Consider the following 114,088-nt stretch of genomic DNA (forward strand, 5'->3'; position numbering starts at 1 on the left):
GAAACAGCAACTGGCCGAGCTCGCACAGAAGATCGTTCGCCTCGAACCAGTGAACCTCGCCGCGATCCAGCAGCACGCCGAACAGAGCGAGCGCAAGACCTATCTCGACAACCAGCTCAGCGACCTCACCAGCGCAATGGAGACGCTGGAAGGCGCGATCAAGAAGATCGACCGCGAAACGCGTGCGCGCTTCAAGGAGACCTTCGACAAGGTCAACGCCGGCGTGCAGGAGTTGTTCCCGCGCCTGTTCGGCGGTGGCCATGCCTACCTCGAACTCACCGGCGACGACCTGCTCGACACCGGCGTGGCGATCATGGCGCGGCCGCCCGGCAAGCGCCCGTCCAACATCTCGCTGCTCTCCGGCGGCGAGAAGGCGCTCACCGCGGTGGCCCTCGTATTCGCCATCTTCAACCTCAACCCCGCGCCGTTCTGCCTGCTCGACGAGGTGGACGCGCCGCTGGACGAAGCCAACGTGGGCCGCTTCTCCAGCATGGTGCGCGAGATGAGCGAGCGGGTGCAGTTCATCTTCATCAGCCACAACAAGGCCACCATGGAAGCCGCCAGCCAGCTCTGCGGCGTGACCATGCGCGAGCCCGGCGTATCGCGCCTGGTGCAGGTGGACCTGGCCGAAGCGGCTAAACTGGCGGGCACCGCGTGAGTGCCGCCTGCGGCGCCCGCGTGATTGAACTGAGGAAGTGCGTTCGCCACCCGCGGCGAACGAACCGATGAGGAACCGATGATGACGCTGCAACCCGTGCTTGCCCTTGGCTGGAACCCGGCTGTCGGCATACCGATGTTCATCGTTGGCCTGGTCGTGCTCGCCCTGGTCTGGCTGTTTGGCCAGCCGAAGAAGGAACAGCAGGGCAAGCGGCGCATGCCGCCGGGACCGGTGCCGAACAACACGGGCGGCGAACGCCGCGAACCCACGCTGGGCGAGCGCGGCGACGCCGACGGGCTTTCCTTCAGCGCCACCGATGAACTGCGTTTCGACGAAAACGCGGTGCCGCCGAAGCAGGGCGAGCTCGATGTAGGTCTGCGCGAAGAACTCGAACGCCTCGGCGCCACGCTTTCGGGCGAACGCAGCACCGGTGTGTCGCGCAGCAAGCTGGCCGGGCAGGCTGCCGCCATCGTGGATGCATTGCGTGCGCCGTCGGCCTCGGCCGAACCGGCCGCCGCGCCGGCCGGCAGCGTTCCGGCGGCGCCAGCGTCGGCTCCCGCGGGCGCTGCGCCCGTTTCCGCGCCACAGCCGAACCGGCCGCCGCCGCGCTCCGACCTCGGTCGTCGTCCTGCGCAGATGCCGGTGGAACGCATCGTCACCCTGTTCGTGGTGGCGCGCGAAGGCTCCAGTTTCCACGGCCCCGATCTGATCGTGGCCGCCGAGAAGGCAGGCCTCGAGTTCGGCGACATGGGCATCTACCATCGGCTCGCCGACGGCAAGCGCGAGCTTGGTCCGATCTTCAGCGTCGCCAACATGCTCAAGCCGGGCAGCTTCGATCTGTCCAGACTCGACGTACTGCGCACGCCCGGCCTCAGCTTCTTCATGACCTTGCCCGCGCAGCTGCCCGCGCTCGACGCATGGGACACCATGCTGCCCACCGCGCAGCGCCTTGCCGAGTTGCTGGACGGGCAGGTGCTGGACGAAGAACGCAACGCGCTCGGTCGCCAGCGCATCGCCCACATCCGCGACGAGCTGCGTGGCTGGGACCGCGACCGTCAGGGCGAGGAAATCCATTTCAGACGCTGAGCGTCCGCGGCTTTCACAATCGTGCACCGCCGGAAGCTTTCGGCGCTGTCTATCAAGGCGAGTAGGCCATCGACGGCTGGATGGTGGCCGCGCCCGATATGGGAGAGATCCAGTTCCTCGACGGCCCGGTCATTGCCGTTCGAAGAGCGGCCAGGCACAGGTGACGTGCGAGTGATGTAGGCAGCAATCAGGCTTGCCTGTGCATCGCTATTCAAGCCGATCGATTCAAGCCCGCTCACTGCGCTGCCGATAATGGCCAAGATGCGTAATGGTAAACGGCGTTTAATCGCGCTATGGTTGCCGGGCTCTAGGGGTATGGCAGTCGCTTGCAGCGAATCAACGTGCATGGACCGCCGCAGGTCGGAATCATTCTGCAAACGTGGTGGCCATCCGATATGACGGCACCGGTTTCCCTGCTTGTGTTCAAACTGGACCTGCTGCGACTGGGCGTGTCGCTGGCCGCGGTCGAGCGCGTGGAACACGCCTGTGAGGTCACTCCCTTGCCCGGGGCACCGACGGCCGTGTTGGGCGTGGTCAACCTGCACGGCCACGTGGCCGTGGTGATCGACCTGAGGCTGCGGCTGGGTTTGCCACCGCGTCCAATCAGTCCTGCGGACGCCTTCGTGGTGCTGGCGTTACCGCAGCAGTTGTTCGTACTTCCGGTCAGCGAAGCAGAAGGCGTGACTGCGGTCGATAGCGGGGATTTCGTGCCGGGGGAGGCACTGATCCAGGGCGTTGCCCAGGTACGGGGCCTGGTGAAAACGCCGGACGGCCTGTTGCTGATCGACGACCCACAGCAATTCCTCGATGTCCACGACATGAAGGCGCTGGCCAGTGCCTTGGATGCCCGACGTGCCGGGCAGTGAGTCAACCGTTCTTTGGGAAAGGGTCGGCTCGGTCGTGGAGCGGCTCTTCGGGCTGCACCTGCAGGGCGAGAAATTGCCGGATCTGAAGCGCTCGCTCAGGGGAGCGGCAAGCGAACTCGGCCTTTCCGATGTGGAGGCATGCGCACAGCTGCTGCTGTCGGAAAAGCTCGACGCCGTAGGCGTGGAAATCCTGGCCAGTCACCTCACCATCGGGGAGACCTATTTCTTCCGCGACCAGGAAGCGTTCGCCGCACTTTCGACCCATGTCCTGCCTGCGCTCATTGAGGAGCGGCGCCGCATGGACAGCCGGCAGCTGCGTATCTGGAGCGCCGCCTGCTGTACCGGTGAAGAAACCTATTCGATCGGCATCCTGCTGCGTCAACTGTTGCCGGACATCGGCAGCTGGCAAATCAATCTCCTTGGTACCGACGTCAATCCGCGCTTCCTGCGCAAGGCTGCGGAAGGGGTGTATGGCCAATGGTCGTTTCGTGGAACATCGCCGGATTTCCGCGCCCGGCATTTCCGTCAGCTGGCAGGGGGGCGCTACATACTGTCGCCTGCGATCCGGCGCATCGTCCGCTTTGCACCCTTGAACCTCGCTGACGAGGCCGCGCTGGCCAGCATGCGTGATGGCGGCTTCGACCTGATTCTCTGCCGCAACGTCCTCATGTACTTCACGCCGGCGCAGGCATCGAAGGTAGTCGAGGCACTGCATGGGGCCTTGCGCGAGGATGGCTGGCTGGCGGTCGCGCCGTGCGAGGCCTCGCAGACCCTGTTTGCCGGCTTTCGTGCAGTCCATTGCGACGGCGCGATCTTTTACCAGAAAGGCCAAGTGCAGTATCGCCGCGGAGTTGCTCCAAAAGACGAGGGCGCAACGGAGGTGACACCGGCCAAGACGCTTCCGGCGCGGGTTTACGCAACACATGAAGTGTCGTCCGGTTTTCCTAAACCAGCGACACCGCCATCTGCTCCCAAGCGGCGGCCGCCTCTCGCAAAGGCGAAGGAAACGGTACTTTCCGCGGAGGCAATCGCCGCACGGGCACGGACGTTGGCCGACCAGCGCCGCATGGACGAAGCGCTGGTCTGGTGCGATCGCTGGATAGCCGCCGAAAAACTGGACCCGACGGCCCATTATCTGAGAGGGATGATTCTTGCCGAGACGGGCAACGTGCCCGAGGCCGGCGCCGCATTCGAGCGCAGCCTGTACCTGGCACCCGATGGCGTAATGGCCGGCCTGGCGCTTGCCAATCTGGAGCGCACCCGCGGACGGGAGAAGCATGCGGCACGCCACTATCGCAATGTCCTGGCCTTGCTTGAACAGCTGCCCCCGGACGCCTACCCCGAACATGCCGAGGGTATTAGCGTGCGGCAACTGACCGCCCTGGTCAGGGACTTGATGGTCGTGGGAGACCACGCATGAACTCGTCCGATGGCCTCGACGCCTCTCATGTCATCTTGCGCGAACGTGCGCGACGGCTGGCGCAACGGCCCTCCGACAAGCCGCTCGAGGAGCAGATCGAGGTGCTCGAGTTCACTCTTGCCCACGAGCGTTACGCCCTCCTGGCCAGTCAGGTGAACGACGTGCAGCCGCTCAGGGATCTCACGCCGCTGCCTTGCACGCCATCGTTCCTTCGCGGCCTGGTCAACCTGCGAGGGCGGCTGGTGGCGGTGATCGACCTGAAGCAGTTTTTCGGTCTGCCCGAACCAGGCATCACCGACCTGCACAGGATTGTGCTGCTGCGCAGGGACGAGGTGGAAATCGGGCTGCTGGCTGACACGGTCGAAGGTGTCTCGGCCATCGGCAAGAGCCGCATCCAGCCGGCGCCGTCGACCGTGGGGGGAGTCGCAGCGGAATATATCGTGGGAGTCACGCCGGAACGGCTGGTGATACTGGACACAGACGCCATCCTCAACGATCCGCGTCTTGTCATAGATGAGGACGTGAGTTCGTAAACAACCATAGGCATCAGTAGGGGGTTGCCATGAACGGGTTCAACAACCTCAAGACCGGCACCAAGATGGTGCTCGGCCTCGGGCTTATCGTAGCGCTGCTCGTGCTGTTGGGCGTCATGGCCCAGCACGCCATGGAGGAAATTACGCAGAGCCGCAATGTAGCGGTGGAGGCGAACGCATTGGAGGCGTCGCTCAATGACGATCGCGCCGTCGTCCTGACGCTGCTCTCCATTAGCGATGCGAGCACGCGCAACAATCTGTTCGACGAGGCTGGAAAAAACGGCAGATCCGCAGCCGCCTACCTGCAAGGCATGCGCAACCTCACGCAGATGGAACCGGAACTGGAGACGATGATCGCCCAGTTCGCCGACCAATATGCGGTATATGCGCAGGTTCGCGATGGCCAGGTCCTCGACCTGCTCCGCAAAGGCCAGGTCGAGGCAGCGCGCGCTACCTCGCTGGGGGAACAGAACAGCCGTTACCTCGCCATGCGGGACCTTGCTGAAAAACTTTCGGACCGCGCCTTGACTCTCGGTACGCAGCAGGCCTCGAGTGCCCGCAGCACCTTCGCCGTCGTGGGCGTGCTGGCGTTATTGGCGGCGATAGCGATTGGCTGGTTGCTGACCCGTACGATCGCTGGCCCGCTGCGTTCGCTGACGACGGCAGCCGAACGGATCGCGATCGGCGATCTTCCTTCCGAAGAACTATCGCTGGGCCGCAGCGACGAAGTCGGACTGTTGCATCAGGCCTTCGGGCGCATGAGTCGCTCGCTGCGGCAGATGGCCGGGATAGCGCACAGCATCTCCGAGGGTGATCTTCGCGTCAGCATCGAGCCGCAATCCGAGCACGACGTACTGGGCAAGGCGTTCGCGTCGATGATCCAGAACCTGCGCAACCTGACGGCGGATCTCCACGAAGGCATCAATGTGCTGAGCAGCTCGGCGAGTGAAATTTCGACCTCGACCAGCGAACTCGCCGCCAGCGCCACCCAGACCGCCGTGGCCGTCAGCGAAACCACGACTACGGTGGAGGAGGTCCGGCAGACCGCGCAGATGTCCAGCGAGAAGGCCCGGGCAGTCTCCGATTCCGCCTTGCGGGTGGCCTCCATCTCGGAGGAAGGGCGCAAGGCTACGGATGACACCGCAGTCGGAATGGCGCGAATCCAGCAGCAGATGGAACTGATCGCTGAAAGCATGGTGCGGCTCAGCGAACAGAGCCAGGCGGTCGGCCAGATCGTGGCTACCGTCGATGATCTGACCGGACAGTCCAAGCTGCTGGCCGTAAACGCCTCGATCGAGGCGGCCAAGGCCGGCGAGCACGGCAAGGGTTTTGCCGTGGTCGCGCAGGAGGTCAAAAGCTTGGCCGAGCAGTCGCGCCAGGCCACGGCACAGGTGCGCAGCATTCTCGGCGACATCCAGCAGGCCACGAGCGCGGCGGTACTGGCGACCGAGCAGGGCAGCCACGCCGTAGCCGAAGGCGTACGCCAGTCCACGCAGGCGGGTCAGTCCATCCAGGCGCTCACCGGCAGCGTCAGCGAAGCTTCCCAGGCAGCCGTGCAGATCGCCGCATCCAGCCAGCAACAGCTGGTCGGTGTAGACCAGGTAGCCACGGCGATGGAAAGCATCAAGCTGGCGAGCAACCAGAATGTGGACAGTGCCAAGCAGATGGAAGCGGCGGCGCACGGCATCAAGCTGCTTGGCGAGAAGCTCAAGCAACTTGCCGCCGGCTACCGCCTCTAGCCGGCAATGAACGAACGCGACGCCGAATTCCTGCAACGCCTGCGAGCCGTCTTCCTGACGGAGGCGCGTGACCACCTGCTCGCTATCGGCACCGGCCTGGTGGCATTGGAAAAGGGCGGTTCACCAGTCGAACGCGGACAGCACGTGGAAGCCGTGTTCCGGCACACGCACAGTCTCAAAGGGGCGGCGCGCGCTGCAGGCTTCCCGCGGATAGAAAAGCTTTGCCAGACGCTCGAGGAAATCTTCGCGCTGTGCAAGCGGCGCGGTCGGGTGCTGCCGGCCGGCAATTTCGATGTGCTGCACCGGGCATTCGACATGGTCAGTGCCGATGTGGATGCTGGTGGCGGCACGGTACCGAACCTCTCGCCCGATGCCATTGCCGCGATGCTGACCCAGTTGGAGGCGATCGCCCGGGGCGAGGCTGCGGTCGAATGCGAGCCGGAGAGCCTGCACGAGCCCGAGTCTTCTGCCGAAGAGGCCGTCGATCAGCCGCCTGCCGTGCCCGATGTCGATACCGGTGCGGTGCCGGTGCCGGTGCTGGTGCGTGAGGTGACCAGTACTGTCCGCGTCCAGACACCGCGTCTGGATCGGGTCCTGCTCGCGGCGGAAGAACTGCTGACGGTCAAACAGGCGGGAGCCGAGCGCACTGAAGAACTGCGGCTGCTGGAGTTGCGCTTTGGTCTATGGTCCAAGCACTGGCTGGCAGCGCAGCCGGCACTGCGCCGGCTGCGGAGTCTGGTTGCCACGAGTGATCCCGGCACCCGGATCGAGCTGGAATCGGTAACCAGGGCGCTGGAATTCCTGGAATGGAATTACGGCCATCAGCGCTCCCTGGAAGGTGACGTTCGCGCCATCGCGCGATCGGCCGCGCGCGACAGCCACTTTGCCGGCAAGCAGATCGACGAGTTGCTGGACGATTCGAAGACCTTGCGGATGCTGCCGTTTTCGGCGCTCTCCGAGGCTTTGCCCAAGCTGGTGCGCGACCTCGCGCGTGACCAGGACAAGCAGGTCGACCTGCAGATTTCGGGTGAGGATGTGCAACTGGACAAGCGCATGGTCGAGTTGCTGCGCGATCCGCTGGTGCATCTGGTGCGCAATGCCTTGGACCATGGCGTCGAGCTGCCGGCGAAGCGACAGGCTGCCGGCAAACCGCCTCGCGCGACCTTGCAGGTGCAGGCTCGTCTACTGCATGGCAATCAGATAAGCATTGAAATCGCGGATGACGGTGCCGGCCTCGATCCGCAGCGGCTGCGCAAGGCGGCGCTGCGCTCCGGCGTGCTGGGTGAGGATGCCGCCAGAGAGCTCAATGACGCGCAGGCCCTGGAACTGGCCTTCCGTTCCGACGTGTCCACCAGTCCGATCATCACCGAAATTTCCGGGCGCGGGCTGGGACTCGCCATCGTGCGCGAGCAGGTCGAACGACTGGGTGGGCGAGTCGAGGTGGAGAACCGCGAGCCCTGCGGTGCGCGCTTCCGGATACTGTTGCCACAGAGCATGGCCATGCTGCGCGGCTTGTTCGTGGAGGCGTGCAACCAGGTATTTGTCCTCCCCAGCGCACATGTCGAGCGGGTGATCCAGGTGCCGCGTGCCAGCTCGAAAACCGTTGGCCAGCGCGAAACGCTGACAATCGACGGGCAAGTCGTCGCACTTGCCCGTTTGCACCAATTGCTCGAGATGCCTGCCTTTCAATCGGCAGCCGATCCCATGACCGTCGTGCTTCTGGGCGCAGGGCACCAGCGTGTGGCCCTGGTTGTTGACGAGGTGCTGCACGAGGGGGAAGTCCTGGTCAAGCGCCTGCGGCGACCGCTGGTGCGTGTGCGCAATATCGCCGGGGCTACCGTGCTGGCCTCGGGCAAGCCGGTACCGATTCTCAACGTGGCCGACCTGCTCAAGTCTGCCAGGCACACTGCCGTGCAGGCTCCGGTACGGCCGGAGGCAAAGGAAGGCGGCCGGCCGCTTGCACAACGGGTGCTGCTTGCCGAGGATTCGATCACCTCCAGACTGCTATTGAAGGGCATCCTGGAGTCCGCCGGCTGCAAGGTGAGGGCGGTGGCCGACGGCATCGAGGCCTTCACGGCATTGCGCAGCGAATCGTTCGACCTGTTGGTTTCCGACATCGAGATGCCGCGGTTGAACGGCTTTGACCTGACCTTGCGCATACGCGCCGACCACAAGCTTGCCGATCTCCCGGTCGTGCTGGTCACCGCGTTGTCCCGGCGCGAGGATCGCGAGCGCGGTATCGACGTGGGCGCAAATGCCTATATCGCCAAAGGCAGCTTCGATCAACGTGAATTGCTGGAGGCAGTGCGCCGCCTGGCCGGTGCCCGGGAATCCTCGTGAACAGAAATCGCATCAGCGTCCTCGTGGTAGACGACTCGGAAGTCATCCGGATGCTGCTGGTGCACCTGATCGAACAGGATCCTGCGTTGCGCGTGGCTGGGGCTGTCGGGAGAGGCGACCAGGCGGTGGCCTTCGTGCAGGCCAATCCGCCGGATGTGGTGCTGATGGACATTCAGATGGACGGCATGGACGGATTTGAGGCGACACGCCGCATCATGGAGACCCAGCCCGTTCCGATCGTGATGTGTTCGGCGGTGACCGACGTTTATGCCGTGGCAACCGCCTTCCACGCCTATGATGCTGGCGCCGTGGCCTTGCTGGAAAAGCCGGTCGGCGACAGTCATCCCGACGCTGTGCGTCTGGGCAGGGAACTGCTGCAGACCCTGCACCTGATGTCGGAGGTGAAGGTGGTGCGGCGTTGGGCCCGCAAACCGCAGGCACAGGCGTCGCAACCCCCATCGTCGTCCAGTCGCATCCAGTTCGTGGGCATCGGTGCTTCCACCGGAGGGCCGCCGGCCTTGCAGGCGGTTTTGGGGCGGCTGGACAAGGATTTCCCTGTGCCGATCGTGATAGTCCAGCACATCAGCGCCGGGTTCCTGCCTGGCCTGTCGGAATGGCTGGGGCAAACCACGGCGATGCGCGTGCAGATCGCAGCGCACGGCATCGAGGCGCGCCCGGGCCATGCCTACCTCGCACCCGACGACTTCCATCTGACCGTGGGCGAGCATCGTCGGCTGCGGCTCGAGAAAGCATCGCCGGTACACGGACTTCGACCTGCCGTGGATACCCTGTTCCATTCGATCTCCAGGCAATGCGGGCCCAACGCCGTGGGCGTTCTGCTGACAGGCATGGGGAAGGATGGAGCCCAGGGCCTCCTGGCGATGCGCGACTCGGGCGCGATCACCCTCGTGCAGGACAAGGCCACTTCGGTGATCTACGGCATGCCCGGCGAAGCTGTGGCGCTTGGAGCGGCCAGCCAGGTCCTGCCACTCGACAGGATCGGCGAAGCCCTGCAACGCGTCATCCAACCGCATTCCTACCCCAAGGCGCTTCCGTGAACAGCAAGCAAGCTAGTGGCGGCGACGCAGTCGAGATCCTGGTCGCCGAAGACAGCTCCACCCAAGCCCTCAGCCTGCAGTATCTGCTGGAACAGCAGGGCTACCGGGTGACTATCTGCCAAAACGGCCGTCTGGCGTTGGCCGAGGCAAAACGGCACAAGCCGGACTTGATCATCAGCGACATCGTCATGCCGGAAATGGATGGCTACGGCCTTTGCCGCGCAGTCAAGTCGGACGCCGACCTGAACGATGTGCCGTTTCTGCTGGTCACTACGCTCAGTAATCCGGAAGACGTTCTCAGCGGTCTTGAAGCGGGTGCCGACAGCTTCATCCTGAAGCCTTACGACGATACCTTCCTGCTCAACCGCGTGAATTTCGTGCTGTTGCACCGCCGGCTTCGCCAGTCCGATCGCGCCGACATGGGGGTCGAGATCAGCTTCAAGGGACGCAGCCACTTCATCACGTCCAATCGCCTGCAGATCCTCAACCTGCTGTTGTCCACCTACGAAGCAGCCATCCAGCGAAACGACGAGTTGCGTCGTTCGGAAGAGGAGTTGCGCGAGGCCAACATCGCCCTTTCTGCGGTCAACGAACGTCTTGAGGAAGAGATCCGCCAGCGCCAGGCCATGGAGAAGCAACTGGCCGCCGCCAAGCAACAGGCGGAAATTGCCAACGAAGCGAAATCCGCTTTCCTGGCCACCATGAGCCACGAGATCCGCACGCCCATGAACGGCATCGTGGGCATGGTCGATGTGCTGGCGCACAGCAAGTTGTCCGAGTATCAGACTGACGCCGTGCGCACGGTGAAGGAATCCGCGTTTGCACTCCTGCACCTGATCGACGATTTGCTGGATTTCTCCAAGATCGAAGCCGGCAAGCTCGAGCTGGAGCTCACGCCGACCAGCCTGTGCGACACGGCCGAAGCCGTCTGCGACACCTTGAGCGCGCTGGCCGATCGCAAGGGCGTGGATCTGTTCGTGTTCGTCTCGCCCGAGGGGCCGGCCCAGGTCCTTGCCGATCCGGTGCGCCTGCGCCAGATCATGTACAACCTGGTGGGCAATGCCATCAAGTTCAGCAGCAGCGAGCGGGAGCGGCGGGGGCGCGTCGACATCCGCGTGGAAGTGAGCCGCCAGCAACCCTTGCAGATCGCCTTCAAGGTCAGCGACAACGGTATTGGCATTCCCCGGGAGGCACGCGCCCACCTGTTCGAGTCGTTCCGCCAGGCCGAGGTATCGACCACCCGGCGCTTCGGTGGCACCGGTCTCGGCCTCGCCATCTGCAAGCGCCTGGTCGACTTGATGCAGGGTGAAATCCTCGTTGACAGCATACCGCGCATCGGCACGACCTTTACCGTCCATCTGCCCTTCGAAGCCGTGGCCGGTGCTGCTGCTCCGGGAGTTCCTGATTTGTCGGGAGTGGAGTACGTCATTGTCGATGGCCAGAACGCCCGTGCGGACGACCTGCGCAGCTACCTCCAGTACGCGGGAGCACAGGTAACCGTGGTGACGGACGATGAGGACGCGGTACGGATCTGCGCCGATGCGACCAAACCGATAGTGCTCGTGCACGGTGGCATCGACGAGGCGGGCCGCGCGGCATGGCTGGACCGGTTCGATGCCCAGCCGAACGTGCACCACCTGCTGGTGTCGAAGGGGCGCCGCCGCGTGGCGCGTCTGGTGAGCGCCGGCGTGGTGACGATGGACGGCAATCTGCTGCGTCGGCGCTCGCTGCTGCATGCCGCGGCTGCCGCGGCGGGGCTGGCGTCGCCCGCTACGGAACAATGGCGCTCTTCCAGCCAGCCGGAACCCGAGGCCAGCGCACCCACCATCACCCAGGCGCGCGCATGCGGACAATTGATCCTGGTGGCGGAAGACGACATCACCAACCAGAAAGTGCTGTTGCGGCAGTTGAACCTGCTGGGCTACTCGGCCGAGTTGGCCAAGAACGGGCGCGAAGCGTTGGAGCTCTGGCGCCGCGGCCGCTATGCAATGTTGCTCACCGACCTGCATATGCCAGTGCTGGACGGATACGGGCTGGCTGCCGCCATTCGCCTCGAAGAGCCGCCGCAAAGCCATTCCCCGATCATTGCCCTGACGGCAAACGCCTTGCGCGGCGAAGCCAGCCGTGCGCTCGCGGCGGGAATGGACGACTACCTGACCAAGCCGCTGCAACTGCCTGCGTTACGCAAATTGCTGGAGCAATGGTTGCCGCCGCCCGTAACCAAGGAGGGTCGCCAGGATGCCGAACCTCAGCAGACCGAGCCTGCGCAGGATCGACCGACACTGGACATCAATGTGCTCAAGAACTTGATCGGCGACGAGCCGGCGCTGTTGTACGTGTTGCTCAAGGACTTCCTCGACGCGCTGATGACGGGAATGGCCGCTATCCGGAAGGCGGCGGCGGGAGATGATTTCGGTGAAGTGGGTGCGATGGCGCATCGGCTCAAATCTTCGTCGCGCAGCGTCGGGGCTCTTCAAGTAGGTGACATTTGCGCCGAACTAGAGAACAGTTCGCTTCTTGGTGACAAGGCGGTCACGGTAGGGGCCGTCGCGAACTTCGAAGCAGCAGCCGGGGAGCTGCTGCTGAAACTGCGGGAACAGCTGCATGAGCTGGAGTCCCGCCTGGATGCAAATTCGAATGTTTCCGGATGGAACGGCGATGAAAGCCCTACTGGTAGACGATGACCCTTTTATCCTGAAACTGCTTTCCCTTCAGTTGCGGACAGTCGGGATGCAAGTGGAGATGATCTGTCACAGCAGCGGGCAGGCCGCCCTGGATCTGCTGGAACATGATCGGGACATCGGGATCGTCTTCTGCGACTTGCAGATGCCCGGGATGGATGGCGTGGAATTCGTCCGCCATCTCGTACGCCTCGCGTACGCCGGCAGTCTGGTGCTGGTCAGTGGTGAAAATCCCCGGACGCGGCAGGCCGTGGAGCAGTTGGCCCGTGCGCATGGCTTGCATGTGCTTGGAACCCTGGGCAAGCCGGTGACCACGGAGTCATTGCTTCAAGTGCTGGCTACGGGCAATCCTGCGTCTCCCTCGCCGGATTCGGCTACTCCAGCGCCACGCTATACACCGGCCGAACTCCAGCGGGCCATCTCCCAAGGGGAATTGCGCAACCACTATCAGCCGAAAGTGGAACTGACGACCGGCAAGGTGGTTGGCTTGGAGGTACTCGCACGCTGGCAGCATCCGCGAGATGGCCTGGTGATGCCCTGCCATTTCATTCCGATGTCCGAGGAGCACGGGCTGGTGGGCCCGCTGAGTGTCGAGGTGACGCGTAAGGCGTTGCATGATCTGCGGCACTGGCTGGACGCCGGCCACCGATTCGATTTGGCCATAAATGTGCCTTTGGGTAGTGTTTCGTCGCTCGACTACCCGGAAATCCTGCTTGAGCAAGCGCACGTTGCCGGGGTGCCGATGCACCATCTCGTATTGGAGATCACCGAGACGCAGTTGATGGATGACCCCCAGGTACAACTGGATGTGCTGAGCAGGCTGCGCCTCAAGCAGGTCAAACTTTCCATCGACGATTTCGGCACCGGGTACTCCTCTCTGGCCCAATTGCGTGACCTGCCGTTCGACGAACTGAAAATAGATCGCGGCTTTGTCCATGGGGCGAGCCATAACGCTTCTTTGCGTGCCATCCTCGAAGCCAGCCTTGGCCTGGCACGCGACATGGGCTTGCGCACGGTCGCCGAAGGCGTGGAAGACCGTGAGGACTGGGATCTCCTGCGGGCGGCTGGCTGCGACATGGTGCAGGGCTACTTGGTCGCCAAGCCGATGCGCGGAGATCAGGTTGACGGTTGGCTGGCCGAGTGGGAAACCCGCCGAAGTACCTTGATTCCTCCTGCTTCCGAAGCAAGAGAACATTAGGCTGCGACCTGGCGCCCGAGGCCGAGCAACGTCGGCTAGCGCGACAGGACGTCTTGCCGGGCAGGGTAGTGGCGAATCTGTTTCTGGCAGCACCGCCGGCGGCTCATCCATCTAGGGCAGGGCATGGCCGCTTTCGACTTGCCGGTTCCGCAGTGCTGAAGTGACACTTCCTGGCCGACGATGAGCAACCGTCAAGGTATCGATCGGCTTCGATCGCAGCTGGCTGCCGAAAGAAAGTCGCCGGTCCTGAGCGTAGCGTCATCTGAAAATAGTAGGCGCGGGCGGTGCGGATTTCTCGTAATCTGGTCCAGGGGAGGAGGCATCCACGTCCGTGCCGGATATCCGCCGCGAATACGGCACCGGTTAGCTGTCCCGCCAACGGAATCGGGCTCACCTCAATCCCTGCCCAGCCTTGCGGTGTCAGACACCAGGATAAGGGGGAAGCGCAGTGCGAGTCCCGGGTTCATTTCTGAAGACACCGGCCCTTTTCATCATCTCGGGAATCGCCATCACGCTCGCCACCACGAGCGTGATGGCCTTGTCGCTTTATCAGATGCGACGGGACGCGATGTCACAAGCACGCGATGCTACCGGGAACCTGGCCAGTTCTCTGGAGAAGGAAACCGAGCGCAACCTCGACATCTTCAGACTTGCCATGCGCGAAGTGGAGACCTGCATCGAGACGCCTGCGCTCGAGGGTCTCCCTCCGGATGTCCGGCAGCTCGCGGCATTCGGCACGATCAGGGACGCCAAGCAACTCGGCACGCTGTTCGCGACCGATGCGGCCGGCAACTTCATTCTCGACTCACGCTCGCCTGCGCCGCGGAAGTTGAATGTAAGCGACCGCGACTACTTTCTGGTCCAGCAGCAGAACAAGGACGTCGGCCTCTATCTAAGCAAGCCCTTCATCTCGAGGTCCAGTGATTCCAGGCAGCCAACCATTGCGCTGAGCCTCCGGCTCGACAAGGAAGATGGGCAGTTCGCCGGTATTGTCGCCGGCACGCTTCGCCTCAATTACTTCCATGAAATGTTCAAGGACGCGATCCTTGGCGAGCACGGCACCATCACGCTGTTGCGCACCGACGGCACGGTCCTGATGCGTCAGCCGTACCATCCAGGCGACGTAGGCAGCACGCTGGCAGGGGGCCACTCGTTTCCGCCACTGGTCCAGTCAGCTCAGGGGAGCTACGTCGATATCGCCGTGCTCGACCACGTGGAACGGTTGTACAGCTTCAAGCACATCGGCAAATACCCGCTGATCGTCGTGGTCGGCTTCGCGACCGAGGACATCTACGCTGGGTGGCACAGACGTGCCATCACCATCGGTGCCGTCACGGTGGTGATCGACGTGCTTTCCATCTGGTTGTCGCTGATGTTCGCCAGCCTGTTGCATCGAAGGCTTGGAATGGAACGCCAACTGCAGCAACTGGCCAGGTTTGATTCGTTGACGGGCCTGCCCAACCGGATACAGCTGCAACGGGAGGCAAGCCGCGTACTCGCGCACGCGAAACAGAATGCCTCGAATTTCGCCACGCTGTTCATCGACCTGGACCGTTTCAAGCGCGTGAACGACACCCAAGGTCACGCCGTCGGCGATGAAGTGCTGCGCAAGATCGCGGAGCGCCTTCGCGAACATTTCCATACCGGGGATTCGATCAGTCGCCTCGGTGGCGACGAATTCCTGGCCATTCTGCAGGATTGCGACGTGCTGAAGGCCATGCATGCCGCCGGACGCATCCTGCAGACGATCCGCCAGCCCGTTGTTCTCGATTCGGAACAGGACACCAGCATCACGATCAGTGCCAGCATCGGCATCTCGATGTATCCGTACGACGGGCAGAACACCGATGTCCTGCTGCGCAACGCGGACCTCGCGATGTACCAGGCCAAAAGCAGCGGCCGCAACAGGATCCATTTCTATGCGCCGGAATACGAGCGCAAGGCGAGGGAACACCTCGACCTGGAGATCGCCCTGCAACATGACCTCAAGGCACAGGCGCTCAGCGTTGCCTATCAGCCCAAGGTCGACGCGATGGGCATTCTGTACGGAGCGGAAGCCCTGGTTCGCTGGCGCAACGACAAGATGGATTTCGTTCCGCCGGACTATTTCATCCCCATCGCGGAAGAGAGCGGACTGATTGCGGAGCTGGACGCCTGGGTGCTTGGCGAGGCCTGCCGCCAGCTTGCCGCGTGGCGGGCAGGGGGTTTAGAGGTGCCAAGCATCTCGGTGAACGTATGCGCCATGGATCTCAAACGGCAGGGCTATCCTGACTTTGTCGCCCGGACGCTGGAGGCTCACGGCCTTGCTCCGGGAGACCTCATCCTGGAGATGACCGAACGCGTGATGTTCGACGAGGCAACCGACGATATCCGGACATCCATCGACGAAATCCACGCGATGGGTGTCATGCTCGCCATCGACGACTTCGGCACGGGCTATTCGTCGCTGAACTACCTGCACCGGTTTCCCATCAAGGAGCTCAAGATCGACAAGAGCTTCGTCCAAGGCATCGGTGACAACGCCAAGTCCGAATCCCTCGCGCAAACCATCATCAACATCGGCAAGACCTTGAAACTGACGGTCGTTGCCGAAGGCATAGAGACGCAAGCGCAAAGAGATTTTTTGTGCCGACACAATTGTGACCTGTACCAGGGTTACCTGTTTTCACCGCCACTGTCGCCGGACGACTTTGCGCTCTGGGCAACAGGGCAGAGCGGACTCATCCGTCCAGACGAATGACGTGCCCAATGACGCTGCAGAGTGGCGCAGGTTGTGGATACGGAGTATCCAGTCGAGAGTCAGAGAGGGTGCTTACAAGGGTTTGCATTGGCAGCACCACGCCTTGCGGTACGGCACGGCATCGCAGGCTCAGTGGCTTGGCCACGCACCGCGTTCCGCTGCGCTCAGCTCCAATACGACGGATTTCCCTTCCGTGGCTGACACCATCGCCGCTTCGATCACCGCCATCACGGTAATGGCCTGCCGTGGCGGGACCGGGTTGGGGCCGCGCCCTTGTACCGTGTCACGGAAGGCGGCGTAGTAACGGCTCTGGTCGCCACGGGGTGGGGCAAGCGGCTCGGCGCGGCCGTTGCCGTCGTACAGCAGCAGGTTGTCCGTGTCCTCGCCCCAGCCTGCATCGCCCGGCCGCATGCCAGCGAGCAACTGCGTCTCCTGCGGATCGATCTTCTGCTTCACCACGCTGCCTTGCGTGCCGTGCACGATGAAACGAGGGCTGCCACCGGCCACCAGCATGCTGGCATGCAGGATCACCCGTCGTTGGTCGTACTCGAGTACCACATGCGCCCAATCAACGGCTTCGCCACCGTCGCGCTGCATGGCGAGGCTGGCCTGGACACGGTCAGGCACGCCAAACAGGCACAACGCCTGATCCACCAGGTGTGGTCCCAGGTCATACCAGAGCCCACTGCCTGCGACCGCCTGTTCGCGCCAGCGCGCACGCACCTGCGGGCGAAAGCGGTCGATACGCGATTCAAAATGCGTGACCTTGCCCAGCCGGCCGGACTCCATCAATTGCCGCACGCCGAGGAAACCGGTATCCCAGCGACGATTCTGGAATACCGACAGCACGCGCCGTTCGCGTTCCGCGATGGCAACTAGTTCGCGCGCCTGGGCCAGATCGAGCGCAAAGGGCTTGTCGACCACCACATGCTTGCCGGCTTCCAGTGCGGCGCGCGCCAGCGGCACATGCGTGTCGTTGGGCGACGCGATCACGACCAGATCCAGCCGCGGGTCGACGAAGGCAGCGGCCGCATCGGCGACGACATCGACGTCAGGCAAGTCCGCATGGACCTTGCCGGCATCGCGCGAGACCACCGTATCCAGTACCAAACCGGGAACGCTACAGATCAGCGGTGCATGGAAAGTCTTGCCGGCGAAACCGTAACCGACCAAGGCCACGCGCAGCGGAGCGGTGGAGTCATGCATAGCGGGTCCGGAAACCGAGGGGTGCCGCGATGATAGGCCACGCGTGCCAGCGGGCCAGCTGGTAGATGAGCCTCTGGTGGCAGTTTCGTTATTTTACATAATATACATTATGCGAAAGGACGGTATGTTTCTAGGTGTTGCGTAAACCCAGCTCGGCTCGCTCAGTTTGGTGCAATCGGCACTTATCCTTAGTCAGCAGCGGCTGTTCTCCGCAGAGAAACTTCTACTTCCACGGCAGTAAACCTCTGCAAATGGCGCACATAAAGTTCTGCACCGAGGAATGCAGCGCAGACAAACCTCTAACTGGAGAATGCAGCGCAGTAAAACCTACGCAGCGGAGAACGGCCTTTCCTGACAGGAGCGTGTCTGAAGGCCCTACGGATAAGTGCATTCCCAGGGGGGTAGTTGCGCTGAATCCAGCGCTTTAGTGCACTCAAACCACTGGTTCTCTGCACTCGTTTGGTTGCCAGTCGTCAGGGGTGATATCGCCTGCTGCGCGGTATAGCGGACGCCGGTAGCTGTCGAACAGGAACCGCATACGGGAGGCGTCTCGACCGACGAATAGCCATAGAAATTTTCGGTCGAATTGAAATTTGGATCGGAACGGATAGGTGGGCCCGTCCTGCGTGTCGTCGCCGAAGGCGTCGAACCCAAGCAAGATCAGCAGAGGTTGCACCGCGTGGTCACCGCTATCGACCGCTCCACTTTGCCAGCCGTCGAGTCGCGCCGTAACGGCGTCCAATCGCTCGGCAGGCGCCGGCCGCAAGTCGATGACCTCTGCTGGAATCCCCTGTACGGCTGCAGCTCGCGTCATCGCAACGACAATCGCCTGCTCCGCCTCATCTGAGGGACAGATCAAGCGTGCCGGTATCCCTAATAAGGGTGTCAGACGATGGATGAAGCCTCCAGCGAGCCGCGCTGCGATTGCCTCAAGCGCGGGTGCTGCGGCAGCCATACGGCACTCCTCACGGTTGCTCATGATCGTGGATGATCCTCAGGTCCGTTACTTGGCCTTGGCTGTCTTCGAAGACCTTGCTGATCGCGGACCTCGTTTTGCCTTTGGGTTTGCCTTTGGGCGGGCGCTGGCCTTGGCTAGCAACGTTTCGAGTGCCGCGATGTGCCCCGAGAGACGCGCGACTTCCTTCTCGGCGTTCTGCCATTGCTTTTGTAACGCCTCGCTGCACGCCTCCTGGGTCTGCACCGCTTCACGATAGCTCCGTTCGGCCGCTTCGTGGCGATGCTGCCACTGCTTGGTTTCTTGCCGGGCGCGATCCACTTCCTGGTGTGCCCGGTCCTCAGTGGCTCGGATGTGTGCCGCGGTACGTTCGCGTTCCTGATCCGCAGCAGCAAGGCGGTCGGACTTGTCGGCTTGCAGGGCTTCGAGTTCGCCCGCTTGCCGGTCGACCACCGCCTGCAACCGATCCCGCTGCTGCAGCAGATCTTCCCGCAGGGCGTGACTGTCACGGAGCTGGCTGTCCAGGTTCGCGCAGGCATGTTCGGCCAGTTCCTGGCGCGTTCGTGCCTGAGCCACCGTGGTCTCGGCCTCGGCCAAGGTGGTCGTCCAGTGCGTGCGTTCCTCGGCGAGACGGGCCTCGTTCACCGAAAGGGCGGCCCGATCCTCGGCCATCCGGGCCTGAAGGAGGCGTTCGGCATGCGCCACGGCCAACTGCCACAGCGCGGTCATGGCCTGCCCCGCTTCCGCCGGGAGTTCCGGAAGCTGCAGGACGTTCTGCAAACGCTCCGCCAACCCATTGCGCCACGTGTCCAGCATGCGCGTGATCGTGTTCGGCGAGCCGGTGCCCAAGGCCGCGCGCACTTTTTCCACGGTCGGTTTGTCGCCGGCGGCGACCAGCGTGTCCGCGGCCGCGTTGACCTGGTCCTGGGTGATGCCTGTGCGCATGGAATGGTCTCCTCGATCGGCGCCCTGCCCGCTTGGCTTTGTACTCGCGATAAGTGATGATTATCGTGGGTAGACGCCCTATTTCGTAGTATACATTACATAATATGAAAGATATTTCCATGATACCGACCCTCGCCCAACCGGCGGCCAGCTTGGTTTTGCCGATCCAACTGGCACAGCAAGCGGCCGACGCCGTGCGCGAACTGCTCGCCGAAGCGGCCGCGGCCAACACGACCCGCAGCTACGCCAGCGCCCTGCGCTACTGGGCCGGCTGGCATGCCGCGCGCTACGGGATCGAGATGACGTTGCCGGTACCCGAAGCGACCGTGCTGCAGTTCGTGGTCGATCACGTGGTGCGCCGGTCGGCCGACGGCGAACTGGCCTGGGAGCTGCCGCCAGTCGTCGACCAGGCCTTGGTCGCCGCCGGCCTCAAAGCGAAGCTCGGCCCCTGGACGCTGGCGACGGTCCGTCATCGGGTCGCCGTCCTGTCCACGGCGCATCGGCTCAAGCACGTCACCAATCCGTGCGAGCAGCCGGCGATTCGTACGGTACTCAGCCGGGCGGCCCGCGCCGCGGTCAAGCGCGGCGTACGGCCCCGCAAGAAGACCGCCATCACGCTGATGGAACTACAGGCGATGCTGGCCACCTGCGACGACAGCCTGGAAGGCCTACGTGACCGCGCCCTGCTCTGTTTTGGCTTTGCCAGTGGCGGCCGGCGGCGCAGTGAAGTGGCTGCCGCCGACCTGCGTGACTTGCGCCGCATCGGCCCGCAAGGCTTCATATATCGCCTGGAGCACAGCAAGACCCAACAAGCCGGCGTGACCGCATCGTCGACGCCCGACAAGCCCGTTCTTGATCGCGCGGCCCAGGCGCTGGAGGCCTGGCTGGCCGCGGCCGGCATCAGGGAAGGGGCGATTTTTCGGCGGCTGTGGAAACACCGCCTCGGCCCGGCCCTCTCCCCCGCGGCCGTGGGTGAAATCGTGCAGCGGCGCGCCAAGCTGGCAGGTCTCGAGGGAAACTTTGGTGGGCATAGCCTGCGGTCGGGCTTCGTGACCGAGGCGAGCCGTCAGGGCGTGCCGTTGCCGGCGATCATGGCAATGACCGAGCACCGGGCGGTGACTAGCGTGATGGGTTACTTCCAAACGGGCAGCGCAGCGGATAATCCGGCAGCGAGTCTGCTTGAGGACACTTAGGCGGTTGGCAGAGAGAGTCGGAGACCATACGGTTTCCTGTGTGCCGCGCCAGCTCAAGCCCTGCAGCGGCGGACATCCCAGCCCCGCCGAGTTGACGAACGCATGGACTCTCCCATGGCGCTCGAAAGTTGCACCCCAAGGGCGGCCAGCGCACCATGAGCATCGGCATGCCAAGGACTGGAGAAGCGCCAGCGCCGTGCCAACAGGGGATTCGTTGATTCGTTCCATCCAGCGGTTGCGCCATTTCGGCGTATTTGACGACTTCCGAAAGACGGCGGCGTTGTCGGATTTTGGGTCCAAAAACATCATCTACGGTTGGAACTACTCCGGGAAGACCACCCTTTCCCGACTCTTCGCTGCGCTGGGTCAAGGCAAGCCCTACCCCGAATGCCCCTCAGCCACATTTGAGGTCCAAACCTCAAGCGGGCAATCCGTTACCGAAACCATGCTATCGACTTCCAATCTCAAAGTGGAAGTCTTCAACAGCGATTTCGTAGCGACGAATCTCAGCTGGACCGGGGAGGACTTCCAATCTATTTTGCTGCTGGGCGATGAGTCCATCGAGGCAGAGAAGGCAATCGAACATTGGTCGAAACGATTGAACGAATGCCGTGGGCGTTGGGCAAACACTCGCACCAAGATTAGTGACATCGATGGTCGCATCAGTAGTGCAAAGACTGCTGCCGCCAAAGCCATTAAAACGACCCTTCAAATCGTAGAGGCGTTTACCGCCACACATCTCGGATCTGAAATCACACGTCTGCCTGCCGACCGTCAGCAAGCTGTGTTGTCTGATGAGGCCTATGCGGCAGATATGAAGCTGGCCATGACGAGCGAACAGGAACAGTTGTCGGCTGTTCCATCCATTAGTGCGCCAACGCTCTCCCTGCAGACCCTGCTTCAGGGCGCAATGCCGCTTCTCCAATATCTCCCAGCCATCTCCGCCACGTTGGACTACCTTCGCGCACACGCGGACGTAGCACGATGGGTCGAACAGGGACTGAGCTTGCACGAGGACGCAGCCGCATGTGAGTTCTGTGGTGGCCTTCTGACTGAGGAACGATTGGCGCAGCTGCGCGGGCACTTTTCAAAAGACCTGGCCCAACACAAAGTCTCATTGAACGCGCTGCATGCCCGCGTCAAAACAGCTCAAATCGCCACCGAGTGGCTGACGCCAACCGCCTTTGCTCCTCAGTTTCAGGCAGAAGCATCGACCCTCAATTCAAGGCTCAAACATCTCTGTGAAGTCTACAACGACGACTTAGTTAAGCTGATGGCAGCACTCCAGACGAAAGTAGATGACCCGTTCGTGGATCAACTAGCTCCGATGGTGTTTCCCGATATATCGCCCGTCCTTGAAAACACCTTCACTCAAGCGAAAAACCTAATCCTGCGCAACAACAAGAGCATCGGTAACTTCGGCCAAGAGAAAAAGTCAGCGATTGGCCGACTGAAGGCCCATTTCGCAGCCAAGTTTGCTTTGGACCAGACTCAAGCCAAGGAAAACAAAGACCGAGAGCGTGCCGAGCGTTATCAAGGTCGCCTCAAAGCGCTGGGTGGAGGGATGGCGCAGCAAATCAAAGACCTTCAGGCGAAAATCGACCGTGCGCAAAAGGGCCGGGAACGACTGAACGAGCGCATCGGCGGATTGCTTGGCACGGGCATCATTCAAATCGAAGTGGTGCAGGTGAATGAAACTGACCGCTTTACGTTGCGTAGGCAGGGACAGCCAGCCCGCAACCTGAGCGATGGGGAACGGACAGCGATTGCCTTTGCCTTCTTCCTGACCAAGCTAGAAGAACACAAGTCATTGGATGACGTCATTGTATATATCGACGACCCCATCTCCAGCCTCGATAGCAACCACGTATTTCAGGTCTATTCCATCATTGAGTCGATGTTCTTCAAGCAGGAACAAGTTGGCGGAAGATGGATAACGTCTTGCCGACAGTTGTTTCTTTCGACCCACAATTTCGAGTTTTTCGAGATGCTCAAACGGCTACCCATCAAGGGGCAGACCGAAGCCAGGTATTTCCTCGTCAAGAAAACGAGTCCTACGACATCGACACTAACCGACCTCCCAGCGGCCCTGCGCCAGTACACCTCGGAGTATCACTACCTGTTTAGTGTCATTCGCTCGTTCGTCGAAAGTCCGAACAAAGACGACGTGGGCCAACTGCTGGCCCTGCCCAATGCATTACGTCGTTTCGTAGAACTCTATACCTACATGCGATTGCCTTTGCCTCACAGCACGGTTGAGCAGCGAACGGCCGAGTTGCTTGGCCCGGAAAAAGCACTTCGGATTACCAAGCTGCTGCATCACTTCAGTCATCTTGAAACGGTGGAACGACTTGCGACCCACACCAATGTGATCGCGGACATCGAGGCTGTTGTGGCCGAAGTGATGAATCTCCTCCAAGAGGACCCGGCCCATCTGGCTGCATTGATGGGAGCGCACCCAGAAGCCGCTTAACCGATCAGGCCGATGCATAGCCTAGGCGATATGCCGGTTACGCACTTAAAAGGCGTTCTTGGATGCTTGAACTTGATTGCTCGATATCAACTGGTGCTAGGGATCTGTGACCAATAAGGCGTTAGTGTCGCCCTCGAGTGAAAGTGGCGACTCATCCTCCCCAGGGAGCGGTTTCAGTGATTCGTGAAGCACCCTCTTCCCCTTAGCTCCCGCTCCGACCAATCGGCGGGCGCGAGCAACCACAGACTGAGGGGAATCATTGAGTCGATTCTTCGCCTTGTTGTAAGCCTCTCCCGCCTTCTTCAGGCGTTCATCGATAGACTCAAAGTCCTCGATAAACCCACTAAGCGAGTCCAGCAGCTTTGCCGCCTCCTCACCGATGGTGCTGATCTGCTGCTGTAGCTTGTCGCGGGTCCAAAGCCGTTCAACGACGCGGAGCATCGCCATCAAGGTGTTCGGGGATGCAAACACCACGCGCCTGTTGAACGCTTCGGTCTGTAAGTCCGGGCTGATCGACAACGCTGACGACAACGCGCCCTCGATAGGCACAAAAAGAACTGTCAGGTCCAGAGTATCGGGCCCCATGATGCGGGGGTAGTTCTTGTCCGCGAGATCACGCACATGGGCTCGGAGCGCTGCCGCATGGCGTACTAAGGCTTCCTGCTGGTCCTCAAAGGAATCGGCATTTTGAGCATCGCTCCAGGCAATGAGATTGACCTTGGAATCGACCACAATCTTCCGCTTGTCCGGCAAGGTCACAACCACGTCCGGTCGCACGCGCTGGCCGCTGTCCTCATCGACCGCGTGTCCCTGCGAGATGTAGTTGTGCCCCTCTACGAGCCCAGACGCTTTAAGCACTGTATCAAGAATGAGTTCACCCCAGTCACCCCGGGTTTTCGAGTTGCCTTTGAGTGCACGAGCTAGGGCCTCGGTCGCAGTCGCCATGTTCTGGTTTAAGCCTTTCAACTCGCCGATGGTTCCAACGAGCGTCGCATGCTCCCTGGCCTGTTCGGATCCGAGTTGTTCCACCTTTGCTTGAAAGGTGGCGACTTTCTCTGCAAATGGCTTGAGGGTCGTTTCGAGCCCCTCTTTTGATGCATCCGCACTCGCCTTGATTCGCTGGTCAAGAACGACAGACTTCTCATCAAAGACGCGGCTCGCCGCTTCGGTAAAAGCGGTGCGCATCTGGGTTTCAGCTGTGGCGAGAAACGCTTTGGTTTGCTCAACCGCTTCGAGCGCCGCATCTCGAACGGCCACAGCGGTCGCGTGCTCGGCGCTTAGATCTCGGAGGGCGACGTTGGCATCGTCGAGGCTTTTACGGAGGCCGTCCCGTTCACGGCGAAGCTCGTTGCTTTCTGTGGCTTGGCTGGTGAGATTAGCATCGATAACCGCTGCCGACCGCTGCAACTCCTCCAGTGCCTGGCGCGACTGCTCAAGGCTTGCTCGCGCATCGTTTCGCTCAAGTCGGAGTTGGTCGGCTTCAGCAAATTTTGCGGCGAGGTTGGCCGTCGTCGTTGCCGTGGTCCGCTGCAAGGCCTCAAGGGCCTCGCGCACCTCTGCCAGTAACCGGTCTCGCTCGACAACTGTGCCGGCTAGCTTCTCCAGCGATAACCTGGTTTCTTCAATCTGTGCGCCGAGCGCGGCTTCCCTCGCCGTCGCCGCTCTGAGGGATTCCGTCAATTCGCCGACCTGCTTTTCAGCCCGCCCACTTCGCTCGATAGCATCGGGCAAGCGCGCGGCCTCCCCGGACAGCGCGTCAATCCTTCCCTGCAGATCCCGTGCCTTCGCCCCGGCCTGCCATATGATCAGTCCGACGACGACGGCTGCGATAGCGACGGTCAACAGAACGATCGTCCATCCCCAAATCGGCATGCTGTCCATGGTTCCTTCCTCGGTATTGGCACTGTGCCCCGTCGCATGATACGTCGGGGACAACGCCGCGATCACGGTACGGCCAAATTCAGTTCGATCCCAGATCTGGCAATCTTTAGCCGAAACGGCGAACCCCACCCCCGATAACACGGGCTAATCGGTTCGCTTTTACGTTGTGCTTTGCCGAAAGCTATCCCTTGGCCAAAGTCAGCTCATCGTCTCCATTGCGGCGAGCGACAGCTGGCGTTCCACCGCAGCTGCCGAGTGTCACATCTTGTCCTTGAAGAATGGCGCGAGTTGCCCGGTGGTTTCGTTACAGATGGCTTAACCATCGCCGCATCAGGTTGAACACACAGCTGAGACAGTTCGTTGCGCAGACGCCCGTTGAACGACTCAATGTAAGCGTTCTGGTTCAGCTTACCCGGCTCAATCAAACTCAACAACATGAAGCGTGAGGGAGAGCTGCCCGCGAGCACCCGCTTCGTCAAAGGAACTGCTACTGGCAGTTTTGAGTTGATAGTGCGAGTGGCTGTCGTCAGGGTTGACCAGAATCTGGAATATCCAAGCATTGATGCCGGTACAGTGATCAGGGGGTTTATGCGTCGAAGATCCGTAGATGCGCGAAATCGCACTATTTACCTGCGTCGTCCTAGTGACGGGAGAGTGCTGTGCCCAAAACACCCGAAGACACCCGGCTTGAGAGCTGGCATCGATTCTTCGCGGCCTACGCGAACAATGAAGCGTGGACACTGGCTGAAGCGCCACTGTCTCGGATGGATGATGTTTTAACGCTTCTCAATGCTGCGCATGCCGCGGCTTGGCATTGGCAGGCTGTCGGCAACGTCTTGAACCACATGCGCGCCCTCATGCTTCTTGCCCAGGCGCACGCTGTGGCTGGCCTGGGGCAAAGCGCTTTGCTATATGCAGACGAAATGCGCGCGTACTTTTTGAGTGAAGCTTCCACCCCGGAATGGGAGCAGGCTTTCATGCATGCTGTTCATGCGCGCGCAGCGCATGCCGCGGGGGAGCATGCCCAGCACGCAAGCTCGTACGCTTCAGCAGAAAGTGTCATCCGAGCCCTCACAAACGAAAATGATCGAGCCATGGTTTCTCGTATCTTTGAACAGGTGCCCCGGCCGTGGTTGCCGTCGTGAGGTTGGGCTCTTCCATAACGAGCGTATTGTCGGCCGTGCGGGCGCCCAAGAAAAAGGCCGGTCGAACTCCGACCGGCCTTTTTCACTACTAACTCACTCAATGCTTTTTGGCTTCGTCACGGGCGCGATCTGCAGCCTTCCCTACAGCATTCTGAACTTTGCCAGCGTTCTTCTCAATGTTGCCAGACGCTTCTTTCGCCTTGTTGCCAGTTACTTTGCCTACTACCTCTTTGATGGCGCCTTTGACTTCGTGTTTGGTGCCTTCTGTCCGGTTCTTGTCCATGGTGCGGTTGCTCGCTTTGGCCGCAGGGGCGCGGCCATTTCTTATAGGCGCGAACTGGTCTTCCTCGCGTGAATCTTTGTCGAAAAGCAGCCCACATAGTTCGGATGGTGAAGCGGAGAGTTTGCCAGGCAAATCTGTTCTTGGTGGCCCAATGGCCGTCTATTCTCTTTGACAATACGACACTCACCCAGCAGTGGCATCAAGAGTACAACTCGGCCGCGCCATTCTGAGTGGCGCATCGCCTCTTCGTGTCAACAGCGGTGGTTTGCTTCTCAGGACCGAGCCATGTGGTGAAGAAAGCGCAGGACGCCGGCCTCTAGTTTCCGTGGAAAGTTGACGATCTCGGCTGGAACGAAGTGTTGCAAGGTTCCCTCTTTCCAACCCCTTAAAACGTAGGGATGGACGTAGGAAGCGCGGCATACACTGGGCGTATTGCGCAGTAGGGTTGCTACTTTGGTCATGACAGCGTTCAGTGCAGCCTGATTAGACCGCTCGCGGGCACGCACCGGTGTCTGTGTTAGCAATCCAGCGGCCCTTACCGTGCCCGACCAAGTGCGAAAGTCTTTGGCGGTGAAATTGCCCACCGACGCCTGCTGCAGATAAGCATTGACCATTCCGGAGTCCACAGCGTGGCGTCCTCCCTCAGCATCTAAATACTGAAAAAGGCGTTGCCCGGGCAATTGCTGTACACGACGCAACAACCGGACCAAGCGGTTATCCGGCAGCATCAATTCGATGTGCCGACCGCTCTTGGCACGAAAGCGCAACCACAAGCATCCATGTTCCCGCTTGAGATGTCGCGTGCGTAAGGTGGTAAGACCATAGCTTCCGTTGTCATGGGCGTATTCCTCGTTACCCACTCGGACAAGCGTCTCATCGAGCAAGCGGACCACCAACGCTAGCACCTTGCTTTTAGGCCAACCTGGCAATGCCAAGTCGGCGCGCACGCGACGACGAAGACTTGGAAGGATAGCCCCGAACTCGCGCATATGATCAAACTTGTCCGCATCGCGATGCCGCCGCCAGTCGGCATGATAGCGATACTGTTTGCGTCCCCTCGCATCACGCCCCGTCGCTTGCAGATGGCCGCGCGGATCGGCGCAGATCCACACATCGGTGTAAGCCGGAGGGATGGCCAGCAGGCGGATTCGCTCCAGAACATCTGCACGCGTAACCCGCCGCCCGCGGGTATCGTAGTAGATAGTCCCCTTTCCCTTGCGAGCGCGGCGATACCCTGCCTGGGCATCGCTGGAATACACCAAAGGCCCTGCCACTTTGCGGGTTCGTTCCAGTCTTTTATGGACCCGCTTTTCTACATCTGCCATTTCTATAAAGAGAGAGGGCGCATGACAGTGGCTCGCTTTTGGACGCAGCAATGGCAAAGTCTGGGCTTGTTTGCATGATCACCGCCACGCTTACCCCTGCTCAATCTTCCTTGACCTCGTCGCCTTCACTATTTCGGCTTTTATGCCCGCCACCCGGAGTGTGGTTGTCCTCACCTGTGCCGTTCTTGGCATCACCGCTGCGATCCGTATCTTCCGGCTTTCTGGGAATTTTGGACGTGTCCACTTCATACGTAGAACAGTGGTTCGAGCTCTTGGTCATCGCAAAGTCTTCCTTCTTCTGGATCTGCGCCTTCTGGACTGCTTCCTCGATGTAGCCAAGCATGCTGCCGGTCCTGGTTTCGATGACGCTGTCGAGTAAATAAGATGAAGGTTGGATCAACGGTGCCTAGAGGCTCAGCCGTTCGAGATCACGCTCTTCGTAAGAGCTGGTATGCACCATCACATCCGCAATGAAGTTCATTTGATCTGAAGGCACACACACATAGGGCTTGTCCGGATGGAGCTTCGCGGGTGCCGAGCGACGCAAGGTCCCAAGCAGATCGCACAGGTAGCCGCGAACTTCGGCCGGCTCTGCCAGATGCTGAGTTGCCCAGCTTGCCGCCCGACTGCCTGTCAGGATGGCGTTGCCACTTAGACTGCGTACATGCGCGAAGGCTGCCTCATCGGAGTGATCGTCACCGAAATACCATGGCTTGCGATCCGCGAATGGAGCGAGTCTGAGCAATCGCTCGATCGCATACGCCTTGGTGATGCCGAGTGGCCTGAACTCGATCGCCCTGTCCCTCAATTGGATGTCGCATCCGGGCAGCGCGGGGGCAAGCAGGCTCGCCTGTAGCAGCAATTCCATCCAGGCAGCATCGTCATCGTGCGCATGCAAGGTCATCATGATCCCCTTGTCTTGCAATATGACGCCAGGGATCTTCAGCGCCAGTTCCGTCACTGCAGCACGCATGCGTGGGCGATCCACGATCGGTATCGCCAGGCGCCGAAGCCGGCCGCCACAACGGATCTCCATGCCGTAAAGACCAGCGACGTTCCAGTCTGTATTGCCGAACAAGCAGTCGATATCCTCGATGCTGCGACCACTCACGAATGCCAGTGCACCGTCCAACGCTTGGCGCAGCTCCATGAGGAGCGCCAGCAGCTTTTTGTCTGCGCACGGTTCACGCGAGCCCTTGACGGCGCCAAGCAGAGTCCCATCGATGTCCAGCAGAATGGCAGGACGCATTTCCGGTCGGTCCTCAGGTGTGGCGAGTAGCGCATGCATGGCAAATGTCATTCCTGGGTTCGATGCCTGCTTGGCAGGGTCCTAAGTGATATCCGCGCAGTAGTGAATTCTTCGTTGCCCATCGACATGACCCAGGCTGCCTCTTTGCAACGAAATTTTCGCGGTTGGTCTATGTCACGCTTACCAAGATGCCGCCTCCCTCGCGCTATCCGCAGGGTGCGCTCCAGCCACCTGCTTCCAATGCTCGATACCCTGCGAATCAACCGTTTGCGAAGAATGTCACCGCATCGACTCCAAATTCGCGAGACGATAGCCAGCCGAATGTATGGTGTGGAGCAATGGCAGATCGAACGGTTTGTCAATGACCTGTCGCAAGTTATACAGATGCGAGCGAAGTGTGTCTGAGTCGGGCATTACGCCGCCCCACACCTGTCGTTCTAGATCACGCCTCTTCACGACATGAGGTGACTCTCGCATCAATATCGTCAGTAGCTTGAGGCATATCGGCGAAAGGCTGAGTTCGCGGCCGCCACGCGTCAATCGCAGTGTCTGGGTCTCCAGCTTCAAGTCGCTGACGATCAAGATATTCTCGAAGACCTGACGCCGTTCGCGGCGTATCAAGGCTAGCAAGCGTGCCTCAAGCTCCCTCGATTCAAACGGTTTCGCCAGATAGTCATCTGCTCCTGTACCCAGACCACTTATCTTGTCATCCGTACTGTTGCGGACACTCAACATCAGAATAGGCGTGGCCTTTCTTGCCTCCTTTCGAAGCTTGCTACACAGGCTCAGGCCGTCCAGCCTGGGTAACATCACATCGAGGACGATGGCATCGTAGTCATCTACGATCGCCATGTGCAGCCCCAACACTCCTTCAGCTGCGCGGTCTACTCTATATCCGGCCCTTTCCAGCAGTATTTGGGTCGTCAATGCGACCTGCTCGTCATCTTCCACCAACAAGATGCGGCCCAAGTAGTCACTTGTATCCATACCCCCTCCCCCGCAGATAGCTGCTTACAGCTGGGAGTAGTACTGCCGCACCCGATCCTCAAATCCTGGGTCGGCGAAATCCGGCCAATGATCTTTGTCGAATCCAGGGGCGTTCTCGAGACGGTCCTTGTTGACATTCAAGATGAGACATTTGTTTTCGCCATCGACGGTCAAGGCGTCCCATGGAACAGCAAAGAGCTTGTCGCCAATACCGAGGACTCCACCGTAGGAAAGGACGCCATAACTCACTTCGCCACTCAGCGTATCGATCATGATGTCCTTGAGCTCGCCTAGCGCCTCATTGTCGAGGTTCTTTACCTTATCTCCGGTAAGCGTCGAAGCCGAGAGGAATTGGGTACTTGTGTTCGTCATAGCAATGTCCAAGTTGAAGTGATGGCCAAAACGGCGGGGAGCGACAATGCTGCCTGTCTGGGGATCAAATCCCGGTCGATCACCCAATGGCGAAAATTGACATACTGATAACATCTGCAGCCTCAACCGCTCTGAATCGCATCAGGAGCGTCAGGCGTTTTCACCGAATGCAATCGTGCTCAGCAGTGCAAGGGCATCCTTGCGCGAGTCCAGTCGCGTGTGTTGCACCACGATCGGGACATCCGATTCGAACACGCTGGAGTAATCGGTATCGCGCGGCACCGGTGCTGGATCGGTGAGGTCGTTGAAACGCATGTGCAAGCTGCGCCGTGCGGGCACGACGACGTGATAAGGCCCAACTGGATCGCGGTCTTCGAAATACAGCATGATGCGCACCTTGGCATCGCAATCGCTTGCGTTGAGCATGCAGGCGGCTTCATGGCTGACGAAGCGGCGGTCTTCATCGTCGCTGCTTTGGCCAGGAATGTAGCCCTCGGCGATGGCCCAACGACACATCCCGATGCTCATGACCACCTCCGCTGCAATTTGCGCGCACTGCGTTGCAGCAAATTGTCCGATTTGGCTTGGCGACTCGCGGCGTACCAGCAACCTGCGGCCAGCGCAGCCGCGGTGAACAACGCAGCGCCCAGCAAGGGCGAGCGGTTCCTTTCTATCCAGAGTGCCCGGCTATGGTTTCGTGCGCGCTGGCTGAAGCGACCGCGGGCGCCAGAGTCACCGGCCACCGGCGTAAACAAGTTGTCGGCGCGGTTGGGATCATCGGGCTCGTTGGTCTGCTGACCGCTGTAACCGGTGCGGCCCAGATAGCGATCAAGCAGGCCCGGCACGATTTTCTGTCCCCACTCAGCCATCAACGTTGGGGCGCCCACCGGCACACTGCGCCGGCGATGCGCTGCGGCCCATACGATCGCGCTAGCCGCCACCTCCGGCTCGAAGATTGGTGGTACCGGTTGCGGTCGGTTCGGCATGCGGTTGCGTGCCCATGAGAACTGTGGCGTGTTCAACGCCGGCATCTGCACCGAGGTGATGTGGATGCGGCTGCGGTCGTGAATCAGCTCGCTACGCACCGCGTCGATGAACCCCACCAACGCATGCTTGGCTCCGCAGTAGGCCGATTGCAGTGGGATGCTGCGATAAGCCAGTGCGGAACTCACCTGCACAATGGTGCCGCGGTTACGGGGCCGCATGTGCTTTAGCGCCGCCATTGTGCCGTAGACCCCACCGAGATAGGTGACCTCCGTGACGCGCTTGAACTCCTCTGCATCGATCGCGCTGACGGGCGCGAAAATCGTCACCATCGCGTTGTTGATCCACACGTCGATCGGGCCCAGTTCGTCCTCGATCTTCTGTGCGGCCTGGCCCACGGCCTCCGCGTCAGCCACATCGACGCTGCAGGCCAGCGCACGCACGCCCAGCCGTTCGAGCTCGCGCGCCGTGGCGTTCAATCCCTCTTCGCCGCGGGCCAGCAAGCCCACATGAGCTCCTGCACGAGCGAAGGCGCGTGCGGTGGCACGACCGACACCGGCGCTAGCGCCGGTGATCACTATTACCTGGTTCTTGAAATCGATAGTCATGTACGTTCCTCGTTAGTCGGGGGAGCGCGTTGCGGCGCGGGGGCGGCCGGCGCCGTGCCGTCATGGATTGCGCGTTGCAGTACCTGGGCTAAGTGCAGCGGCATACGCCCGGTGGCCTGACGCACTTGCTCGCGGCAACTGAAGCCGTCGGCGATCAGAAGAGTGTCGGCGCCAGTGCGGCGCACAGCGGGCAACAGCATACGTTCACCAATGGTTTGCGATAGCGCGTATTTGTGCGTTTCGAAGCCGAACGAACCGGCCATACCGCAGCAGCCGGAATCGAGCAGCTCGTAATCCAGGCCAAGCTGCTCGAACACGTGGCAGTCGGCCTCCTTACCCATCACCGCGCGATGATTGCAATGCATGTGCACTACGGCTTTCGCCGCAAGACGGTTGGGAACATAGGCGTTCTTCTGCAGGAATTCGGCCAGCGTATGCGTCTGCTTGCACAGCCGCTTGGCATCTTCATCATGCGGAAATAGGTTGCCAAGCTCGTCGCGGAATGCGGCCACGCAGGCCGGCTCCAATCCCACAATGGGCGTGCCAGCACGGATATCCTCGTGCAGCATGACGAGGTTCCGCTTCCAAAGCTCGGTGGCGCGATCGAGCATGCCCCAGTCGTACAGCGGCCTGCCGCAGCACAGCGGCTGTTTGGGTAGCACCACGGTGCACCCGGCATGTTCCAACACCTCGACTGCAGCGATCGCGGTCTCGGGAAAAAAGTGGTTGGTGAACGTGTCCGGCCAGAGAATCACGCGAAGGCCGTCCGATTTGCCCTCGCTACGCCGGGCGAACCAATCGCGGAAGGTCTGCTTCGCGAACTCGGGCATCTCGCGCTGTGGTGCTATGCCGCCCAGCTTCTTGAGTAGCGGCGACCACAGACTGCTGTGGGTGAAGTAATTCACCGTACGCGGCAGATGCGCTGCCAGTCGTGCCCATATGTGGATCAGGCCCATCGTGTACGCGGCGCGTGGACGCAGGTGCCCCTGGTAGTAGTGGGACAGGAACTCGGCCTTATAGCTGGCCATGTCGACATTGACCGGACAATCGCCCTTGCAGCCCTTGCATGCCAGGCATAAATCTAGTGCCTCGCGTACGTTCTCATCGCGCCAGCCGCCGGTAATCACCTCGCCTTTCAGCATCTCGAACAGCAGCCGTGCTCGCCCTCGCGTCGAATACTTCTCCTCACGGGTGGCCATGAAGCTAGGACACATGGTGTCGTGATGGGTGCGCCGGCAATTGCCAATTCCCACGCAGCGCAGGATGGTGCGACCGAAGTTGTGGTCGTCCTTGGGAAAATGGAAGTGCGTCTGCGACCTCGATGGCGCATAGCCTGTGCCGATGCGCAGGTTTTCAGTAGGTAGGTAAGGATCGACGATCTTGCCCGGGTTCATGTGGCAACCCGGATCCCAAATGCGCTTGAACTCACCGAATGCCTGCACCAGTTCCGCACCGAACATCCGGTCCAGGAACTCGGCCTTGGATTGACCATCACCATGCTCGCCGGACAGTGAACCGCCATAGCTCACCACCAGGTCCGCGGCATCGCCAAGGAAACGATGGAATTTATCGATGCCCGGCTGGGTTTCCAGATCGAAATCAATGCGTGTATGGACACAACCCTGGCCGAAGTGACCGTACAGATCACCTTTGTACGAGTAGCGCTTCAGCAAAGCGCGGAAGTCGCGCAAATACGGGCCAAGCTTCTCCGGAGGCACCGCAGCGTCCTCCCAGCCCTCCCAGGTAATCTGCTTGTTCGGTACATGGGCAGTCGCACCAAGCCCCGACTGACGTACCTTCCAGATCAGCTCTTCCTTGGACTTGTCGTCGTACAGCTTCATATCCAACGGGGCATCTTCCCTGCCCTTGAGCTGCTCCATCAGCTTGTGGGCCTTGCCGTCGGATTCGTCCTTGGTCTCGCCACCGAACTCCACCAACAGCCAGCCGCCGCCTTTGGGCAGCAGCTCAAGGTCGTCTGGATGCAAACCAATCGCCTTCATGTCGGAGACCAGTTCTTCGCCTAATCCTTCCAGCCCCACTGGGCCGGCGGCCAGCGCGTCCATTACGTGGTCTGCGGCGGAGAACACATCGATGTAGCCCAGCACCAGCAGCGACCGTACCGGTGGGCTGTAGACCAGCCGCGTGGTGGCTTCCAGGATGGTGACGCAGGTGCCCTCGCTGCCAACGAGCGCGCGTGCCACGTTAAAGCCGTTCTCGGGCAGCAACTCGTCGAGGTTGTAGCCAGACACACGACGTGGAATTTTCGGATAGCGCGAACGGATCAGCTCGGCATATTTGTCGCGCAGCGCCTTCAGTGCGGCGTAGATTTCGCCGCGCCGATCGCCCTCGCGGATGATCCGTTCCAGTTGCGCATCGGACGTTGCGCCCACGCGCATGCGCAAGCCGTCGTAGGTCAGTATCTCCAGTTCCTCGATGTTCTCGGAAGTCTTTCCACCCATTACCGAGTGCACGCCACAGGAGTTGTTGCCGATCATGCCGCCCAAGGTGTTGTGGGTATGCGTGGACGGATCGGGGGCGAACGTCAGCGTGTGTTTTTCGGCAGCGTCGCGCAGATCGTCCAGGATCAAACCCGGCTCAACCCGTGCACGCTTGTTGGCTGGGTCGAGTTCGACGATGTTGTGCAGGTATTTGGAAAAATCCATCACCACGGCGACATTGCAGCACTGACCGGCCAGCGAGGTGCCGCCGCCGCGCGAAAGCAGCGGTGCACCATATTTTCGGCAAGCGGCCACGGTGGTCACCACGTCCTCGAGTGACTTCGGCAACACCACACCGATCGGCACTTGCCGGTAGTTGGAACCATCGGTGGCATACAGCGCGCGGCTGCCGGCGTCGAAGCGCACCTCACCTGAGATGCCGGCCAGGTCACGCACCAACGCGTTGACGTAGTCCGGCTGTGCTACCCCAGCGCCACGCGCATCGGGCTTCAATGCTTCGGCCTTCACTGCTCGTTTTCCGCTAGCGAATGGGTACCAGCGCTGCAGTCGTCATGACCGCACTGGCAACCGTCGGCCGCCTTCGTGCGCACTGAAGATCCCTCAGCCGCGTGGCGGCACTCCTCACTGCAATACGCCTGCCCATTGGGCACTCTGCATCGGCATCCGTGGCGCTGGCACTGTTCCTGCTCGTGATCGATCTGCATGACATGTTCCCCGCTCACCTGAGGCTGCTCGCTGGCCGGAATCACCGGACCGTCGCGATTCAATGCGCCGCGTAGCGCGCGGCGTCCTGTTCTTTCAAAATCAACCCCAACCCCGGCCGGGTTCGATCTGGGCGCAGCGCGCCGTCGACCGGCAAAAGCGCACCATCAAAGAGCAGTTGCTCGATGCGTACGTGGTCGTGGAAATATTCGGCGTGGATCGCCGGCCGCAGCGCGCACAACGGCTGCGCGTGGATAGCCGGCGCACAATGCGAGGACAACGGCAAGTCGAACGCTTCGCACAGCGCCGCCACGCCAAGCAGGCCGCTGATGCCGGCGCAGCGCGTGGCGTCGGCCTGGAGTACGTCCACCGCGTCTGCCGCGAGCATGCGGCGGAAGTACGCCGAGTCGTAACCGTATTCGCCGGCGGTGATGTCCATGTCGGGTGGTGCGCGGTCCCGCAGCAGGTGCAGGCCATCCAGGTCATGCGAGGGGCGCGGCTCCTCGAACCAGCTCACGCCAAGTTCGGCGAAGGATTGCGCCAACGCCAACGCCTGCTTGCGCGTGTAGGCGCCGTTGGCGTCCACAAACAGGCGCGTACCACCGACAGCGCCGCGAGCCGTCCGTACACGCGCCACGTCGCGATCCGGGCTCCGCCCCACCTTCATCTTGACCATGCCGATGCCCGACTCCACCCAACCGCCAAGCTGTTCGGCAAGCTGCTTGTCGGTATAGGAGGTGAAGCCGCCACTGCCGTATACCGGAATCGCCTCACGCACCGCGCCCAGCAAATCCAGCAGAGACAGGTCCAACAACTTCGCCTTCAGATCCCACAAAGCGTTATCCACCGCAGCGACGGCCATCGAGGCAATGCCGGGGCGACCGAGATTGCGGATCGCAGCGAGCATCGCTGCCCACACGGCGGCAATGTCCAGCGCGTTGCATCCGGTCACGACCTTAGCCAGGGTGTCGCGTATCAATACCGCTGTGGCGCCATCCGCGTAGCTGTAACCCAGGCCGTGTTTGCCCCCAGCGTCGATCTCGACCAACACCAGCGTGGTTGATTCCCACGCCAAGGTACCGTCGGATTCCGGCAGGTCAGTCGGAACGGTGTACACAGACACTTTTGGCATCTGGAGTTTCACCGCATCCATGTCAATGTCCACGATGACCGGGAAGGAAGGTGGCGAGCACCTCCTTGGCGGACTGCCGGATCATGCCGCCCGTGTCCTCGTCGCCCTTGAGCATCGATTCGGCAAATGCTTTGGCCTCTTTCAACGTGATATGTGGCGGCAACGGCGGCACGTCGGGGTCGGTAATCGCCTCGATGACGCACGGTCGATCCGCGGACAACGCGGCGTCGAATGCAGCACCGATCTGTGCGGGATCATTCACCATGATGCCTTTCAGCCCGAGCATCTCGGCGTAGCGCGCATAGGGAAAATCCGGCACATGTTGCGCGGCGTCGAATTTCGGGTCGCCTTCCAGTACGCGTTGCTCCCAGGTCACCTGGTTCAAGTCGCGATTGTTAAGCACCACGATGATGAGCCGCGGATCGGACCATTCCTTCCAGTAGTCGCCTATCGTGATCAACTCCGCATTGCCATTCATCTGCATCGCGCCATCGCCGACGACGGCGATCGCGACACGCTCGGGATAGGCAAATTTCGCTGCGATCACGTAAGGCACACCGGGCCCCATCGTGGCCAGGCAACCTGACAGCGACGCCATCATGCCGCGGCGGATCTTGAGGTCCCGGGCATACCAGTTCGCCGCAGAGCCGGAATCGGCCGCCAGGATGCATTCGTCGGGCAGTCGCGACGAAAGCTCCCAGAATACCCGTTCCGGGTTGATCGGCACCGCCTCGTGCATTGCTCGCGCTTCCAGCACGCGCCACCATTCAGCAACGTTCTTCTCGATCGTCTCGCGCCAGCCACGGTCGGTCTTGCGCTGTAGCAGCGGAATCAGCGCACGTAAGGTGGCGGCGGCATCGCCGACCAGACTGATCTCCATCGGGTAGCGGATCGAGAGCATCGCGGGATCGAGATCGATCTGCACGCCGCGCGCCTGTCCTTCCTTTGGTAGGAATTCAGAATACGGGAAGCGCGATCCGATCATCAGCAGTGTGTCGCACTCCATCATCATGTCCCAGCTCGGCTTGGTGCCAAGCAGACCGATGGAACCGGTGACATACGGCAGCTCGTCAGGCAACGCCGCCTTGCCCAGCAGCGCCTTAGCCACGCCCGCACCGAGCAGCTCGGCAACTTCGATCACCTCATCGGCGGCCGCCAACGTGCCAGCACCAACCAGGATCGCCACCTTGCTGCCCGCATTCAGCAGATCGGCGGCATGACGCAGATCGCCCTCAGCGGGTACCACCCGCGGAGGGCGGTAGCCGAAACCGGAATGGACGGTGCCATGCGCACGTGGTGGAACCGGCACCGCGCCGAGGATCTGCACATCGTTGGGCACGATGATGCAGGTCACCGTACGCTTGGCAATCGCGATGCGCAGCGCGCGATCCACCACATGGCGGACCTGCGCTGGCACCATGATCATCTCCACGTAGTCGCTGGCCACGTCCTTGAACAACGAGACCAGGTCGACCTCCTGCTGATATTGACCACCCAACGCCGCGCGCGCCTGCTGGCCTACGATGGCCATGACGGGCTGGTGATCAAGTTTGGCGTCGTACAAGCCGTTCAGCAGATGGATGGCGCCCGGCCCGGAAGTGGCCATGCACACGCCGACCTCGCCGGTGAACTTGGCGTGCGCACAGGCCATGAACGCGCACATCTCCTCATGCCTTGCGCGCACCAACTTGAATTTGTCGCCTGCGCGATCGATTGCGCCCATCAGTCCATTGATGCCATCGCCGGGAAAGCCGTACAAGCGCTCGATGCCCCATTCGGTCAGTCGGTGCAACAGAAAATCGCTGACGTTTTCGCTCATGGCTCGGTTCTCCGGTTCTGATCGGGGACATGGGTCGTAAGCGACCCGCGCAGGCACCGAACAGGGTCGGCGAATGAAAGTCATCCTGCGCGGCATGTCGTTAGTGGACTATGAGTGCGCCGTGCGTATCTCCATCACACCAGTGACGGGCGCGCTCACGTTCTTTCCTTCAGCACGCATGATCGAGCCAACCGCCGTGAAAGCCGGCGCGTCGCAAACCGCGCACCAACGGCGCACAGTCGCGCATCAAGCGCCAGATCAGGCCATTGCGATAGTTTTCCAGCATCAGCACGATGGGACCCTGGTGCAATCCGTAGTGCCACGGCGAAGCCCAGCCGGCATCGCCGCGTTTGGCATGGAAACTGGGATTGAAAGAAGCGTAGAACCCGAAGTCGTTCCGCGGATTCTCCGTTTCCTCGACCAGATGGCGCAGGGTGGGTACCACCAGCTCGGGTGCGAAAGGCAGTGAGGCCAGCGATGCCCACGGTGCCATCGTTCCGTCGTCCGGTCCGAATGGCGCGCCGCGTGCAGCGTAGCCGGCGAAGCGCAACAGCTTACCTTTCCTTTTTTGCGCCGCCGGCCCTGGGCCATGGGTAGCGGTCAACCCCCAGCACTTCGCCTGATAACCTTCGAAACCACGCGGGTTGCGCCGTGCGTATTCGTATTGCACATACGTGGCACGGCGACTGTTCTCGAAATAATCGATACCCTTCTCCGCCATATAGGCATCGTGGATTCCCAGGAAGTCGATCCAGACATGCGAGAACTGATGAATAAACATCGGTCCGGCATACACGTAGGCCAATTCATAGATCCGCTTCCAGCGGTAGCCGCTCAGCCAGTGGGCATAGACATTGGAGGTGGGTGGATGGCTTGCTGAACCGAGTGCCAGCGCGTACATGATCAGCGCCTCGTTGTAACCCACCCAGCTGGCGCGCTGGAAGCCACGCTCCGGCTTCCACCCCATCGAGATGCCGGCGCCACCATGTTGTGCCCAGCGCCAGTCGACGCTGTCATAGATTGCATTCGCTGCGGTGCGGATTTCGGCTTCTTCACGATGCTCGCCGCTGAAGTACTGCGCACAGGTGAGCATGCCCGCCACCAGCAATGCGGTGTCGATAGTGGAAAGCTCGCAATTACCCGCGCGCCGTCCCGTCCGGAGATCGAGGAAGTGATAGAAGAATCCTTTGTAACCGACGCCATCGGTCGCGCCGGACTGATCCGCCATCAGAAAGAAGCGCAACGTCCCCAAGACCAGCTTGCGCGCCGCGGCGCGTGTCATCCAGCTCCGCTCCACCGCTACTGGATAACAGGACAAGGCGAACCCCACCGCGGCGATGCTGCATGGCGAGTGCGGCTCGGTCGAATCGGGTATCAGTCCGTTGCCGGGCTGGCGGTGATCGATGAAGTATTGGAACGAATCGTGCTGGATCAGGTCCAGCAAATCCTCGTTGCTGGATCCTGTCATTGATTTTTTCACGAAGTTTCTCCCGTGCTGTCGTCATTCGGGACATGCAGCGTGATCGCAGCGACGGCGTGCGGAGGCAGATCGATGTTCAGTGAGAATCCACCGGTCTTCGCGTGCCACCGCAATGGCTCGCGTTGCAGGAGCGCAGCCTCGTGTAGCCGATGTTGCTGCTCGGCGTTTGGATAGTCCGGTGAGCCAAGCGCCTCCCACAGCTTGCGCGGATTGCAATGATCCTCGTCGATGCGCTCCAGCCACGCGCCAGTGGGTGGCTGTGAGCAGGCAAGTTCAATCGTCACTTTCTCGGCGGCGATCGGATGTTCCGGGAACGCGTGGTTGCTCAGCAACACCATCACGACGCCCTCCGCGCGCACCACTGCAGCGTCCACTGTGACATGCGCACCGTCCACCCGAAGCCGTTCGCGACCGAGCCGGTGCAGCATCTGGAACGCGCGATAAGTAGGTTTGGCGATGCCACCTATAGTGAGCAGGCCGAAGCCGCCATGAAACGGTACCGAGGAAAAGTAGTTCTCGGCAAAAATGTCCGAGAACGTCCACCAGCTATAGCACTGCACCAAATCGGCTACGGCCAGGAAGTTCTTGATCATGAAGGCTGCCGCGTATGGCTCGTCATGAAGCCTGAAGAACGGATTGGACGAGCTACACCACTCTGTGTAGTACACAGGCAAAGTGTCTGCTGCGGCACAACTGTCCAGCACGCGCCGATGCAAGATGCCACGCGTTGCCAACGAAAGCTGTTTTTCGGTGTCCTCCCCCGGCTTGCCGAACGCATCGGTTGGGTAATGATGAGTTGATACGAAATCACACGGCAGCTTCGCTCGCCGGCAGAACGCCACGAAGTCCGCGATCCATTCGTCATTGGCAGTGGCGGGGCCGCCCACCTGCAACTGAGCATCGACCGACTTGATGGTAGTCGCGGTGTGCCGGTACAGCTCGAAATAGTCGGCCTGGGTTCCGGTCCAGAACGAGGGAATATTGGGCTCGTTCCATACTTCGAAGTACCACCTGCGCACCTCGTCCAGTCCGTAGCGATCCACCCAATGGCGCAGCAGTCGGTCGATCAGCGCGTCCCAGTCGGCCAGTTTCTTCGGCGGCGTCACGTTGCCGCGATAACTGAATACCGTGGTGTGGCCTGATGCGAGCGCGGTTGGCATGAAACTCAGTTCCACGAACGGGCGCATGCCGATCTCGCGCAGAAAATCGATGATCAGGTCCGCATTATGGAAGCCGTAGTGCAACGTGTCCTGCTCATCCAGCAGAATCGCCATATCGTCGTCGAGCAGACCATGGAAGCGCACATATTCGACACCGAGTTCCTCACGCACGCGGCGCATCTGCTCGCGCCAATCCGCACGCAAGGCCATACGCGCGTGATCGCTACCAATGGTGTGCGACCACACATGGCGCAGGGGGGCGCCTGTCTGGTCGAGGTCGCAATGGAATTCGGGCATCGTTCATCTCCTCCGTTCAGATGTCACCGCCCAGCATGCGGTGCCCCCTTGCGTCGGCATACCGACCGCCGCTAGCACGATCAGCATCGACGACCATGCAAGACCGACCGTCGAGGCAGTGCAGATCAGCGATCCGCCGCGCAAATACATGAAGATCGTCACATGCAATACCTTGTGCTGCGCGGTACCGAGACTGGTGAACGCATCGAATGCCTCGAAGAGAAATCAGTGCACTGCTCGCGCCAGGAAAAATCAGCGACACGATCAATGTGTCGAAGTGCATAGCTGATGCGGATGGCGAGGCCGCCGCGCCGGAGCGGCAACGTTGAGTGTTCATCCTGCGCGTCTCACCAAATAGATCAGCGGAGTCACGAAGACTCGCACGATTTCTTCGAGGAAAAATCTGAGCGTAGGAATGGCGAAGTTAACGCGGTGTGGTTGTTACGTTTTCACGAGAACATGCGTGGCGTTCCGTCACCTCAAAGATGCAAGAGTCCTGCAAGGATCCGTCTACGGACTTTTTCGGAGAATTCACATGCCCATGGTTCGATTTCGACTCATCGGACAACGTGCCGACGCAGATACTCTCATCACTTCGCTGCACGGCATCGACGAAGTCGACCATGTCGAAGAAGTTGACGACTTGATACCCCGTATGCGCGACGATTCGAGCTCGTCGGAGCAGGCCAGTGATAGCGAGGGAAAGGTTTATTGTGTCGAAGTCGAGATTCGCGACGACGAGGTATTCGATACCGTGCGCAGAAAGGCGGAAGACCTTACCCGCCGGCTAGGCGTCGGCATCGAATTCGTTGACGAGTTCTAGAAAACAGCGTATCCGTCGCGGCCACTTCTGGCCTTTACGGGTCACTCGACTCGTCACAGGCATTGTCTGGACTTGATTCGCCACATCCCTTTCCGCCAAACGATTCTGCTTATGGCATTCGGCGGAAAGGACAGGTAGTTTCAGCGAACACAGGACTCAGGCCGCATCCCCGGCAGCGCACATTTCCGCATCAAGATCCGCGAGGCGATAGCCTGCCGAATGAATGGTATGGAGCAGTTGGTTGGCAAATGGCTTGTCGATGATGCGACGCAGGTTGTACAGGTGCGAGCGTAAGGTATCGGAGTCAGGAAGCATATCGCCCCAGATTTCGCGCTCGATGTCGCGTCGGCTTACCACGCGCGGAGACTCGCGCATCAGGATCGCCAGCAGCCTCAGTCCAATCGGCGACACATTGAGCACCTTCCCAGCACGCGTCAACCGTAGGATCGCCGTATCAAGCGTCATATCGCCGACGGTCAGAATCTCGGTAGAGACTTGCCGACGATCGCGTCGAATCAGGGCATGCACACGCGCCGCAAGCTCACTCAATTGGAACGGCTTCACGAGATAGTCGTCAGCACCTGCTTCCAGACCAGTGAGCTTGTCGTCTAGGCTGCCGCGCCCTGTAAGCATCAGAAGAGGAGTGGCTCTGTTTGCCTCACGGCGAAGCTTCCGGCACACCTCCAAACCATCCATCCCAGGCAGTGATAGGTCGAGCACGAGGACGTCATAGCTGCCAGTCACCGCAAGATGCAATCCGCTAGGACCATCAGCTGCGTAGTCGACGGAGTAACCAATTTTTTCGAGAAATTCGCCTAATGGCTCGGAGATCTGGCGGCTGTCTTCCACCAGCAAGATCAGACCTTTCTGGTCATCACGCGTGTTCATGTGAATTCCTGCGATATTGCCCCTGCGCTGATCAGCTTAAGCGGAGAAGAGATGACGGGCGAGTGAAAGGGTTGTACTCGCTTTTGCTCTTGCAGCCGCGACAATTCGACCACCCAAAGTTCATGACGAAGTAACGAGCAGCCCGGAATGATGGAAAGCCACCGCAAAAATCGGAATCCTTCATGCTTCCCTTTACGTTGTCGCCAACCTTGCGAAGCATGCCGATTCCACCGGAACCTGCGCCTTCGCCACAGGAGCCCGTGCCGCCAAGCCAGCCCGGCGAACCGCCAGCGCCGATGCCACCAGCCGCTCCGCCATTTCCGCAACCGGGGCGTCCACCATTGGTCGAGCCGCAACCCGCGCCATTACCAATAGGCGATCCCGTGCCGCCACCTCCCGAACGCCCCACGGCATGAGGTACCGATCACGGCGATACCTTGCCCGATGTCTCCCTCCGCTTCACACAAAGTGGTCTATGTCGCGCTCGGCGGCAACCTGCTGATTGCTGTCGTGAAGTTCATGGCAGCAGCTTATTCCGGCAGTTCAGCAATGCTGAGCGAAGGCGTGCATTCTCTTGTCGATACCACCAATGAATTGCTGCTCCTTTATGGTTTGCGCCGCGCCGCCATGCCTCCGGATCCACTACATCCGTTCGGACATGGTCGCGAACTGTATTTCTGGAGCTTCATTGTGGCGCTGCTGGTTCTGGCAATAGGCGCTGGCCTCTCCTCCTACGAAGGTGTCGTCCACATTGCACGCAATAAGACGATCGATCATTCCGGCGCGAATTACATCGTTCTGCTGGTGTCGATGCTGTTCGAAGGCAGCTCATGGCGTGTCGCACTGGGCGAATTCCGCGCCCGCAAAGGCAAGCTTGGCTACTTCGAGGCGTTTCGCCTAAGTAAGGATCCGACCACCTTTACCGTGCTACTGGAAGACAGTGCGGCTCTGGTCGGTTTGCTAATTGCACTGGTTGGACTGGCAGGTGCGCAACTGCTCAAGTCGCCGGTGTTCGACGGCATTGCCTCTGTGGGCATCGGCTGCGTGCTAGCCGTCTCGGCTCTGCTGCTCGCACGGGAAACCAAGGGGTTGCTAATCGGCGAAACCGCCCATCCAGCCGTAAGCGATGCGATCATGGCGATCGCCGCCGCCGACGCCGACGTGCGCATCGCCAACGGCGTATTGACCGTGCAGATGGGGCCACATCAGGTAGTTGCTGCGCTGAGCGCCGAATTCGAGGATGTGCTTTCCACCACACAGATCGAAGCCTGCGTCCATCGGATCGAAAAGCGAGCCAAAGTGGCTCGCCCGGAGATCATTTCGCTGTTCATCAAACCGCAGACCGCCAAAGTTTGGCGAGATCGCCGTCGCGCGATCGAAGCGAACGCGCATGAACTGGAAAACTGAGCTCTCATCTCCGCTTGGCTGCACGATCAGGTCTATGGACTTTGAGTACAAACCACTTCGATTCGCTCACTGAGCGTCAGTTGTTCCTATGGCGCTTCCGATCCGCCTTCGCATGCCGTTCCGGACTTCTGCCGGGGACGGCTCCATCTCGATCTCGTTCGCTTCGTGTACTGCTCACGTTGTCCGACTGATTGCCATGAACACTCTCTCCCCCATGTATACGGCATAGGTCGTCGATGGTGTGGTATTGACTTTCGTGGACATCACACAAAACCATCGCAGCGAGACCGCATGCGCACGGTTGGCGACTATTGTCGACAATTCGCAGGACGGGATCATCGGTTAAGCCGCGAACGATACAATCACCAGCTGGAATGCCGGGGTCGAGCGTATTCTCCGGCATCGCGTCGAGCAGGCACTGCGCAAGCACTTCGCGATGCTGGTGGCTATGATGCTGGAGGATGTGATTCAGCGCGGGCTTCAGCGTATTGTTGACGGCCCGGTTGAGCAGCGGCTTGGAGCTGGCTACGACGGAATGGATCGATGACGCTGTCCTGGACATCAATCTCGCAGGTGAAGATAGCTTTCTGCTCGCCGCGGAGCTGCGCCGCCGAAAGATCCCGTTCGTGTTCGCCTCCGGTTATGGAAGCGACGGATCGCCGGACGAATATCGTGACGTCGAAGTGCTGCTGAAACCCTATAGCGTGAAGCATATCGAGGAAGTCTTGGATCGCATGCTTGCCGGCGGCCGAACCGGGTAGCCAAATACCGGCACCGCTTCGCACCCATGATGCATGTTGATGGTGTCATGCTGCTATTGGCGATAGGCTGAACACCGGTCGGAACAGATCGTACGAGGGGACTATGGAGGGAGGACTCATGCACAGCCAAACATCCACGCTTGGCCGCGTGTTGGTGATCGAAGACGACCCCGTTGTCGCCATGGTACTGGAGGACGTCCTGCAAAAATTGAAGCTGGAAGTCATCGTCGATCTCAGTCTGGCCAATGCGCTCACGGAGATCGAATCGGGCGAATTCGATGCCGTGTTGCTCGACATGGAACTGCGCGGCGAAAGCGCGCGCCCGGCGCTGCTGGCCATGATGGCGCAAAACGTCCCGTTCGTTGTGATTTCCGGCAGCGACCAGTCTGCCTTGGTAGCGGAGTTCCCGCAGTTATGTGTTTTGATGAAGCCGGTGAGCAGCGCGGAGTTGCAACGCATCGTGCGATCCTTGCTTCGCCACGCGTAGTCAAGCGCCGTCCTTCTGCACGGGGTCTGTTTGCAAGTCCTCTCCCTTACTCATCACTTCGCGAATGCAGCGGGCAAGTTTCGCGGTGCTGAAGGGCTTGGTGATCAGCGGCCATTTCTGAGTCGCTTGCTTGCCGCCTTGGGTCTTATCCGGCGCATAGCCGCTCATCAGCAGAATCTTCAGCTTCGGGCGCATGACGTGGGCGGCCTCCACCAGAGTGCATCCGGTCATCCCAGGCAAACCTAGGTCGGATATCAGCAGATCAACGGACTCCTGCGTCAGGAGCAAACTGAGCGCTTCATCGCCACTAGCCGCTTCCAGGGTGGAATAACCCAACTGGTGCAGCACTTGGACGACGATGCCGCGTACCACCGGCTCGTCTTCCACCACCAGGACCAGTTCGCCCGCGCCTTTGATAAGGTGCAGTTGCGCAACGCGCGGCGTTTTCTGTGGAGCCGCAAGGTTCCGAGGCAGACCAATACTGACGCTGGTGCCCTCGTCCACCTCGCTGCGGATCTCGCAGAAGCCGCCGGACTGTTGCGCAAACCCGTACACCATCGACAATCCCAAGCCTGTTCCACGTCCAACTTCTTTGGTGGTGAAGAACGGATCGAACACTTGATCAACGATCTCTTTCGGGATGCCCGTTCCCGTGTCGGTAACCGTCAGTAGTACGAATTGCCCGCAGTGGAGGTCCGGCCGATGAGCCGCGGCCGACTCGCCGATATCGAGGTTAGCCGAGCGCAGGGTCAGGCGGCCGCCCTCCGGCATGGCGTCGCGGGCATTGATTGAAAGATTGAGCAATGCGCTTTCCAACTGGTTCGCGTCGCACCTGCAGGGCCATAGGTCATCTGCAAGCTCCAAATCGAGCGCAACTGCTTCACCCATGGTGTGCTTCAGCATGTCGCTCATGGACATGACTAATTGATTTGCATCGACCGACTGCGGATCGAGCGGCTGTTTGCGCGAAAAGCTCAACAGTCGCTGCGTGAGCGCGGCAGCGCGCTGGGCGGAATTCAACGCACCATCGATGAAACGAGAAACGTCGCGCGCATCGTTGTCCTTAATTCGCAGATCGATGATCTCGACCGCGCCGATAATCCCTTGCAGCAGGTTGTTGAAATCATGGGCTATGCCTCCTGCCAGCATGCCAACGGATTCCATTTTTTGCATTTGACGCAGTTGCGCCTCGATCGAAATCCTTTCACCGATATCACTGATAAAAAGGTTGAGTGGATCACTGCCCCAGGATGTGCGAGTGCCGAAGTTAAGCTCGACAGTAACAAGATCGCCGCTTTTCGTTCGCAGCTTGAGCGGGATAGCATCATGCTGGAAAATGTTGGGTCCGCTCAACGAAACACGTTCAACAAAGCGGCCGCGCTCGTCATCCGGCACGATCAATTGAATGAGTTCCTTTCCGATCGCCTCCTCGCGCGACCAGCCGAACATCTCGACTGCGGCGGGATTCCATTCGACTATCCTGCCCGCGGGGTCCAATTGAACGAAGCCATCCGGTGCGGTATCGATCACAGCGCGTGCGCGCCGCTCGTTCTCGACGATAGCTTCCTGGTTTTTCATCCTTTCGGTGACGTCCCGGGTAATCTTGGCGAAACCCACCAGATGGCCCTTATCGATAATAGGGTCGACAATCGCGCTCACCCAGAAAAGGCTGCCGTCCTTGCGTAGGCGCCAACCCTCTCCCTCATGCCTCCCCTCACACGAAGCGGTTGCCAGTACCTTCTCCGGCATGCCGTTGGCGCGGTCCTCGGGTGTGTGGAACGTCGAGAAATGCCGGCCGACGATTTCCTCGGACCGATATCCGTAGATCCGTTCGGCGCCCTGATTCCACTGGGTGATGTTGCCCTTCGGATCCAGCATTATGATCGCGTAATCAAGCACGCTCTCCACCAACATGGCGAACTCGCGCTCGCGACGGTGCAGCCTCGTCAATGCCGCCTCTGCTCTGTTGGTCCGATACACCACGCGCTGCTCCAGCGTTTCGTTGAGACTACGAAGCGCTTGCTCTGCATCGATACGCTCGCTGATATCGATCAACACATTCACTGCTCCGACGAGTACGCCCGACTTGTCGAGCAACGGCGTTGGATAGGCCTCGCAAACCACCCGACTGCCGTCTGGCCGCAAGGCGACGATCTGACAGGCATACCGGGCACATCCATCGCGGAGCGTAATCGCCATGGGACACTCATCATGCGGCATTGGTGTTCCATCGGGATGAAGCAACTTCCAGCTGAAGCACCATCTATCTCTTACGGAGGGACGGCGCCCCGCAAGAGCGACCGCGGCCTCGTTAAAGAACATGATGGTTCCATCGACATCCGTGGTGTACACCGCGACAGGCAAAGCTTGCAGCATTTGGCGAAATAGATCGCCCTGCCGATGCTCACATTCTGCGGTCCCGTTCCGCTCGAGTGTCGCAGTCAAGTCACTGAAGAGCGGCGGCCCCTGAAAGCTGCACAGGACGGCTTTGACTGAACCATCCGTCGCCACCAGCGGCGTCAACCTGGCATGCAACGAGAGGCGAACGCCGGGGTCGCTTTCGATTTCCAGTACCGCGTCGCATGCTGGACAGCCGCTCTGCAAGACATCGATCAAGGATGTTCCGACGGCCCCGGCTCTCTGTCCATGTCGCAGCAGATCCCGGAACCGGTCTTCGATCGTCGAATCATCCGGTCTGACACGCTCCAACAGACGTTTCGCATCTTCGTTCCAAGCCAGCAATTGGCCTTGTCGGTCGCAAACGCACGCAGGCCACGGCATCGCCTGCAGCATGCAACGCCCAAGATCGCCGAACCATGCGTCCGCTTCAGATCGGTTCCCTAGTATCCGATGCAGCCAGGTCATCGGCGAAGCCTCGTGTAGATGATGTGAAAGCAGTGCGAACCGCGATGCCGATGCATGTCTTTCCGTGGATTGGCGTCAGACTACGCCGCGCCCGGCGGAATCCACTTCAGCAACTGTCCATCAGAATCTACTGAAAGAATGGAGCAAGTAATACCACTTCAATATCTCGGCCAGGATGCGGCTTTCGGTCTGCTCGCCATCCACGGCAAATTGGGCATCGAGTACGTCGCGCAGAGCACGAGGGGCGGATGGGAACGGCTCGAACGAATTTGAATTGAAGTGTTCTTATTGGACTTGGGCCAACTAGTCGTAGATCTCATGGCCACCCACAACGTTGTGCGTAACAGTCGATGTTGGGCTCCTAGCGCTGACAAAGAGGGGGGGCACAAGCGCTCGATTCTCCGCACATCCGCCGCGCGGTCAATTTCAAAGCGATGCCAGCACGTTGAGCAGAACGTAGGAAAGCGTATCTATCCAGATGAGCCGAGGTATGTGAGGCACTCCTTGCTCAAGACGCGTTCCGAGCCCGCGTCCTGGCGGCCTTTTTGGCAGCAGCTGATCGCCCCGCTGAGCCCTTGGTTCGTGCCGCCTTCTTGGCGGCTGCCGAACGCGATTTCGGCGTGCGCTTGGCGGCTGCTTTCTTGGCGTTCGACGAGAGCGCGGATGAGGAAGCCGCCTCGTGCCCCTCCTTCTCCAGTACGTGCTTAGTCGCCGCGGAGCGCTTCCGTGATGGCTGTTTGCGACGATGCGAGGCTGCTTCGTCCTGCGCTGCCTTCTTCTTCGTCGATTTGCTGGCGGACTTGCTGATCGGGGCCTTGATTCCGGCACGGCGTGCCTTGGAGAGACCAATGGCGATGGCTTGCTTGGTCGATCGCGCGCCGTGCTTGCCTTCACGCACATGCTCGCTTTCCTCCCGCACATATTCCCCGGCTTGCGTGCCCGGAGACTTGCCCTCCTTCTTGTCCTTAGCTGCGGCGCGACGAGTGCGTTGTTCAGGCATGACCATTCTCCCAAGGGACGTGTGCCGACTATCACGACCTGCGTGTCCATGCGTCGTCAATAGACATCGCTCTGATCCATTGTTCACTGGAGCGGAACAAATTGCCGGATAACGTGAACCATCCCGCCATCGGAGCACGGGACCATGGGTACGAAATCGCGAGACACCAGCAAAACCGCCGAGAAGCATCGCGACATAAAGGCGCAGGCCGAACGCAAAACACGCGGTGGCAAAGAAAATCGTGCTCCCGCGCCATCCACAAAAAAGACCAAGACCGGGGACCATCAGCATCCGGAAACACCGTTTCCCGAGCGGCAGCTGACAAAACCAGGCCTGGAGCGCGATCTCGATCCGCGGCCGCAGTTCCTGGCGCCCACCTATACAGGTAGCGGCAAGTTGCGCGGCATGGCGGCGCTCATCACCGGCGGCGATTCGGGCATCGGGCGGGCGGTAGCCGTGTTGTTCGCCCGCGAAGGTGCCGACGTAGCCATCGTATATCTGTGTGAGGACGCCGATGCGGAGGAAACTCGGGATTACATTCAGGCTGAGGGCCAATGCTGCCTCCTGATTCGCGGCGACGTCAAGGAACCCAACTTCTGCAAGCAAGCTGTCGAGGCCACGGTCGAGAAGCTCGGCAAGCTGTCCATCCTGGTTAACAATGCGGCCTTTCAGCAGCACGTGGACGCCATCGAGGACCTCACCGAGGCGCACTTCGACGAAACGCTGAAGACCAATCTCTATGGCTACTTCCACATGGCCAAAGCGGCGTCACCACACTTGGGCAGCAACTGTTCGATCATCAATACCGGCTCGGAAACCGGCTTGTTCGGCAACGACAAGCTGCTGGATTATTCAATGACCAAGGGTGGTATCCATGCCTTTACCAAAGCCTTAGCAGCGAACCTGATCTCGCGCGGAATCCGCGTGAATGCAGTCGCACCCGGGCCGGTATGGACACCGCTGAACCCGGCCGACCAATCGCCTGAACAGATCCGTGACTTCGGCAAATCCAGTCCGATGGGCCGCCCTGCCCAACCGGAGGAGATCGCGCCAGCTTATGTCTTCCTGGCCTCACCCTCATGCGCCAGCTACATCTCGGGTGCGATTCTTCCCGTTATGGGTGGCCCCGCCCCATAACGACTGGCACCAAATAGCGAGGTTGCACGACTAACTGCAAAACGCGATTTCCCGAAGAGGTGAGAGCCCTACCCTGGCATGAGTTCGAATACCGACCTCCATGCCATCTTCGTAGTGCAACTGCATTGCGAACCGTGGTAGCGCGACTTGCACGGGTACGTTCAGACCCATGGGAAGGCATCGAAACCTTGCAACAGAGCTTTGGTCGGAGCGATGGACCAGCAAGCGGAATGGCATTCAGGATGATCAGCCACGCTCACGACGAACTTCCCACCCGTCGTTAACCTCGGCTCTGTAAGCATCAGTAGAACGCCTTCCAGCGGCATTTGCCGAACACAGCGACTGGAGAAACTCATGACCTCATCTGCCGAATCCACCACTCAGACACTCGCCGAAGCACACGAACATCACGACAAGGCTGCCGAACATCACAAGCAAGCGGCGCACCACCACGAGGAGGCTGCCAAGCGCCTTCGTGACCACAACACCGCTGAGGGTGCTCATCACGCCCATTTGGCTCACAGCCACGGACTGTACGCTGCGGAGCATGCCAACCAGGCGTCCAAGAGCTTCGCCAAGCGCCATGGCCTCGGCACTCTCGACCGACGGTAAACGGTACGCATCACCTGCGGCCGCAGCTATTTCGCTGTGGCCGTAGTGCTACCAGCAGCAATTGGACTTTCGCACCGCCAAGTCACGGGATGCCGTCATGCTTCAACTCAATCCACCGCTTCCTATGAATACGCCCAAGGGAGAAGGATTCGCTCATATCCTCATCGACTATGGCCCGGAATCGGACTTGTATTGGACGGTGTTGATCACCGCCAGCGGCGAGATATGGACCTTTGCCAACCGGGACGTCCGGGCCTCGAAGAATATTACCTTGGGCCGTGTCTCGCCCGGCAGCCCGCAAGACGACAGTGCGCCCATCCAGATGCGTCCACGAAACCGCGACGGCTAGATAAACCGTCGTTTCGCACAAGGTGGCGGGGCTCCGTCGTCATCAAGCGACGAGGGAGCACGACTCAATAGCATTCCACCGCGCCAAGAATCTGGGGTGGATCCTGCACCGAGCTCAGAGTGATCCGAGATTGCCCGGGTTAACCAGATGGCCGTGTATCCAGGGGTCTTTACCCATCCCGTGAACCACTCTCGCTAGCGCGGCACGCGCAGCCTCCTTGCTCCCCACACATGAAACTGGAGGAACCGGGCTTGTCGCTGCGCAGGTACACGGAAGGGTCGCGGATCCATCCGGCGGTTGTGGCGGCACTCCCTGATAGCCGAGGCCGCGTCCCCAGCGCTCTTGTCCTCGTCGGAAGATACATCGCTTGCAGGCTTGGACAGTTCCTTTGGCGCGAGATCTTCGAATTGGCGCCTTCGAATTGGCGCAAGCTCGATTGATTCGACCCACACGAAGCGGAAGGCGCGGAAAGCCGCGCCTTTCGCTTCGTTCCATTGATCCATCAACGGTCGTTCTTGTGGCTCTGCTGGCCGGACTTCATATGCTGCTCTTGGCCGCCGCCACGCACAGAACCGCCTGAGTTCTTGGAGTCCTTGGCAGCGCTGGAACTGCGGTCTTCGTTCTTGGGATTCTGCTGACCAGCCTTGATGGGCTGCTCGTGATTGCCGCCTCGTTCGTTGTTCTGGTTGGAATGCGAATGTGTCATCAGTGATCTCCGGAGAGCGCAAGGACGTTACCGACGAAGCTGCGCGAATTCACCGTCGGACGCCAAGTGTCGCGTTCCACTCATCAAGCGCGCATGCATGGGGCGTGAGAACTCCTTGGATCTTCATGAAGCGCGCTTGTCTGCGTCGTTCGTGATGACCGAAAAGCTGCACAAGTTTCACGACGAATGCATCGTGCCGCATTTACAAGTGGGCGCCCCATCAGGAGCTCCGCTCATGAAAAATGCCATCCAGCTACTCACTGACGACCACAAAAAAATCAAGTCACTGCTCGAAGAACTGGCTAACACCTCCACTCGCGCGGTCAAGAAGCGCGCACAGCTTCTGGACGAGGTAGCCACGATGCTGAAGATCCATACGACCATCGAAGAGGAAATCTTCTATCCGGCATTCAAGCAGGCTGGCAACAAGGACGACGCCAAAACGTACTTCGAGGCGATGGAAGAACATCGTGCCGCCGGCGAGCTCGTGCTCCCCGACCTCATGGGCACAAAACCCGATAGCGAGCAATTTTCCGGTCGAGCGAAAGTACTCAAAGAACTTGTCGTCCACCACGCCGACGAGGAAGAACAGGGAATGTTCAAGCGTGCCAAGTCCATCTTCGACAAAGCAGCTCTCGACGCATTAGGTGAGCGTATGCAGGCACGAAAGGCACAGATGCTCGGCGAGTAGCCGCCGCGATCACAGGGCTGGATCGATCGCTCCCTCGCCATCCAACACAGCGCTCCGGTTGTTTCTGGCCATCTGCGAAATTCGATGGCGCGAGCGCCGCAAGCGCAGTTGTTTGAATAGGAAATTAGCTTGAACATGCGCCTGGCGGTTGCAACATTCCTCGTGCTGCCGGCGTGTTCGGCAGGTGCAGCAGCCGATGACGTAGATTATCTGATGCCGCAGTTGATCGGTGCGCAGTACACCTTCATCGATCAGCGCCAAAACAGCCTGCACTCGCCCTATCAAGGGCCATTGAGCCTGCGTCCACAGGCCAACCAGGCACGCTCTCATACCTTTGGCCTTTACTTCGGTCTGCCGATCACACCTCATTGGGCGGCCTATCTGGACGTGGAAATGTTTCGCGGCGGCGGCGTCAGCCACAGCACTGGTTTGGCCGGGCTCACGAACGGCGACGTTGTTCGCGGCGGTGGCGGATCGCTGGGACGCGATGCTTATGTGGCACGGGTGTTCCTTACCTACGACGTTCCGCTAGGCGGCAAAACCATCCCCCTCAAACGAAAAATGGACCAACTGCCGGGTGAGCAAGCGGACCATCGCCTGAGCTTCAAGGCAGGTCTGTTCGCCGTGAACGACGATTTCGACCAGAGCCGCTACGCAGACTCCACACGTACCCAGTTCCTCAACTGGGCGCTATTCAACAATGCGGCGTGGGACTTTGCCGCAGATACGCGCGGCTATACCGTAGGCGGTGTCGTAACCTATGCAGCCGGACCGTGGACGTGGCGCTACGGGCTGTATCAGATGCCCTATCGCGCCAACGGGCAACGACTCGACGCCATTTCGCGCGCACGTGAAATGGACGCGCAGGCGACCTGGCAATCGAACCCGGATGGACCGGCGGTCTGGCTGCTGCTCTATCGCAACACCGCACGCATGGGCGTCTACCAGGTTGCCTTGGCGCGTGCGCTGCAAGCCGGAACCGTGCCCGACATACGCCAGGATGACCACGGTGGCCGGCACAAGTACGGCGTTGCGCTGGGTGCTGATCTGCCCCTAGCAGATCATGGCGATACCGGGCTTTTCGGCCGCCTTGGCTGGAACGACGGCAAGACCGAATCGTTTGCCTTTACCGAAGCGGATCGCAGCGTGAGTATCGGTGGACAGCTCGCCGGAGTGCGCTGGCACCGTCCGGATGATCGCATTGCCCTAGCGCTGGCGGTCAACGGATTGTCACCCGATCATCGTGCCTACCTCGCTGCAGGCGGCACGGGTTTCAACTTGGGCGACGGGCAATTGAACTATCGCACCGAACAGATCCTGGAGACCTATTACGATCTCGCTATCGCCGGCCATGCGTGGGTGACGACCGATCTGCAGCTAATACACAACCCTGGCTACAACCATGACCGGGGGCCGGCGCGCTTCGTTGGTGTTCGCGTGCACCTGGAATACTGATGCTCGTTGCTCCGACCTCACTTGAAGATGCTGGTGGATTCTGATCAATGTCCCGGAAAATCACCCCAAGACAGTTGCCAGCGAAATACGCGGCTGAACTCATCACACTGGGGCATTCGGCAGCAGGCCGCCCCAAAAACGGATTGAGACCTGTGGATGAAGTACGCATGCAAACATGAACGATATCGACTTGCAGCAAGCTGATTTCGCGAAGCAGCGACGCGCTGGCATAGTTACCATTGCCATAGCGATGCCGATTGCCCTGTTGTTGTGGTTAGTTATCGCGTACTTAATGCTACCTTTGACTGGCATGGATGGCATTGGCGAACGGATGCTCTTCACCCTGAAATGCTTTTGCCTTGTGGCTTTGTTCTGCCTAGTGACGGGAGTTGAAGCCGTAGCTCATGAACGGCTGAACTCGCCTGCATTCGATCCGCTGGCAGGATTCGAGACACGACGACTGCGAGTCAACCTATGCTATCTCCAGAACACTCTGGAATAGATCGTCGTGTTTGCTGCGGCCCTGTTCGGGCTGGCGACCTACTCGCCAGATGGAGCTGCCATGCGAGCTGTCCTGGCGACCGCCGTGGTATGGGCGCTGGCACGTTTTGCATTTTGGATCGGCTATCACCGTAGCGCCGCTATGCGTGGCTTGGGCGCACCCGGCATGGCACTCAGCATGATCGTTCTGATCTACGTCGCGAGTCGGATAGGTTTCGACGTAGGCGGCACTTTGGGGCTGCAGTTCCCATCTTGGCGTTCGTGTTGATCGAGGCGGTCTTGTTTCGGACGACGCGTCGTCTGCGAACCATCGATTCCACCTGATCGCACCTTATCGCCTTGGGGCACCTCGGATTGCAGCTCGCATTATTCGGACTCTGCCGAGCCTGCCCATCAATGTCCGTATGGCGGTTTCAAGGATATGCATTCGGACACATCAAAGGGTTGTTCACTTCAGTTTCGCGCGGGCGATGCGTGCACCTGAGGATGCTGAGTATGCCTGCCTTGGTGCTCTCCGTCAGGTGCCCGCGCCTTTCGGAATCCGATTCTCATGGTCGCAAAAGCAGCTGCATTGACAGGCAAGTCGCTCGAAACCGATGAGGGGCGAAAGTCATTTTTTGGCCGCTTAAGTGCTGGCCTGATTACCGGGGCGGCGGACGACGATCCCAGCGGTATCGCGACCTACTCGCAGGTGGGCGCCGCCTTCGGTTACAGCACACTTTGGGCAATCCTCTTGACCATGCCGCTGATGGTGGCCATCCAGGGGGTAAGCGCCGGCATCGGGCGAGTGACAGGACACGGCTTGATGGACGGCATCCGCCGCCACCATCCTAAATCCCTGGTATACGCGCTTACTACATGCATCCTGGTCGCGAACGTGATCAACCTCGCCGCCGACATTGGTGCCATGGGCGCTGCGCTGAAGCTGCTAGTGGGTGGACCGGCACTCGTCTACGCCGCTGTGTTCGGTTTGGGATCGCTGCTCCTGCAAATGTTCATTCCGTTCTCACGTTACTCGCCTTTCCTGAAAGTGCTGACGCTGAGCTTGTTCGCCTACGTCGCCACAGTGCTTGTGATCCACGTGCCGTGGGGAGAGGTACTCAAAAGCATCGTGCGACCAGCGATCACCTGGAACGCCAAATACGCGGTTGGTTTGGTGGCATTGCTTGGTACCACCATCAGTCCCTATCTGTTCTGCTGGCAAGCCTCGCAGGAGGTTGAGGAGATCCGCACTAGCAATGAGCGCGAACCTTTGAATAGAGCCCCGCATCAAGCTCCAGACGCATTGAGGCGCATCGGAGTCGACACCAGCACCGGGATGATTTTTTCCAACCTGATCGCTTTCTTCATCATCCTGACCGCGGCCGTTGTACTCCACGCGCACGGCAAAACCGATATCCAGACCTCATCCGATGCCGCGCAGGCATTGCGCCCCCTGGCAGGAAAATTGGCGTTTGCCTTGTTTGCGGCCGGCATCATCGGCACCGGCCTCTTGGCCGTGCCGGTACTCGCCGGCGCCACAGCGTACGCTGCCTCCGGGGCCTTTGCGCAACGCTCAGGGCTGCAGCACAAGCCGCAGCATGCGAAGTTCTTCTACGGGGTTCTGATCGTCGCCACCGTGATCGGATTTGGGCTGAATCTGACGCCGCTCGATCCGATCAAAGCGTTGTATTGGAGCGCGGTGATCAACGGTGTAGCCGCGGTTCCACTCATGGTCGTGATGATGTGGATGAGTTCCCGGCGCAAGGTAATGGGCGAATTCACGATTCCATGGGCCATGAAGATTTTGGGCTGGTTGGCCACCCTCGCCATGGCTACCGCTACCATCGTTATGTTCGCGACCTGGGGAAAGTGAATGAAGTTCAGTCACGTGCTCTGGACGGTTCGTTCACGTCAACTAAGCGACACATCGCTGATTCTTCCTGTCCATAATTTTCTTCGACCGGATGCGTCATGACCTCCACGAATATCCACGACATCGCAGTCTTGAATGGGCTTGTTCAAACCACGATCGACAGTGTTGACGTCTATGCTGAGGCAGCCCGAAAGGTAAATGACGCTTATCTGAGCGGCAGCTTTTCACGATGGTCGGAAGATCGCAGTCAGGTCGTCGGTGCACTGAAAGCCCATGTCAGCACCTTGGGCGGCGATGCCGAACTTGGAGGCACCACCCTTGGCTCCGCACATCGCTTGTTCGCCAAGCTTCATGAGGCGCTGGTCTCGGGTGACACCCCGATCGTTGACGAAGTCGAGTGCGGGGAAGACCGCATCAAACACAGATTCGAAGAAGCGCTGAGGGATACCGCACTCTCCGTGCCGACCCGGCGAGTCATTGAACGTGCCTACGTATCTGTCCTCGCCGGTCATGAGCAAGCCAGTGCCTTGAAGCGTTCGAGGCGTGGCTAGATCGTGGCCCGAACGCCCCTTCCCTCTCAAAGGAGACCGTCATGAACGAAGACTCCGCTTTCCCATCGAGTCGGAAGGAGCGCGGCGGGATCGGCTATGTGCTGCTGTGGTTGCTGGGGGTACCACTTCCGATATTGGTTCTCATCGCTCTGTTGCGAGGCTGCGCCTGACGCAAGGCGTGGGCTGCATGGCTTATCGACGCAGTGACGGGGAAAGATGATGAATTCGAACATCGCAAGCACCGAACCAGTGGCAGTGGTGGAGCATCCGCGTATGAGCTGGGGCGCCGTGATCGCTGGGTGGGCGATTGCAGTCGGAATGGCATCGCTGTTGTACATCGTCGGTCTGGCCGTCGGGCTTTCAGTGTTCGATCCGGAACGCGCCGCGAACAGCGCCAGGGGGATGGGAATAGGAACGGCTATCTGGATGATCCTTACCTGGGTCGTCTCGCTTTTTCTTGGCAGCATGTTTGCAAGTTGGTTCGACGGCAAGAACGACACGACGATGGGCACGATGCACGGAGTAACGGTGTGGGGTCTCGCCGTTGTGATGAGTGGCCTCTTGCTCTCGGCAGGAATCGGGCACGCCATGAATGCACCTGCGCTGTTCGGTGATCACATGGGATCAGGACAAGCCAACGAGGCAAATGTGCCAATCATTGGAATGCCGGGCTCGCCAGCGGCAAATGCCTCCGCGGACATTCAAGCCCAGTTGGAGTTGGGAGCTCGATCGGCTGACGGCGCCGCCAATGCCACCCCTCGATACGCCATGGCAATACGTACCGAGCCGGGAGCCATCGCCATGGCCACTGACGCAATAATGTCGTCGCAGCCGCAAACGGCGAAAGACATCCTCGTGGCTTATACCGCCATGACACCGCAACAGATCGATGTCACGGTCGCCAATGCGACAGCACGGGCGCAACGGTATCAAACTGAAGCGAAAGCGCTTGCTACACGGACCGCCAAATGCACGAGCGCTGCGCTTTGGGTCGTCTTTCTCAGTACATTCCTGGGCCTGCTTGCGTCAGCCCTGGGTGGCTGTTTGGGAGCAGCGCGGGTTCACCGCGTGTACCACCTTCGAACATACCGTCCCATGACCTCGACCGAGTTGAATTGATCGAATCTATATGCAGGCACGCCCGCATCGGTAGGCGTGCATCCCGTTCTGGCGTACCGACAATGAGGTGCTCCCATGGCTCTCTCCACCATCCTGATCATCGTGCTCATCCTGCTACTGCTCGGCGCACTACCTGCGTGGCCGTATAGCCGCACATGGGGCTATCGTCCCATGGGTGGGTTGGGTCTCCTGCTAATCATCTTGATCGTGCTATTGGCACTGAGGGTGATCTGATGGCCTCGATCTATGATCAGGCTAGCGCGAATACGGTGCGTCCGATCTGACCAAATGATATGGCTGTACGCGTTGCCTAACCACGATAACACGGGCTAACCACCGGCTCTGGCATCTGCCTGGTCAGTATCGACGAGCGGATCGTTTCGGACGGCTCACGAATAGTCTCGTTGCTTGCTGATTCGAACTGCCAGGGCAATCAGCAGTCCTGCAACGATCATCATCGAAACAAGCAGCGTCCAAGGCGGCCTCCCCACCAGCAGCGCGGTTCGCGCATCGAAATAACGCATCGTCAGACCGGACATGATGTGATTGAGGTTCAATGGGTACCGGCTCAGCGGAGGAAAGAGCACGGCGGCTGGATAGAGGATCATGAAGACGAACGAAACGGCCAGCGCCGCGTATTCGCTTTGGAACAACGCTGCCGACAGGAAGGCCACGGCGAAGAACACCGCGCCACTTCCGAACCACAACAGACCGAAGCAGGCCATCTGTCGCAGGGGATACGCGACGTGCGCCAGCTGCGAGCACGCGGCCAGCAGCAACACAGGTAATGCCGACAAGACTGCGACCTGGGTTAGGCCGAGTAGCGCTTGCGCCGACACCAGCCATGCGCGATTCACGGGAAGTGCCAGGGTAAATCCCGCAGTACGCTGCAGTCGCTCACGTTGCAGGCCCCCCAGCGCAAGCACCACGGCCATGATGGTGAACAAGCCGCGTGCCGTTCCCTTGTATATGAGTCGGTAGATGTAACCAATGTACGGGTCGCCGACGAACCGTTCGTCCGGGACGAACACCGCCATCAAGCTGGCGCGGCAGAACACGCCAAACACACAGATTGTCGCCAGCAACACGGCGCTGAACAGAAATCGTCCGCGGCTCTCTCGCCAAGCCTTGAACAACAGGGGCGCCATGGCGTTCATGAAAAATCCCTACGTGCCATGATGGCGCCGGCCATGCCAACGAGGCCCAGCGTCACCAGCGCGTATAGACCCAGCGCCATCCAGGGCAGTTGGGTAACGAGGGCGGCCAGCGAACCTTCTCCGTGGAAAGTCGAAAGCTGCATGCCGTGCATCGTGTCGATCAAATCAAGCGCTGGATAGCGTGCAAGCAGAGGTAAGTCAGCAAGGACCGAGTAGATCGACAACGCCGCCACTGAGGCGATTGCCGGCGAGTAGCCTCCCGGCAAGATGATCGAGAAGAAAAATGCCAGTGCGTACACGACTATGCCGCAGCCAGTCCACAACAGACTGAACTGCAAAGCGTGCGCGAAGGGATAAGCCTCACCGACAAACGGTGACAGCAGCGGAACCAGCAGTGCGGGTAGCAGTGCCAACATCGCAACCTGTGTCAATCCGATGGCTGCCCTGACGGCGGTCAGGCGCCACCGGCTTACCGGCAGCGACAGCGTGAACCCGGCCGTACCTTGTGCTCGCTCCTGCAGCACACCGCCAAGCCCCAGGACGATCACCAGCAGGATGTACAAATCCAGCGCGTTGGCCTTGTAGACCGCATTCCAGATGTATTGCGCATAGCTCAGCGGTTCGCCGGCATGGGTACGCACCTGCCGCTGTAACAACACCACGACGCCGCATAGCCACAGAAGGGCCGCGGCGCTGATGACGAAGCGGGTCCGGCTCTCTCGCCACATCTTGTACCAGAGCATCAGGAAGCTTCCCTGACGATGTCGAGAAAGACATCGCGCAGGTTCACCGACGTCACCTGCACAGTGGCATGGAGCGAGCGTGCGTGAGCCACAATACCGTCGACGTTCGAGCTGGCCAGCACCCAAGTCCGGTGGCCATCACTCCGTATCCGCTCTACGCCGGCTAGATCGAATGTCGGCACCGGACCTGGCGCGACGGATTCCACGGTGATGTTGCGGTAGTTGTTCAGCAGATCGTCGAGCAGCGCATTCAGGACCAGTTGCCCACGATCGATCATCAGCACCCGGTCGGCGATCCGCTCTACCTCGTCCAGTTGATGCGACGAAAAGAGGACGCTGGTGCCTGCATCGCGCACCACCCGCAGGGTTTGCAGTAGTTCGTCGATGGATACCGGATCAAGCCCTTCTGTTGGCTCGTCGAGGATGATGAGCTCGGGTCGGCGCGCTAACGCCAGCAGAAGTGCCAGCTTAGTACGCATGCCCTTGGAGATGGCCTTGACCTTGTGCCCAGTCGGCAACTGGTATTCCCGTAGCAGGCGCGCTTCGATCTCAGGCTGCCAATCCGCGTAGAAGGAACGGGTGAAGCGGATGAGCTCGGCGACGGTCATGTAGCCATAGAGGCCCTTGTCTTCACCCACGTAGGCGATGCGTCGACGGACTTCCAGGCTCTGCGCAGCATCGGCGATGTCGTAGCCCAGCACTCGACCTGTGCCAGCGCTGGGGCGGACCATGCCGAGCAGCATCTTGATCGTGGTGCTCTTGCCGGCGCCGTTGCGTCCGAGGAAGGCTGTGATGTGCTGAGGCTCCACCTGCAGGCTCAGATTGCGCACTGCCTCGACGCCACCGTAATGCTTGGTGAGGCCCCGAGTTTCAACGACTAGTTCGTGGGTCATGCGCGATGGACGCCCCGAGGTTGATTGCCCATGCGTCCCTTACCGCGCGACTTGAATGAGGCGGGCAGCCGGATTTCTGGCACCCATGAAACACGGTCAGCAAAATGCGCTCGCGCTGATAGGGTTTTTGGATCGCGTATACGCCAACCAACGCGATAGCCAACACCGCACTTGCCCGAGCTAGCGCCTTGAAGATGGGGTACGTCGAAAGCGCTCTCCCGAACTCGTAGGACGAGCGCTCCTTGAGCGCAAAGAACATGCACCCAAGGGCCCAAGACAAAGCCGCTCGACGGGATCCGATGTATGCGACCTCGTTAAGTGCCGCTTCGGCCCATTCCCGACGATGCTTGGGCAGCATCCGAGTCGCGAATCGGATCAATGCAGTCGGGAGCGTGTCTGCAACGTTGCGGATGGCCATCAGAGACGCCCCGGTGACAGCTGTCGCCAAGTCTTGCCCGCAGGATTCGAATGCTCGATGGCGAAGCCCACTCCTTCGGCGTTGAGGCGATACAGCTTTCTCTGCGGACGTCCCTGATGCGGGGATGGCTCCCACTTCGAATCGAGTAGGCCTCTGTCGCTCAGGCGCATGAGGATGGGATAGAGCGTCCCTGACGGAAGACCCGTCTGTTCGGATAGATCGTAGCCATGGCGCCATTGCCCCCGTTGTGACAGCAAGGCATCCAGGAGTTGCCGGGTTTGGATTGAAGGCGTTCGCGTCTGAGGCATGATGTAACTCTACATATGTAGCCAAAGAGAGGCAAGCCTTGCCTTGGCGCAGGAATGCCCAGGCCGTACGCACCCTCGCAATAACACCAGCTGCGTCCCCTGCATGATCAAGCGAGCCAAGCAATCTCTGCAGGTGGAAGGCGCGTGGCATCGTGAAAGCTGTCGTTCAATTGGCCGGTAGGACGCCCGCCCTACCCTCGATAACCACCCCTAATCGTTCCTCTCTGGCACCAAGGCCTCACCATAGGCTTTTCAATAGCCGGATAGAGCATTCGATGGCTGTCCGGAACAGTGACGAAAGACGGCGCTTCTCAACAGTCTGCTAAAAGGGATAGTCCCGATGCCCGCGCTGCACAGATACCCAATGTTCGGTGGTGAACTCTTCGATCAGTCCCATTGCGCCGAAACGCCCCAGGCCCGAGTTCTTTTCCCCACCGAACGGCATATTGGCCAGATCGACGGCGGGGGCGTCGTTGATATGGGTCATGCCTGCGTCGATGTGCTGCGCTAGGCGTTCGGCGCGCGCGAGCTCTTGCGTAACGATGGCGCTGGACAATCCGTATTCCGTATCGTTGGCGACAGCGACGGCCTCGTCTTCGTCGCGCACTTTGATGATCGGCGCGATGGGGCCGAAGATTTCATCGCGGCCCAGACTGTCCGATAGCGAGACATTGAGAAAGACATGCGGCGGCAGCACCAAGCCTTCCGCGGGGCCGCCAACGCGCATGATGGAACCATCGCTGCGCGCTTGAACGATCATCTGCAACAAGCGGCTTAGTTGGCGTTGATTGATGATCGGACCCACCGCCGTATCGGGCAGGTTCGGATTGCCGAATTTCAGCACCCTGACGCGTTCGACGAAGGCATCGACGAAACGGTCGTAGATCGCTTGATGCACGATCAGGCGATTGGCACTGACGCACAACTCGCCTTGATGAAGAAAACGCCCGAAGACAGCAATGTCGACGGCGCGCTCGAGCTCGGCGTCATCGAGCACAATCAGCGGATTGTTGCCGCCTAGTTCCAGTTGCACTTTCTTGAGCGTAGGGCCAGTAACAGCGAGACTGGCGATGCGCCGTCCAACGGGGCTCGAGCCGGTAAAGGAAATCACTTTCGAGAGCGGATGAAGTACCAGCGGATCGCCGATCAGCTGATTGCTGCCGGTAATCACGCTGAGGACGCCCGGCGGCAGCCCGGCTTCTTCAAAAATCTTTGCCAGCAGCAATCCGCCCGACACCACGGTTTCCGTGGCAGGTTTCAGCACCACCGCGTTACCCAGCGCGAGCGCCGGTGCAAGCACACGCGAACTCAAATGCATGGGCCAGTTCCATGGGCTGATGACGGTGACGACACCCACGGGCTTGCGATAGATGCGATGTTCCTTGCCAGATATGTCGCCGGGAATGATGCGGCCCCAGACATGCGTGGGCAGCGTGGCGGCTTCCATGATGATGGCGCGTACGGCTGTCCATTCGGCTTCGGCTTTGAGGCGTACGCTGCCCGATTCGCGAATAAGCCACGACACGACTTCTTCGTGCCGTGCGTCCAGAATGGCGGCTGCACGATGCAACAGCGCGCTGCGTTCGCTCGGCGAGGTGTGCGCCCACGCCTGTTGTGCACGCGCGGCCGATTTGAACGCCTCATCTACATCCTCGACGCTGGCTTGCGGCACTTCGACAAGCGTTTCACCGGTGTAAGGATCGAGGTCCTTGTAGACAGAACCGGCCGTACCTGCACGCCACACCCCGCCGATGAACAGATTCCCGAATTCGTAGGCGACCGTGCCCGTACTTTCTCGCTGATTCATGGTGAATACCCAGTCGATGGAAGACCCCCGGCGATGCACGTTGCGTCGACTCATATGGGTCGTCTATCGAATCTAGGCCGCTGTGGCAGCGGACGACTAGCAAAATCCAGCGATTTTTTGCTTCGATCGAGAACGCACCGGCGCCTACCTCTTTGGGGTAGGTACTCGATGGATGGGTGGAACTACCATCAATGCGTCGCTCCCGTTTTCATAACCCTCTGCACGCATGGCGCTCTGCCATTCAAGCTGAAGGAATCCGACGATGAAGAAGAAGACCTGGTTCGTCACTGGCGTTGGCCGAGGTTTTGGCCGTGCGCTTTGCGAAGAACTGCTCAAGCGTGGACACACGGTGGTCGGCACCGTTCGGCACGGCGCATCCGACATCGTGCACCCACAGTTTGTCGAGTTGCATGCGGATGTGTCGGATGAGCGGCAAACGCATGAGGTAGTCGCTCAAGCCGTCGCGAAGGTCAGCTCCATCGACGTGGTGGTGAACAATGCCGGTTTCGGCATGGTCGGCGCAGTGGAAGAGGTGTCCACCGTCGAAGCGCGCAAAGTATTCGAAACGAATTTCTTCGGCACATGGAACGTGATTCGTGCCGCGCTACCGCACCTTCGCGCGAACGGAAGCGGACACATCGTCAACTTTTCCTCCATCGGTGGCATTACTGGATCGATGGGGAACGGCTTGTACAACTCATCGAAGTTCGCGGTGGAAGGTTTATCGGAAGCGCTCGAGGTTGAAGTGAAACCGCTGGGCATCGGCGTGACGATTGTCGAGCCCGGTTACTTCCGCACGGATTTCCTTTCCTCATCGTCGATCCAGCAGGCAGGTACGGTGATCGACGCATATGCCAAGACCGCCGGCCTCACTCGTAGCGCCGTCGCGACGCGCAGCGGCACGCAGCCAGGAAGCCCCGAAAAGGCCGTGGCGGTGATCATCGACGCCGTGGAATCCGAAACGCCGCCGCTGCGCCTGCCATTGGGTCCAGACGCGTTTGCGCGTATCGACGGCAAGATCCATCGCCTGGAGAGGGAGATGGCGCAGTGGCGCACGGTGGCATCCGATACACAGTTCGATACATGAACCGAATAGTCATGTCCGCGCAAGCGATCATTCCCCCAACGATGAGGATCACCGGCCATGTCGGCAACATCTGATCATAAAATTTCCCGACCCCGCGGGTTGTCCGGCCTCTCCTCCGAGGCCGTCCGTGACATAAGCGCAGCCCTCGAAGGAGTGCTCGCCGACGTATTTGCCATCTACCTCAAGACCAAGAACTTTCACTGGCACTTGGCAGGTCCGCATTTTCACGACTATCACCTGATGCTGGACGACCAGAGCGATCAGCTGTTCGCCATGACCGACCCGATCGCCGAACGCGCGCGCAAACTCGGCGGAACGACACTTCGTTCAATTGGCCATATCGCTCGCATGCAACGCGTACCCGATAACGATGCGCCTTTCGTAACGGCAGACGACATGCTCGCCGAGCTGGCCCAGGACAATTCGCACCTTGCTGCCGTCTTGCGTGAAGTGCACGGGGTCTGCGACGTACATGGCGACGTCGCCACGGCCAGTCTGCTGGAGAATTGGATCGACGAGACGGAGCGTCGCGTGTGGTTTCTATATGAAACCTCGCATCCACATTCTCGCGAACGCTGATCGATCCCGCTAATCCACTGTCCTACGTCATGTTTCATAACCGGGATCTATGGATGGTTGGTCTTGTGGCAGCCACGAGACACGATCTTCCACCCTGCATATGTACACCTTCCGTCGTAGCTCACGTCGGTGACGGCGCTCATCCCCCACTGCTGCAACCGAGGCCGATCAGGTTGTAGGCAGCAAATGCCCAGGTTATCCAGTCACGCACCGCAGAGGTGCCCACCATCGACAGCTTGCGCGGCCCGCCGATGGTCTTGATGTAGCCAATGCCCTGCTCGATCAGCTTGCGGATCTTCTGGCTGATGCTGCAGTCACCAGCGCGCGCCACGGCACGCGGCACGGTGCTGTGGCCACCGGTGCTGGTATTGCGCGCGATAGACGGTGCGATCCCGCGTATCCCCAACGTCGCAGCTAATGTCTTGCGTGTCATGTTCCTGGTCAGCACCCAGGGCCGATCCTTGCCTGACGCCAGCCCGGCGAGTGGCTCCAAGATATCGTCCCGTTCACCGTTGCCACTGGCATGACGGGCGTCCAGACCGATGAACTTGCAACAGCAAAGCGCAGGATGCGCTCTGGCGAGATCGACGGACGACCGCCTCCGGCGCAGCACACCGCCAGCAAACTCACCCAGTTCGCCAAAGGTTTCGTGTTGACCGATTTCCCAGAAACAGACGACACTCCCGTGATCAGCGGTTGAAGATGGCCCGGACGGCTGAAGCCAGCCGTCGGCAAAGATCTTTGCGCACGGTCCTGGCCCGACCTGGGGAAACCTTGCACAAGAGCGGCAACGGCATTGCATAGCGCGATGCTTCTGTTCTGTGAGTTCCAGCAACGACGCATCGAGGACTGCCTGGCCGCATGAAAAGTCTTGTTCCAGCGCGTGCCTGCATTGCCGTCCGCCACCTTGCATGCTGGTGCCTGCTGATCTGCGTGGCCATCGCCGCCACCCCGCACGCCAGCGCTCGACCGGCCAGCTCCGGCGAGGTAACTGCCAAGCCGGCATTTCTGCAGTTGTCGCAGCTTCGACGCACCCTGTTCACGGTCAAGGACGGTCTACCATCAACGATCTATGCCATCACCGAGGACAAGGACGGCTATTTGTGGCTTGGCGCACCCACCGGATTGTTTCGTTTTGACGGTCTGAACGTTGAGCCGATGCTGAAAGGCCGGCTCCCCCCCGAAGCGATTACTGCGCTGTATGGCGACAGGGATGGAAATCTTTGGATCGGCGGCGTGCACGGGGCGGTAACGCGTGTCCATAACGGCATCGCCGAACCCATGAACCGCGGCCTGAGCGAAGCCACCATCATGTCGTTCAAGCAGATGGCCGACGGCACGCTCTGGGTAGTGACATCGGGCAGGGTCTACCGGCTCGACGACGGCGCCTGGCGTCCTGCCGGCCCGTCCGAGGGCATCGATGCGAAATTCATGTGGGTCACAGGTACGGGTGTGGATGGGTCCTATTGGATCTTTACCCCAGGCGCCGCGTATCGCCTCCGTCCAGGCACCCGGCGTTTCGAGCGCGACACCGTGGACAAAGGCATTGCAGCCATGGCCAACCTGCCTGCTGGCACCGTCTATCCGAGTGCTGGCGTGACGGCCGATCTCATCGTCGATCAGGCCGGTGCATTGTGGGTACCCACCAACGGCAAGCTAACGCGGCTGCACGCGGACAATCCGTCCGGCCAGCAACAACTTGTCACGGAGAACGTCGAGGCCTCCGACAATCACTCCGACATCCAGGTCACGGCCGACTTCAGCGACAGCCAGGGCAACGTGTGGATTGCCACGACCAATGGACTGGAACAATTTCGTGCCACCCGTTTTGTGCCGCTGGTACTGCCCCTGCCCGTCCTGTGGCCGGCGATGACTGAAGACAGCGATCATGGGGTATGGATTGTCAGCAACTCGGACACACCACCGCTCCGCATCGGCGAGACAGTCACGACGCATCCGGAGCTTGGCGGCTCCGCACCTTGCGTGGCAAGCAGCCCGGATGGCAGCGTCTGGTTCAGTGGTGACAAGGGTATCCAGCACTACATCCATGGCCAGGTGAGCGAGATCCCTGCCCCCCCGGTACCGGGACCACAGGCGCTGCCAGCAAACCTGAAGCAATACTGCGTGGACATGCAGTTGGCGGGCGACGGTTCGCTGTGGGTCTCGATGCGATTCAGCGGCGTCGTCCGCTGGGACGGCCACGCCTGGAACGCCATCGAGCCCCGCATGGCCACGAGCATCCAGCTCGAAGGCACGCGGGCATGGCTTGCCTTCTCCTCAGGCAAGTTGAAATCGGTCGAGCAGGGAAAGACAACTGCCTACTCGGCGCAAAACGGGCTCGATCTGGGCGGGCTCAACAAACTGCGTCAAGGTATCTCCGGCCTCTGGATCGCGGGTGATGGCGGTATCTCGGTCAAAACCGGTGCGCATTTTCACCGGCTTGTTGGCACGCATGGCGAGCGCTTTGAAAACGCGTACGACGTCATCCAACTGCCCGACGGCGACGTCTGGATAGCGTCTCCCCGTGGGCTGTACCGCGTAACCGGCACGGAGATCCGGTTGGCCCTGGCTGCAGCGGATCATGCGGTCGCATACACCTTGTTCGATCCAGCCGATGGCGTGGAAAACCCCAGGCGCCTGCTGGCTTCCGACAATGGTCGCCTGTGGGTTTCAACGCTGCAGGGCTTGGTCTCGATCGATGCACTGCATATGCCATCCATCCCTGCAGCGGCACGCGTATCGATCAAATCAATCAACGATCATGACGTGCGTTTTTCCGGAGCGTCTGTTCCCGCGCTGGAGAAAGGCACCCGAAGCATCACCATCGCTTACACGGCACCCACGCTCTCGACGCCCTCCGAGTCGCATTTTCGCTACCTCCTCAAAGGTATCGACGACGACTGGCAGGTGGCCAGCGATCGACGCGAAGCCCACTACGCCAATCTGGGAACTGGCCACTACTTGTTTCAGGTCGAAGCATCCGACGCCGATGGGGCGTGGACCGGTCAGCCCACCGACCTCGCTTTTCAGATCCTGCCCGAGTTCTACCAGACCTGGTGGTTCAAGGTGCTGTGCCTCGCAATCGCGCTCGCAGGGCTGGGATTGTTGTACCTGATGCATGTAAGGCACATCTATGCGCAGCTCAACGCGCGGACACGTGAACGCGAACGCATGGCCCGGGACTTCCACGACACCATCCTGCAGAACTTTCAAAGCCTGCTGCTGCACGTGGAGGTCGCCGCGCGGAGCGTGACCGAGGACGCCGTCAAGCGAAAACTGGCCAAGGCGCTTTCCGTCACCGAGAACGCGCTGAACGAAGGCCGCGACAAGATCGGAGAACTGCGTTCGTTGACCGAGCCGCTGGAAGACTTGCCCACCGACATTGCTCGCCAGGCAAATCGTCTGAGCGAAATGTATCCCACCGCATTTTCAATGCATGTGGAGGGCAAGCCGCGGCCACTGAACGCAGCGGCGGCCGGCGATGTCCATGCGATCGTCGGCGAGCTGGTCACCAACGCCTTCCGTCACTCGGAGGCAAGCGCCCTGCATGTCGAACTGCATTACGGTCGACGCGAGTTGAACATCACGGTCATTGACGACGGTCGGGGTGCGGACCTTCCAGCCCTGATGCATGGGAAATCGGGGCACTGGGGTTTGCAAGGCATACGTGAAAGGGCGCGCCGGATCGGTGGCCGATTTACCATCGGTACGGCGCCATCCGGAAAAGGAACCCGCGCAACCCTGAGGATTTCTGCACGTTTCGTCTATGCAGGCAGGCACTGGTTTCGCTAGCGACCGCAGTTCACCAGCGGCCGTTTCGCACTCGATGCCGGGATCCTTCAGTCGCTGACAACCCAAGACTTCGAAAGCCGCGACTACCTCTTTGGAAGGAGGCGGCGACGCCCTGCTGCGCCTAGTCTTGCATGGTGGCGAGGCCTTCGGGAATGAACGCCTCCGCCTGGCCAGACCTATCGAATCTGCCGGGAGAGATGCACATGACTCACCCAGGTTTCGGCTCCGCGATCGAATTCGGCAGCCCTTTCACCTTCGAGAAGACGGTCGAGCGACCGTACGAAGCGATCTCGAACGCAGGCATGAAGCTGTTCGCAACCATCGATCAGGCCGCGAACGCGCGCGATGCGGGGCTGAGCATGCCCTCCACGGTCGTCCTCATCTATGGAAAGGCAGAGGGCAGAACGCCCATCACGCTGATCTCGCCGCGCAGTGCCCTGGATCTGCCCTTGCACGTTCTGGTCAGGGAAGACGCCGACCATCGAACCATCGTCGGTTTCCGTCCCATCGTGCCGACACCGGAAACATCGGACGTACCCGCAGCGCTCGCCGGTCGACTGGAGCCGGCGCAGAAGCTTCTCGTGAAGGCGATCGAGTCGTGACCTCCATGGCATCGCTCCGGAAATTCGTCATCGCATGGACGCCGGCACGCCGTGAAACCCGTCCGACCGGTGACAGGCGATGAACGCTACGGCACTCGAACTGCGATCGAGGATCGCGTCCGGCGGCCAGCTCGAGCTATGGCTTGAAGAGATGACCATGCCCGTACCTGCCGAGCCGACCGCGGCATTTGCCAGCCGATACAGCACGGAACGGTCATTGGCCGAAGCACCGGACCCGAACGTGATCCGCACTTACCGCCCGAATACGCCAGGTGAAAGTACTTGCTGATGCAGTCAAAAACACCGCCTGAGTCGTCGACGGACCACGAGTCCATACCCGACTTCGGGCAATGCCACGGATAAATCGAGGAACCAAGGTGAAAACCGCCCCTATCGAAAGCATCAATGTGAAGCGGCGCAACGTGCTGTCTTCATTCTTGTTCGGCTCGATCGCCCTGGCCACCGCACAAATCGCAGATGCGATGGACCGCTCCGGTTTTTCCGCAAAACGGCTCCGTGCCTCGAACTCCACCCAGGAAAATTCACCCATGACCCTTACCTATAAAACTCAGAAAGTAGGCAACGTCGACGTCTTCTATCGCGAAGCCGGCCGACCGGGCTCACCCGTATTGCTTCTGCTGCACGGCTATCCCACTGCCGGCCACATGTTCCGCGACCTGATTCCCCTGCTCGCGGATGACTACCACGTGATCGCACCCGATCTGCCGGGATTCGGCAACACAAAAGCACCTCCTCGCGGGCAGTTCGACTACACCTTTGACCACCTAGCGCAGGTGGTGACGCACTTCACCGAGGCGCTGAATCTGGCGAAATATGCGCTCTACGTTTTCGACTACGGCGCACCAACCGGTTTCCGTGTTGCGGCGGCGCATCCGGAACGCGTGACTGCAATCATCAGCCAGAATGGCAATGCCTACGAAGAAGGTTTGAGCGACGTGTGGGGCCCGTATCAGGCCTACTGGCGCTCCCCGTCGGAACAAACGCGCGAAGCTTGCCGCGATGCGCTTTCGCCGGAAGCGATACGCATGCAGTACCTGCATGGCGCCGACCCTCTCAAGGTATCGCCGGACGGCTATACCCTGGATACCGCGTATATCAGCCGCCCCGGCATGGATGACATCCAGCTGGATCTGATACTCGACTACCGCACCAACGTGGCCCTGTATCCGACGTGGCAGGCATATTTCCGCAAGCACCAGCCTCCACTGCTGGCTGTATGGGGCGACCAGGATCCGTTCTTCCTGCCTGCGGGTGCGAAAGCCTACAAGAGGGATATTCCGGACGCGGAAGTGCACCTGTTGAACACCGGGCACTTCGCACTGGAAACGAACGCAAACGAGACTGCCGGCCTGATTCGCAATTTCATGAATCGCAAGGTGCGCAGCGTGTCGTAAAACTGATCCGAACATGGGTTGTCGTTGTGAACAGCCGCTCATGAGTGTTCGAGCCAGGCGGTGCGGACCGTGGGCTGCTGGACCGGGTTGGCGATGGGAATTGCCGGCTGATCTTCACTCTTGTTGGCGATCAACTACGGACTTCTTCGCCCAATGGTTGAAGCGGCGCCATCCGCGAATTTGTTCCCCGCAAAGCCATACGTCGCTCGCGCAAGCCCTGTCCCAGGTTTGGAGAAACGATCGTGCGGAACAGCCACTCGAACCATCGCTCGTCAGCGATGCCTGCAGCTCGCGAAAGACATGATCGCGATACCGATCGGTCCGCCCACGCGCCTGGTGGTGGTGGCAACACCGACATACTTCGCGACGCGTAGCCCTGTCCGGACCCCGCATGACCTCATGGCGCACGACTGCATCAATATCCGCTTCCTCACCCATGGCGGCCTGTACACATGAGAGTTTGAGAAGAACGGTCACCCGCTCAATGTGCGTGTGGAAGGCCGCCTGACCTTCAACAGCATCGAGCGTATCCACGTCGCAGTTCTTCGGGGCTTCGGCGCCGCGTACCTTCCAGAAGACATGGTCAGCGAGCACATTTTAGGCGGCCGACTGCAACAAGTACTCGACGACTGGTGCCCGCGTTTTCCCGGCTACCATCTGTACTACCCGAGCAGGCGCCAACCCTCTCCCGCCTTTGCATTGCTGGTCGAGGCGCTTCGCTACAGAAAATGAAGCAACGGATGGCGATGGAAGTCCGCCGCCCGGCCCGGAAGCAATTCCCGGCCCCGATAGCTTGGCCTAAGCACCCACAGGCACAGATCCGCTGGCGGCTATTCACGGCTGCCAAGGGAAAGGATGGCTGGCGACGCGGTTCCACGCGCCGCCAGCCACCGGACAGGCGAAGACTGTTCGGACTCGGCAAAAGCGCGCATCTCCCGACCGGGCATCTAGCGCGCCTTGGAGGCATGCACCTCCGCGATATATCCGCCCGGGAACTGCACGATCGCCGAACTGCGATCGCTGCCGTCGTAACGAGGCACCAGCACCTTCGCCCCGTTCGACATGGCCTTGGCCAGCGTGGCGTCGAGATCCTTGACCTCATAGCCGGTGATCTCGTGACCGAACGGGTACGGCAGATGACCATCCGTCACGTTGACTTGCATCTTGCCGAAACCGGAGTCGATGCGGATGCGCCGGTAGGTTTCGCCAGGCTTGCCGATCTCGCCCGCATCGGCCTTGCGATCGTCGGAAACCACCTTCCCGTGCGAGAAGCGCAGCCAGTCGCGCACGAACGTGTCCGCGGTATCGCGCGATACATAGATGCGGTTGTCCGGCACCGTCTCCATGGACGCATAGGAGGGCGCCTTGAAGTGCCAATACAGTTGCATCTTCACGCCGCCGGGCCACTGGATCACCGTGTCGAGACCGATCGCGTCCTTGAACTTATCGACGATCACCTCGGCACCTGCCGCACGCGCCTCCTTGATGGCCTGATCCATGTCGGTCACCAGGTAGCCGGTGCGCTCCTGCCCGAACGGATACGGGATCGGAGTCAGGAAGGCGAACGTCGACAGCATGCCCACGGGCGTCCAGACATATTGTCCTTCGGTGCTGCTGGGCACCGGCAATACATTGAAGGTGCCGCGCGCGGACGGCTTGCCGCCAAACGTGCCGGTGAAACTGTTCACGAAAGCGTCGAAATCGCCGGGGGCGATATAGACATGGGTGGAATCGTATTGCGGGCCGACGGCGACGCTTGAAGCGCTGCTTGCCGCTTCCTTCGCCAAGCCGGTCGAAAGGGGTGCTGCCGACAACAGCGCGACCGAGGCGATGGCGATCGCCATACGGGTGATCTTGGTGCATGACTGGATGTGCATGAAGTGCCTCTCCCGATGGGATGGTGGATTGGATGGGAGCTAGGCGGCAGGTCTTTGGCCCGCATAGCTGAAGAGCGCCGCGAGCGCCAGGCCCGCGATCAGGGCGATGTGTTCCATGAAAACGTTCATCTCGGCGAAGCGCGCCGCGCCGGCCAGCTTCCAGAAGCCGTGTGCCAGGCAGGTCGCGAAAGCCGTGAATATCGCCAGGGCACCCGCTCCCAACCATGCGTGGCGATTGCAGACGATCGCGACCGATCCGCCCAGTTGCACCGCCAGGACGAGCGCATAGAGCAGCCACGACGCGGGCAAGCCTGTGGCATGGAACTCTTCCAGGGTTGCCTGCGGGTGAGTGAGCTTGTCGACGCCGCTCCACCAGTACGGCAAGGTCAGGCCGATGCGTGCGAACCACACTGTCGCCGGCGCCCTCAGGATGACGGCAACGATGGCCGGCATACCGATGGCATACCGCGGCGCATTCACGCTCATACTGCCCAGCAAGCGCATCCGAGCGCACCCCAGAACGACTTCAGGTCCGGCTCCGATACCGGGAGCGTGGCCGACCAGGCCGTCATGTGGTCGTGGCCGTGGATCGAACAGGCACGGGCGCAGCTGCAGGCATTCGCGTGGCTTTGCCGCACCACGGCGGAGCTGGCATCGTCCCAGGCTGCGTAACCGCCGAACATGCGGACGGGCGACCAGTCCGGCATCGCCGGCGGCAAGGGATCCTCATCCAGGTGCCGGAAGCTTCCGGCCGCGAAGACGATCTTGCCGCCGACGATCGTCAGGTCCGAGGTCATATCGGCAATCTCGCTGTCGGCGCAAGCGAAGTAGTCGCGGCAGGGCACGATGAGGTCCGCAAACTGCCCGACCTTGACCTGCCCTTTCTTGCCTGCTTCGTTTGAAAACCAGGTCACGTGCTGGCTCCACATGCGCAGCGCTGTCTCGCGATCCAGGCAATTGCGCTGCGGATAGAGGCGGAGACCGCCCACCGTCATGCCGGTGGTCAGCCAGGCGAGCGAAACCCATGGGTTGTACGACGCGACGCGCGTGGCATCGGTGCCGGCCGAGACCTTGATGCCCTTCTCCAGCATCATGGCGACCGGAGGCGTGGCAGCGGCGGCGGCCGCACCGTACCGTTCGACAAAGTACTCGCCCTGATAGGCCATGCGATGCTGCACGGCGACGCCGCCACCAAGTGCCGCGATGCGGTCGACGGAGGCCTCCGAGATCGTTTCGGCGTGGTCGAAGAACCAGTTCAGTCCCTGCAGCGGAATATCACGGTTGACCCGCTCGAACACGTCCAAGGCGCGGCTGATCGTCTCGTCGTACGTCGCATGCAAGCGCCACGGCCAGCGATTTTCGGCCAACACGCGTATGACATCTTCCAGTTCCCCTTCCATGGCATCGGGCATATCGGGACGCGGTTGCCGGAAGTCCTCGAAGTCCGCCGCCGAATACACCAGCATCTCGCCGGCGCCGTTGTGCCGGAAGTAGTCGTCGCCTTGCTTGTACTTGGAAGTCCTCGTCCAGCTGAGGAAGTCGTCCTTTTCCGCCTTCGGCTTCTGCGTGAAGAGGTTGTAGGCCAGCCGGATCGTCAGCTGGCCGTCTTCGGACAGCTTCTGGATCACGGCATAGTCCTCCGGATAGTTCTGGGAGCCACCGCCCGCGTCGATGGCGCCGGTAACGCCCAGCCGGTTGAGCTCGCGCATGAAATGGCGGGTGGAGTTGAGCTGGTAGTCGAAGGGCAGCTTCGGCCCTTTCGCCAACGTCGCATACAGGATGGCGGCATTGGGTTTGGCCAGCAGCAAACCCGTAGGATTGCCTGCCTTGTCCCGCTCGATATGAGCCCCGGGCGGCTCCGGCGTGTCCCTGGTGTAGCCTACGACCCGCAACGCCGCCGCATTCAGCAGCGCGCGGTCGTAGAGGTGCAGCAGGAACACCGGCGTATCCGGTGCCGCCGCGTTGAGTTCGGCAATGGTCGGCAGGCGCTTCTCGGCAAACTGGTGCTCGGTGAAGCCGCCGACGACACGAACCCATTGAGGTGGCGGCGTGATCGCGACCTGCCGCCGCAGCATGTCCATCGCATCGGCAAGCGAACGTACGCCGTCCCAGCGCAACTCCATGTTGTAGTTCAGGCCACCGCGAATGATGTGCAGATGGTTGTCGATCAACCCTGGCAGCACGCAACGACCGCCGAGGTCGACCTTTCGCGTGGCGTTGCCCGCCGAACCCAGCACGCTCGAATCGTCGCCCACCGCCACCAGTCGTCCGTTGGCGATGGCGACGGCGCTCGCCCGCGGCTTGTCCGGATCGAGCGTGGCAAAACGTCCGTTGTACAGAAGCAGCTCCGGTTCGGTATGCGTATCGCTCATGACGCTGGCTCCTTCTTCCTGGTTGTCGCAGGTGGCTGCGTGCCCTGCGGCGACTGTGCGACGCGATGTGGTTTGACCCGCCGGGTTACCCCGCCGCCACACTCGCCGAAGTGATCGACGTGGTCGCCAGGCGGGATCCGGTGCTGGCCTCTGCGCGGCCAAGTTGCCCCGACCGCCGATGGCTCACTTTTTCGATGAAAGCCCAATCTGTCTTTTGAGTGGAAATCGACACGAAGCCTTCTCCTTGGCTGCCAGCGGTCCGTATCGGACGACCAAGCCGCACTAGCCGTTTTCGAGCAGCGCGACGACGCCTTGGCCGCCATCGGCGCACACGCTGACGATTGCCTTGGATGGGCGCGGCATGGCTGCAAGCTCCTTGACCGCCTGACTCAAATCGCGGGCTCCGGTGGCGCCAAATGGATGGCCAATCGCGACCGATCCACCGTTCGGATTCACCCGCTCCCAGGGGAAGCGGCCGAAGTCACGGGTGACGTGCGTCTTTTCCGCAATCCATCCGGGCTTCTCCAGCGCGGCCACGTTGGCCAGCACCTGCGCCGAAAAGGCTTCGTGGATCTCCCATAGCGCGATGTCCTCGAAAGACAGGCCATGCCGGTCGAGCAGGCGCGGAATGGCATACGAGGGTGCCATCAGCAATCCTTCCTTGTGGAAATCGACTGCCGCGATTTCGTAGTCGAGAAGCCTGACCGTCGGCAAGTTCGCGGGCAGCCGCCTGCGCCCCTGGTCTGACATGACCCACAGGCCCGCCGCGCCATCGGTAATGGACGACGAGTTGCCGGCAGTCAGCGTGCCGAGGCCGCTCTTGTCGAAGGCTGGCTTCAATGCGGCGAGCTTTTCCAAGGAAGTGTCCGCGCGCGGATTCGCGTCCCTGGCCAATTCCGGCAGCGCTATCACCAGGTCACCGAAGAATCCGCTTTCCCAACCGGCAATGGCTTTCTGGTGGCTGCGGTAGGACCACTCGTCCTGCGCCTGGCGGGATATGCCCCATTGCTTCGCCGTCTCTTCCATGTGATCGCCCATGGTGCGACCGGTGATGCGGTTGGCCCAGCCTTTGGTGGGAAGGTTGAAATCCGTCGCTCGCAGGCTGCCCAATGCCGCCACCGCCTGCGCAGGGTCGGTGGCAAAAAGCCCGAGCAGGCGATCGTTGGCCTGGCTGGTCAAGCCGAGCGACGGGCGGCTCATGACTTCCGAGCCGCCCACCATCACGACGTCGACACCCGGGCCGATCGTGCCGGCTGCCGAGAACGCAGCCGTCATGCTGGTACCGCAGGCCAGGACGACGGAATAGGCCGGCACGGCGGCATCCAATTTCGCGTCCATCCAGATTTCGCGCGCGAGGTTGCTCCACCCCAGGTTGGGGATGACCGATCCCCACAGGAAAAGATCAGGCTTTCGGCCCGCGACTTGTTCGGCCATCGCGCGAACGACGGGTACGGACAAGCTCAATGCGTCATAAGCGGCCAGCGCACCGCCGCCGCGTCCGAAGGGAGTACGAAGCCCGGGGGCGAGATAAACAGCTTGCTTGAAGCGTGTCATGAGTCGGTCCTTTAGCCGCAATGCCGCACCAGCGGGTCTGGCGTCTCAAATCTGGAAATGGCTCATGTCTTGACGAATTCCGTCTCGATCAGGAGGGTCACCTCATCCGCCTCCAGAGGCACCCATTCTCCGACGCCGAATTCGGAACGCTTGAAAGTCGCCTCACCCGAAAAGCCCATCCGCCCATGGGTGAAGCCCCGATAGACGACGCTCAGGGATACCGGCTTCTTGACCCCGTGGAAATCCAGGACGCCATCGACGGAAAAGTGATCTCCCGTGATCGTGATCGACGACGACGCAAATGTGATGGATGGGTATTTGCCGTTTTCGAAAAACCGGGTCGCAATTCTCTTGTCGAAAGCCTGGTCGCCGGTGTCGACCGATGCCGGGTCGACGGAAATCTGCAGATTCGAAGCGGTCGCACGAGTGGGGTCGAATGAAAATCCGCCGCTGACTGCATCGAAACGCAGCGTGTAACGCGACAGGTCCATATGTGCGAGCTTCGCAGTGACCGAGGTGTGATGCGGATCGAGCCTGTAGCTGCCTCCCGTCGCCGCTGCCGGATCCCTGGTGAGATTGAGCGTTTTGTACTGGGCCGAAGCGCTCGCATCTTCGGGAGAACCATGGCCCTGCTGGAACGCCGTCGCAGCCGTTGTGAACAGCAGGAATGCGGCAGCGATGGCGACGGAGGCGTTGAAGCTTTTCATCTTCGATCCTAAGTTTTGGTAAGGGCCACGTCCCAGGCACGGCGACGGTGCGCGCTCGCAATTGCGACCACGACGTCACGGTCTCGAACTTGTTTCCGTTGCTCTCGGATGTCCGCCGCTCGTTATCGAGTCGCTGCCCAGCAGATGGCCATTGACGACCGTGCCGTAGGCGGAATTGGAACTGTTGTGAAAGCGCTGGCGCGTTTCGGCGACGGAACCTGTAAAGCGCGGGTCCTGCGGGCGTTCTTGGCTGTCCATGAACGTGGCCACGTCCCAGGCGTCCTGCACGCTCAGGCTCCCGGCCAACCCGAGCGGCATGTTGGCGCGAATGAAGGCCGCGGCGTTTTCGAAGCTCCCCATCCCTGCGCCCCAGTTGAATGAATCGGGGCCCCACAGCGCCGGGAAGCCGGGGCTTCCATCATTGGCCTGACGCCCCGTGCCATGAGCTCCATGGCAAAGTGCACAGTTCTCGTCGTAGACCTGTTGTCCGCGTTTGTAATCTGCGGGCATCGGCGGTTTGTCGAGTTTCGGATAGCCGCGCCCGGCAATGTCGGGGTCTACGCGTGCTCCCCTCGACATCCAATAGGAATAACTCTCCAGCGCGACCAATACCTTGTCTCCCAACGGAGGCGCCTTGCCATTCATGCTGAAGCGAAAGCAGCCCTGCAGTCGTTCTTCGAACGTATTGACGTGGCCATTCTTTGACCGATACGCCGGGTAGGACACATAGGCTCCCCACATGGGGGCGGAGTTCGCCAGGCGTCCCGCATCCAGATGGCAATTGCTGCAGCGGAGATCGTTACCCACATAGGCACTGGCGTGGTGCGCGGGATCTTCGAAAATCTGCTCGCCGAGGCGGACCATTTTTCCGAAGTCGTCCTTTGGCATCGCGTTGAGAGGCGGAGGAATGAAAGCGGAACGCTTGCTGTCGGATGGCGCCTGCGGGGAAGGCGTCGACGCAACGGCGGCCTCCGTCCTTGGTGTGGCATTGCTTACCTTGGCCCTTGTGGATGAGACGTACGCCACCGCGCCGGCAAGGAACAGGGCCGCAGCCGCGGCAATGGAACGGGCGATCGCACTCATGGCTGAACATCTCGCGTAGCGGGCTGCGCCGCGAAATAGGCGGAAACGCCGCGAATGTCGGACTCGGACAACTTGGCGGCGATACGGGGCATCAATCCCATCGGTCCCGCAGGTCGCGCGCCGGCTTTCCAGGCTTCGAGCTGGTTGGCGATATACGTCGCCGATTGCCCTGCGAGCGGCGGGAAATCGTCGCCGATACCGACACCGCGTCTACCGTGGCACAGCACACATGCAGGAAGCCTATCGTCGGCGCGTCCGTGTTCCGCCAGCTCTGCCGCCGCTGCGGGATCGGAACCGGCAGGCTGCGGTGACGAGGCGGGTACCGGGAGCTCGGAATAGTAAGCGGACAATGCACTGACCTCGTCCGGCGACAACGCTTTCGCTATGGAGGACATCACCGCGCTGTTGCGCTGTCCGTCGGCGAGCGTTTCGAGCTGTTGCCGGAGATACCGTGCGGGAAGGCCCGCGAGGCGCGGAAAAGCAGCCAGGCCGTTGCCTTGGCCCTCCGCGCCATGACAGCCCGCGCAGGGCGGAACTCCGCGCTGCGCATCGCCCTGGGCTGCGATGGCCTTGGCGCCGGTCGCGGTCGCTCGGGTGTCGCTCGCACGAATACCCGGCGCAGTCGTTGCGAGGCAAACGCCCAAGAGCATCCAGGCAGCCGGATACCTGTCAATTCGCAGCAGCATGATCCGTCCATCCGTACCTGACGAAGATGCGGCGACCTTCGGGCCCACCGAGAAATTCAAGGAAAGCACGTGCATTGGCCTGCCGTTCGCCCTGGTGGGTAAGCGCCACGCCGCAATCCCGATAAATCAAATAAGGCGGCGACAGCGGGACCACATCCGCCACGCCGGGATGGGCTACCGCCCAGATGGGGAAGATGATCCAGGCATCGATCGAAGGCTGGGCCTGCCAGGCGTTCAGCGCTTCGGCACTGTTCGATGCGTAGCGCACGATGTGCATGCGAAAGGCACGGACGGCGTCGACGTTTCCGCGCGCACCGGCAATGTCTTCCCACATGCCGACCTGCCCTGCCCCCTCCACCACCATTACCTGCATGCCCGGTTTGAGCAAATCTTCGAAGCCGTGGATGTGCCGCGGATTGCCAGGCCGGACCAGAATCCCTGCGGGTCGGACATAGAGGGGATTGACCGTGGCCGTATCGATCACGCCGGCAAACTGCGCCAGAAATCCACTCATCATGTTTTCCGAGCCGCTGTAGATGATGTCGCCGTTCTTTTGAAAATCCGCGCCCCACTTGCCCGTCGGCCCGGCGACCACTTCGACATCGATGCCATGGGCGTTTCCGAACACCTTGGCCGCCTCGCGCATGGCGGGCGCCGGGCCGCCTGGGCCGTATACGTGGAGAACGTCGGCTGCGCTGGCAGCCGAACTCGATGCCAGGGCGATCAGGCCGGAAAACAACAATGACTTAAACATGAGCCGCTCCCATGGCGACGTCGACGGTCGAGGCGTTCAGGGCGAACGTGGTGTATAGCGTTTGAATCCGAAGCGCTCGAATATGGCCAGGCTTTGCTCGGATCGGATGAAGTCCAGCCAGCGGCGGGCCGCTTCAGCGTGGGCCGTACTCTTGACGATTGCCGCCGCGTAGATGGCCGTCGTGTTTTGCGATTCGGGGATCGCAACATGGCCGATGGGATGGCCGATCTGTTCCTGGAAGACGGCTTCCGACTGCCAGGTCACGCCGGCGTCGACGCGCCCTTGCATGATCCAAAGTGGCGTCTGGCGATGATGGATGTGTGTGAGCTCGGTCGTGCCTTGCTTGACCTTCGATTCGTAGATCGTGGTTTCGAGCCGTTCGCCACCGGCCTTGTCCAGGGAGGCCTTGATCTGCCGCGAGATGCCCTCGAACTCCGGGTTGGGCATCGCAAGCGTGATATCGGGCCTGCCCAGGTCGAGAAGCCCCGTAATGTGCTTGGGGTTCCCCTTCGCGACCATGATGGTCATGTCATTGGTGGCGTAAGGTACGGCGGGCGACTGCAGGAGCCCCGCGTCGACCTGCTTCTGTACGGCATTCAAACCTGCCAGATAGACATCGGGCTTTGCCGTCCACGTCATGTTGCCTACGGTCACGGTGCCACCGGCCTTCATTTGATCGACCAACAGCCCGGGCGGAATGGTTTCCCAATAAAGCCGCCCCTTGTATTCGGGATACTTTTCCTCGAAGGCTTTCACAAGCGGTGCCATGGCAAAGAAATAATTGCCGCCGACGTACAGCACCAATGCAGGGTGAGCGGGGTTGCCGTGGAAATCGGCAAGGTTGTCGGCGTCCGGCACGGTAAATTCGAAACCCCGATCGACCGCATCGTTGTTCTGGCCATGCTGCCATGGTGGACTCTGCACTTGAGCCGACTGCGTCGCCTGGGCGGCCCCATCGAGCGCGAGAGCGCTCGTGGCCGAGCAGGCCAGCGTCAGGGCGGCAGCAAAAACCATCTTGATGTGCATGCATTGCTCCTGGCGGGCGTGATGATGACGCCCTTGGCAAGGCCAAGGACAGAAGGCGGATGCCCTCAGAGTTGAACGAGGGAATAGCCCTGGTGTTCCAATGTCGAAATAGTGGTGAGCGCCGACAGTGAGATCGTCACGCTCTTGTCCACCCAGTCGTACTGGTACTTGTGCTCGGCCACGGCCTGCCCGCAGACGGCAACATCTACACCGGCATCGCGCAATTTCCGGATGAGCGGCAAGTTGGGATTGGGCACGCCGTACGCCGCCTTGTAGTGCGCGTCGTCCAGGACCAGTGGCGTCGCAGGGCCGTAGGCGACGGCCACGAATTTCAGGTGGTTCAACGGCACGCCGGATTGGGTATACAGGTTGATCGACCGCGCGACGCGGTCAAGCGATGCGTTGACCTGGCTCGGTGATTCGGCTCCCACCGACAAGGCGAACACGATGCTGTACGTCTGGTCAGGCTGGGGGCGATAGGCGGAATCCGGAAGCCAGTGGATCTTTCCGTAGGGACTGATGGTCGGATTCGACCAGAACTCCGTCGCGTCGGCCGCGTGAGTGACGCCGCCCTGGGCGGCAACGCCCATCGCCATCGAAAGGGCCAGTAGTTTGTTCATTTTCATGAAATTTCACCTTTGCTGGAATTTTGGAAAAGCCATCCGGGGCCGGCAGCCACAGCGGAAAACTATCCAAGGCGACACGGCGCCTCTTGTTGAAAAGCCCCGTAATTGCCGCAATCGGATGCGCCGGTGACACGAGTTTCGATAGCGCTGGCAGCACGCAGTCTTCGGTCATCGATGAGTCAGTGGCTCTGCACGGCAGTGGCGTTTGGCGGCCACACCCGATCGTCCTGCGCGGCATCAAGGGCCGCCTTTTCTTCCAAGATTCCGATCCACGACAGGCTTAGCCTGGGGTTCTGCGTGCCTTCGCGCCGCCGCGGCATGGCCTTTCCGGAATGACGGCCATCCCCATACCGACCAGTACCCGAAGGGACGGAAATGAACTCATGAAAGACAACGGTTTGATGACGATCGACAGCAATGGCACGACGCCGGAAACGCTTGCCCGCCTGGCTCAGGCCATCGAGAAGACCGGCATGGCGATCCTGGCCAGGGTCGATCACGCCGCCGCTGCCCATGCCTCGAATTTGCCGCTTCGGCCCACCGAGGTTTTCATCTTTGGCAATCCGCGCGCCGGCACCCCGCTGATGCAGCTCGATCAAAGGGTCGGTATCGATCTGCCGATCAAGGTCCTCGTGTGGGAAGACGAGTTCGGCAAAACCAAGGTCTCGTACAACACCATTTCGTGGATCGCCTCCAGGCATGACCTCGGACCTTCGACGGGGGCTGTCGTAAAAGCCATGACCGCCGCCATTGAAACGGTCGTGGCCGAGGCGGCAGCTCGACCCGTGCAGGCAAACCCGGCTTTCTGAAGGCCGGGATTCGTTTATGCGGTTTCGCTCATGCAGCGCGTGGTTGCTGTGCTGCTCATTGAAGCATCGGATGCGGCTTCATGGCGCACCCAACGCCGCACTGTGGTGAGTCAAGGATCGTCGCTTTGCACAAGATCCGGGGCGCCATCCGACCTAGCCTGTTCCCCGCAGGCGACGTCTTTATGGAGGCCGTCCCGCCTCACCTGATTTTCGATTCCGCTATCGATGAGGAAGCCTCATGCGAGACGACACGATCCCAGCGGGTGGCCTGCTTACCGGCATGGTGTTTGCCGAAGGCGAGCGTCCCGTGTTCAGTCCTGGCGACAAGGCACGCATTCTGGCGCGATCCCCCGTTGGGCACTATCGCGTACCTACCTACATGCGCGGCAAGTTTTGCACCGTCGAGAAGATTATCGAGCCGGCTGCGGTCGACAACGAAGAAGAAGCCTTCGGTCGCAATGCGGGCTCCAAGCGACATTACTACCGGGTAGCGGTGCCCATGTCCGAGTTGTGGCCGGAATACAAAGGCCCGGCAACGGATGGCCTGCGCATAGAAGTCTACGAAACATGGCTTGAAAGGGTTCCGGCATGAGCGCTCACGATCATTCTTCGCCACACCCGGAGCCGGCCGCTCCGCAGCATGGCGGCGACTATGAAATCATGGAAACGGCGGTGCGTGAGCTGCTCGTCGAGAAGAAGCTGATCGGTCCCGGCGAGATACGCCGGCAGATAGAAGTTCTCGATTCGCGCAGTCCCGCGCTGGGCGCCAAGGTCGTGGCAAGGGCATGGCTCGATGCCGGATTCAGGGGCCGGCTGCTCGAGAACGGGCGGCGCGCGTGCGAGGAACTCGGCATCAGTTTCTACGACGACACGCAACTCATCGTCCTGGAAAATACCGAGAGCGTGCACAACCTCGTCGTATGCACGCTGTGCTCTTGCTACCCGCGTCCGGTTCTTGGCCTGCCTCCCGACTGGTACAAGGTGAAGCCCTATCGCGCCCGTGCCGTATCCGAGCCGCGCAAGGTGCTGGAAGAGTTCGGCACGCACATCCCCGACAACGTCGAAATCCGGGTAAGCGATTCGACTGCCCTGGTCCGGTACCTGGTGCTTCCCCTGAGACCCGAGGGGACCGAGGGCTTCTCGGAAGAGGACCTCGCCGCTCTCGTGACGCGCGACGCAATGATCGGTGTCGTCGCCGCGAATCCCCCCACACGGAGTGCCTAGCCATGCCCGAAACCTACCAATTCGTCAAAAGGCTGCCGAACGATATCGGTGGCTTGCAGGCCGACGCCGTCCAGCAGACGGACCACGTGCTTCTCCCGTGGGAGAAAAGGTGTCACGCGCTGGCCGATGTGCTCGATTTCCACAAAATCATCAACACCGAAGAAAAGCGCCGGGGCGTCGAGGCGTTGGGCGCCGACCTGGTGGGGAAGCTCAGCTATTACGAGCGCTGGATCGTCGCCTTCGCGAACATTCTCTTCGAGAAAAGGATTCTTTCGCCGACGGACCTGGCGTTGAAGATGGACGAAGTCGCTGCGAGACCACGAGACTGACGTGCCCGCGTTCAAGACGAAAACGTGCTTCTTCGAAAAGGATCCGTCAGTCGCGTTGTACAGGCGTGCGCTATCCGAGGCCGTCGGCACGCTGCTGCTCGTGTTCTGCGTGGTCAGCGCCGGGATCGAGGTCCAGCGCATAACCTCCAACCATCTGGCCGTGCAAGCCGTGCTCGCTTTCGTCACGGGCGGCGTTCTATGCGGGTTGGTGGTGGCATTCGGCAATTCGTCGGGCGGCCACTTCAACCCCTTGATCACGGCTCTGCAGTGGTTGAGTGGCGATCGGGATATTCGATGCACGATCGCCTATGTGATGAGCCAGTGCGCCGGTGGAGTTCTTGGTGCGCTGCTCGCCAACTTCCTGCTTTCAGGGGAACGCCCGGCAACCTACCCGCCCGCGGACCTCCTGCATCTGGCGATCGCCGAGGCCATCACCACGGCCGGCTTGATGATCGTCATTTTCGGCTGCATGCGTGCGCAGCGGGCGATGACGGGGCCGTTTGCCGTGGCGGGCTGGTTGACGGCCGCCCTTCTCGCCTTTCCCACATCCTTTATGAATCCGGCCATCGTGCTATCCGCCACATGGGCCGACGGGATCGTGGCACTTCCGTTGTCACGCGCGCTTTTTCTGGCGCCGGCCGAGATCGTGGGAGCCGTGACCGCTCTGGCCGTCATCACGGCTGCCTATCCGCGCTCGAAACAAGCCGCAACAGACAGCCTGCCTACCGACGCGTAGCTCACAGCTCGACGCCCCCCGTTTCGGCCGCCCCAGCTGGCGGCCCTTGACCGGCCGCTGGAACGCTCTCATGAAAAGCATCGTCAATCCCCCGGGGAACGCCTCCTCCATCCAATGCGGCGTCGATCCAACGCACACCAGGATGAGGCTGATCGTCATGTATGCCTTCCTGCTGCTATTCAATCTGACTTCGTGGGTCTGGGCGATACTGGCTTTTGGACACAGGCCCGACCTGCTCGGCGTCAGCCTGTTGGTGTATGGCCTGGGACTGCGCCACGCGGTCGATGCCGATCACATCACGGCGATCGACAATGTGACCAGGAAGCTGATGCAGGACAACAAGCGCCCGACGTCCGTAGGGTTCTGGTTCGCCATCGGCCACTCGTCCATCATCGTCGTCGTGGCCCTCATGGTGGCGAGCGCCGAGCATTATCTGTCGCGATTTGATGCGCTCCGTTCCATCGGAACGCTGGTAAGCACGTCGATATCGGTCGTGTTTCTCATGGCAATCGCCGTCATGAACGTGACCATCTTTTTCTCCCTGTACAGGAACTATCGAAACCTCAAGCAAACGGGACGCTATCAGTCCGAGAAGATCGAAAGCCTGCTTGACCAGCGAGGATTTCTCGCCAGGATACTGACGCCGTTGTTCCGGCTCGTCAGCAAGAGCTGGCACATGGTCTTTCTCGGCCTGGCATTCGGACTGAGTTTTGACACGGCCACCGAAATCGCCATGTTCACCGTCTCCGCGAAGCAGGTTGCCAGCGGCGTTTCCCTGGGAACCATCGCCGTTCTTCCCCTGCTGTTCGCCGCGGGCATGACGCTGGTGGATACCACCGATGGCGTGATGATGCTGAAGGCCTACGAATGGGCTTTCATCAACCCGATTCGAAAGATCTACTACAACATGACCATCACCTTGGTCTCCGTATGCATCGCCGTATTCATTGCGGCCGTGGAGGCCATGGCCATGCTGGCAGACAAGTTCTCCCTAGGAGGTGGCATATGGAAAGCCGTGCAAGGCATCGAGGATCATTTCAATGCATTGGGCTTCTCCATCATTGCGATCCTCCTCGCCGTGTGGATGGTTTCATACCTGGTCTCCCTCTCCAGGACACGGGGCACCGCCGGAATCACGCCGTAGCGCGAACCGGGGTATCCGCCCGTACGCATTCCTTTCCACGGCATACCATGCGTGCATTTCTCGAGCTCCAGGCGCCAAACCCACGAACTTTCCTTTCGTGGGTTTTCCTTTCAAAACTGGACAGATGAAGGTCGGTTCCGGGCCGAGCTCCTGCGCAAGACTTCCTCGAGCGTAGCCAACGCGAATGTGGAAATTTCCGGGATGGCTTATCCCGCCAGGATCCCATGGTGCGACGACGGAAGATTCGATCGCGGAAAGCTCCAGGACCGGAACAAAAGCGAGAAGTCGCCCTGCCAGGCTCGCAAGACGATGCACTCGAATCCACGCAGGGCAGCAAGACGTCGGCCGCCCAAGCGGTAGCGCGCGCCACTGCCGCTCAATACCCTGCCACCCAAGACATCAGAACCTGTATGTCGCGCCGATCTGGCCGTAGCGACCCATGTACGAGTACAGCGATGGATCGAAGTATCCGCGGTTCACATAGGTCCACGATGCATCGTACGGCGGGGCACGATCGAGGATATTGTTGATGCCGGCATAGAGCTTCCAGTTCCTGAAGCCGCCGTAGCTGACAAGCAGATCGAGCTGACTGTACGACGCGACGTTGGGTCCGGAAACAATTTCCTGCGCATAAGGGCCGGTGAATTGCCAGGTCAGTGTCGTTGTCCATTCGCGATGCGTCCAGCTCAACTCAGTATTGCCTTTCCAGCGCGGGAAGGCCCCTCCAAACACCGTATCGTTCGCATCATTGTTTCCCGCCAGGTCTGCCGCGATGCCGTTGATGGGCATCTTGAAGCGCCGCACGTAAGCCCAATCGCCCGACAGGGTGAAGGTTCCGATCTTCGTGGGGAACCCCTGTTTGAACGTCGCCTCGAAGCCGTCGGTACGCAAGTACGCCAGGTTCTCGTACCCCAGGTAATAAATCGTCTGCCCTGGATTGGCATTGACTTCCGCCACGATACTCGGCTGGCCTATTACCTTGGTGACATCGATCTTGTACCAGTCAAGGCCGACATCCGTGCTGGCCGTCGGTGACAATTGGAATCCGACGTTGTAATTCTCGGTGTGCTCGGGCTTCAAGTCAGGATTCCCGACGAAATATTCGTCGACGTTCCGGGCACCTACGGGCTGAGAGGTCACGCTCGCCGTCTGATACAGTTCGATCAACGTTGGCGCACGAAAACCGCGGTCATACGAAGCGTATACCGTCAAGGCATTCATTGGCTGATAGCGCAGCGCAAGACGGGGTGAATAGACTCCGCCAAAATTTCCGTAGTAGTCATAACGTCCCGACTGGCTGAACGTCAATTCGCTCAGGAGCGGAACATCAATTTGATAATAGGCGGCAGCCATATTGCGTTCGCCATTTACCGCCTGGGTGAATGGATTCACAAAGCCGGTGGAGCCGGGAGCTATATATTCGCTCTGATGCTGGAGCTGAACGCCGAAGCCCATGCCGACGTCTCCAGCAGGCATGCTGAGCAGGTTTGATGTCGACGCCGTTGCATCCAGCGTGTCGAGCTTGGAAACGCCCCGGTCACGTGAAGCGCCGAGCACTCCCGGCAAGTCATCGAGGGTTTCAGCGCTAAACGTGGCGGGCGTCACCTCGTTGGTGTAATCCAGAACCGCTGACGCGTTAACCTGGCTGGTAAAGGTATTCGATACCTCGCTTTGCGAATGTCCGTAGGAAGCGGACCAGTCCCAATCGCCGAAATTTCTTGTGCCAAACGAACCTTTCACGCCGGATGAAAAACGATAAAAAACTGAGGTGGTGTCCCAGTCCTGCGCGTCCGGGAAATAATATGTCAGCGCGTTTCCGCCAACCGTGGGCGAGAATGCAGTGAATCCGCGATCTGCATAGTAGAACGATGGCACCAATGCATCTGTACCGAAGCCGGCGAGTCCAGACGCGAGCGAAGTGGTGTTGTAACTTGCCCATAGGTCAGCAAATGCCACAACGTAAACGCCGAGCTTGAAGTCGGCGTGCACTTTGGCGCTTGTATGCTCTACCTGTGGAGCGAGTGACTGGGCTTTGGCGCCGTTCTGGGAGCACACCGTGCCGGGCGTCTGGGTCTGCAGGTTATTTGCCGCAGATGTCATCAGGCCGGTCGGCCCGCATGGACTCAGTGCCTGCGGGCCCGAAGCTGTCGTGAAGAAAGAACTGGGCTGAGCGAAGAGGCCGCCAGGCAGCTCAGCGTAGTTTTCATTGCTCGTCATACCCCGTTGCGCGAGGGTGACGCCGCTGGCGTGATAGACATCAAGCGCCGCCGTCACATTGAAACGGTCCACATTCAAATCGCCGATGCCACCCAGCAGGCTGAAGTTCGTCATACCCTGGCCACCATGCTGCGCGCCCCCAAGGCTGCCACCGAGCTGAAGGCCCTGGAAATCCTTCTTTGTGATGATGTTGACGACGCCGGCAATCGCGTCCGAACCGTATTGCGATACCGCACCGGTTTTGACAATCTCGATGCGGTCGACCGCATTGATCGGCACCGTATTGATATCGAAAAATGTATCGGTGCCTCCAACTCCAAACGCGTAGGGCGCGGCACGCTGACCGTCTATCAGCACGAGGCTGTATTTCATGCTCATGCCGCGCAGCGCGATTCCTGCGCCGCCTGGCGCCTGGTTCATCAGCACCGTGTCCTCGCCCCAACTGCTAGCAGAATTGGCGCTGATGTCTCGAAGAAAATTCGACACCGTGGTGGCGCCGCTACGCTGGATGTCATTCTGCGTGACCGACTGAACCTGGTTGAAGCCAGTCCTGTCCGAACTGCGGATGAGCGAACCGGTCACCTCGACCCCTTGCAGCTGGGTAACCTTATCGCCGGATGGTCCCGTGGTCGCAGCGCCGGAAGGCACGGCCAAGGTCGACGCTGCCGCCGACACGCTTGCGGAAGCGCCCTGCAGGCTCTGCGCCAACACGGGCGCAGCAAATACGACCGATGACGTCAACTGGGCCAGGATCATTTTCTTGATGACTGCCATCCCCTTTTGCTCCATTTTCGACTCATCGCTTCTCAAGGATTAAGGCGGCGAATGCCGCTTCGAGAGCCGCGCCCACGTCGAGGCCGCGTCGGTGGAAAGACCTGACAATCCACGGGTTCGCGCTATCTCACGAACTGATGCTGCCGACGCGGTTGGCGACCTTCATTGCGGACTGAAAGGCTGCTTGCGCGGGTGTCACCACGCTAACCACTCGACCGACAGGGCGCGTCATCCTTTCGAGGAGGCGGCAATCGTTTCGAAGGAGGTGTGCCAGCTACCCCTGAAGGGCTACGCCTTGGTGTTGGTCTGGTCCGTATCGACCGCTGCTGCGTATTTCATCGATACCAGGGGGAGCGCTTTATAGAAGCTCACGCCGCGATACACGGGCGGAAGATCTCCAGCTACCGAGGAAAATAGGCCGCCCGCGTGGCTTCAGCCATCGAAAACCGTTCCAGCGTCAAGAATCGCTTTAACGCGCAAGAACTGGCATGAACTCTCCGGGACTCTGGCTACGTCGGCCTTTTGTCATGGCCAGCTACCTACCCGGCGAGCGTTTCAGCCACCCAACGGCAGCACCGCGCCTGATGGTCCGTGCTTCCACAGGAACCCTTCGTGAGGGAGGTAACTGCGCACGTGAAGCCGCCAAAAATCGCTGGTGAAGCGTCCACGAGCAGAAGCCCAGCCTTGCGCCAGGGCTTGCCTTATGGCGCCGTGATGGCCACCGCCGGCGCATCGAGCATGGCTGGTCGGTGCGGGTTGCCGAGTCTGGTTGCGCCACTGCTCGCGCTGGCCGTGCTGCAGGCAGTGTGGATACCGGTAGCCGGCACATTGCGGCATCGGGCCGAGTTTCGTTGTGGATGGGCGTCCTGGCTGGAGATCGGCCCCGCAAGCGAGCACACGGGAATCCACACCGTGCCGCTTGGCATGGCGGTGATTACCAGCGGAATGTCCGGGTTGAACTCCAGCCTCGCTGCATGGCCATGGTTGCCACCACCATTTGCGTGGCTGGTCGCGACATGGCTGTTGACGGTCGCGGGGGGCGGCCGATTCGCGTGCTCGCTGGCAGTCCATGGCTTGCAACTGAAGGCGATGGATGGAACGTGGTTCCTGGTGCCGGCCACCCTCCTGGGTGCGGCGATAGCCACGGGCGATGTCGCCACATTCATGTGGGGACATGCATTCGCCACGCTGGAAATACTGGCCCTGATGAGCGTCGCACTCGGCTGGCTCGGTTACTGCGCGGTCGCCGTCGTGGCGTTGGCGCGATTGCGGCGCTTCGGTTTGGAGAACGCGCCGCTGGCGCCGTGGTGGATTGCCATGGGTTGCGCGGGCCTGGCAGCGGCTGCGCTGGGCCGGGTGTCCCACATCGTTGCCGGTGAGGTGCACCTGCGGACGCTACTTTCGGAAACCATGGTGGCAACCAGCATCTTCTCCATCGCCTTGTGTGTGCCAGTGCTACTCGGCAGCGCACGGTTTTTACTCCGCTACTGCCGGTTTCGTAACGCGGCTGTCTGGACACCCACTTTTTCGACGGCGGTATTCGCACTGGGAAGCTTTCAAGTAGGGAGCGACCTGCCCTCGGCGTTCTTTCGGTCGATCGGGTTCGCGGCAGGCCTGGCTACGCTCGTGTTCTGGACGGTCACGGCAGGCTGGAACCTTCCAAGGCGTATGAGCATGTGTTGATTGCACGCTGCCTACTCCTTTCGGATGTGGCGACTCGCGGCGAGCCACCTTTATAACTGCCGCATGAAAGCAGGCATGACTCGCATACCAGGTGCCGAACTCGGCAGCATCGTCTTTATCGGTGTTATCGCGGCGGCTGCACGAATGACGGGTTTTGACCTTCTGATGTTTCCGGAGTTCGGAGCGCTCTCCAACGACATCATGAAGCGCCCGTACGGCACCTGGGCGACGGCGCCCGTCATGCTCGTCATTACGCCGCTGGTTACTGCAGTGGCGGGACTCTGGATTACCGATCACCTGGCGTTCGGAGTGGCGTCCGTGTTGCTCGACGTGGTCGTTACCATGGGCGTGATCGAGTTGATTCAGTCACCGATCGCTCCGGGCATTTCCGCCGGTCTGCTGCCGCTGGTTCTTCAAGTGCACAGCTGGTGGTATCCCCCTGCCATTACGGTGGGCACGGGCGCGCTGGCCATCACCGGCATCGTCCATCGCAGGTTTCAGCCGAAGCCTGCGGTTTCCCTGGCGCGCGATGAAGTGGACGACGACTTGGAAAAGGCCGCAGCGAAGCCAGTATGGCTACTGCCCTTTGCACTCGTATTGACTGCCCTCGCTTATTTGGCAACGTGGACCGGGCGGCACTTTTTGCTGTATCCACCGCTGGTGGTCATTGGCTTCGAGATGTTCGCGCACCCGCTCGTATGCCCGTGGGCAGATCGGCCTTGGCATCTTCCTCTGGCCTGCACCCTGAGCGCGTTGATCGGGGTGAGTCTGGTTACCTGGCTCGGAGCGGGCGTGCTGGCGGCGATGCTGAGCATGGCTGCCAGCGTGGTGACGCTGCGGGTACTCGCTTTGCGCGCACCGCCGGTGCTTGCCGTAGGCCTGCTGCCGATGGTGCTGAACTCGCCCGACTACAGCTTTGCCGCCAGCGTCCTGGTCGGCACATTGATCCTCACCATCTCATTCCGTCTTTGGCAAGCCACCTGCTTGCGCTTTATGGGACTTCACCTGCCGGCAGACCGTTGATCGCCCACAAGCTCAGCCATCCTGGCCAACCAGCATCTCCCAGGCCCCGCTGCAAACAGGGATGTCAAGGATGGCACCGCGCCTCGGCGCCGGTCACGTCGCCCCATGGCGCCGAAAGGAAGCCGGGCTCGTGCCTATCCGACGCTGAAAGGTCTTGATGAAGGCCGACACGGATTGGTAGCCCACCTGCTCGGCCACCGCATCGACCGACAGGTTGCCGGTAAGCAGCAGATCGCAGGCCAGCTGCATGCGTATCGAGGTGAGCAGGTCCATCGGCGACGCATCCGCTTTCTCGGTGAAGTGCCTGGCGAAGGTTGCGCGCGACATGTTGGCCTTGTGCGCGAGCGACTCGACCGTCCAATCGCGACCGGGCTCCTTCATCATGGCCAGCAACACGGCGCTAAGGCGATGGTCGATCAGCAAGCCAAGCAGCGAAGGGGCGAGTCCCTCCTGCGAGATGTAACGGCGCAGCGCAAGCACGAACAGCACTTCGCTGAGTGCCTTGGTGATGGCAAGCGAGCCCTGATCCAACCGGGCGGCTTCCCGGCGCAACGTGGTGACGATGCTGTCCAGCAAGGCCATGCCTTCCAACTCGGCCATCGGGACATACAAGGCGTCCGGCAAGGTATTCATCAGCAACTGCGCGCCGCCGTGGCCGTAACTGAAGTGGCCGCACAACAGATCCATATCCACGGGACCCGCGGTATTGCTGCGCTCCGGCAACGGCCCGTCGTTGTCCACGCCCGCTTCCGCGGAGGCGCCATGGCCGGTGCCTTGCACCACGTGAGCCGCGCCACGCGGCAACAACACGAAATCGCCGGTATGCAACTCCAGCATTTCACCCTTGGGCAACAGCAATTGCGCCGTGCCCCGCAGCATCAGATGGAACGGTGCCTTGCCGGGTTCGAGCTGCTCGTGATCCAGCGCGAAGCTGCCCGCCATGCGGCAGCGCAAGTCCAGGCTGCCTTGGACACCGGACACTGCGATCAGCTTGCTAAGCGCATCCATGAGACGATTGAGCCACTTATTGAGATAAAGACATGCTAACACTCTCCGCATGGCGTGAAAAACTATCCACACCTGAGAGGCCGAAGGGTCGGTCTCCACCTGATAGAGGGCATAGCCATGTTGGATTGGAAGAACTACCGCAAACAGCTCGTCGCCCGGATCGGCGAAATCGGCGCCAGCAGCCCGGACACGCTGGCCGGCTACCAGACGCTTTCCAAGGCCGGCAACAAACACAACCTCCTCGGTGCCAAGACGCGCGAGTTGATTGCGCTGGCGGTGGCGGTCACCACCCGCTGCGACGGCTGCATCACCGTGCACGTCGCCGAGGCGCTCAAACACGGTGCGACCCAGGAAGAGATCACCGAAGCGCTCGGCGTGGCGGTGGCTCTCAACGCGGGTGCCGCGATGGTGTACTCGGCGCGGGTCATCGACGCCGTCAAATCGCACGAAGCGGCGTGACCGGGAATCCGGAAACCCGAATCGTCAATTCGCATCCTGATCGTCCTATCGGCCAAGGATGGCCGGTACGACACTCCAGAAATACACCATCAACCTGGGCTTCACCATGGCAAACGAGATGTCCATGCGAGCGGCGGTGCTCGAGCAGCACAACGCACCGTTCAAACACGCGCAGATCGCCCGGCCGACCATCGCGCCCGGGCATGTGCTGGTCCGGGTCAGGGCAAGCGGCGTCAATCCGCTGGACCTGAAGATCCGCGCCGGAATGGCGGCCCATGCCAAGCATCCGCTCCCGGCCATCCTCGGCATCGATATGGCCGGGGTTGTCGAGGCGCTCGGCGAAGGCGTGGCGTCCTTCAATGTGGGCGACGAGGTCTACGGCATGACCGGCGGCGTCGGCAACGTGCAGGGCTCGCTCGCGCAATACGCCGTGGTCGATGCGCGCCTGCTGTCCGTCAAGCCGAAATCGCTGAGCCTGCGACAGGCAGCCTCCATGCCGCTGGTCTACATCACGGCATGGGAAGGCCTGATGGATCGCGCAAACGTGCGCGAGGGGCAATCGGTGCTCGTGCAAGGCGGCGCCGGCGGTGTGGGCAATGCGGCAGTCCAGCTTGCCAGGGCCGTGGGGGCACGCGTGTTTGCCACCGGCTCGCCGGGCAGCGCGGACATCATCCGTCATTACGGCGCCATCCCGATCGACTACACCAGCGCCACCGTCGACGAGTACGTGGCCCGACACACCGACGAGGTGGGCTTCGATCTGGTGTACGACACCGTCGGCGGCAGCAGCCTGGACGCTTCATTTTCCGCCGTGCGCCGGTTTGGGCACGTGGTGAGCTCGCTGGGATGGGGCAGCCACGCATTGGCGCCGCTTTCATTTCGCGCCGCGACCTATTCCGGGGTTTTTACGCTGCTTCCCTTGCTGAGCGGACAAGGCCGCGAGCATCACGGGGAGATCCTTCGTGAAATCGCCAAACTGGTCGACGCAGGGAAAATTCACCCACGCGTCGACGAACACCGCTTCGGCCTGGACAGCGTGCACGACGCACACGCTCTGCAGGAAAGCGGCAAAGCCGCTGGAAAGATCGTGGTCGACATCGACTGACATTCGGGGAGCCGGCTCTTCGGGCACCTCGCCGTCGGCCGCCCCGCGAATGAAGCGTAGCTGCGTAGAGATACCGCACACCTGCTCCACTCTGCCCTGGGGAAGCCTGGCGGCATCCGTTATCCAACCACAGGGGTAAATTCCATGCCGTTCGTCAACGTAAAGCTCGTCGATGGTGTGTTCACCAGCGAAGAAAAGCATGCCATGGCCAAGGACCTCACCGACGTGATGGTGAAGTACGAGGGATCCGAGGCCTTTCGCGAGGTCGTATGGGTGCTGATCGAAGAGCTCCACACGGATGGCTGGCATATCGGAGGCCGCCCATTCGCCGGACCGAAGTCGCTGATGGAAAACCTTGGCAATTCGAAGAAAATCTACGAGATGATCGACGGCAACCCTGCCAGCAGGGAAGAGTTCTCCGCGATCCTTCCGCCGCACAAAAAATAGGCGCATGCGCACCTGGCCTCGCTGCCGCATCGGAAACAGGCAGCGAGGTTCGCGCCGACGCTCAGCGCTCGATAATGCCCCGCCTTTGGGCAATCTGGACTGCCTGCGTGCGCGAGATCGCGCCAAGCTTGCCCAGGATGTTTTTCATGTGGACCTTGACTGTCGCTTCGGAGATGCGTAGCAGCTCCGCCACGTTGCGGTTGGGCAGTCCGCTGGCAACGTGCTTCAGGACCGTGGTTTCCCGCGAAGTGAGGTCCTCGTCGATGGCGTGGTCGGCAATCGCGGCCGCTATCTCGCGCGGGATCACTCTCTTGCCGGAATGCATGGTCCGGATGGTATCGATCAGGTCGTGCCGCACCGAGCTCTTGAGGAGATAGCCGCGCGCTCCCGCCTTCATGGTGCGGAGCGCCTGCGCGTCGCCGCGAAACGTCGTCAACACCAGGATGACGACGGCAGGAAATTCCTCGTGCAGGGTGCGGATGGCTTCTTCACCCGACATGCCCGGCAGCTCCAGGTCCATCAACACGATGTCCGGCCGGTGTTTGCGGTATTGCTCGATCGCCTCTTCGCCTGATCCCGCGGTCGCGACGAGCTTCATGTCCGGCTCGATCTCGAGCACCGCGGCAAGACCATCCAGCATGATCGGATGGTCGTCGACCGCGAGGATGCAGATGATCGGATCAGGCGAGCTCATGGCAATTCCCCACTTGACGTCCAAGACTAGTCGGGGGCATCCGGTTTGCTATCCCGCCCTTTGTTTTCACGCCGATGTTGCGCCCGATCGAGACCTTTTTCCAGCCATTGCTCCGCCCGATCCAAGGCCTCGGCCAGCTCCTTACGGATGGGGTGGGCCGGCGGCAATCGACGTGCGATGGCTTCGAAGCGAAGCAGCATGCCCTGCCCGGACTGAAGCAGGGACTCCTGTTCCGCGTTGGCCTCGCATTTCAGCGCAGCCTGCTCGGCGCGCGATTGTGCCTCAAGCCGCGCGTGCCGGCGCCGCCAGCGGATCAGTGCCCCAAGCATCAGCAGCATTCCCAGAGCACCCAGCAGACTCGCTACAACCCACCACGCCCCAGGACAGGTCCACGTAATGGCATGCATGCTGATACTCCTCTCGCTCCCGTGCTTGATACCTCTCGCCACTCAAATCGGGATCACCCGGAAGTGGTAGCCGACGTGCTTTCCGGCCAATGGCCGCGCATCGCCGCACGATCCCGGCAACGGTAGGCACCGGGGCTCAGGCCCAGTGTTTTCAGAAACACATGACTCATGTGGCTCTGATCGCAGAAGCCGCATTCGGCGGCAACAGCCGCCAGACTTCGACTGGCGTCGCGCAACAGCTGCTGCGCCCGCTCCAGGCGCTGCATCACTATCCATCGGTGGGGGGGCATGCCTACCGAACGCCGAAACGCCTTGCCAAAATGCGATTTCGACAAGCCGCAGGCCGCGGCGACATCGGCAAGCAAGGTCGAGCCGTCCATACCCGAGATCAACATGTTCTTGGCCAGTGTTGCTTGCCAGGGGCGCAAGCCCCCACTTTCTGTTTGGGAGTCGCCGGCGACGGCGTGGGCCTGTCGCAGGGAACACAAGGCAGTCACCAGGTGGCGGACGAAGGGTTCGGCGCCACGGCATCCTTGCGTCAAAGCCGCCAGGATGGCGCTGCCGAGCACACGCTCCGCGCCTATTTCCTGCACGTCAGGCGGCAGCTTGCGCGCCACCTCGAGGCAGACCGGAACGTGCAGATAAATCGCGCTGCAGGACGAGGCGTCGGCCGGTGTACGCGCGGGGATATAAGCCACCGCCAGGCCACGCGCCGTCCGCGCCACGTTGATGCGGATGGATGGTGCGCCATCCGGCGTCGGGCGCTCCCGCTCCGACGCGGACTCCACAGCTCTCTCGAGACACGAGTAATGCATTGATGACGACCCTCTCCTCAGCCGGTGCAATTGCCGATGGCATGCTGTGCTTCCGTGCATTCATCGCGCCGGCAAAGTTAGGTCAAGGTCTGGACGGCCAAATCGCCGGAAAGATCGAGACAGCGCTACCTCTTCCGGGTAGCCGTGACATGCGGCCGCGCGGATACCACCAAAGTGCTAGTGATGACACCGCTTCGGAGGGATGCCGGCTTCCAACCCGCTTGAGTAAATTGACGCCGCAACTTAGGACGTACCCGATTTGGTCTCCTCGGAGGTTTCGATCCCATGGCTGACGGCAGCGACTTCTACGCCTCTTCCTTGAACGAGGGCGTCATTGCCTCGCTGCATGGGGTGATCCAGGACGCGTCCCGGCATGCTGGGGGCTACGAAGACTTGATCAGACACCTCGAGCTTGCCTGCGCTGCCTTTGAGACCGAGCGGGCCAAACGCCATTCGCTGGTTTTCCGCGAGACGCGTGGCGCGCTAAGTACGCGCCAGTTGGCCGTCGCCAAACACGAGTTGGCAGAGATGGCATTCAGCAGCCATGTGTCGGCCCGGGTAGCCCGGGCCCTGTCGATGTCAACGGGACATTTTTCCCGGCTGTTCAAGGCATCCACCGGACTTTCCGTGCATCAATGGGTCATCGACCTGCGCATGGATCGCGCCAAGACACTGCTGCTCGAAAACTGTGACCCTATCGCAGAGATAGCGCTGTGCTGCGGCTATACGGAGCAATGCCATTTCACCCGTACCTTCACGCGGGAAGTCGGCGTCAGTCCAGGATCATGGCGTCGAATGTTCACCGCCCTTCCCTGCGAGTAAGTCGAGAATCCCTCGCTCGGTCTCGCAGACGGCGCGTGGCCAGCCAGATCCGAATGCCGTCCCGAGGACGATCGGCACCGGATGTCGGCCCACAGCGTACTGCTTCGTCGCTGCGATCCACGGTGCCCACCGGCGCGCGAAATGGGCCCGCGCGGAGCGTGAGAACCGATTGCGTTGAAGTGACGAACCGTTGAGTTGAACTAGCGCGGCGCCCGCCATCCCCAACCCACCATAGGAAATGCCATGTCAACCTGGTTCATCACGGGAATCTCCCGCGGCTTTGGCCGGACCATGACCGAAGAACTGCTCCGCCGCGGACACACCGTCATCGGCACCACGCGAAACGGCAAGGGGCCGTTCGAGCACAACAACCTGCGGGTGTTCCGGATGGACGTGAATGACCCGAGCGAAGTCACCGCCATCATGCAAGCGGCCGTACAGGCCGCAGGGCGCATCGATGTGGTGGTCAACAACGCAGGTTACGGATTGGTAGGCGCCGTCGAGGAAGTGTCAGACGCCGAAGTGGATCACGTCATGGCGACGAATTTCGGCGGCACGCACCGCGTCATCAAAGCCGCGCTGCCCTTTCTTCGGGCCCAGGGCTCCGGGCACATCGTGAATTTCTCTTCCGTTGGCGGCTTCGCGGGGTCGGCAGGATTCGGCATCTACTGCGCCTCGAAATTTGCCGTGGAAGGCATGTCCGAAGCGCTGGCGATAGAGCTGAAGCCGTTGGGCATCAACGTCACCATCGTCGAGCCAGGCTATTTCCGCACCGAATTTCTTTCGCGCGACTCGGCCGTCGTAGCCGCCACACACATTTCGGCATATGCCGACACGGCGGGTTTGACGCGCAGCAATGTCAGTGTGGTGGACGGACGTCAGGCGGGCGACCCGGTCAAGGGCGTCGCCGTGATCATCGATGCCGTGGAATCAGGCAAGCCGCCCTTTCGTCTTCCGCTGGGCGCAGACAGCATTGCCCGTATTGAACAGAAGATGGCCCAAGTGCAAGCCGACATCGCGGCTTGGCGCGATCGAACGACCGCGACAGCGTTTGATGACTGACGAACGCCATGCGGAAGCAGGCGAGGCGCAGCTCCGTGACTTCAGATTGGAGTGCATTCGCGCATCAAGAATCGCCTAGGACCCGCCTGCACACGTACCCTCGATAACGGTCGCTAATCATTAACTCCACGCAGGTAGCTAGATTGCGAGCACAAGACATCGCTTGCCACTTTCGTGATCAGTCTCTCTGATGAAAGTTTTACGAACCACAAGGCAACCGCGTCTACCTCCCCACTTTCTTTGCGGGAGGTAGACGCCATAGTTGTCACCGCATACGTGCTCCGAACCCAACCAGTCACCTCTGGCTGGCCTAGGATCGGCCTTAGCCGTCTGATATCGAAAGCGTGCAGATCCGGTAAGACGGGCCGATTTAGGGCGTGGCAACGAACCCATGCCGCGTGCCGGCATTGTCGAAGTACTCCCCTGCGATCACGCCGAGATTGTTGATGGCAGTCGCGAGGGTTGCTGCAGCTCCAGGCACGTCCAGGTTCTGAAACTGCCCTCGCGTTTCAATGAAACCATGGATATCGCCGGAAGCGTCTACGTAATAGCCGACGGCCTGCCCTGCGTCGTTGATCTCGAAGATGACCGTGGCTGCGGCACCCGGCACGTCGATTGTCGAGAACTGCCCATCTGCACTGCGGTAGAAGCCGTGCGTCTGGTCTGGATCCGTATCCCAATAGCCGACGATCTCGCCTTTGTCGTTGATGCCGAGCGGATAGGTTTCGCGTGCGCCGGCCACATCGATGGGTGTGTCGTGCCCCCCTTCACGAAGTACGCCATGGTAGGTTCCGTCGGCATCCCAGTACACGCCGGCTATCGCACCGAACAGATTGACTTGGTCCACATTCGAGTTGAGATGACCCGGAAAGTCGACTGTGGAGAAATGCCCGCGCTGAATCAGGAAGCCGTGCTGAAGTCCCGTTGCATCCGCATAGGCGCCAAACGTCGTACCGAAGTCGGTGGGCCCCCCGGCGGCGCTGAAATAGTCACCCAATACCCCCGGATCCAGCGGTTCAAAGTGTCCATGGCGATAGACCATGGCGTGAGCTGCGCCAGTGCCCACCGAATATTGACCACTCAGCTCGTTCAGATCGTTGATTCCCCATAAGGTCGTCTGCGACGCGCCCGGGTAGTCGAACGTCTGATAGCTGTAGGTCCTCGAACCGCTTGTCGAATCAGCGGCCGATGTACCATGCCGGCAAGGGGCCATGGCGGCGGCGTCCTGTACACGGGCGTGGGCATCGGCACAGGCAGCCGCTATCGTGGTGGGTGCAAATGGGGTTGTATCGTTTTCGGTGCTTGTCGCAGCGCTGCTGGAGCCGGCAAAGACCAGGGTGAGCAGACCGGCCGCCGCGATGAACCGGTTACGTGAAGAGTGATGGCTTGACATGACTTCAATCCTTGTTTTGGGGAGATGGGCGATGGCGTGCCGACAGCTTGCGGTCACCTCGAATGGCGCCATCCCTCCTTACAGCGCAAATGGCTCGCCTCTTCCGACATGGCCGGAACACTTCCCGGTAACAGGCCAATAGCGCACATGACCACCGAGGCCCGAATCAGTGAAATTCTTGCGGACGGCGATCCGGTTGCTATGGATGCGCTGATCCCGCAGGTCTATGCCACGCTGCGCCAGCTTGCGCACCGGCAACGGGCGTACGAAGCCGCACACACGCTACAGACGACTGCGCTGGTCAACGAAGCCTGCCTGAAGTTGCTTGACAGCAGCGGCACCACCTTCGCGGATCAAGCGCACTTGTATGCGTACATGAGCCGCACGATGCGTCACCTCCTGATCGACCGCGCAAGGCGGAAGATGGCGCAGAAACGGCAAGCACCCGAGATGACGGAGGGCGTGTCGCCATCGAACATCATCGACGTACTGGCACTCGACGAGGCTTTGACGAAGCTCGCGGCGTTGGATGAGCGTCTTGCACGCGTTGCCGAGCTGCGATTGTTCGCCGAGCTTTCGAGCCCGGAAATTGCCGACGCCATCGGCGTCAATGCGCGTACTGTCGAACGCGACTGGTTGAAGGCGCGCACGTTTCTTGCAGCCTGCCTGGCTCCGGAAGTATGAGGCGATGTCGGTAGTCGCCACTCGATTGCGCTATATGGGCATATAACCGACTAGAAGCCGCCGATGAGCATCGACTTCATCCAGCGATGGCACGAGGCCGAGCCGCTGCTCGACCGTCTATTGGAGTTGCCTGCTACCGAACAGGCCGATTGGTTATGCAGAAACTGCGAAGACGCGACGCTCCGCGTGCTCGTTACACAGGCCCTCAGTCAGGTACCCATCGCGGAGGTGCTCGAGCGAGGCGTGGCGCAATGGATGCCGGCGTCGGTTGGCTACTCGGCCGATAACCTGCCTGTCATTCCCGGTTACCGTCTGCTTCGGTTCGTGGGTGCCGGCGGCATGGCCAGCGTATTCGAGGCAGAGCGCGAGCTACCAGGCGCCCCCCAGAAGGTCGCCCTCAAGCTGTTGCGTATCGATGTCCACGATGCCGAAGAGCAGAGACGCTTCCTTCGTGAGCAGAGCATCCTTGCGCGACTCCAGCATCCACACATTGCTCAGCTGCTCGACGCTGGATTCACACCAACCGGCACACCGTTCCTGGCACTTGAATTTGTTGCAAGCGGCAACCTTGTCCAATATTGCGAAAAGCGCGGCATCGACGTGCGAGGACGCCTCGCGCTGTTTATAGACGTGTCCAAGGCCGTCGAACATGCACATCGCAGCCTGATCGTGCATCGCGACCTTAAGCCAAGTAACGTGCTCATTGGCGAGGATGGCTGCGTCAAGCTCGTCGATTTCGGCATCGCCAAGCTCATCGCCGGCGAAGGTGAGAGTGTGCAGACGCGCACCGAAATGCGACGTCTGACACGCGCATATGCGGCGCCGGAACAAATCATCGGCCACGCCACGACAACCTTGGTCGATGTGTACGCACTCGGTGTTCTGTTGGCTGAGATTCTATCGGGTCTTCAACCACGCAGACTTGACAACTACGTCGTTGCGGCGACGCCGGTATTCGACGATGGGCAATTGCGGCAAAGGTTGGGCGTCGACCTTTACGCGGTCGTGCACGAAGCGACACGGCCGGACCCCACTCGCCGTTATGCGAGCGCTGCGGCACTGCGTGAGGATATCGAGCGCTACCTCGATGGCAAACCGTTGCATGCCAGGGCGGATACTTTTGCGTATCGCGCGCTCACTTTCACAAAGCGACATGCTCTGGCTGTCTCCGCCAGCATCGTCATGGTAATGCTGCTCGCCGGCGCAACAGCAGCCGGCCTGTATGAATCGTACCTGGCGCGCCATGCCGCCAAGGATGCGCACGCGCAAGCACTCGCGGCCCAAAGCGAGGCGCAACGCGAGGATGCGCTCAAATCGTTCATGGAAGGTCTTTTCGACAATGTGTCGCATGGGGCAGAGGCGAGTGCCGAGGTCTTGCTCGCGCAAGGACGGGATCGCGCCGATCATGATTTCGCGAAACAACCCGCGCTTCATGTTGAAATTCTTGCATTGATCGGTGACCTCGAGCGGCGTAGTGGTCACGCGGATCGTGCGCAACAACCGCTCGAAGAAGCGGCGTCACTGGCACAAGCACAGTTTGGCGCTACTGACAGACGAACCTTGCATGTCGAATACCTGCTCGCCGAAGAAGCCGATGAACTCGGTCACGTTCGCAGCGGCAGATTGCGTTTGCAGAACGCAATAGAGGCGTTCCAGTCCGGCCCCGACCACAACTCGCCGGAAGAAGTGCAGGCTCTTGCGTGGCTTGCCGGTCTTGACGAACGTCTGGGCGAGTCGGAAAAAGCTATCGATATCGGCACGAAGTCCGTTGCGCTCGCGCACCGGATACTTCCAACCGGCAGTGATGCCCTGACCGAGGCAATAACGAACCTGGGCTGGATATGGATGGACGCCGGCCACCCTGACCGAGCTGAGCCATTGTTGCGCGAGGCACTCGCGCGCAAGCGCGCTCGATTCGGCGCCAGGCATCCGCAGGTCGCTGATGCAATGACGCTTCTTACAACGGCGCTGCTCCCGCTTGGCCGCTATGGCGAGAGCGAAATGCTCATGCGCTCTGCCCTCGGCATTGACGAAAGCGCATACGCAAGTCCCAATGCCCATGTCGCCGGCGACCTCAACAACCTTGCGAATGTCCTCGTACGCGAAGGCAAATTTTCCGAGGCAGGCGCATTCTATGAAAAATCACTGGAGCTCGATGGAAAGCTCGCAGCGGCATCATCGCTGGGCGAGGCCATAACGCTAGGCCACCTGGCGCATGTCCGCTTCAGTCAGGGTTCTTACGCAGATGCAGAGACGGGCTTGCGCGATGCCATCAACCGGAAGCAGCGTCTCCTTGGTAAGGATTACGGCGACAACGGTCAAAGCGGCGATAGCGCGAGCCTGGCGGAAATCCTTATGGCGCGCGGGCGGATCGGCGAAGCCAAGGGAATGGCCAGCCACGCATTTGCGGAATCAAGGCAGCGCCATCGTGGTGCGCATCCAGATGTCGCGTTCGCGCTTACCGTAGAGGCAGAGATTGCCGCAGCAGGCGGTGCCCGCGAACGTGCTGCCACCTTCGCTAGCGAAGCTGCCGCGATGTATGCCGCACTTGCGGATCAAAGTTCGGAAAATGCTATCAGGGCACGCATTCTGTACGGTGAAACACTCCGATCGCTCGGCCATTGCATGGAAGCAAAGCGGGAATTTGAAGGTGCGTTCGCGGCAGCCAACATGATCACGCCGAAGAAGGCCTCGCTTATCGCGCACATCGATGCGGACCTCGCTGGCACGGAAGCTTTGCTGGGTGATCGAACTGCAGCCGAGCGGTTACACACGGAGGCAGAGACATTGCTCGCAGGAATTGGCAATGAGCAGAATAGTGAGCGCGACGCGACGATCCGCATACTCGCAGCCAATCGTGAGCCACCGATCAGATTCGCATATTTGCCACTGTAGATCAGGGCTTGGCACGCGAATATTCGCCGAGGAAAGCCATTGACCACGTAGAACCGTGGTCGGTGGATTTCTCCCATGTCTGCTCGACTTTATTGGCGCTGATGCGAACGATCCTTACGCGGTTAAGCACCATGGTGCCATCTGCTCCGGTGCTGGGGCCTGTGAATTCCGCCTCGCCTGGCGAGGCTTTCCCATCCGTGAACACGTGCACGCGTCCTTCGTTGTCGACAAACAAACCGTGCCAGCTTTTGTCGTCGGCGCTGTAGGCGAACATGTTTTCGCCACGGTGGCCGCGCCCGCCGTCCCAGCTTTCGATCACCATGCATTGGTCGAGGGTTAGGGATACCCGGCTGCGTGACGCCGGTGACGATCCGGCTGCACCGACGTCCCAATTGCCCAGCCAAAAATCCAGTTGGCGGCTTGCGCTGTCGGAAGCACATGATGGGGCCGCCGTCGTGCCGAATACATGCGGCGCCAAACAGAACATCAGGGCCGCCATGGTGACGGAAGCAAAGTTGCGCGCTTGCTTTGCCATAAAGTGCTCTCCTCTGGTTGGGGGCGAATGGATGCCAGCATAGTCATCGCCGGGCGTCGGAAATTTCGATAACATGCCAATAAATGTCGAAAAATCGACAAGCTGCCGTATTCGACCACCTTGTGGGCCACGGTGATGCCATCGTGACGCTCACGCGCAACTACGCCGTAAACCACGTCATTTCGCTGCACTTTCACGATCGGGATCAGTTGGTCTACGCCACACGTGGCGTCATGACCGTGCAAACTGAAGAAGGCACCTGGGTCGTACCCACGCATCGCGGCGTCTGGATACCTAAGAGCATTGTGCACACGATCACCATGTCAGGACCGGTCGCCATGCGCACGCTTTATCTCAAGCCGCGCATGGCGAAGGACTTGCCTCGATCATGTTGCGTGATAAACATTTCACCGCTGCTGAAAGAGCTGATTGTCGAAGCATGTGCGGCGGGCACACTCACGAACCGTGTGCTCAGGCAGCGACATCTGGTCGACGTGATCGTCGATCAGTTGCGGGTTGTGCAAGCGGTGCCGTTGCAGCTTCCCAGTGTTTCGGACCCACGCGCCAAACGTGTGGTTGAAGCCTTGTCGGCGGATCCCGGCAATCGTCGATCGCTGGCGCACATCTGCGAAACCAGTGGCGCCAGCCGCCGGACCATCGAACGGATATTCCAGGAGGAAACTGCGATGACAGTAGGCAAATGGCGCCAGCAGCTGCGCTTGATGCATGCGATGCGCTTGCTTGGCGAAGGGATGAAAGTCACCTACGCCGCACAAGAAGCCGGCTATAACGCCCCGAGCGCGTTTATCGCAGCGTTTCGCAAAATGCTGGGCACCACGCCCACGCTTTATTTTGAAAGAACCGCAGATGAGCACGCCTCTTCGATCCGCCGTTCCCGCGCCCAGCGATCACGATAGCTTGTGAGGAGCTATAGCCTTCGGGACCTTCGGCCATGAGCAGTCGCGCAAGAAGTCCACTTCGGTGTGTCCCTGCGAGACGGCCATATCGATTGACCTGCTTCAATCGATTACCAAGGCTTAGCCCTTCGGCAATGGGCGCAGGTTGGTTGCCCTCCCCTGCGCTCGGTTAGCCGGAAATCCGATCCCAGATCGCGTCTGAATCAACATCGGCGAGGATGTCGTAGCCCGTTTTCCCGTCGAAGTGCTCCTACGACGCCCCCCGTTTTCAGTAGTGCAGGATTTGGAGCTCGGGTTTCGTCATAGTGGTTGGCGAGGCTGGTTGCCCGGTACGGGCGACTGCCCCGCCCTTGAGGGATTCCTTGGCCGTTGCTCGTCGTTTTCTCCCCGCCATGGTGAGGCTCAGACGATCCAAGATACCCGCGATAACCCTTCCCAATCGCAAAACATACCTAACTGCAGACTATTCGGTACATTGCCAGGCAGTGGCCCTGCCGCATGTTCAATCACACGCCCAAGCTTGCCTGAGGCGACACGGCCCCCATCTCGAGAGCTTCGCGCCCCGTCACGCGCTTCATGACACCTCCCCTGTGCCGCCTCACGCAGCCCCTGCCGCTCCACCGAAAGAACTCGCCCGCAGTTTTCTGGGCGTGTTCCGGTACAGCGGGCGTGCGCTGGAACTGGTCTGGAGCACCAGCCGCGCGCTGACCATCGCACTGGCCCTGCTCACTCTCATTGCCGGCCTGCTACCGGCTGGCATTGCCTACGTTGGCGCACACATCGTCGACGCCGTGCTCGGTGCCAGCAAGTTGTGGGCAGCACACGGGACAGCCCCGCTGCGATCGGTATTCGAATGGGTGGTGCTGGAGGGCGTGCTGGTGGCGGCGATGGCCGGTGCGCAGCGCGGCCTGTCGTTGTGCCAGTCGCTGCTGCGTGCGCAACTGGGCCAACGCGTCAATGTGTTGATCCTGGAAAAGGCGCTGACGCTCGAACTGGCGCACTTCGAGGATTCGGAGTTCTACGACAAGCTCACCCGCGCGCGACGCGAGGCGTCGAGTCGGCCGCTGTCGCTGATCACCCGAACATTCGGCTTGGGCCAGAACGCGATCTCGCTGCTCAGCTACGGCAGCCTGCTGTTCCGGTTTTCGCCATGGGCGGTAGCGGTGCTGCTGCTGGCCGGCTTGCCGTCATTCTTCGCCGAGACGAAATTCTCCGGCGACGCGTTCCGGCTGTTCCGCTGGCGCTCTCCGGAAACACGCATGCAGCTGTATCTGGAAACCGTGCTGGCGCGCGAGGACCACGCCAAGGAAGTGAAGCTGTTTGGCCTTGGCCCCTTGTTCCTGCAGCGCTATCGCGACATCTTCCACATGTTGTATCGCGCCGATCGCGATCTGGCCGTGCGTCGCGACAGTTGGGGCTTCGGCCTGGGCCTGCTCGGCACGTTTGCGCTATACGGCGCCTACGCATGGATCGCCGCCAGCACCGTGATGGCGCGCATCACCCTGGGCCAGATGACGATGTACCTGTCGCTGTTCCGTCAGGGCCAGTCGGCGGTGTCGGCGATGCTGTCGGCGATCGGCGGCATGTACGAAGACAACCTCTACCTGTCCACGCTGTACGAGTATCTGGAAACGCCCGTGCCCGCAGCCACCGGCACCGTGCGGCATGGCGCCACACCCGAGGACGGCATCCGCTTCGAGCGGGTCAGTTTCACCTACCCTGGCGCCGGCGAACCGGCACTGCGCGACATCGACCTGCATATCCGTCCCGGCGAATCGTTGGCCCTGGTAGGCCAGAACGGTTCGGGCAAGACCACCCTGATCAAGCTGCTCACTCGCCTGTACTCGCCTGACAGTGGCCGCATCCTGCTCGACGGCACCGATCTGCGCGAGTGGGATGAATCCGTCCTGCTGCAGCGCATCGGGGTGATCTTCCAGGACTTCGCCCGCTATCAGATGCGCGTGGGTGAGAACGTCGGCGCTGGCGATGTCACCCATTTCAATGACGAAGCGCGCTGGCGCGAAGCCAGCGACAAGGGCATGGCCAGCGACTTCATCGACAGCCTGCCGGCAGGCTTCGAGACGCCACTGGGCAAATGGTTCAACGACGGGCGCGAGCTGTCCGGCGGGCAATGGCAGAAGATCGCCCTGGCCCGCGCCTTCATGCGCTCACGCGCCGACATCCTGGTGCTGGATGAACCCACCGCCGCGATGGACGCGCAAGCCGAAGCCACCATATTCGAACACTTCCGCGAGCTCTCCGGCGGCCGTATCGCCATCCTCATATCGCACCGCTTCTCCACGGTGCGCATGGCCGACCAGATCATCGTGATCCAGGACGGCCGCATCATCGAGCGTGGCAATCATGCGCAGTTGATGGCCGAGGAAGGCCACTACGCACATCTGTTCTCGTTGCAGGCACAGGGATATCGGTAAGCTGTCACTTGGCAAGTCGTGGCAAGCCGTAACGACCGGCGACTTGGCAGGCAAACCTCGAAAAACCTCCCACGCTGTCATTCCCGCGTAGACAGGTGGTGAAGCTCCCGCTCTGAGTAGCGGACGGATTTAGCAGACTTCTTGAGAAGACGACGTCGGCTCTGTCAATGAGCAAACCTTCGCGTTGCTTCAGGGGTCGTTCCCGTCCAGTCCTGGAAGGCGCGGAAGAACGAGTTGGGATCCTCGAAGCCGAGCAGGAATCCGATCTCTCCGGCGGAGAGTTCGGTCTGCATCAGGTAGTGCCGGGCAAGCGCCTCGCGGGTGCCGTTGATCAGGGAACGGTAGTTCTCGCCTTCCTCCTCCAGTCGGCGCTGCAATGTCCGCTTGCTCATCGAAAGGCGAGCAGCGACCGCTTCGATCCCCGATTGCCCGCCCGGTAGCAACTCAAGCAGTGCCGAGCGAACGCGCTCGGCGGTGCTGGCATTGCCGTCGAGTTCGCCCAAGCGCTTGCGCAGATCGGGTTCGAACACCTGCCACATCGCATCGTTGGCGGTGAGGAACGGCCGCTTTGCATCGGCGGCCGTGAATCCGATGCTTGCGGCAGCGCCTTGTCGAGGCGCCACGCCAAAGAACTTTGCGTAAGCCTTGGCCTGCGCGACGGCCGGAAGCTGCGGCATGATCACACGCAGTGCCGCGACGGGTTCGCGCGTGGCCAGACGCGCAAGCCGCAACAGGAATGCAAGCTCGCTGGCCACCACTACGAACGGCACCTGCGATTGCGCCTCCAGCCAATGCGGCGTCAGGGTCAGCGTGCCATCGCGGCCCACGTCCACCGTCAGGCTCATCGGCGCGATCAGCTTCTTGTATGTCGAAAGCCGCTGCCCCGCCTGCAGCAGGTTCGCGCTGCAAAGCGCCGCGAAAATCGGCGGACTGAAAGACTCGGCCTGGATCGCCTCCACCAGGCGCAGCGGCAGCAACGGGTCACCTGCTTCGGCCTGCAGGCTCTCCCAGAAGCGGAAATACTCCGCCGTGGTCAGACCGCTGTTGGGGCGTGCCAACAGTTCCTCCGTAAGGCCGGCGCGGCGCAACAGGGTATCGCTGCGGATACCCAGATCCTTCAGTAACGGACGCCAGCCTGGATCGACCGGAAAGGTGCTGTTGCGTGCCATGTCAGCGGAACTGGCTCATGATCAGGCGATCATAGACGCGGTCGCCAAAGTATTTGCGCACGAACATCAGGGGCCGCGCCAGGTTGCCGGCCACGTAGCGTGTCTTCGGGCGACGCGCCTGCACGGCACGGCTAATGGCCTCTGCCACGACGCTCGGTTGCGACATCGGCGCCTTGGATCCGGCGATGGCGTGCGCCAGCTTGCCATAGGGGCCACCCCCAGAGCGATCCAGCATCGGCCGGGTCATCACATCACCGAACTCCGTGGCAATGATGCCCGGCTCGATCACCACCACGTCGATGCCAAATGGCTCCAGCTCGATCCGCAGCGCATCGCTCCAGCCTTCTACCGCGTGCTTGGTCGCGTGATACCAGGCACCCAGCGGGGTGTAGATCTTGCCGCCCATCGACGAGACGTTGACGATGGTCCCGCGCCCTCGCTCTCGCATTGCCGGGATCAGCAACTGGGTCAGGCGTGCCAGACCGAACAGATTGACCTCGAACTGCGCCCGCGCATCGTCCAGCGCGGTCTCCTCGACCGAACCGTAGATGGCGTAGCCGGCATTGTTGACCAGTACGTCCAACGCGCCGTGCTTCTTCTGGATACGCTCGACCACGGCTGCAACGTCGGTCTCCTGGGTAATGTCCATGCGAAGCGGGATTGCACCCTGTGCCTCCAAATCCTGCATGGCCTCCACGCGCCGCGCCGCGACGTAAACCGTATGACCCTGCTGCAACAGGCTACGTGCGGTGGCGTTGCCGATGCCGGACGATGCACCGGTGACGAGGATGATGCTCATGGCTGGAACCTTGGGCTGCGCCCGTTGGGAATGTGATGCCACTTTGAGCTGCATCACGCGCCACGAAACTAGCGGACAGCGCCAATCCGCTCGCTAAAGGTGCCAGAGCGATCCTAGTCTGGATCACAGCCATTCAGTGTTCAGCCGCCCGGGTTGGGTGGTCGAGAGCGGACGTTCACCCTGCCCCCGATAACACGGGCTAATCGCTTTACCCTGATCGAGCAGCCGGCCCCGCTGCTGGATCAGGTTGCGCCGTTCATCCGTGCTCAAGGAGGCTTAGTGGGCACTCGCAAAGACGAGGCACGCGTCCGGTTTGCCGGAAGCCTCCACCCATACGTGGGTGGTGCTGCGAACGAACTGCTTCGGGACGCCGATGTCTTCGTTTCGCAAGAACGGCGCATACACCATCACGTGAGGTGGATACAGCACCGTCGCCCTCCCCGTTTTCGGGTCCAGCCGCACGAAGTCGCGGGAGAGCATATAGGCGATACCGGGCTTTGCGGGTGGCCGCAAACGTCCGGCGTGATATTCGGCGTCGATCATGCGATCGACATCCGGGCCGGCCGTGCCGCTCGCCATGATTCGCGCGCGTTCGAGGCTTGCCTGGAGCGTGGTGCGCGAACCCTCGGCGTCATAGCAGACCGGCGCGGTCACGTGAGTATCGCGTTCGACGAGGCAGTTGAACCCGTTGTGGCTGGCTCGGACCAGGACGAATCCGGAATGCTCCAGTACATAGACACCGGCGTCCGCCTGCAACTCCTGCGGTGCTGCGCTGAGTGCCATGGTGATTTCCTGGTTCCGGTCGAGCTGCGGAATATCCATGGGTAACGTCTCCGCCATCGCGTTGGTTGCGGACAGCAACAGCGACAGGGTGGTGGCGAAGCCAAGCATGCGATGAATCATCAGATAGCTCTCTTGCAGTGTTGATATTTGAAAGCGCGCAGACAGGTGCGGCCACGATCCGGTCATGTCGCTTTCCATGCGAAGCCAGGCCGCCACTTGAGGTTCACGCCCAGCGTGCCCAGCACGATCAGCAGGACACCCGTCACCTGGACCACTGCAAGACGATGCCCGTACAGCAGATAGTCCAGCAGCAGCGCCACCAACGGATAGATAAACGACACAACGGCGATGGTCGCCACCGGCAGGCGTGGGTAAGTGGAATAGAACAGCACATATACGATGCCGCTATGGATCACCCCAAGGCCCAGCAACCACATCCAGTGAAGCCCCATGTGGAACACGCTGCGGCTGCTGAATCCGGCGAGCATGGCAACGCCGACCCAGCACTGGATCATGACCAGTGCGAACGGACGTTCCTTGCCGACTTGGCGCGACATCAACAGCGATGCACCACATAACAGCGCTGCGAGGAACGCCAATCCGACACCGACGAGATAGGACGATTCGGCATCGCGGAACAGATGGAGAGGGTCACTGGCGCAGACCACTCCGACGAAGGCAAGTGCGGTCCACGCCAGATCGGCGGGCGGCGTACGTTCGCCCTGCATCAACGCGGCGAGGACCAGCATCACGAACGGGTAGCACTGATAGATCAATGTGGCGACACCGATCGACGAGCGCGCCATGCCGCCGAAGAATGCCACCCAGTTGAGTACCAGCAGCACCCCGCTCAGCACCGCGCCACGGAGCAGCGCACGCTCGCGCCACAGTCCCCGCAGATAGCCCTTGGCCAGCCCCCAGCCGAGCAAAAACAAGCCGCCAAACAGACAGCGGTAGAACACTGCGGTAACCGCGTCCTGGTGGCTTTCATGCACGAACACGCCCACCGAGCCGATCAGGCACTCGGCGAACACCAGTTGCAGGACGACACCGCGCGTTTCGTTGGACCGGGATGAGGGAACCATGGTCGGCTGGATCTTCCGGAGCGATGAAAGGCAGCGTAGGACCTTCGATGCGACAGATACAGATTCAGATAGAATCGAAATAGACAAGTACAGATGGGGTGTCCCCTTGCTTCTCTATGAACGCGTTGCGACGGCTCTGCGCACGCAAATCGCTCACGGCACGCTGCGGGCAGGCGAGCGCTTGCCGTCGATTCGGCACCTGGCGCAGGGACACGGTGTCGGTGTCGCCACGGCGGTCCAGGCGTACCTGCAACTGGAGCGCGAAGGCCTCGTTGTTGCACGGCCGCGCTCGGGGTATTTCGTCCGTGCATCGACGACACTGCCGCCGGCACCGCGGCCCGCAAGGAACCGCGCACCGGGCGAAATCAAGAACCCCGCGTTGCTCGATGCCACGGAAGCAGGTGCGCATGGCGCCCTGCTACCGCTGCACAGTGCGACACCAGCCTTCGATCTGCTGCCGCAAGCCGCGCTGAAAGCATCGGTGTCGCGCTGCCTGCGCCGTGCGCCCGCGGCGGTGTTCGATTACGCGCCGGCGCAAGGCCACTTGGCGTTGCGACGCCTGATCGCCCAGCGTTATGCCCAGGTAGGTGCGCCGGTATCGCCCGAGGAAATCGTGATCACCGCCGGTGCGATGGAGGCCATCAACCTGGCGTTGCGCGTGACCACTTCTCCGGGCGACGTGGTGCTGGTGGAAACACCGACTTACCACGGCATCCTTCAGACCGTCGCCGCATTGCATCTGAAGGTGCTGGAAATTCCGAACCTGCCGGGTCGTGGCATCGATGTAGCTCGTCTGGACCACCTGCTGCAGCAGAACGCGGTGCGCGCGGCCGTTCTGGTGCCGAACTTCAACAACCCACTGGGCAGCCTGACGAGCGACGCCGACAAGCAAGCCTTGGTGAGCCGTTGCGCCCGGCACGGCGTCATCATCATCGAGGACGATATCTATGGCGAGCTGGCCTGGTCCGGGCAACGCCCCTCGCCGCTTCGCCGGTGGGACACCCACGGCATCGTGATCAGCTGCGGCTCGTTTTCCAAGATGCTGGCGCCTGGTCTGCGCCTCGGCTGGCTGGCGGGCAACCCGTGGACAGACGCTTTGGTGCGTGCCAAGTTCTTCTCCACCATGGGAGGCACCAGCCTTACCCAGCTGGCCATGTCGGACTACCTGCAGCGCCACGATCTGGAGCGGCATCTTCGCCGCCTTCGCCGAACGCTGGCAGACAACGGGCAGCGCCTGCTGGAAGCGATCGCGCGTTTCTGGCCTGCCGATACGCGTGTATGCGAGCCACAAGGAGGCATGTCGTTGTGGGTGCAGTTGCCCGAGCGCAGCGACAGCCGTGCGCTGTTCGAGGCAGCCTTGTCGAAGGGGATCCGTATCTCGCCTGGCGTGCTGTTTTCCAGCCGTGGCGACTACGTCGATTACGTGAGGCTCAGTTGCGGCCTGGTGTGGGATCAGCGACTGGACCGGGCCATGAAGGAACTCGGCATGTTGGTGGCCAGACTCGGCGGGTCGAAGGTCAAGGCTCCGTAGCCTGCCGCGTCGAGGATCGGAAATTGTTTAGTTGGCACCGACGCCCAATTGGACAATGCCCTTTTGCTTCCACAACCGTATCTGGGCAAGTTGGGTCATGGCGACATCCTTCGATCCAGGAGGGGAGTTTCATCGGGAGAAGCTGGCTCGATACCGGAACCAGAATGAAACGATCGCGATGGATCGCATTGATGCGCTCTCCTAACCTACTGCCTTCATTGCAGATCCAAGGAAGCGTTGGACGATCTCCGGCAGCATCGGATCGACGGGGATCGTGTAGTGGGTGGTGTTCGGCACGATGGCGAGCTGGTTTGCGGGTCGCAGGGAGCCATCGATCCCGGCATCGCGCTGGCCGCCTCCCAGCGCCTTCCAGAACTCCACCATGTGTTCGGGCCGGATGGCGTCTGCGTCGGCATAGACCAGCAGTGTGCGTGCCTGAAGCTTGGCGACCTCGGCGCTCCAGTCGAAGGGACGTTTGGTCATGTCGCCGACCTTCCTGAAGAGGTTGGTCCAATCGACATCGGGATAGGCTTTCCCTAACGGGGATGCCTTGACGCCAGGGCCGAGCGTGGCGGCGTTCGCCTCCAGCTGTTTGAAGGCCTCCACCCCTTCCGGATAAAAGCCGTCCTGCTTCATCGCCGTGGACACGAGCACGAGCCGGTCGACCACGTCCGGATGGCGGATAGCGGTCTGCAGTGCGACGCTGGAGCCCAGCGAGTAGCCCATGACGTCGGCCTTGCCGAGGTTCAGATGGCCGATCAGGGCGGCAATGTCGTCACCCATCGTTTCACTGCGCAGTGGCCTGGCGGTGTCTGGCGTGCGCCCGTGTGCCTGGAGATGGGGGGCGATCACCTGCCGACCCTTGGCCAGTACGGCCAGATTGCTCCCGAAGCTGTCCGGGTCGATGCCGCCGTGGAGAAGAATGAGCGGCTTGCCGGCGCCATGCACGCTGTAGAAGAGATGCTGGCCATCGACGTCGGCAAAATGCTCGTTCGACATGGTGGGAGTCTTCCTGGCTTGAATGGGAAAGACCGCAGTCAGTACTGCGGTCGCCATGGCAGTCTTCAGGAAATCGCGTCTGAGCATATCGTCCTCACATGGCGCCGAACGGGTCAGCGCCGTGGTGATCGTGCGTTTTTATCGCCATCCCTTCCATACACCGGCGACTGCGGCGTGGTCACGATCTGCCAGCGAGCAACTCATCCAACTGCGCGAACTGTTCGGGCAGGCCTTCCGCCGAGCCGGCGAGGGCTTCGTCGAGGGCCGCTTCCGTGGGGTAGATTTCGTGAAAGGTGAGCAGCGTCTTGCCGGCGTTTTCTTCGAACGTTACCGTGGTCACGGCACCCTGGTCGCTGTCTTCGTTCGTCCATACGAGACGCTTGTGCGGCGTTACTTCTTTGTACGTGCCGAAGAACGCCATCGGTTGATCGAAGTCCG

Annotated in this window: 106 protein-coding genes and 2 pseudogenes (2 of these 108 running past the window's edge); 55 read left to right on the forward strand and 53 right to left on the reverse strand. The window is 60.8% G+C overall.

Translation table 11 applies throughout. The annotated features are described in order from the left end of the window. A protein-coding gene (gene smc, locus ISP25_RS21980) for a chromosome segregation protein SMC (protein ID WP_404611715.1) crosses the window boundary here: on the forward strand, positions 1 to 658 show its end. 2,852 nt of this gene lie to the left of the window's left edge; only the last 658 of its 3,510 coding nucleotides appear in the window; its start codon lies beyond the left edge, outside the window; its stop codon occupies positions 656 to 658. An 81-nt stretch (positions 659 to 739) separates the two neighbouring features. Continuing rightward, positions 740 to 1,744 carry a cell division protein ZipA gene (gene zipA, locus ISP25_RS21985; RefSeq protein ID WP_404611716.1) on the forward strand — a complete coding sequence of 335 codons (1,005 nt, stop codon included), beginning with the start codon at positions 740 to 742 and terminating at the stop codon, positions 1,742 to 1,744. On the opposite strand, the gene ISP25_RS21990 is transcribed toward zipA, so the two are convergent. Next, positions 1,714 to 2,091, reverse strand: a complete 378-nt coding sequence (locus tag ISP25_RS21990) for a hypothetical protein (RefSeq protein ID WP_404611717.1) — start codon at positions 2,089 to 2,091, stop codon at positions 1,714 to 1,716. The two genes, zipA and ISP25_RS21990, sit on opposite strands and share 31 nt — an antisense overlap. 48 nt (positions 2,092 to 2,139) lie before the next feature. Between ISP25_RS21990 and ISP25_RS21995 the strand changes: the two genes are divergently transcribed. The 9 genes from ISP25_RS21995 (at position 2,140) to ISP25_RS22035 (ending at position 16,319) form a co-directional block, all read left to right on the forward strand. Next, positions 2,140 to 2,610 carry a chemotaxis protein CheW gene (locus ISP25_RS21995; RefSeq protein WP_404611719.1) on the forward strand — a complete coding sequence of 157 codons (471 nt, stop codon included), beginning with the start codon at positions 2,140 to 2,142 and terminating at the stop codon, positions 2,608 to 2,610. Continuing rightward, positions 2,588 to 4,030 (forward strand): CheR family methyltransferase, encoded by a 1,443-nt coding sequence (locus ISP25_RS22000; protein ID WP_404611721.1) that lies wholly within the window; start codon positions 2,588 to 2,590, stop codon positions 4,028 to 4,030. Before ISP25_RS21995 ends, ISP25_RS22000 begins: the two co-directional genes overlap by 23 nt. Beyond that, positions 4,027 to 4,563: a chemotaxis protein CheW gene (locus ISP25_RS22005; protein WP_192157539.1), complete on the forward strand. Its 537-nt coding sequence runs from the start codon at positions 4,027 to 4,029 to the stop codon at positions 4,561 to 4,563. The genes ISP25_RS22000 and ISP25_RS22005 overlap by 4 nt, the downstream gene beginning before the upstream one ends. Before the next feature lie 29 nt (positions 4,564 to 4,592). Continuing rightward, on the forward strand, positions 4,593 to 6,302 hold the full coding sequence (locus tag ISP25_RS22010; protein ID WP_404611723.1) for a methyl-accepting chemotaxis protein: 1,710 nt from the start codon (positions 4,593 to 4,595) through the stop codon (positions 6,300 to 6,302). A 6-nt stretch (positions 6,303 to 6,308) separates the two neighbouring features. Further along, the gene (locus ISP25_RS22015) at positions 6,309 to 8,642 is read left to right on the forward strand and encodes a hybrid sensor histidine kinase/response regulator (RefSeq protein WP_404611725.1); all 2,334 of its coding nucleotides are present in this window, start codon (positions 6,309 to 6,311) and stop codon (positions 8,640 to 8,642) included. After that, on the forward strand, positions 8,639 to 9,700 hold the full coding sequence (cheB, locus tag ISP25_RS22020) for a chemotaxis-specific protein-glutamate methyltransferase CheB (protein ID WP_404611727.1): 1,062 nt from the start codon (positions 8,639 to 8,641) through the stop codon (positions 9,698 to 9,700). Before ISP25_RS22015 ends, cheB begins: the two co-directional genes overlap by 4 nt. Next, positions 9,697 to 12,384: a response regulator gene (locus ISP25_RS22025; RefSeq protein ID WP_404611728.1), complete on the forward strand. Its 2,688-nt coding sequence runs from the start codon at positions 9,697 to 9,699 to the stop codon at positions 12,382 to 12,384. The genes cheB and ISP25_RS22025 overlap by 4 nt, the downstream gene beginning before the upstream one ends. Beyond that, entirely contained in the window at positions 12,359 to 13,579 is a 1,221-nt protein-coding gene (locus ISP25_RS22030; RefSeq protein WP_404611730.1) for an EAL domain-containing response regulator, read from the forward strand. The genes ISP25_RS22025 and ISP25_RS22030 overlap by 26 nt, the downstream gene beginning before the upstream one ends. A gap of 568 nt (positions 13,580 to 14,147) precedes the next feature. Continuing rightward, a complete protein-coding gene (locus ISP25_RS22035; protein WP_404611732.1) occupies positions 14,148 to 16,319 on the forward strand; it encodes a bifunctional diguanylate cyclase/phosphodiesterase in 2,172 nt (723 codons plus the stop codon). Between the two features lie 129 nt (positions 16,320 to 16,448). On the opposite strand, the gene ISP25_RS22040 is transcribed toward ISP25_RS22035, so the two are convergent. From ISP25_RS22040 to ISP25_RS22050, 3 genes are all read right to left on the reverse strand, one after another. Then, positions 16,449 to 17,525, reverse strand: coding sequence for an oxidoreductase (locus ISP25_RS22040; protein WP_404611734.1), 1,077 nt, complete (start codon positions 17,523 to 17,525; stop codon positions 16,449 to 16,451). A 433-nt stretch (positions 17,526 to 17,958) separates the two neighbouring features. Beyond that, positions 17,959 to 18,504, reverse strand: coding sequence for a hypothetical protein (locus ISP25_RS22045; RefSeq protein WP_404611736.1), 546 nt, complete (start codon positions 18,502 to 18,504; stop codon positions 17,959 to 17,961). A 24-nt stretch (positions 18,505 to 18,528) separates the two neighbouring features. Then, the gene (locus ISP25_RS22050; protein ID WP_404611738.1) at positions 18,529 to 19,425 is read right to left on the reverse strand and encodes a DNA-binding protein; all 897 of its coding nucleotides are present in this window, start codon (positions 19,423 to 19,425) and stop codon (positions 18,529 to 18,531) included. 104 nt (positions 19,426 to 19,529) lie between these two features. Here ISP25_RS22050 and ISP25_RS22055 point away from each other — a divergent pair, with 104 nt between their 5' ends. Together ISP25_RS22055 and ISP25_RS22060 are read left to right on the forward strand one after the other, a co-directional pair. Further along, positions 19,530 to 20,618 (forward strand): site-specific integrase, encoded by a 1,089-nt coding sequence (locus ISP25_RS22055; protein WP_404611740.1) that lies wholly within the window; start codon positions 19,530 to 19,532, stop codon positions 20,616 to 20,618. Between the two features lie 214 nt (positions 20,619 to 20,832). Beyond that, complete coding sequence (locus ISP25_RS22060) at positions 20,833 to 23,091, forward strand: AAA family ATPase (RefSeq protein WP_404611742.1); 2,259 nt, start codon at positions 20,833 to 20,835, stop codon at positions 23,089 to 23,091. A gap of 96 nt (positions 23,092 to 23,187) precedes the next feature. On the opposite strand, the gene rmuC is transcribed toward ISP25_RS22060, so the two are convergent. Both rmuC and ISP25_RS22070 read right to left on the reverse strand, forming a co-directional pair. Beyond that, on the reverse strand, positions 23,188 to 24,972 hold the full coding sequence (rmuC, locus tag ISP25_RS22065) for a DNA recombination protein RmuC (RefSeq protein WP_404611744.1): 1,785 nt from the start codon (positions 24,970 to 24,972) through the stop codon (positions 23,188 to 23,190). Between the two features lie 356 nt (positions 24,973 to 25,328). After that, positions 25,329 to 25,406, reverse strand: a pseudogene (locus ISP25_RS22070) (integrase core domain-containing protein); the annotation flags it as partial. A 225-nt stretch (positions 25,407 to 25,631) separates the two neighbouring features. Between ISP25_RS22070 and ISP25_RS22075 the strand changes: the two are divergent. Then, positions 25,632 to 26,117, forward strand: a complete 486-nt coding sequence (locus tag ISP25_RS22075; RefSeq protein WP_192160452.1) for a hypothetical protein — start codon at positions 25,632 to 25,634, stop codon at positions 26,115 to 26,117. A 97-nt stretch (positions 26,118 to 26,214) separates the two neighbouring features. Here the strand turns inward: ISP25_RS22075 and ISP25_RS22080 are convergent, their stop codons facing one another. From ISP25_RS22080 to ISP25_RS22140, 13 genes are all read right to left on the reverse strand, one after another. After that, positions 26,215 to 26,532, reverse strand: a complete 318-nt coding sequence (locus ISP25_RS22080; protein WP_404611746.1) for a CsbD family protein — start codon at positions 26,530 to 26,532, stop codon at positions 26,215 to 26,217. Positions 26,533 to 26,672: 140 nt separating this feature from the next. Continuing rightward, the gene (locus ISP25_RS22085) at positions 26,673 to 27,782 is read right to left on the reverse strand and encodes a DNA topoisomerase IB (RefSeq protein ID WP_404611748.1); all 1,110 of its coding nucleotides are present in this window, start codon (positions 27,780 to 27,782) and stop codon (positions 26,673 to 26,675) included. A gap of 43 nt (positions 27,783 to 27,825) precedes the next feature. Next, positions 27,826 to 28,068, reverse strand: a complete 243-nt coding sequence (locus ISP25_RS22090; RefSeq protein ID WP_192160450.1) for a hypothetical protein — start codon at positions 28,066 to 28,068, stop codon at positions 27,826 to 27,828. Positions 28,069 to 28,131: 63 nt separating this feature from the next. Further along, positions 28,132 to 29,025 (reverse strand): trehalose-phosphatase, encoded by an 894-nt coding sequence (gene otsB, locus ISP25_RS22095; RefSeq protein WP_404611750.1) that lies wholly within the window; start codon positions 29,023 to 29,025, stop codon positions 28,132 to 28,134. A gap of 228 nt (positions 29,026 to 29,253) precedes the next feature. Beyond that, positions 29,254 to 29,961, reverse strand: coding sequence for a response regulator transcription factor (locus tag ISP25_RS22100; protein WP_192160442.1), 708 nt, complete (start codon positions 29,959 to 29,961; stop codon positions 29,254 to 29,256). A 24-nt stretch (positions 29,962 to 29,985) separates the two neighbouring features. Further along, positions 29,986 to 30,333: a PRC-barrel domain-containing protein gene (locus ISP25_RS22105; RefSeq protein ID WP_404611752.1), complete on the reverse strand. Its 348-nt coding sequence runs from the start codon at positions 30,331 to 30,333 to the stop codon at positions 29,986 to 29,988. A gap of 150 nt (positions 30,334 to 30,483) precedes the next feature. Then, positions 30,484 to 30,861: a sensory rhodopsin transducer gene (locus ISP25_RS22110; RefSeq protein ID WP_404611754.1), complete on the reverse strand. Its 378-nt coding sequence runs from the start codon at positions 30,859 to 30,861 to the stop codon at positions 30,484 to 30,486. Beyond that, positions 30,858 to 31,925 carry an SDR family oxidoreductase gene (locus ISP25_RS22115; protein WP_404611756.1) on the reverse strand — a complete coding sequence of 356 codons (1,068 nt, stop codon included), beginning with the start codon at positions 31,923 to 31,925 and terminating at the stop codon, positions 30,858 to 30,860. Before ISP25_RS22115 ends, ISP25_RS22110 begins: the two co-directional genes overlap by 4 nt. Then, positions 31,922 to 34,891, reverse strand: coding sequence for an FAD-binding and (Fe-S)-binding domain-containing protein (locus ISP25_RS22120; protein ID WP_404611757.1), 2,970 nt, complete (start codon positions 34,889 to 34,891; stop codon positions 31,922 to 31,924). The genes ISP25_RS22115 and ISP25_RS22120 overlap by 4 nt, the downstream gene beginning before the upstream one ends. Before the next feature lie 256 nt (positions 34,892 to 35,147). Further along, a complete protein-coding gene (locus tag ISP25_RS22125) occupies positions 35,148 to 36,218 on the reverse strand; it encodes an enolase C-terminal domain-like protein (RefSeq protein WP_404611759.1) in 1,071 nt (356 codons plus the stop codon). A 22-nt stretch (positions 36,219 to 36,240) separates the two neighbouring features. Beyond that, positions 36,241 to 38,037, reverse strand: coding sequence for a thiamine pyrophosphate-requiring protein (locus ISP25_RS22130; RefSeq protein WP_404611761.1), 1,797 nt, complete (start codon positions 38,035 to 38,037; stop codon positions 36,241 to 36,243). A 169-nt stretch (positions 38,038 to 38,206) separates the two neighbouring features. Further along, complete coding sequence (locus ISP25_RS22135) at positions 38,207 to 39,505, reverse strand: glucoamylase family protein (RefSeq protein WP_404611763.1); 1,299 nt, start codon at positions 39,503 to 39,505, stop codon at positions 38,207 to 38,209. 8 nt (positions 39,506 to 39,513) lie between these two features. Further along, entirely contained in the window at positions 39,514 to 40,974 is a 1,461-nt protein-coding gene (locus ISP25_RS22140; protein ID WP_404611765.1) for a GH39 family glycosyl hydrolase, read from the reverse strand. A gap of 535 nt (positions 40,975 to 41,509) precedes the next feature. Here ISP25_RS22140 and ISP25_RS22145 point away from each other — a divergent pair. Continuing rightward, complete coding sequence (locus tag ISP25_RS22145; RefSeq protein ID WP_404611767.1) at positions 41,510 to 41,797, forward strand: hypothetical protein; 288 nt, start codon at positions 41,510 to 41,512, stop codon at positions 41,795 to 41,797. Between the two features lie 156 nt (positions 41,798 to 41,953). Here ISP25_RS22145 and ISP25_RS22150 read toward each other — a convergent pair whose 3' ends face one another. Beyond that, positions 41,954 to 42,685, reverse strand: coding sequence for a response regulator transcription factor (locus ISP25_RS22150; protein WP_404611769.1), 732 nt, complete (start codon positions 42,683 to 42,685; stop codon positions 41,954 to 41,956). 444 nt (positions 42,686 to 43,129) lie between these two features. On the opposite strand from ISP25_RS22150, the gene ISP25_RS22155 reads away from it, so the two are divergent. The 3 genes from ISP25_RS22155 to ISP25_RS22165 all read left to right on the forward strand — a co-directional run bounded on the left by ISP25_RS22155 (position 43,130) and on the right by ISP25_RS22165 (position 45,340). Next, entirely contained in the window at positions 43,130 to 44,092 is a 963-nt protein-coding gene (locus ISP25_RS22155) for a cation diffusion facilitator family transporter (protein WP_404611771.1), read from the forward strand. A gap of 515 nt (positions 44,093 to 44,607) precedes the next feature. Beyond that, a complete protein-coding gene (locus ISP25_RS22160; RefSeq protein ID WP_404611773.1) occupies positions 44,608 to 44,853 on the forward strand; it encodes a response regulator in 246 nt (81 codons plus the stop codon). 148 nt (positions 44,854 to 45,001) lie between these two features. Further along, the gene (locus ISP25_RS22165) at positions 45,002 to 45,340 is read left to right on the forward strand and encodes a response regulator (protein ID WP_404611775.1); all 339 of its coding nucleotides are present in this window, start codon (positions 45,002 to 45,004) and stop codon (positions 45,338 to 45,340) included. Here the strand turns inward: ISP25_RS22165 and ISP25_RS22170 are convergent, their stop codons facing one another. Together ISP25_RS22170 and ISP25_RS22175 are read right to left on the reverse strand one after the other, a co-directional pair. Continuing rightward, positions 45,341 to 48,205 carry a hybrid sensor histidine kinase/response regulator gene (locus tag ISP25_RS22170; protein WP_404611776.1) on the reverse strand — a complete coding sequence of 955 codons (2,865 nt, stop codon included), beginning with the start codon at positions 48,203 to 48,205 and terminating at the stop codon, positions 45,341 to 45,343. A 508-nt stretch (positions 48,206 to 48,713) separates the two neighbouring features. Next, positions 48,714 to 49,205: a DUF6496 domain-containing protein gene (locus tag ISP25_RS22175; protein WP_404611778.1), complete on the reverse strand. Its 492-nt coding sequence runs from the start codon at positions 49,203 to 49,205 to the stop codon at positions 48,714 to 48,716. Positions 49,206 to 49,349: 144 nt separating this feature from the next. Here ISP25_RS22175 and ISP25_RS22180 point away from each other — a divergent pair, with 144 nt between their 5' ends. The 3 genes from ISP25_RS22180 to ISP25_RS22190 all read left to right on the forward strand — a co-directional run bounded on the left by ISP25_RS22180 (position 49,350) and on the right by ISP25_RS22190 (position 51,303). Beyond that, on the forward strand, positions 49,350 to 50,342 hold the full coding sequence (locus ISP25_RS22180) for an SDR family oxidoreductase (protein ID WP_404611780.1): 993 nt from the start codon (positions 49,350 to 49,352) through the stop codon (positions 50,340 to 50,342). A gap of 354 nt (positions 50,343 to 50,696) precedes the next feature. Further along, positions 50,697 to 50,954, forward strand: coding sequence for a hypothetical protein (locus ISP25_RS22185; RefSeq protein WP_404611782.1), 258 nt, complete (start codon positions 50,697 to 50,699; stop codon positions 50,952 to 50,954). Positions 50,955 to 51,051: 97 nt separating this feature from the next. Further along, entirely contained in the window at positions 51,052 to 51,303 is a 252-nt protein-coding gene (locus ISP25_RS22190) for a hypothetical protein (RefSeq protein WP_404611784.1), read from the forward strand. A gap of 502 nt (positions 51,304 to 51,805) precedes the next feature. Here the strand turns inward: ISP25_RS22190 and ISP25_RS22195 are convergent. After that, positions 51,806 to 52,009: a hypothetical protein gene (locus tag ISP25_RS22195; RefSeq protein WP_192160416.1), complete on the reverse strand. Its 204-nt coding sequence runs from the start codon at positions 52,007 to 52,009 to the stop codon at positions 51,806 to 51,808. A gap of 97 nt (positions 52,010 to 52,106) precedes the next feature. Between ISP25_RS22195 and ISP25_RS22200 the strand changes: the two genes are divergently transcribed. The 8 genes from ISP25_RS22200 to ISP25_RS22235 all read left to right on the forward strand — a co-directional run bounded on the left by ISP25_RS22200 (position 52,107) and on the right by ISP25_RS22235 (position 58,415). Continuing rightward, positions 52,107 to 52,700 (forward strand): hemerythrin domain-containing protein, encoded by a 594-nt coding sequence (locus tag ISP25_RS22200; RefSeq protein WP_404611786.1) that lies wholly within the window; start codon positions 52,107 to 52,109, stop codon positions 52,698 to 52,700. A gap of 135 nt (positions 52,701 to 52,835) precedes the next feature. Further along, a complete protein-coding gene (locus ISP25_RS22205) occupies positions 52,836 to 54,155 on the forward strand; it encodes a carbohydrate porin (protein WP_404612074.1) in 1,320 nt (439 codons plus the stop codon). A 175-nt stretch (positions 54,156 to 54,330) separates the two neighbouring features. Further along, entirely contained in the window at positions 54,331 to 54,657 is a 327-nt protein-coding gene (locus ISP25_RS22210) for a hypothetical protein (protein ID WP_404611788.1), read from the forward strand. Positions 54,658 to 55,206: 549 nt separating this feature from the next. Further along, positions 55,207 to 56,511: an NRAMP family divalent metal transporter gene (locus ISP25_RS22215; RefSeq protein ID WP_404611790.1), complete on the forward strand. Its 1,305-nt coding sequence runs from the start codon at positions 55,207 to 55,209 to the stop codon at positions 56,509 to 56,511. A 98-nt stretch (positions 56,512 to 56,609) separates the two neighbouring features. Then, positions 56,610 to 57,062 (forward strand): PA2169 family four-helix-bundle protein, encoded by a 453-nt coding sequence (locus tag ISP25_RS22220; protein ID WP_404611792.1) that lies wholly within the window; start codon positions 56,610 to 56,612, stop codon positions 57,060 to 57,062. A 41-nt stretch (positions 57,063 to 57,103) separates the two neighbouring features. Further along, positions 57,104 to 57,232, forward strand: coding sequence for a hypothetical protein (locus ISP25_RS22225; protein WP_404611794.1), 129 nt, complete (start codon positions 57,104 to 57,106; stop codon positions 57,230 to 57,232). Between the two features lie 49 nt (positions 57,233 to 57,281). Further along, a complete protein-coding gene (locus ISP25_RS22230) occupies positions 57,282 to 58,181 on the forward strand; it encodes a hypothetical protein (protein WP_404611796.1) in 900 nt (299 codons plus the stop codon). 75 nt (positions 58,182 to 58,256) lie between these two features. Then, positions 58,257 to 58,415, forward strand: a complete 159-nt coding sequence (locus ISP25_RS22235; RefSeq protein ID WP_192160408.1) for a DUF3309 family protein — start codon at positions 58,257 to 58,259, stop codon at positions 58,413 to 58,415. 155 nt (positions 58,416 to 58,570) lie between these two features. Here the strand turns inward: ISP25_RS22235 and ISP25_RS22240 are convergent, their stop codons facing one another. The 5 genes from ISP25_RS22240 to ISP25_RS22260 form a co-directional block, all read right to left on the reverse strand. Next, positions 58,571 to 59,338: a hypothetical protein gene (locus ISP25_RS22240; protein ID WP_404611798.1), complete on the reverse strand. Its 768-nt coding sequence runs from the start codon at positions 59,336 to 59,338 to the stop codon at positions 58,571 to 58,573. Continuing rightward, on the reverse strand, positions 59,335 to 60,081 hold the full coding sequence (locus ISP25_RS22245) for a hypothetical protein (RefSeq protein WP_404611800.1): 747 nt from the start codon (positions 60,079 to 60,081) through the stop codon (positions 59,335 to 59,337). Before ISP25_RS22245 ends, ISP25_RS22240 begins: the two co-directional genes overlap by 4 nt. Continuing rightward, positions 60,081 to 60,974 (reverse strand): ABC transporter ATP-binding protein, encoded by an 894-nt coding sequence (locus ISP25_RS22250; protein WP_404611802.1) that lies wholly within the window; start codon positions 60,972 to 60,974, stop codon positions 60,081 to 60,083. Before ISP25_RS22250 ends, ISP25_RS22245 begins: the two co-directional genes overlap by 1 nt. 417 nt (positions 60,975 to 61,391) lie before the next feature. Beyond that, a complete protein-coding gene (locus tag ISP25_RS22255; RefSeq protein ID WP_404611804.1) occupies positions 61,392 to 61,700 on the reverse strand; it encodes a PadR family transcriptional regulator in 309 nt (102 codons plus the stop codon). Positions 61,701 to 62,022: 322 nt separating this feature from the next. Next, positions 62,023 to 63,561, reverse strand: coding sequence for an aldehyde dehydrogenase family protein (locus ISP25_RS22260; protein WP_404611806.1), 1,539 nt, complete (start codon positions 63,559 to 63,561; stop codon positions 62,023 to 62,025). A gap of 208 nt (positions 63,562 to 63,769) precedes the next feature. Here ISP25_RS22260 and ISP25_RS22265 point away from each other — a divergent pair, with 208 nt between their 5' ends. Further along, complete coding sequence (locus tag ISP25_RS22265; protein WP_404611808.1) at positions 63,770 to 64,594, forward strand: SDR family NAD(P)-dependent oxidoreductase; 825 nt, start codon at positions 63,770 to 63,772, stop codon at positions 64,592 to 64,594. A 57-nt stretch (positions 64,595 to 64,651) separates the two neighbouring features. Next, complete coding sequence (locus ISP25_RS22270) at positions 64,652 to 65,173, forward strand: Dps family protein (protein ID WP_404611810.1); 522 nt, start codon at positions 64,652 to 64,654, stop codon at positions 65,171 to 65,173. Positions 65,174 to 65,312: 139 nt separating this feature from the next. On the opposite strand, the gene ISP25_RS22275 is transcribed toward ISP25_RS22270, so the two are convergent. Next, complete coding sequence (locus tag ISP25_RS22275; protein ID WP_404611812.1) at positions 65,313 to 65,606, reverse strand: hypothetical protein; 294 nt, start codon at positions 65,604 to 65,606, stop codon at positions 65,313 to 65,315. 90 nt (positions 65,607 to 65,696) lie between these two features. Between ISP25_RS22275 and ISP25_RS22280 the strand changes: the two genes are divergently transcribed. The 3 genes from ISP25_RS22280 to ISP25_RS22290 all read left to right on the forward strand — a co-directional run bounded on the left by ISP25_RS22280 (position 65,697) and on the right by ISP25_RS22290 (position 69,567). Beyond that, positions 65,697 to 65,873: a hypothetical protein gene (locus ISP25_RS22280; protein WP_404611814.1), complete on the forward strand. Its 177-nt coding sequence runs from the start codon at positions 65,697 to 65,699 to the stop codon at positions 65,871 to 65,873. Positions 65,874 to 66,034: 161 nt separating this feature from the next. Then, complete coding sequence (locus ISP25_RS22285) at positions 66,035 to 68,965, forward strand: sensor histidine kinase (protein ID WP_404611816.1); 2,931 nt, start codon at positions 66,035 to 66,037, stop codon at positions 68,963 to 68,965. A gap of 152 nt (positions 68,966 to 69,117) precedes the next feature. Continuing rightward, a complete protein-coding gene (locus tag ISP25_RS22290) occupies positions 69,118 to 69,567 on the forward strand; it encodes a DUF302 domain-containing protein (RefSeq protein WP_404611818.1) in 450 nt (149 codons plus the stop codon). A gap of 214 nt (positions 69,568 to 69,781) precedes the next feature. Here ISP25_RS22290 and ISP25_RS22295 read toward each other — a convergent pair whose 3' ends face one another. Beyond that, entirely contained in the window at positions 69,782 to 70,117 is a 336-nt protein-coding gene (locus ISP25_RS22295) for a hypothetical protein (RefSeq protein WP_404612094.1), read from the reverse strand. Here ISP25_RS22295 and ISP25_RS22300 point away from each other — a divergent pair. The 3 genes and pseudogenes from ISP25_RS22300 to ISP25_RS22310 form a co-directional block, all read left to right on the forward strand. Further along, positions 70,050 to 70,982, forward strand: a complete 933-nt coding sequence (locus tag ISP25_RS22300) for an alpha/beta fold hydrolase (protein WP_404612076.1) — start codon at positions 70,050 to 70,052, stop codon at positions 70,980 to 70,982. The two genes, ISP25_RS22295 and ISP25_RS22300, sit on opposite strands and share 68 nt — an antisense overlap. A 300-nt stretch (positions 70,983 to 71,282) precedes the next feature. Then, complete coding sequence (locus ISP25_RS22305) at positions 71,283 to 71,438, forward strand: type 2 periplasmic-binding domain-containing protein (protein WP_404611820.1); 156 nt, start codon at positions 71,283 to 71,285, stop codon at positions 71,436 to 71,438. Between the two features lie 15 nt (positions 71,439 to 71,453). Then, positions 71,454 to 71,714 (forward strand): annotated as a pseudogene (locus ISP25_RS22310) (LysR substrate-binding domain-containing protein); the annotation flags it as partial. Positions 71,715 to 71,929: 215 nt separating this feature from the next. On the opposite strand, the gene ISP25_RS22315 reads toward ISP25_RS22310, so the two are convergent. The 10 genes from ISP25_RS22315 to ISP25_RS22360 form a co-directional block, all read right to left on the reverse strand. Beyond that, positions 71,930 to 72,859, reverse strand: coding sequence for a glyoxalase (locus ISP25_RS22315; protein WP_450088472.1), 930 nt, complete (start codon positions 72,857 to 72,859; stop codon positions 71,930 to 71,932). 39 nt (positions 72,860 to 72,898) lie between these two features. Next, the gene (locus ISP25_RS22320; RefSeq protein ID WP_404611822.1) at positions 72,899 to 73,363 is read right to left on the reverse strand and encodes a DoxX family protein; all 465 of its coding nucleotides are present in this window, start codon (positions 73,361 to 73,363) and stop codon (positions 72,899 to 72,901) included. Beyond that, positions 73,342 to 75,231: an amidohydrolase gene (locus ISP25_RS22325; RefSeq protein WP_404611824.1), complete on the reverse strand. Its 1,890-nt coding sequence runs from the start codon at positions 75,229 to 75,231 to the stop codon at positions 73,342 to 73,344. The genes ISP25_RS22320 and ISP25_RS22325 overlap by 22 nt, the downstream gene beginning before the upstream one ends. A 282-nt stretch (positions 75,232 to 75,513) precedes the next feature. Next, entirely contained in the window at positions 75,514 to 76,785 is a 1,272-nt protein-coding gene (locus tag ISP25_RS22330; RefSeq protein WP_404611826.1) for a thiolase family protein, read from the reverse strand. A 62-nt stretch (positions 76,786 to 76,847) separates the two neighbouring features. Beyond that, positions 76,848 to 77,492, reverse strand: coding sequence for a YceI family protein (locus ISP25_RS22335; protein ID WP_192157447.1), 645 nt, complete (start codon positions 77,490 to 77,492; stop codon positions 76,848 to 76,850). 75 nt (positions 77,493 to 77,567) lie between these two features. Continuing rightward, positions 77,568 to 78,575, reverse strand: a complete 1,008-nt coding sequence (locus tag ISP25_RS22340; protein WP_404611828.1) for a c-type cytochrome — start codon at positions 78,573 to 78,575, stop codon at positions 77,568 to 77,570. Next, the gene (locus tag ISP25_RS22345; RefSeq protein WP_404611830.1) at positions 78,572 to 79,261 is read right to left on the reverse strand and encodes a c-type cytochrome; all 690 of its coding nucleotides are present in this window, start codon (positions 79,259 to 79,261) and stop codon (positions 78,572 to 78,574) included. Before ISP25_RS22345 ends, ISP25_RS22340 begins: the two co-directional genes overlap by 4 nt. Beyond that, positions 79,245 to 80,015 (reverse strand): substrate-binding domain-containing protein, encoded by a 771-nt coding sequence (locus tag ISP25_RS22350; RefSeq protein ID WP_404611832.1) that lies wholly within the window; start codon positions 80,013 to 80,015, stop codon positions 79,245 to 79,247. Before ISP25_RS22350 ends, ISP25_RS22345 begins: the two co-directional genes overlap by 17 nt. 36 nt (positions 80,016 to 80,051) lie before the next feature. After that, positions 80,052 to 81,041: a substrate-binding domain-containing protein gene (locus ISP25_RS22355; RefSeq protein ID WP_404611834.1), complete on the reverse strand. Its 990-nt coding sequence runs from the start codon at positions 81,039 to 81,041 to the stop codon at positions 80,052 to 80,054. Between the two features lie 65 nt (positions 81,042 to 81,106). After that, positions 81,107 to 81,667, reverse strand: coding sequence for a DsrE family protein (locus ISP25_RS22360; protein WP_225578345.1), 561 nt, complete (start codon positions 81,665 to 81,667; stop codon positions 81,107 to 81,109). Positions 81,668 to 82,050: 383 nt separating this feature from the next. On the opposite strand from ISP25_RS22360, the gene ISP25_RS22365 reads away from it, so the two are divergent. The 6 genes from ISP25_RS22365 (at position 82,051) to ISP25_RS22390 (ending at position 85,909) form a co-directional block, all read left to right on the forward strand. Continuing rightward, positions 82,051 to 82,476, forward strand: a complete 426-nt coding sequence (locus ISP25_RS22365; RefSeq protein WP_404611836.1) for a DUF302 domain-containing protein — start codon at positions 82,051 to 82,053, stop codon at positions 82,474 to 82,476. 238 nt (positions 82,477 to 82,714) lie between these two features. Then, complete coding sequence (locus ISP25_RS22370) at positions 82,715 to 83,068, forward strand: SH3-like domain-containing protein (protein WP_404611838.1); 354 nt, start codon at positions 82,715 to 82,717, stop codon at positions 83,066 to 83,068. After that, positions 83,065 to 83,700 carry a nitrile hydratase subunit alpha gene (locus ISP25_RS22375; RefSeq protein WP_192157439.1) on the forward strand — a complete coding sequence of 212 codons (636 nt, stop codon included), beginning with the start codon at positions 83,065 to 83,067 and terminating at the stop codon, positions 83,698 to 83,700. Before ISP25_RS22370 ends, ISP25_RS22375 begins: the two co-directional genes overlap by 4 nt. A 2-nt stretch (positions 83,701 to 83,702) precedes the next feature. Continuing rightward, positions 83,703 to 84,029: an SH3-like domain-containing protein gene (locus tag ISP25_RS22380; protein WP_192157437.1), complete on the forward strand. Its 327-nt coding sequence runs from the start codon at positions 83,703 to 83,705 to the stop codon at positions 84,027 to 84,029. A 1-nt stretch (position 84,030) separates the two neighbouring features. Then, on the forward strand, positions 84,031 to 84,765 hold the full coding sequence (locus ISP25_RS22385; RefSeq protein ID WP_192157435.1) for an aquaporin: 735 nt from the start codon (positions 84,031 to 84,033) through the stop codon (positions 84,763 to 84,765). Positions 84,766 to 84,835: 70 nt separating this feature from the next. Then, complete coding sequence (locus ISP25_RS22390) at positions 84,836 to 85,909, forward strand: HoxN/HupN/NixA family nickel/cobalt transporter (protein ID WP_225578343.1); 1,074 nt, start codon at positions 84,836 to 84,838, stop codon at positions 85,907 to 85,909. A 399-nt stretch (positions 85,910 to 86,308) separates the two neighbouring features. Here ISP25_RS22390 and ISP25_RS22395 read toward each other — a convergent pair whose 3' ends face one another. Beyond that, positions 86,309 to 88,900, reverse strand: coding sequence for a TonB-dependent receptor (locus ISP25_RS22395; protein ID WP_404611841.1), 2,592 nt, complete (start codon positions 88,898 to 88,900; stop codon positions 86,309 to 86,311). 684 nt (positions 88,901 to 89,584) lie between these two features. Here ISP25_RS22395 and ISP25_RS22400 point away from each other — a divergent pair. Both ISP25_RS22400 and ISP25_RS22405 read left to right on the forward strand, forming a co-directional pair. Then, positions 89,585 to 90,583, forward strand: a complete 999-nt coding sequence (locus ISP25_RS22400) for an SLAC1 family transporter (RefSeq protein ID WP_404611842.1) — start codon at positions 89,585 to 89,587, stop codon at positions 90,581 to 90,583. A gap of 63 nt (positions 90,584 to 90,646) precedes the next feature. Then, the gene (locus tag ISP25_RS22405) at positions 90,647 to 91,606 is read left to right on the forward strand and encodes a hypothetical protein (RefSeq protein ID WP_404611844.1); all 960 of its coding nucleotides are present in this window, start codon (positions 90,647 to 90,649) and stop codon (positions 91,604 to 91,606) included. 93 nt (positions 91,607 to 91,699) lie between these two features. Here the strand turns inward: ISP25_RS22405 and ISP25_RS22410 are convergent, their stop codons facing one another. Continuing rightward, positions 91,700 to 92,614 (reverse strand): cupin domain-containing protein, encoded by a 915-nt coding sequence (locus ISP25_RS22410; protein WP_404611845.1) that lies wholly within the window; start codon positions 92,612 to 92,614, stop codon positions 91,700 to 91,702. 117 nt (positions 92,615 to 92,731) lie between these two features. On the opposite strand from ISP25_RS22410, the gene ISP25_RS22415 reads away from it, so the two are divergent. The 3 genes from ISP25_RS22415 (at position 92,732) to ISP25_RS22425 (ending at position 94,625) form a co-directional block, all read left to right on the forward strand. Then, complete coding sequence (locus tag ISP25_RS22415) at positions 92,732 to 93,073, forward strand: carboxymuconolactone decarboxylase family protein (protein WP_404611846.1); 342 nt, start codon at positions 92,732 to 92,734, stop codon at positions 93,071 to 93,073. A 124-nt stretch (positions 93,074 to 93,197) separates the two neighbouring features. After that, positions 93,198 to 94,178, forward strand: coding sequence for a zinc-dependent alcohol dehydrogenase family protein (locus tag ISP25_RS22420; protein WP_404611847.1), 981 nt, complete (start codon positions 93,198 to 93,200; stop codon positions 94,176 to 94,178). A 144-nt stretch (positions 94,179 to 94,322) separates the two neighbouring features. Further along, a complete protein-coding gene (locus tag ISP25_RS22425; protein ID WP_192157425.1) occupies positions 94,323 to 94,625 on the forward strand; it encodes a tautomerase family protein in 303 nt (100 codons plus the stop codon). 61 nt (positions 94,626 to 94,686) lie between these two features. On the opposite strand, the gene ISP25_RS22430 is transcribed toward ISP25_RS22425, so the two are convergent. The 3 genes from ISP25_RS22430 to ISP25_RS22440 form a co-directional block, all read right to left on the reverse strand. Beyond that, positions 94,687 to 95,319 (reverse strand): response regulator transcription factor, encoded by a 633-nt coding sequence (locus tag ISP25_RS22430; RefSeq protein ID WP_192157423.1) that lies wholly within the window; start codon positions 95,317 to 95,319, stop codon positions 94,687 to 94,689. A 26-nt stretch (positions 95,320 to 95,345) separates the two neighbouring features. After that, positions 95,346 to 95,657 (reverse strand): hypothetical protein, encoded by a 312-nt coding sequence (locus ISP25_RS22435; protein WP_192157421.1) that lies wholly within the window; start codon positions 95,655 to 95,657, stop codon positions 95,346 to 95,348. 122 nt (positions 95,658 to 95,779) lie between these two features. Further along, entirely contained in the window at positions 95,780 to 96,343 is a 564-nt protein-coding gene (locus ISP25_RS22440; protein WP_404611850.1) for a helix-turn-helix domain-containing protein, read from the reverse strand. 483 nt (positions 96,344 to 96,826) lie between these two features. Here ISP25_RS22440 and ISP25_RS22445 point away from each other — a divergent pair, with 483 nt between their 5' ends. Further along, on the forward strand, positions 96,827 to 97,363 hold the full coding sequence (locus ISP25_RS22445) for a helix-turn-helix transcriptional regulator (protein WP_404611851.1): 537 nt from the start codon (positions 96,827 to 96,829) through the stop codon (positions 97,361 to 97,363). 243 nt (positions 97,364 to 97,606) lie between these two features. Beyond that, positions 97,607 to 98,425 (forward strand): SDR family NAD(P)-dependent oxidoreductase, encoded by an 819-nt coding sequence (locus ISP25_RS22450; RefSeq protein ID WP_404611853.1) that lies wholly within the window; start codon positions 97,607 to 97,609, stop codon positions 98,423 to 98,425. Positions 98,426 to 98,795: 370 nt separating this feature from the next. Here ISP25_RS22450 and ISP25_RS22455 read toward each other — a convergent pair whose 3' ends face one another. Continuing rightward, positions 98,796 to 99,818 carry a hypothetical protein gene (locus ISP25_RS22455; protein WP_404611855.1) on the reverse strand — a complete coding sequence of 341 codons (1,023 nt, stop codon included), beginning with the start codon at positions 99,816 to 99,818 and terminating at the stop codon, positions 98,796 to 98,798. 24 nt (positions 99,819 to 99,842) lie between these two features. Between ISP25_RS22455 and ISP25_RS22460 the strand changes: the two genes are divergently transcribed. Then, positions 99,843 to 100,502, forward strand: a complete 660-nt coding sequence (locus ISP25_RS22460; RefSeq protein ID WP_404611857.1) for an ECF-type sigma factor — start codon at positions 99,843 to 99,845, stop codon at positions 100,500 to 100,502. A 63-nt stretch (positions 100,503 to 100,565) separates the two neighbouring features. Continuing rightward, complete coding sequence (locus ISP25_RS22465) at positions 100,566 to 103,397, forward strand: protein kinase domain-containing protein (protein WP_404611859.1); 2,832 nt, start codon at positions 100,566 to 100,568, stop codon at positions 103,395 to 103,397. A gap of 1 nt (position 103,398) precedes the next feature. Here the strand turns inward: ISP25_RS22465 and ISP25_RS22470 are convergent, their stop codons facing one another. Beyond that, positions 103,399 to 103,932, reverse strand: a complete 534-nt coding sequence (locus ISP25_RS22470; protein ID WP_404611860.1) for a hypothetical protein — start codon at positions 103,930 to 103,932, stop codon at positions 103,399 to 103,401. 83 nt (positions 103,933 to 104,015) lie between these two features. On the opposite strand from ISP25_RS22470, the gene ISP25_RS22475 reads away from it, so the two are divergent. Next, on the forward strand, positions 104,016 to 104,849 hold the full coding sequence (locus tag ISP25_RS22475; RefSeq protein WP_404611862.1) for an AraC family transcriptional regulator: 834 nt from the start codon (positions 104,016 to 104,018) through the stop codon (positions 104,847 to 104,849). A 590-nt stretch (positions 104,850 to 105,439) separates the two neighbouring features. Beyond that, on the forward strand, positions 105,440 to 107,284 hold the full coding sequence (locus tag ISP25_RS22480; RefSeq protein ID WP_450088482.1) for an ABC transporter ATP-binding protein: 1,845 nt from the start codon (positions 105,440 to 105,442) through the stop codon (positions 107,282 to 107,284). A gap of 164 nt (positions 107,285 to 107,448) precedes the next feature. On the opposite strand, the gene ISP25_RS22485 is transcribed toward ISP25_RS22480, so the two are convergent. From ISP25_RS22485 to ISP25_RS22500, 4 genes are all read right to left on the reverse strand, one after another. Beyond that, positions 107,449 to 108,453 carry an AraC family transcriptional regulator gene (locus tag ISP25_RS22485; RefSeq protein WP_404611866.1) on the reverse strand — a complete coding sequence of 335 codons (1,005 nt, stop codon included), beginning with the start codon at positions 108,451 to 108,453 and terminating at the stop codon, positions 107,449 to 107,451. 1 nt (position 108,454) lies between these two features. Next, a complete protein-coding gene (locus tag ISP25_RS22490; protein WP_404611868.1) occupies positions 108,455 to 109,252 on the reverse strand; it encodes an oxidoreductase in 798 nt (265 codons plus the stop codon). A 276-nt stretch (positions 109,253 to 109,528) separates the two neighbouring features. Beyond that, positions 109,529 to 110,221 carry a hypothetical protein gene (locus ISP25_RS22495; RefSeq protein WP_404611869.1) on the reverse strand — a complete coding sequence of 231 codons (693 nt, stop codon included), beginning with the start codon at positions 110,219 to 110,221 and terminating at the stop codon, positions 109,529 to 109,531. Continuing rightward, complete coding sequence (locus ISP25_RS22500) at positions 110,218 to 111,120, reverse strand: DMT family transporter (protein WP_404611871.1); 903 nt, start codon at positions 111,118 to 111,120, stop codon at positions 110,218 to 110,220. The genes ISP25_RS22495 and ISP25_RS22500 overlap by 4 nt, the downstream gene beginning before the upstream one ends. 106 nt (positions 111,121 to 111,226) lie before the next feature. Between ISP25_RS22500 and ISP25_RS22505 the strand changes: the two genes are divergently transcribed. After that, entirely contained in the window at positions 111,227 to 112,651 is a 1,425-nt protein-coding gene (locus ISP25_RS22505; RefSeq protein WP_404612080.1) for an aminotransferase-like domain-containing protein, read from the forward strand. A 201-nt stretch (positions 112,652 to 112,852) separates the two neighbouring features. On the opposite strand, the gene ISP25_RS22510 is transcribed toward ISP25_RS22505, so the two are convergent. After that, a complete protein-coding gene (locus ISP25_RS22510) occupies positions 112,853 to 113,707 on the reverse strand; it encodes an alpha/beta fold hydrolase (protein ID WP_404611873.1) in 855 nt (284 codons plus the stop codon). Positions 113,708 to 113,828: 121 nt separating this feature from the next. Then, positions 113,829 to 114,088, reverse strand: the 3' portion of a protein-coding gene (locus ISP25_RS22515) for an SRPBCC family protein (protein WP_225578338.1). 208 nt of this gene lie beyond the right edge of the window; only the last 260 of its 468 coding nucleotides appear in the window; its start codon lies off the right edge, out of view — the gene reads right to left on this strand; it ends in the stop codon at positions 113,829 to 113,831.

This window comes from Rhodanobacter hydrolyticus, assembly GCF_044904645.1.

Excerpts from the sequence above, each read along its gene's own strand:
- ISP25_RS22185 (WP_404611782.1), top strand. The coding sequence starts at position 50,697 with ATGACCTCATCTGCCGAATCCACCACTCAGACACTCGCCGAAGCACAC.
- ISP25_RS22225 (WP_404611794.1), top strand. The coding sequence starts at position 57,104 with ATGAACGAAGACTCCGCTTTCCCATCGAGTCGGAAGGAGCGCGGCGGG.
- ISP25_RS22345 (WP_404611830.1), bottom strand. The coding sequence starts at position 79,261 with ATGCTGCTGCGAATTGACAGGTATCCGGCTGCCTGGATGCTCTTGGGC.
- ISP25_RS22175 (WP_404611778.1), bottom strand. The coding sequence starts at position 49,205 with ATGCCTGAACAACGCACTCGTCGCGCCGCAGCTAAGGACAAGAAGGAG.
- ISP25_RS22490 (WP_404611868.1), bottom strand. The coding sequence starts at position 109,252 with ATGAGCATCATCCTCGTCACCGGTGCATCGTCCGGCATCGGCAACGCC.
- ISP25_RS22300 (WP_404612076.1), top strand. The coding sequence starts at position 70,050 with ATGGACCGCTCCGGTTTTTCCGCAAAACGGCTCCGTGCCTCGAACTCC.
- zipA (WP_404611716.1), top strand. The coding sequence starts at position 740 with ATGACGCTGCAACCCGTGCTTGCCCTTGGCTGGAACCCGGCTGTCGGC.
- ISP25_RS22435 (WP_192157421.1), bottom strand. The coding sequence starts at position 95,657 with ATGCTGCTGATGCTTGGGGCACTGATCCGCTGGCGGCGCCGGCACGCG.
- ISP25_RS22270 (WP_404611810.1), top strand. The coding sequence starts at position 64,652 with ATGTCGGCAACATCTGATCATAAAATTTCCCGACCCCGCGGGTTGTCC.
- ISP25_RS22320 (WP_404611822.1), bottom strand. The coding sequence starts at position 73,363 with ATGCGCTTGCTGGGCAGTATGAGCGTGAATGCGCCGCGGTATGCCATC.
- ISP25_RS22260 (WP_404611806.1), bottom strand. The coding sequence starts at position 63,561 with ATGAGTCGACGCAACGTGCATCGCCGGGGGTCTTCCATCGACTGGGTA.
- ISP25_RS22035 (WP_404611732.1), top strand. The coding sequence starts at position 14,148 with ATGTCACAAGCACGCGATGCTACCGGGAACCTGGCCAGTTCTCTGGAG.
- ISP25_RS21995 (WP_404611719.1), top strand. The coding sequence starts at position 2,140 with ATGACGGCACCGGTTTCCCTGCTTGTGTTCAAACTGGACCTGCTGCGA.
- ISP25_RS22285 (WP_404611816.1), top strand. The coding sequence starts at position 66,035 with ATGAAAAGTCTTGTTCCAGCGCGTGCCTGCATTGCCGTCCGCCACCTT.
- ISP25_RS22330 (WP_404611826.1), bottom strand. The coding sequence starts at position 76,785 with ATGACACGCTTCAAGCAAGCTGTTTATCTCGCCCCCGGGCTTCGTACT.
- ISP25_RS22210 (WP_404611788.1), top strand. The coding sequence starts at position 54,331 with ATGAACGATATCGACTTGCAGCAAGCTGATTTCGCGAAGCAGCGACGC.
- ISP25_RS22305 (WP_404611820.1), top strand. The coding sequence starts at position 71,283 with ATGATCGCGATACCGATCGGTCCGCCCACGCGCCTGGTGGTGGTGGCA.
- ISP25_RS22255 (WP_404611804.1), bottom strand. The coding sequence starts at position 61,700 with ATGCCTCAGACGCGAACGCCTTCAATCCAAACCCGGCAACTCCTGGAT.
- ISP25_RS22335 (WP_192157447.1), bottom strand. The coding sequence starts at position 77,492 with ATGAAAAGCTTCAACGCCTCCGTCGCCATCGCTGCCGCATTCCTGCTG.
- ISP25_RS22115 (WP_404611756.1), bottom strand. The coding sequence starts at position 31,925 with ATGACTATCGATTTCAAGAACCAGGTAATAGTGATCACCGGCGCTAGC.
- ISP25_RS22180 (WP_404611780.1), top strand. The coding sequence starts at position 49,350 with ATGGGTACGAAATCGCGAGACACCAGCAAAACCGCCGAGAAGCATCGC.
- ISP25_RS22110 (WP_404611754.1), bottom strand. The coding sequence starts at position 30,861 with ATGAGCATCGGGATGTGTCGTTGGGCCATCGCCGAGGGCTACATTCCT.
- ISP25_RS22340 (WP_404611828.1), bottom strand. The coding sequence starts at position 78,575 with ATGAGTGCGATCGCCCGTTCCATTGCCGCGGCTGCGGCCCTGTTCCTT.
- ISP25_RS22390 (WP_225578343.1), top strand. The coding sequence starts at position 84,836 with ATGAAAAGCATCGTCAATCCCCCGGGGAACGCCTCCTCCATCCAATGC.
- ISP25_RS22190 (WP_404611784.1), top strand. The coding sequence starts at position 51,052 with ATGCTTCAACTCAATCCACCGCTTCCTATGAATACGCCCAAGGGAGAA.
- ISP25_RS22050 (WP_404611738.1), bottom strand. The coding sequence starts at position 19,425 with ATGCGCACAGGCATCACCCAGGACCAGGTCAACGCGGCCGCGGACACG.
- ISP25_RS22350 (WP_404611832.1), bottom strand. The coding sequence starts at position 80,015 with ATGTTTAAGTCATTGTTGTTTTCCGGCCTGATCGCCCTGGCATCGAGT.
- ISP25_RS22430 (WP_192157423.1), bottom strand. The coding sequence starts at position 95,319 with ATGAGCTCGCCTGATCCGATCATCTGCATCCTCGCGGTCGACGACCAT.
- ISP25_RS22450 (WP_404611853.1), top strand. The coding sequence starts at position 97,607 with ATGTCAACCTGGTTCATCACGGGAATCTCCCGCGGCTTTGGCCGGACC.
- ISP25_RS22275 (WP_404611812.1), bottom strand. The coding sequence starts at position 65,606 with ATGACACGCAAGACATTAGCTGCGACGTTGGGGATACGCGGGATCGCA.
- ISP25_RS22235 (WP_192160408.1), top strand. The coding sequence starts at position 58,257 with ATGGCTCTCTCCACCATCCTGATCATCGTGCTCATCCTGCTACTGCTC.
- ISP25_RS22475 (WP_404611862.1), top strand. The coding sequence starts at position 104,016 with ATGTCGAAAAATCGACAAGCTGCCGTATTCGACCACCTTGTGGGCCAC.
- ISP25_RS22195 (WP_192160416.1), bottom strand. The coding sequence starts at position 52,009 with ATGACACATTCGCATTCCAACCAGAACAACGAACGAGGCGGCAATCAC.
- ISP25_RS22250 (WP_404611802.1), bottom strand. The coding sequence starts at position 60,974 with ATGACCCACGAACTAGTCGTTGAAACTCGGGGCCTCACCAAGCATTAC.
- ISP25_RS22205 (WP_404612074.1), top strand. The coding sequence starts at position 52,836 with ATGCGCCTGGCGGTTGCAACATTCCTCGTGCTGCCGGCGTGTTCGGCA.
- ISP25_RS22470 (WP_404611860.1), bottom strand. The coding sequence starts at position 103,932 with ATGGCAAAGCAAGCGCGCAACTTTGCTTCCGTCACCATGGCGGCCCTG.
- ISP25_RS22155 (WP_404611771.1), top strand. The coding sequence starts at position 43,130 with ATGTCTCCCTCCGCTTCACACAAAGTGGTCTATGTCGCGCTCGGCGGC.
- ISP25_RS22005 (WP_192157539.1), top strand. The coding sequence starts at position 4,027 with ATGAACTCGTCCGATGGCCTCGACGCCTCTCATGTCATCTTGCGCGAA.
- ISP25_RS22405 (WP_404611844.1), top strand. The coding sequence starts at position 90,647 with ATGAAAGCAGGCATGACTCGCATACCAGGTGCCGAACTCGGCAGCATC.
- ISP25_RS22415 (WP_404611846.1), top strand. The coding sequence starts at position 92,732 with ATGTTGGATTGGAAGAACTACCGCAAACAGCTCGTCGCCCGGATCGGC.
- ISP25_RS22360 (WP_225578345.1), bottom strand. The coding sequence starts at position 81,667 with ATGAAAATGAACAAACTACTGGCCCTTTCGATGGCGATGGGCGTTGCC.
- ISP25_RS22355 (WP_404611834.1), bottom strand. The coding sequence starts at position 81,041 with ATGCACATCAAGATGGTTTTTGCTGCCGCCCTGACGCTGGCCTGCTCG.
- ISP25_RS22370 (WP_404611838.1), top strand. The coding sequence starts at position 82,715 with ATGCGAGACGACACGATCCCAGCGGGTGGCCTGCTTACCGGCATGGTG.
- ISP25_RS22135 (WP_404611763.1), bottom strand. The coding sequence starts at position 39,505 with ATGACAGGATCCAGCAACGAGGATTTGCTGGACCTGATCCAGCACGAT.
- ISP25_RS22245 (WP_404611800.1), bottom strand. The coding sequence starts at position 60,081 with ATGCTCTGGTACAAGATGTGGCGAGAGAGCCGGACCCGCTTCGTCATC.
- ISP25_RS22240 (WP_404611798.1), bottom strand. The coding sequence starts at position 59,338 with ATGAACGCCATGGCGCCCCTGTTGTTCAAGGCTTGGCGAGAGAGCCGC.
- ISP25_RS22445 (WP_404611851.1), top strand. The coding sequence starts at position 96,827 with ATGGCTGACGGCAGCGACTTCTACGCCTCTTCCTTGAACGAGGGCGTC.
- ISP25_RS22105 (WP_404611752.1), bottom strand. The coding sequence starts at position 30,333 with ATGACGAACACAAGTACCCAATTCCTCTCGGCTTCGACGCTTACCGGA.
- ISP25_RS22295 (WP_404612094.1), bottom strand. The coding sequence starts at position 70,117 with ATGGGTGAATTTTCCTGGGTGGAGTTCGAGGCACGGAGCCGTTTTGCG.
- ISP25_RS22365 (WP_404611836.1), top strand. The coding sequence starts at position 82,051 with ATGAAAGACAACGGTTTGATGACGATCGACAGCAATGGCACGACGCCG.
- ISP25_RS22410 (WP_404611845.1), bottom strand. The coding sequence starts at position 92,614 with ATGGATGCGCTTAGCAAGCTGATCGCAGTGTCCGGTGTCCAAGGCAGC.
- ISP25_RS22045 (WP_404611736.1), bottom strand. The coding sequence starts at position 18,504 with ATGAGCAACCGTGAGGAGTGCCGTATGGCTGCCGCAGCACCCGCGCTT.
- ISP25_RS22140 (WP_404611765.1), bottom strand. The coding sequence starts at position 40,974 with ATGCCCGAATTCCATTGCGACCTCGACCAGACAGGCGCCCCCCTGCGC.
- rmuC (WP_404611744.1), bottom strand. The coding sequence starts at position 24,972 with ATGGACAGCATGCCGATTTGGGGATGGACGATCGTTCTGTTGACCGTC.
- ISP25_RS22380 (WP_192157437.1), top strand. The coding sequence starts at position 83,703 with ATGCCCGAAACCTACCAATTCGTCAAAAGGCTGCCGAACGATATCGGT.
- ISP25_RS22315 (WP_450088472.1), bottom strand. The coding sequence starts at position 72,859 with ATGCACATCCAGTCATGCACCAAGATCACCCGTATGGCGATCGCCATC.
- ISP25_RS22000 (WP_404611721.1), top strand. The coding sequence starts at position 2,588 with ATGCCCGACGTGCCGGGCAGTGAGTCAACCGTTCTTTGGGAAAGGGTC.
- ISP25_RS22230 (WP_404611796.1), top strand. The coding sequence starts at position 57,282 with ATGAATTCGAACATCGCAAGCACCGAACCAGTGGCAGTGGTGGAGCAT.
- otsB (WP_404611750.1), bottom strand. The coding sequence starts at position 29,025 with ATGACATTTGCCATGCATGCGCTACTCGCCACACCTGAGGACCGACCG.
- ISP25_RS22325 (WP_404611824.1), bottom strand. The coding sequence starts at position 75,231 with ATGAGCGATACGCATACCGAACCGGAGCTGCTTCTGTACAACGGACGT.
- ISP25_RS22010 (WP_404611723.1), top strand. The coding sequence starts at position 4,593 with ATGAACGGGTTCAACAACCTCAAGACCGGCACCAAGATGGTGCTCGGC.
- ISP25_RS22145 (WP_404611767.1), top strand. The coding sequence starts at position 41,510 with ATGCCCATGGTTCGATTTCGACTCATCGGACAACGTGCCGACGCAGAT.
- ISP25_RS22265 (WP_404611808.1), top strand. The coding sequence starts at position 63,770 with ATGAAGAAGAAGACCTGGTTCGTCACTGGCGTTGGCCGAGGTTTTGGC.
- ISP25_RS22220 (WP_404611792.1), top strand. The coding sequence starts at position 56,610 with ATGACCTCCACGAATATCCACGACATCGCAGTCTTGAATGGGCTTGTT.
- ISP25_RS22510 (WP_404611873.1), bottom strand. The coding sequence starts at position 113,707 with ATGGCGACCGCAGTACTGACTGCGGTCTTTCCCATTCAAGCCAGGAAG.
- ISP25_RS22100 (WP_192160442.1), bottom strand. The coding sequence starts at position 29,961 with ATGGATACAAGTGACTACTTGGGCCGCATCTTGTTGGTGGAAGATGAC.
- ISP25_RS22215 (WP_404611790.1), top strand. The coding sequence starts at position 55,207 with ATGGTCGCAAAAGCAGCTGCATTGACAGGCAAGTCGCTCGAAACCGAT.
- ISP25_RS22485 (WP_404611866.1), bottom strand. The coding sequence starts at position 108,453 with ATGGCACGCAACAGCACCTTTCCGGTCGATCCAGGCTGGCGTCCGTTA.
- ISP25_RS22030 (WP_404611730.1), top strand. The coding sequence starts at position 12,359 with ATGAAAGCCCTACTGGTAGACGATGACCCTTTTATCCTGAAACTGCTT.
- ISP25_RS22395 (WP_404611841.1), bottom strand. The coding sequence starts at position 88,900 with ATGGCAGTCATCAAGAAAATGATCCTGGCCCAGTTGACGTCATCGGTC.
- ISP25_RS22015 (WP_404611725.1), top strand. The coding sequence starts at position 6,309 with ATGAACGAACGCGACGCCGAATTCCTGCAACGCCTGCGAGCCGTCTTC.
- ISP25_RS22090 (WP_192160450.1), bottom strand. The coding sequence starts at position 28,068 with ATGCTTGGCTACATCGAGGAAGCAGTCCAGAAGGCGCAGATCCAGAAG.
- ISP25_RS22170 (WP_404611776.1), bottom strand. The coding sequence starts at position 48,205 with ATGACCTGGCTGCATCGGATACTAGGGAACCGATCTGAAGCGGACGCA.
- ISP25_RS22465 (WP_404611859.1), top strand. The coding sequence starts at position 100,566 with ATGAGCATCGACTTCATCCAGCGATGGCACGAGGCCGAGCCGCTGCTC.
- ISP25_RS22125 (WP_404611759.1), bottom strand. The coding sequence starts at position 36,218 with ATGCCAAAAGTGTCTGTGTACACCGTTCCGACTGACCTGCCGGAATCC.
- ISP25_RS22055 (WP_404611740.1), top strand. The coding sequence starts at position 19,530 with ATGAAAGATATTTCCATGATACCGACCCTCGCCCAACCGGCGGCCAGC.
- ISP25_RS22040 (WP_404611734.1), bottom strand. The coding sequence starts at position 17,525 with ATGCATGACTCCACCGCTCCGCTGCGCGTGGCCTTGGTCGGTTACGGT.
- ISP25_RS22420 (WP_404611847.1), top strand. The coding sequence starts at position 93,198 with ATGCGAGCGGCGGTGCTCGAGCAGCACAACGCACCGTTCAAACACGCG.
- ISP25_RS21990 (WP_404611717.1), bottom strand. The coding sequence starts at position 2,091 with ATGCACGTTGATTCGCTGCAAGCGACTGCCATACCCCTAGAGCCCGGC.
- ISP25_RS22500 (WP_404611871.1), bottom strand. The coding sequence starts at position 111,120 with ATGGTTCCCTCATCCCGGTCCAACGAAACGCGCGGTGTCGTCCTGCAA.
- ISP25_RS22375 (WP_192157439.1), top strand. The coding sequence starts at position 83,065 with ATGAGCGCTCACGATCATTCTTCGCCACACCCGGAGCCGGCCGCTCCG.
- ISP25_RS22130 (WP_404611761.1), bottom strand. The coding sequence starts at position 38,037 with ATGAGCGAAAACGTCAGCGATTTTCTGTTGCACCGACTGACCGAATGG.
- ISP25_RS22200 (WP_404611786.1), top strand. The coding sequence starts at position 52,107 with ATGGGGCGTGAGAACTCCTTGGATCTTCATGAAGCGCGCTTGTCTGCG.
- ISP25_RS22460 (WP_404611857.1), top strand. The coding sequence starts at position 99,843 with ATGGGCGATGGCGTGCCGACAGCTTGCGGTCACCTCGAATGGCGCCAT.
- ISP25_RS22425 (WP_192157425.1), top strand. The coding sequence starts at position 94,323 with ATGCCGTTCGTCAACGTAAAGCTCGTCGATGGTGTGTTCACCAGCGAA.
- ISP25_RS22290 (WP_404611818.1), top strand. The coding sequence starts at position 69,118 with ATGAACGCCTCCGCCTGGCCAGACCTATCGAATCTGCCGGGAGAGATG.
- ISP25_RS22280 (WP_404611814.1), top strand. The coding sequence starts at position 65,697 with ATGACGGGCGTCCAGACCGATGAACTTGCAACAGCAAAGCGCAGGATG.
- ISP25_RS22150 (WP_404611769.1), bottom strand. The coding sequence starts at position 42,685 with ATGAACACGCGTGATGACCAGAAAGGTCTGATCTTGCTGGTGGAAGAC.
- ISP25_RS22495 (WP_404611869.1), bottom strand. The coding sequence starts at position 110,221 with ATGACCGGATCGTGGCCGCACCTGTCTGCGCGCTTTCAAATATCAACA.
- ISP25_RS22455 (WP_404611855.1), bottom strand. The coding sequence starts at position 99,818 with ATGTCAAGCCATCACTCTTCACGTAACCGGTTCATCGCGGCGGCCGGT.